Below are 114,843 nucleotides of genomic sequence, written 5' to 3'. Positions count from 1 at the left end.
AGGTTCGTACACCAGATCAGCGCCGCCTCGGCGTCATAGAGCGCATCCCACCTCGCCATTCGTTCAAGCGTCCATGGAAGATTCCTCTCCCAGAACGCTATGGGCATCATCGTCAGTTCGCCCCCAAGCAGCTCGATGTTGATTTTGCTGATCTTTCGATCCGCGTTGAATAGTTCCTCAATACGGATGAATGTCTCTCGGTAAACGTCCTCCGCCATCTGTGTTTTATCGCCCAGCAATTCCGGGGTGATGTAGCAGTGGTCGCACCGCAAATTGCAGAGCCTGGTTGGCGCGATGCACACGTTGAGCATGTCGAGCGCGTTATGCATAGGTAATCACCCCCTTCGCGCTGACCGACACTTTGTCTCCAGCTTGCACCCCATCCGGGACGCTTGCGCCAATCACAACAGGAAGCCCCTTCGCAGAGGCGTGCTGCATCAAATGAGAGGTGATAGATCCACGCGCCGCAATCACAGCTACGGCATTCTCCAGGCACGGCAAGTAGTCCATGCTGCATCGATCCAACATGAGGATTCCACGCCGCGAGCCATGGTTAGGGGTTACCAACTCGCCCGTGATACCAGCCGCAGGTATACGCCACACGCCTCGTGCAGGTGTTGTGCCTAAGCACACCTGTCGAATAGTTTGAGGATGGTGAACAAAAGCTGTCGAAACCCCAGTTTCGAAGGGCTCCCAATCCCCAAGCTGGGTTTCTAACGCATGCATGAGCTTCCGCTCTTTTCCTTCGATACACAGCGCTCTGATCGCCGGGTGAAGTGATGCCAACCGCGCACTGATGAGAATACTTGTTACATCCTTGATCCACTCAGTTGGAGTCACCGCATTAATCACTGCCGAAGGCCACTCTTCGTTCACAAAACTCTGCTCAGTGACCGTCGCGTTGTATCCAACTAGCGGCATCACGCCAATGCCCTGCCACGTTGGGAAGTGTCCATGTTTTAGGGCCATGCCGAGCACAGATGAGACCAGTGCGCGAGGTGAGCCAAGCCAGTCCTCTTTTGCACCGCTGGCCAGCCTGTAGGTGGCGATGCGATTCATGCGCCCCAGGGTCTGTGAAACGTCTCGCAAGGCAGCGACAACAGATTCAATGGATACCTCGCACGCACTCTGCGAGAGCGCAAAACGAATGTACTGATCAACCCATTTCAGTAGGTGTTCTATCTGCACCAAGCGAGGTTTGAACCCAAGTGACTTCAAGTCTTCGATGTAATCGAGGTTTGAACGCCAATTGCTGACGACCATAGCAAACCTGCGCTGGCCGTAAGCGACGATATGTCCCGGCGCAAGTGCTGAAACAATGGCAGCGGACAGTGCATCTGCGTGGGCTGTAACTACCTCAACCACCCGTTTGTTTGCCGCGTCCCGAAGTCGGATTTCCGCGCATGCGCGGGTATTTTCGATGTTGACTTGCAAGATGGTGAGCCTGCCTCTACGAGAAAGGGCGAACTCGATGACACAGGCGCCGATTTCTGTGAGGTCTTGGAGTGCCAAGGCTGCATTGCGAACAAGCTTCGGCGCACGCTTGGCGTCCCATAGCGGAAATTCGAAAGACTTGGCTGCTCCTTCGCCAGAGGTTACATCCTCAGCGGTGCCAATGTCGCAGATCACCAGCGAGCATTTGTCGTTGCTCTGTAGCTGGATGACCCCGTACCAAGCGGCATTACAGTAGGGTTGTACAAGTGCCGCGCCTTCAACCCCGGCTAGATCGAAGGCATCCAAAACGCCTGCCACGCGATCAGGTACATCAGCGTTTGAGCAGACGAACGAGGGGTATATCCCCGCAGTAGAACTGTGGTTCTTTGCCTCGTCTACCATTGCCGAACGAACGATGTAACTACTGCCACGAAGCTTGGCACGATGTAACGCAGGTATATCTACTCGCTGAACAACGAACCCAGGCTGTACTCGGTAGCCACGCTGATTAGCAATATTCAACAGCGCAGCTTTCTGTGGAAGCACCGGGCTGTACTGAGAGAAAGCATTGATTTTGGGTCGAGCGCGCCACATAGCAAACAGACAAGCAGAGGCGAAAGCCGCTAGACAGCTGATCTGGAAAACCCAGTATGGCGTTTCGAGCTGAGGATAATCACTTCTGCTTTGGAGAACAGCCGCGCTTATCGCGACGACTAAGGTCGCTTGGATAGTGCTCCGCAGGGGCTGGTTGCGCCGAAGCAAGACAACAGAACCACCAAGTATTGCACCGAGCAGGAGTGCAAGCACAAGGCCGTGGCCCAATACTGCTCTCCCAGCATATCCACCCGCCGTTCGTATCGAATACGCAGCCTTTTCCTCATCCGTGTCGAGGTCTTCAACCGTCAAGAATGGTTCAGTAAGACTGGCAGCAAGCGTGAACCGGCCCAGCCAAGGTATTCCGCGTCTCGCCAGATACTCACCAGCCAGTAGCGAGTGATAGGCAGTGCGGCGATCAAATGCCAACCCAACATAGATTTTGGTCGGATCAAGGGTTGCGACGAAATCTTCCAGCCCCCCCTTTGCTACGTCTGCCATCGGCAGCCTGTGGTAACGCTCTTTGAGGAAGTCCACACCAATTGGCCAGGGCCGCTCGCTAAAATCCAGAAACTCTACGTCAGGCCGGTTCAAAACAAAGCGCTCGGCATCTTCTACTGACACGGTTTGGTTATCGTTGTGGTACGTGTCGAAATATGCGGGTTTGATCAGTATCTCATCAGGGTTTGGCATAACGTAATGAACATCAACCCCAGCTTTTACAAGCAGATCAACGATGATGGGGGTCGCGCCAGTATCATTTGTCTCGAAGCCGACGACGAAGACCTGTTTACCCAGCAGGGTGAGAGACAGCTCCCGGTAGTTGGCCACAAAGTCGGCGAGTGAAAGCGTCTTGTTGCCAAAAATCCAACCATCCTTCACAAATTCGCTGTCAGTGGTCACGCCCATTACGAACGCGGTGGGGTGCGCCTCGATCCAGGATCTATATTCGGGAACAGGTACAGTAGAGCCTCCAATTGCGATACCGCTGTCTACCAACCCCCACCCATGCTTCGATAGCGCTGTGGTTCCACCCTGTAAAAACCCTACGTTGAGCCCGAACCTTTTAAGAGCTGCAACAGCAATGGAGGCGGCGATACCGCCGTACTGGTCAACGAGAACAACTCGTCCACCGAGGTCATTCACAGCCTTGATGAGCACATCCTTGTCGCGCCAAATCTCATCAGCTGATAGCTGTCCCGTAGACATGAAAAGGCTTGGATAGGTACTGATTTTTAGCGCCTTGAAATGCCCCGCTTCTAGACCTGCCATGAACTCTGCGGGTGTGACGGCCTGGGCCGATGCAGACTGCTCACCAATTTCCATGAACGGGAATGGGATTTCAGGAGACAGAAAGCTGGAATCCGCATTGGTAAACAGAGCAGCCTTGTTGGACTGATCCTGTGCGAAGTCTTGGAGCAAGAAGATCCCCGAGGACACCAGCGCCAGCGCAGCGACTAGAGGAATGGCTCCCTGCCCCTTGCGCTTGTAGCACCAGAAAGCCGCAGCAGCTAACAGAGCAACTGGAAAGGCCATTACGCCAAGCAACCCGATGCCCGCCGCCCCTACTGCGATTGGAAACGCGTGAGCTACGCCAGGAGACAGGAGTAAAGCCAGGGCGAATGCGCCTTCGGGATATCTCATTTTGGGGTGCTCTGGAGTATGCGCTTGACCCGATATGCACTGGCCTTGAGCCGTTGCATGTAGTCATAGGAAGCAGGCGTTATTGAGAGGCTTTCTGGAGAATTCAAAACAGATGAGGTTTGTGCGCTCGCCGCGTTCAGAACTGCCCATATCAACAGGTCTTCGAACTTGAACGATATCTCCAGCGATGACTCACCGAAGCGGGAGTATTCGTTGGCAACCCGCAGGGGGGCTGATTCCCACGCAAGGGCGACCGCTAAGGCATCCTTGAGATATTTCGCCAGGGGATGGTCGCCTCGCTCAGCGATGAAGGCATGCACAGCGCCCGGCTCCACCTCTACGGTGTGATAATTGCCGGCAACTGAATGGGCGATGATTGAAGACGCTTCACGGAACGCACCTACACCACCCTCAAACTCGACTGAAATGCCTATCCTGTCGTAGAACCAAAGCCGCTGCCTAGGCGACAAACCAAACAGCTCGAAGTCGAGCACCACTACCCTTTGGGCATGTTTAACCGCTTCGAAGAATCCCTCGTAGTCTTGAAAGAACTTTGCCTCACTCAGCGTTGCAGCCGCATGCATTGACTGGACGATTCGCCGTGCTTTACGAGACCGTCGCTCATCACCGTACCGGGTCACTCCTAGTGGATCAAAGTGAGTTGCAGCCTCCTGAGCCCACAATTCAAAAAATCCAGGACATGAGAACCCATTGCCCTCAGATTGCCCCATGTACCTCTGAACAACACCGGGCTCCAACCCTTTATGCGGATACCACCCTGAATTACATGCTTGGAGGTATTCGCAGTCACGGCAGAAGTCGTGCTCGAAACTGAGCTTGTTGTCCAACTCTGAGCTGTTCCCCCAGATAATTTTAAGAGGTGCGTTTTTATCGGTTGCATGCAGTCCGACATAAGGCCGCACTGCCTCTGAGCCCGTCTGATTAGGGTTAAGGGACAGGATGCCTCTCTGATCCCAATGGTACTCGTAGGCATCGTTTAATGTGTTCTGTGACCGTGAGAGGGTGCGCAGCGACTTCCTCATATCGTCAAGATGGTCAACCGTTAGGCCATATGGTTTCCCAAGCTCGGTCAACTCTGCGATAAAACGCGCCACGTCAGCGTACAACGGCTGGTACTGATCAAAATATGCTTTGCCAGACCCCCACGGGAACACCATGTCGCATGTCACGTCAGTGATACCGCGCTTCACAAATGTGTCGATGATGTATTGAGGGCCGAGGTTGATGATCCCCTGCCCCATGATCAACACAAGGTTGAGCATGTTGCAGTCTCCCAAGGCCTCTATGCGGCTCAGGAACTTAGGAAAAATGGCCATGTTGCGGCCGAAGCGCCCGCTCTCTGGCCCTTCGAAGCTGATCGCGATATCCATGGCAGGATGGTGCCGATAAGCGCGGAGCAGTTCGAGGTAGCGCTCGTCCTTCCACATGAGATTGCTACAGAAGGTGAATTCTGTCTGGATGCCGGCGTCGTTCAATTCCGTGATTCGGTCGAGTGTCCAAGGCAGGTTGCGCTGCCAGAACTCGAAGGGCATCAGAGTTGCTTCACCCCCCAAAACATCCAAATGCAGATAAGTCACGGACTCATCCAGGTGGAATGACTCAATGATCACCTCAACGCAACGACGGTAGGTGGCCTCATCGATGTATTCCTTGACCCGCAGCAGCTCGGGCTGGATGTAGCAATGCTTGCAAGCCATGTTGCAGTTGAGGTTCGTAGAGATGGTCGTGCTCATCATCTCTATCGAGCGGTTTCGGGGGAGGCTGAAATTTTCGATCTTCATTCCCCATGATGGCGGCAAGAAGACCTTGATTTCATCCGTACCCGATGCACTTACTTACTGCTGCTTCACTGCTTCTGCGGACTATCAGGAGCGCGAGAAGCGTTAAGAGGTGGCTGAGCGGCCTCGCATCCAAACGGAAGTTATGCATTTTTTTAGAAATGCACACAGCTTCATTCGACGCTGCCGGTTGCTGAGATAAATTCGACGGCTGACTGGCCAAGGCCACAATCGGCAGCTCCAGATTTCCGAAAGGCAATGAAAATTAGGGCGACTGCCCTAAGTTGCTGGCAATAGCTGCGACAGCCTGTAGATTTCCCGTGATCTTTGAAAAGAGCTGAATTGCAGGAGCATTGCGCCCCTGCTAGTCAGTTTTGATCGCGTTCTTTGATAGCGCCTGCAAGGGCGTCAACGGCCCAATCGGGGCATGGGTAGGAGCTGGGTTTCTCGGGGTCATTCAGCCATGAGCGGACGGTGCGCACGCCACATGGCCGCTTAGTAAAGCTGCAAATCAGTGCTGCACTCTCGGCCTGCGTCAATTTATGTTCTGTCAACAGCGATTTGTAACGAGTCCGATTGTCCATTGGCCGTTACTCGGGGGTAGACGGGTTTTCGATGAACACAGACAACGGGCCTTCAGTTGGAACCTCCAGCATGCTGCGGACGCGGCGGTTGATTGCGTCGGTGAAGGGGTTGTTGAAGGCAATGTACCCAGGGGTAAACAATGCCAAAAACGTCGGTATCAAAACTATCATCCCGATCCAGGTGTACAGCACCGTCGCCCTCAAGCCCGCAGTGATTGCCTCTGGTGTTGCCACTCGTGTCGTGGCGATTAGGTCGGTGATCGATGCCGGTTCTACGATGAGCAGGAACACTAAGGCCATCATCAGGAATACAGGAACCGCGCAAGTGCCCCACAACAGCATGCGCAAACCCACGCCGAGGATTCTTACTGCATACGCCAAATACAGGCGACGATCCTGCCGGACGCTTGCCGCGATGGTGTTGTAGATTTCGACCGGCAGCGAGCCGACCTCGATCCCGTTGACGTGAATGCGGGCAATGGATGAGGACATTTGTTTTCCTTGGTTAGATTGAGCGCGGATAGGCAGCACTGCCTACTATTGCAGAATAGGCAGTGCTGCCTATCAGGTCAATCGCAGGATGCTCGGTCTTCCGCGACCACTACAGCGGGTTTGCCTGCAAGCCATTCAGGAGGGCGCTGGTCACTCTCTCCAAATCCAGCACGATTCGTTCGACTCAGAAGGTCTGCAATCCTGCTTTCAGATTTGATGCGGATGAGATTTGGGCCGAGCACCGGGGCAGACTCATCCAAACCATCAAAATTCTCTGCGTGCCGGCGATTCCTCATCACCCATCGCAACAGCTCTGCATTGTGGTCGGCTGCAATTAGTGATTCCCCAATAGCGCCTGCCTCGACACTGGCCGCACCCGAGAAAAGAATTGTGGCCAACGGATCGAGAGGGTTTTGGTCACACCATTCCCATACAACCTCTTTCCCCATCGTCAGGCTGAACAAGTCGTCATACACATAATGTTCGACGACCAGTCGCTGTTGTGTTGGAGGTAGCGCGAAGAAATCCCCGTGAGCAAGAATGCTGGGTATACCGACCGCCTGATAAGCCCAGAGGCGCTGGATGATCGGCTTATGCCCCACATCGTTGCTGGTCATCTGAATGCGGCTCTGCTCATTCTGCTTGAGCCACGCTGAGAATGGCTGATCAACGCAAGATGACTCGCAAACGATGTCACGGCGCTGAGCCCTAATGTCTCTGCTATGGCGAAGCCTCAATAACGCATCGCGATGAACCTGCAAGGAACGATCAAAGCTACCGTAGCGTGACTTGATCTTCTTCCAGAGGTTTTTGTAACCAGGGCAATCCCCGGAATCCCATGCACGAACATCCTGCGGCGCTGCGGTGCGGTAGTGATACCAACCGCCTGCGCAGTGGGAGTGAAATTCGCACTGGAAGCAGTAGTCATGGTAGGCGGAGAGTTTGTTGTCCAACTCTTGAGTGTTGTCGGCCAGAACCTTCCAGCTCCAATCCGGGTCGTCGAGAAAAATCAGCCCGCTGCCCAATGACGCCTCGCCAGTCGTCTGGTTTGCATTGAACGTTGTGAGTCCGTCAGGCTCGATGGCTAGGTCATATCGAAAATTACCGATGCATTGATAGCTAGTGCCCCGGAAAACAGCACTGCTCATTTCATCAGCGGGCGTGAACGTGATCCCCGTTGGAACTAACTCGAAGAGGCGAATGAGATACGCGCTCATGCGCTCGAACTCAACCATGTTCGGCTGCCAGAATGAGCGACCTGACCCGTAGGGACTGATCATCTTGATCGAGAAATCCTTGATCCCGAGAGGCAGGAATGTTTCCAGCAAGTATTCTGGGCCAAGATCAACGACCGTTCGAGTTAGGATTACGTCCAGTATTTTCTGGGACACATTGGCCTCGCGGACAGTCTCCTTCCACCGGTCAAACAAGGCCATATTCTTGCCGAACCGATTAGTCTCAGGCTCCCAAGATGTGTACAGGCACATTTCTGGACGCTGCCCATAGCGCTCGAAAAGCTCAAGATAGTCCCGCCGCTTTCGATCATCGGCGAAGATGAGGTTTGAAAGGACGTTGATTGCACCGGGCGTCTTTAGCGAGCGGTTAAAGTCGGCGCATTGGTCGAGCGCATATGGCAGATTTTCTTGCCAGTATTCGATGGGCAGGCTGGTAATTTCTCCGCCGATCAACTCCCACTCCACTTCCTCAAGGCCCTTATCTAGAGCCAGCAATTCGCGCATGCGAGGAAATATCGCTTTGAACGTGTCTGGCGACATAAAGGCCTTGTTGCCAAGCTCTTTGGGGTCGATGTAGCAGTGCGTGCATCGCCGATTGCACCACCGTGTCGCGGTGATGCTCACATTAGCTTGATTCAACGTTCGCGCTTTATGCACAGCTGGACTCCAAAAGTTGATTCCACATACCGCGCCCCCCAGCGCATTCGCCTGAGCCGTCGGTTACAGGTACGTGGGAGGGGCCACCCTTGCAGTAAGAAATGTGCTCACAGCCCTGACAGGGAGAAATGCGCTTTCTATCAGCGATGATCCGAGCCTTCCTCTTGGGTGACCGCAGTATTTCATCCATACCCTCGACACCGACATTGCCAAGGAACGTGGCTGACAGATCTGAGTAGAGAGGGTTCGTCGTTACTGTCCCGTCAGGGTTCAAGGTAAGAAATCTACTTTCACACGCAACGTTGAACTGGTTGTTCAACTGCCCAATTTGCTGCTGAAAAGCACCGATGGTGATGCCGGCGTCTAGAAACGCAGCCCCCCACCTCGACTCCATTTCGTTTAGGTAAGCCCAGATCGCTGAATAGCTCGCAGTAAGCGGCAACTGCGGGACGCTGGCAGCCGTATAGGAAGGCTGATTTAGAAAGGATCGGAAATCCACGGAAACATCGAATTCCCAAACCCTACATTGAGAACCCAAAATAGCCGCGGCTAATGAATCGACGCCTGCCCGGATGGTTTCGATGTTCAACTCAACGTTAACAGGACAGTGGATACCTGAATTCCAGAGCTTGTCCAGGCCTGCGAAAAAGCGCTTTTGGTAAAGGCTGGCGTCGCCAGCGAGCGTGTATTTCTGTGCATGCGCGTATGTGGTTTCTGCACGCCCCCCGAACTCATGGAGAGTTAGGTCGATCAACCAATTGGGTACGTGGAAGCAATTTGTAACCATGGTCTGGTCGGCATGCGGCAATACCCTTCTGGCTACCGCGCAATACTCGTTCATAGCCACACGGCCTACTACGGTAGGCTCCCCACCCTCCCAAATGAGAGTGACAGGTCTACCCTGCCAGAACATCGACTCAAGAAAGACCTCAAGAGTGTGGTGAGGCAGCCTTTCCATGGCTGATCTATGATCTTCGGTCAGGTAGCAACGCTTGCAATCGACATTGCACTGCCGCGTCACATTGATAAAACCAACTGCCTCTTTTGCGTCCATCACGCCCTCGACGCGCCCTGTTTCCAAAGCGCTACAGTCCATCAGCCAACGGCGATAATGATGTTGTTGGAAGACGCTGGTTGCGGCTCAGCTACTGGCTTTGGACGCTCAAGCCCAATCTCACTGATCGCGCCGCCCGCCTTCAAGATCGAGCCAATGATGCCTACGAATTCGGCGCCAGCCAGTGCAGCCACCTTCCCATCAACACCGATCGTCTCAGCAGCGCGAGTTGCACCGACAGAAGGACTGACCACGCCTCGATCAAGATCGACGAGGTGCTTGAGTTGAGAAACTGAGCTGAGTTGATCCCAGGCCGAAGCCAGGTGATCTGCACCGCCGAAAGCACTCGATACCGCCGCGACGAGATTTTGTGCGAAGGCAACTTGAGCTTTGCTTGGCGTGAATTCCTCTGTGTCTTCGCCTTCGGTCTTCGGCAGGTACTTATCGAGAACCGCGTGAATGCTATTTTTCAACTCGTAGATCATGCCGGCAGCATCGGCAAGCCCGAGACCAGTCATCAAACTGGTGGCCCGGATTAGGTTAGGTACTGGAGTGCGCGAGTCGAGTTCTTCTTCGAGCATTTTCCGGCGAGCTGCACGCAACTCAGCATCCTTGAGTTTCAGTGCCCCTGCCAGCTTTTGCACCTCACCCTTGAAGTAGTCGTCCCCACCCAGTTCCCGCTCAATGACTTGATCAAGGCGAGCCTTGATGTAATCCATGACCTCAAGCGGCACCTCGTCGGTGAACAAGAGTTTCATTTCATGGTTGTTGGTAATTTCTTTCGGCGTGTGGCCCATAGCAACTGAGAACTTGTACTCAACGTAACCGTCCACAGGTGTCAGGCTGAAATTACCGCTGCTATGCGTGAGCCAAAGCGCAGCGTAGCGCTCCAGTCGATCCACATAGCCTTCTACGCTCGCAACAGATGACGCATCGTTTGGAAGCATCAAACGAACATTCAAACCTTGAGCTTCGGCTTCTTGCAAAACCAACACAGGGTCAATTACGCAGGTTGGCCCAACATCGATGGTTGTTCGACTCAGCGTCCCGGTAGCCAGCAGAAGACTGAAAATAAAGTCGTCGTGAAGCATTCCAGGATCGTCGTCACTGGCACGCGCTTTCAAACCTAATGACAAGGCATCCAGTGGGATGCGTTGCAACTCGGTGTCGCATTCGACAAGGGCATAATGAACGGTACGGGCGAACTTCGTCGTCGCATCTGCGCGGACGGCTTCGGATTGTCTTTGGAAAACTGCATCCAATTCGGATGCAGTCTTGCCGACAACAACCGTCTGCTCTGGCGCCCTACCATCTTCTGGCGACAACTGCTCGGGATCAACAGTCTGCACCACGGGCGAATCTCCGAGGGTCGTGCTCACAATTACCTCCACCCACGCGAGCCGTGGCATGCGCCATGACAAGCCCCGTGACATGCTGTGTGGCAATAACCCCATGCACCAATGTCGGTGGAATCTCGGTCTTTTGCAGTCGCAGTTGCGGCCAGGAGCAGATTATCAATGCCCGAGGCTTCGTTGCTGACTACCAAATCCTTGAGCGCATCCTGATACTTATCGACCACAGGCTTGATCGGATTAAGCTCCAGCATCGCCCTGTAACGCTTGATATCAGAGTCATTACCGAGTTCGGCAACGGTTTTGTCGATGGTGATCTGCGTCGTTGCCTGAGAGTGCTGCGCGAACACAGCAGCACTCACAGCCAGACCGACGAGAATCCGGTTCACGGCTTTGCCCTTCATACCCCTTCTCCTGTTCTTATGTGGCCTTGAGGCCATCAATTCACCCTGCAACAGCAATAAGACCTGCGCTCTCAGCTGACGCAATGCAGGAGTTCAATAGCTTGAACGCCTGAAAACCACCAGCACACTCGCCAGACTCATCGGTCTTGGGTGTCGCCATACAACCACTGGAACAGATGGGCTTAAACTGACAGTCGTGACACGATAGCTGTCGCTCTTGCCGAGCCTGTACCAACCTTGTTGCCTCTACCACCGCAACGCCCACCGCGTTGCGGTTGCTCACCTCAGAGGTAAGCGCAGTGCAAGCCGAGTAATACCCCGTTTGGTCAAACGTATGGAAACGGGTGTCGCACTTCCCCGACAAACAACCATAGCCACCCGTCAGGCCGCTGCGCAGACGTTTCACGCTGTCGATTAGCCCATCAAGTGGAGAAATGTTAATCGGCTGCACACCTGCACGAATCTCACGCGTGAAGCGCATGTAGGCCACTGCGAACCGGCCAATCCACAAGCTGTACTCATGATTCGAGACGCCGAGCCAATCCCAGTTGGTGATCGCATAGCCTGTACGCGTCAGCCGCTCGAAATGCACCAGCTTGATGCCCTTACCAAGCAGGAAGTCGATGAGGTCTCGGGGATTTTTAAATCGCTCAAGCAGAGGCTTCGTTGTAGTGATGACCATGTAAGGGGAAATCCCCATGCGTTGCAACTCAACTACTTGCTTCCAGAATGCGGTCTCGAACTCAGCGTTGGTGTCAGGTCGCCCCTTCTTCATCATGCGGATATCAACGTCCCACGAAACCCCAACCTGGGAATCGAAAAACTCCCGGTAAAGCTCTGCCCAGCGCAGGTCGAAATTCATCAAGTTCGTTTGAATGCTGAATTTGATGGTGAAATCTGACAGCGCTTGCCGAAGGAAAATGCACACCCTGCGCAGGAATTCCACACCCACAAGCGTGGGCTCACCACCGTGGAACTGAAACAGCAATGTCTGTCCTGGTCGGGCGAATTCACGGACTCTGGCAGGCATGGCCTCAATATCTACCCACTGCATCCGCTTTGGGTTGTTCGGTATGAAGCAATGGGCGCAATGAAGGTTGCAGGCCTCGATCAAACGCACATAAATCATCTGATCGAAGTCTTTTGCTGAATCACTCAACGGATACGCTCCAGCCCGTATGTGTATGGGTCAAATGCTTTATGGCCTGCGGCGGTAAGGTAAGCGGAGGCATGCTGCCGGCCAATAGGCGTATCCACGTATGAGTGGACGTGGTGTAGATGAGAACGATAGCCAGCGCACTCACCGCTCCCCGTATGGACTTGGTGATCAGTTATAGGGCAACCAGAGCGGCAAAAGCTTCTGAATGGACATGCCTTGCAGTGGTTGGCAACGTGCCCGATCATTTGCACTTTTATCCAATCCCGGCGCACCGCGCTGGTCTGAAACGCGTCAATGCCGTCCTGGGCTTTCGGCCACTTTTCCTGCTCGTACTCAATCCTATCGGGGCAGGTGTTGAGGGAGCCATCTGGATTAACGACAAGGAAATCGCGCTGGCATTTACCGCCCCACCGCTCCCCTGGTTGACCGTGGAGCACGCCACCTATCGATGCAGCAACAGCGTTGTTCGCAACAAAGGGCTTCCCCGCTGCAATATCAGCCATCCCTAGGTCAAACAACGCTTTGAGAAATTCGCTGTGCTGCTTGTTGTCTGGCCTGTCGGCGCCGGCACCGTACCCGTTGTAACGTTCGATACTGAAATGGTCGAAACCATTGGCCTTGAACCATTCATAAACCTTTTGGGGCTCAGCCGTTTCGTTTGTAGTCGGAACCATGATTGGCCCAACGGTGATGCCGTTGGTTCGGGCTAGATCCACCTTGCGCAACCACAAATCAACGTACTTATCGTTGGAGCCGTTGATGGTGCGCCCAGTGAAATCCAGCGATGACCCGACGAATGATCCGCACCGCTCTTGAATGAACTTAATGTGTCCCTCGCGCAGCGGGATGAGGCTCGTTTGCACAGTTTCCTGGATCTGGAAGCGTGCCAGTCCAGCTCTCACGCGATCTGAGTACCAGAACAGCGTCTCAGGACTCAAGCTCAGCGGCTCGCCGCCGTGGTAAAGGATTGCTATCTGCTCATGGCCTTCGCGTAGCGCCAATTCATGAATAAGTTCCAGAGTGGCATCGAGCGTTTCTGGGGTCATCCGCGATTTATTCGCTCGAACATCCTCGGGCAAATAGCAGAAATCACAACCTACGTTGCAGTAGTTCGTCGGTTTCAAATAAACAGTCAGCATCAGGCAGCTCCGAGGGTTGCTTCGACGCGATACCGTGCCGCTACTGGGTCTATACCCAGTCGATAGAGAACTCGATCAGCTTCACCAGTGGCCACAGATTGCTTGAGTCGGTCGAAGACCATTTTCCACGACTGGCAATAAGCGAATTTGCCACCCATACCCCGCTCAAAAAGCACAGCATCACGAGCGCAACCGCCCTGGCACTCTTGGAAGTGTCGGCAGGTTTTGCAGTCAGGCGGCTGGTTGCGAGCACGGCCTATGATTTCGCGTGAGGCAGGCGAAGAAGCCAACGCAGGAACCACATCGGCACCACTGTAAAACTGCACCTGGATCGGTTGAGCTGCTACCTGAACTGCACCTGTGAGGATGTTTCCAAAGCGATGCGCAGGGTCGCCAAGGTCGCTGAACTCTGAACAGTTGAATACAGACCCATCTGGATCGATAGTGAGGAATTTTCCACCACACGATTTAGTCCACGGACACAAGAGCGTGCGGAAGCCAGCAACCTTGCTGAGCATCTGATCGAGAGGTGTGATGTTGAAGCTCGGCACTTCATCGATCCAACGGTTATACAGATCAATCAACATTTGCCCGTAGGTCACAGGCTGAATGAGCATCCCGGCAGACCTCGCCCTTCCCGCTGGATAGGCGTAGTTGAAACGAATATCGAACCCGTAGCTCCCGTAAGCCTTCGCTCGGTCGTACATCACCTGGGCTCGATCAGCAGCACCTTCGTCATACACGCCGATCACCAACGGGCGGAAGCCGTCGGCAATTACGTCATCCATAGCACGCCAGAAAACCCTGTCGTATGTCCCAGCGTTCCCCTTGATCGTTCGGTACTTTTTGTAAGGATCAAAGCTGGTCGAAATCCGACCTTCGAAAACATCTTCAAATACGCTTTTCCATCGTGCCTTGTTGTAGCCGAGCAGGTTTGTTTGGATGGCGAAATTTAGATTAAGACCAATTGACTTGGAATATTCCGCGCATGCGCGGAAAAACTCAGGCCCCATGAGCATCGGCTCACCGCCGTGCCAAATCCAGTCAACCTTCGGTGTGAGGTTCCCCTGGAGGCGGTTCGCGATCAGCTTAAAATCGTCGAGAGTCCAGCGATCAGCACCATCAGGTGGTGCTGAGCAATAGGAGCAATCGGCGTTGCACTCTTTTGTTGGCTTGGCGATGACTACCGAGTAAGGCATTGATCGTCCTCAGTTCGGGTAGTAGCAAAAAACATCGACAAGCGAGTCGAGGTTCTGATAATCGGCGGCAAAACCTTCGGCAACAGCGGTGACAACCCAGTAGTTCCCACTCGAAGTCAGTCTGTAGTTGTAACCATACCGGCCAACGAAGTTCGGATCATATGAACCCGCATAGCCACCTCGCATTGCGCCGGGGCGTAATGCGCCCTTCGGGGTGCCACCTGCCCCACACGCCGGTTTGCTCACCAGCCATCCGTCACGAACGATGTAAGTGCCGATTTGCACGAAGTTGGGCATGCTGTCAGACAGCAAACGATTGCCTCGGTTACGAACAACTACATCATCAACGGTGAGCTTTTGACCTGCGGGTATCACAATCTCACCGTTCTGCGCGCTCAATGTGAGGCTGCCAGACTGGGAGCGAAGCGTTGGATTGGCCTGAGTGAAATTGATATCACCCGCTTCCTCGATCTTCTGCCCGCCCATGTACAGGGAGGTGCGCATGCGGTTGTCTTCGATGTTTCCGGTAGCAACACGCGTCAGCTTGTTGCTCAGTGCCGGCTCGCTACCTGGAATCCCAATCTTGGAAGTAATCGTGTGCGAACCAGCGGCGGTTATCTCAGTGCCCGCAATGCTGTTCACTAGGTAACCGTCCCAGTCCTGAACAGCCGCCTGGACGACACTAAAAGACTTCGTGTCGCAACTCGTCGTGATAGCGTTGTTGTAGCGGTTTGTGGCACCTACTGCGCTCAGGTAACCGCCAGTTTTGAGTTGGGTAATCGCGTTAGTGCAATTGGCGCCGCCCGGCCAGGATGCAGTAGCCACACGGTAGCTGCGGGCCGCATCCATGATCGCGGTCGTGTCCTCGGTCGTCAGATTCGCACGACGAAGATTCAGTTCCTCCATCATGTTGGGAGTCATCAGCGCCGCAATCAGGGCCATAACAGCCATCACTACGACTAGCTCGATTAGAGTGAAGCCTTTTTGTCTCCCGGCTTTAGAAGTGTTCCCTTTGTACTTCACCATCGATTTCATCTAATCGTCTCGCCGGTCAATAGTCGTTTCTGGTGCTGTACCCAAGCAGGGCCAGCGGTACGGCGGGCGGGCGTACCGACAATGATCCGAGTACGCGATCCCGATTCCTCGGTTTCGTACCCCTCCCAACCGTCAATGTGAACATCCAATTCAACGGCGACGGTGCATGTCCTTTCAGTCATCTTGAACAGGTACGGCCTATCAAATGGGTTATTTGTAGGGAGGTCGTAATCAGTGGAAAGCTTCGCTTTAAGGGTCGTTACGTCAGTCCACCCCGTGTACAGCGCACCGTAAAAGCTGTTCACCTTGTAATTGGAAGGATCGCGGGAGGTTGATGCAGGTGTGACCCGCACCAGATCACATGCAGCAACGATTTCCTTGGCTTGCGATACCGCTCCCTTGATCTTTGCGTTGCGTATTGGCTCCATGATGTAGGGCACCATGAACGCAAGAATGATGGCGATGATCGCCAGCACCACCACCATTTCAATAGCGGTGAATCCCCCCTGCCTCCGATCCATCACATAGTCATCCGCATGGTCATCATCGGCACATAGAACCCCAGCGCAAACAGGAGGATCGAGCTGATGAGTACCAACATCGATCCTCGTGACATGGAGTTAGCGATCTTCTCGGAATACTGAATGAACATTTCAGTCAGGGCCTCCGATAGGTTGGCGAGGATTGCGCTGCGCCCATCAACGTTTTGCTTGTCAAACCCTTTGAGGTTCTGAGAAATGATTTTTGGCCATTCCTCACTATCGAAAACCTGCCCCAACTCACGTCCTTCCTTGTTGCGCTCAAGCGCTTCTTCGTAGAGCTGGCGCTGATGACCTTTGGAGCGTTCGAGTATGAACCGCAAGACTTGCGGGTTAGTGAACCCGGAAGCTGTAAGAAGCCTATAGGTTTGAACAAACTCCAAGCCGCGCTTACAACGAAGCCGGTCATCAAACAGACTGAAAAACGGCCATCGACGGATGCTTTCCCACACACGCATGCGGAACACGAAGCCGACGCAAAGCGCGGCAACGATCAGTGGCCAGTAGGTCATGTAGAACCACTCCAACCACATCAATATGTGGCTGAGAACCGTCGGAGTGATTGGAAATTTCTGCTTGTACAAAAACTCGCGAAGCATGCTCCCGCCGAAGATCGGAAAACCGATGCCCGCAGAAATGCCCACGAAAAAATTGATCGCCGCCGTTTTCATCGGCTTAGCGAATTCCTTCTTGGTCTTCATGCGGTCACGCAGCACTACACCTGCGCGCTTCAACGAGTCCGCAAGGTTGCCGGCCCGATCACCGGCATCCGCCAAAAGAATTGCTGTTTCATCAAAACGCATAAGCTTGAGCCAATCCGAAGCTCGCTCACAGCCACCAAAATCGGCTTGGTTCATTCCGAGTTTAGCGAGGTCTACAGATTCCAAAATGGCGCGACCGGGCGTCCGGCCTGCCTCAAGCTTCGAGGCAATAGTTACCAGCGCCAGAACCTGTTCAGTCAGTGGAAGCCGCTTCTCAGTTAGCGATGCCCTGATTGCACCAAGATGATCAACCTCTACACTTAGAATGTTCCTAGCTTGGAACCCGGATTTGGAAATGGCTTCCTCCCTGGTCATTGCCTCAACTGGCTTAGACAGGACGCTGCCTTCCTGCCCAATATATTTGATTACGAAGTAAGCCATTCCCGCCCCCTACTTAGTTGCAGCGGTACGCGACAACGATCTGGGCGCTGGTGCCAGACACAGATTTGACGTTAGGCGCTGCGGTCAGCGAGTCCTTGAGGGCAGTCGCCAGCTCGGTGTCTTGAAGGTCGAGCGGGTAGGTCACGGTAGCGGTGTTGCCGCCCGAGGTGGTAACGCTCCAAGTGCCACCGAACACGGTTTCAGCCGGAGCACCACGCTCTACGAGTTTGTCGTATGTGATAGTGGTGTTGTTGCATTTGTTGGACATGGTGACCAGACGGGTAATGCCCGACGGGAAGTCCTTGAGCAACTGCGTCTTCGCCGCCTGAACCTTGGCGTCTTCCTTGGATTGGAAAAGGCCGGAGGACATGACACCGATGATCAGCGCAAGGATAGCCAGAACGACGACCAGTTCAACGAGTGTGAACCCGCCTTGTTTCTTCTTGACCTGGGCTGGCACTGGGCGCAGGGATGCGCGGTCAATTTGGGATTCAGCTACTTCATGTTGCATGGATGCTCTCCAGGATGGTCAAACTTTTTATCAAAGCGATGCAAGTGACGGTGACGGTTGTCCCGGTTGCAAAGATGGGTGGTGTGGAACTGGGACGGAGACAGCTTGCCCTGAACCGGGGGTGGCATTCACCTCAACTCGATCCACTTCGTATGGCTTAAGTTCTGCTTCCAGCTGCTCGAAGGAAATTGTGCCGTCTGCAACCAGTCTGAGGCCGTCATCCCAAAGGTCTTGGAAGGTGCCATCAGCAATCTGCTTGCGTCGCAAAATTGAAGGGTTGACCCCATTCAAAAGCGCGACTTGTACTTCCGGGGTCACTTCCATGATTTCGATAATGCTGTGCCGCCCCTTCTCCCCGTATTGTCCGCACTTGTCACAACCGTTGGGATTTTTGCGATACACAATGGAACGGCCACGCGCCGCCGCAAATGCCGCGTGACGGCCATATCGAGCAAGACGTGTGCTGTCTTCTTGCAACTGGCCGGAAACCTTGCAGTGAGGACACAGGCGCCGAACCAACCGCTGGGCCAGAAACGCAGTCGTATTCGTTACGATTTGGTCAATACCAATGTCCATCTTCAAGAGGCGACCAATAGACTCGTGGCTGTTGTTCGTGTGCAAAGTCGCCAGTACGAGGTGACCCGTCATTGCAGCTTTGAATGCCAGCTCCGCCGTCTCGTTGTCCCGCATTTCGCCCACCAAGATCACATCCGGGTCTTGACGCAACAGTGCGCGCAACGCGTCTGCAAACGACAGGTTTTCATTCACTTCGGTGTGGCTCATACCCGGCTGCTGCATCTCCACCGGGTCTTCTACCGTGTGGAAATTTCGATTCGGATTGGTGTTCTGCATGTTGATCAGCTGCGCGTACAGCGCTGTCGTCTTACCGCTACCGGTTGGCCCGGTCATGACGATCATGCCGCTCGGGTAATTCCCGAAACGGATAAGCTTCGCAAGGTTGTGCTCTGATAAACCCTGGCGATTTAAGTCTGCCAAAGAGTTGTTGTTGCCTAGCAAACGAATGACCATTTTGGGCGAACTTTCAGAGCGACGGGTAACAGGCAACGTTGAGACACGGAGGTTGATGGCCTTGTTACTGTTGAGTTGCAATTCAAACTTACCGTCTTGCTGCTTCATCGACTGCAAGGTGACTTGGCAGCGCGACTCCAAGACGCCTCGCACCATCGTTTCATAAAGCGAAAGATCGATCTTGCGCTGTGTTCGCAGCGCTCCATCGATGCGGAACTGGAGGTCTACTTTTTCGGTTTGTCCAGGCACAAAGTGAACGTCACTTGCATCCTGCCCAGCAGCGAGGCGAATAATGTCTTCCACTTGCTGGAGCGCTAATTTGTCATCGACGTTCTCGGCTTCGCCTTGCGTTTCTGCGCCATGCACAGCCCGCAGCTGAGCCAGATAGCTGTTTGACACGACTCCCAGATTCTTGAAGTGAATGTCTTCGCGGCGAGCCCAAGCCATTGCTTGATCGCAAAGGCCCTTGTCAAATGGGTTTGTAACGCAGAGCGTATCGCTGTATGCGATCCAGCCATCCTCGGCACTGGCGCAGCGCACCGTAAGACCTTCCTCGGCGACAGAAAGGTAGAACATGTTCCCTAGTGCATGCGCAGCCGCCTCTGCAACGGCGTTGTCATCTTTCGCAACGCGAACTGCATCAACCAAAATCGCAGCTTGGGATTCAGAGACAGGCTGACTTTCGGCGATCTGGGGGGTGACTCGCCCACGCTTCACAAGATGGTCATATACCCGCCCTTGAAGCGCTCGGATTCGTTCATTTGCTTGTGACATATCAGTCGTCCGTGTAACGCACAGATTTAGTCCAGTCGATGCGCACCATTCGACTTCCTTCTTTGCCATTGAGCGTGGCGCTATCCACCCCAAGCTTTGTGAGCTTTTGGTCGTAAATGCTCCCGCCTACAGGCACCTCCTTAAAGCCGTCATTTGTGAAAAACACCGCGCTGCTTGCCCTCAACTCAACGAGCCTGAGAACCTGCTTTCCTTGGCTCTTTTCCCGTTCAGACGGCTTCGCAACCACCTCGACCTTTTCTTCTTTGGCCTCGGTAGGTTTAGCGATTGGCGGCGGAGTTACAGGTGCCGGTGCAACGCTGGGAAACCCGGTCTCGCCGAACATGCTCGAACCTGTCGGCATAGGGATAACCGGGTCAGACCCTCCGAAAGGGTCGGAAGGGTTGTACCCTTGACTAGCCTGCATACCGCCTCTACGGCGTACCTCAAGCGCCAGCCGCTCCATATCACCGATACCGAGTGGAACGCCTTTCGGATCAACGATGAATCCAGCATCGTTCATTTCTTTGTAGGACTTAGCCATCTGCGCCTGGATGGAAAGCTTGTCCTTGTTGAAAGTCATTTCTTCCAACGTGCGATTACGAGTGAGTAGTTCCTCGTCGGCGCCGTCGGCGAATGCGCCAGTTGAAGCGGCAGCCGCAATCGCGAGTGCGACAATACTCAGTTTCTTCATGATCAAATTCCCACGACTGCCAGATACAACTTGAACTCCCCGTCAGCCATGCTGTAGTCGAGCAGGTAGACAGGATCGGTTTGCTGAATTTTTTTGATTACGGCCAGAACCGTTTTAGGCTTGCCCACGACGAAGCCACCCCAATGCTTCAATGGGCCTTGGTAAGCGCTGACACTTCCGTTCTGCATGCTCCCGTCATCTGGTACGAGTTCGAGGCCGTATAGCTCAAGGCCAGCAGAAACCTCACGCCATGACTCCTTAAGCGGCGGCAACACCGGGGCTGCCACATAGTCCGAAATCAGAGACTGGGATTCCTGGATATCGTGATCGAGGCGATTGAAATCCCGTGGCAACTCACGCGCTGCTTCCAGTTTCAAAGTACCGAAAACACAAAGGGCCAATGTCCCGAGCGTTGCGAATATCATCCCGCTGCTCATGCCGTTCAACAGGCCGAAAGCTGGCTTTTTCATTGAGTTACCCCCACGTCAGCATCGTTTTCGGACGGTGCTTCAATAGTCAGCCTGTAAGAGAGGTCGGGCTGTAACGTCGAGGCCACGCCTTTCATGGCGGTAGCTGGATCGACCTGTGCCTTCTTTGGGGTGATCAGGATGTGCGTGCCAGCAAAGCCAATCTTCACATCGTCATTAACTGCCGGCGTCGTCGCGTTTGGGTACAACTCGAACAGATGGAAAAGTTGGCCAAGCATCACCGCATCATCTGGGCGCTTGATCAAGCGTTCCGCAGCCAAGGCTCGGACGCGACCGTCCAGCTCGTCGATCAAACTTCTCTTGGTGCTGTAGTCGGCCATGCGGCTTTTGTAAATCGTCTGCAACCCGTAGTTGGTTGCTGCTGCGCCAACGGCAATCAATGCGCACATGCTGCCGACAACTAACCAGCGGCGCTTGTTTTCAGCCCTGAGTTTCTGGCTTAGCTCAAGGCGCGTGTACGCCGGCTGCCGGGGCAGCTTGAGCAGATCAAGGTCAACGTCGATGAAACTCGCTTTCTCAACATCGATATCGTAGTTATCGACAATGAACCCACCTGCGTACTCACCCGAGGAAACGATGCCCTCTGGGGAGTCGATATCGCCCTCCAACAACAGGTACAACCCCTGCGACTCACGAGGGGTCGATAAGGGGAACGCAACCAATGGGGAACCAAAGCGGATGGCATTGTTGTGGAACATCAACTGCCACAACCCGTACACCTTCATGCCTGGGTAGTCTTCGCGCAGGCGGGCAAGGTCGTTTTCGGAGACGTAGATAGCTGGTCGTCCATCGGCCCCTTTCGGCTCGACCATCGAAAACGTTTCAGAGGCCTTGTCAGTCTGCATGGCCCCGAGAACGTCTCGAACGACGACCACTTCCTCGCCGCCGATTTGCATCGGCTTTCCGAGGCTGAAATTGGTCATCAGCGAGTACCCTCCACCACTGTAGGAGTCACTACCAGAACCAACTCACGACGCTCAAGCTGATTGTTGATGTTCTGGAACAGCGGGTTTACGAGGATCTTGGAAACAGGGTTTTGCCATGGCAGGCGCTCCAGCGCCTTTTCAAGACGCTCGGTGATCAGACCGCCCAGGTGAACAGACTCCCCACTGTTACAGATGAGTTGGGTCGAAAATTCTTTGAGCGCGATGCGCGGAGTTTCAAACGAGTAATCGCCAATCGCGATGGTGTCATAACGATTGAGATTGGAAATAACCGGCGTCACATCAACGAGCAGGCGTTCGTCTTCCAGTACCCGGACGGTGACGGCCAGCGTTACACCTACCTTCAACCGTGCAAGTTTCGGTGTAACCGTGGTGTTGCCGTTCTCGTCTTGGCTTTGCTCAACGTCAGAAATGTAAGTCAACTCTTCGCCCGCATAAATCTGGGCGGGGACACCGTTTCGTACTGTGAGATTGGGTTGATCTTGCAGCTCTACGCGACCGAAGGTTTCGAGGAAGCTGAGCAAGGCTGTTCCCTTCCCACGATCACCTTCGAAGGAACCTGTGATGTTCCAAAACCCGTTGCCCGACAGCACCTGGGAAGTATTGCTGAGGCCGACGTTGAACAGGTTCCCGGAAATGCTACCGATCTTGAGAGCGTCCCAGTTGATGCCCTTCTGCTTACCGTTATTCAGTACAACGTCGTATGCCTGAACCTGTACGTTGACGATTTTGGTTGCATCGGCAACCGCCTTTTTCAGGTAGCGGTCGAGAATGCGCATCTGTGCAGGCTTGCCACCTGCTGTCACCACGCCGACGGAGCGAATGCCTTCAATGAAGGCCTGGCGACCGTCGTTCAATGGCTGGGCAATCTGCTCTACAGATGGGCCGAAGTTCAAACCGACCATGGTGCTGCCGTCAGGCATGCGGGTCGCGCCGCTGGGCATGCCGCCAGCGCCAACGGAGGTGCTGTCAGCAGCGCCACCTTGGTTGCGCCCCTTTGTCGCCTCATCAGGCTTCGGGGCTCCGATGATGCGCCGGGCGCCATCCATGATGGTCTTCCACTCGTCTTCGCTCAGGTTCACCGCGATAGAGGAACCAGTAGTCTGGTTTTCTTCCGTCTGAGTGTCGTCACCTGCCTTAGCACCCCGTGATTGCTTGGAAGTGACGATGCTGTCGATATTGCGTGTGGTGGCGAAGGCCGCAAGGTTCCACTGCTTGGTCTCGAAGTCCGAGACATAGACGCGTTTACCGTCGATTTCGATGTTGAGGTCACGGGTTCCTTCGACATACTCGATGAAGTCCTTGAGGGCCATGCCCTGAGAAGCAACATCGATAGGTTCATTCAGGCTAACACCGCCACGCGGGATGATCGCGTAACCGGGCAGCGTCTCCTGGAGAACCGAGCGCAATGATTTGTTTTGCGCCGTGAGGAAGACCGGACGCTGTTTAGCGAGGTCTTCAGTCTTGATTTCGCGCACGAAAGTAGTACCTCGTGCAGCCTGCATTTTCGACTCGCGGTCTGGAGACAAGTCCGAGTATTGGTTTTCAGGATCGATTTCGAACTGGTTTGCACAGCCCGAGAGTGCGCCAGCGAATGCGAGAGCCAAGCTCAGACGTGATTTCTTGAACGGCATAAAAAGTCCCTTACTTGGCTCGGTCGGTGATCAGAAGCATGGGAGCCGGATTGCCGTTGGCATCGGTCAAATCCCAGAAATAGGCGAATCGAACCCGCGCATCGCGCACCGAACCTGTCAGCTTGCGCAACGCCAAGTCACGTGGGTCTGTGGAGATAAATTGATAGCGGCGTTCAGCAAGCTCTGGTCTTGCGCTGAATTCGACCTGTACCCGCCAGCCTTGCGGCATCATCCCGCGAGCGATTTCTTCCATGGTCGCTGACTGGTACTCAGCCTTGACCGGCTCATTGAGAACTACAGTCGGATCAAGGCGTTCCAGCTGGACTCGTTTCTTGGCAGCGCCTTCGATGGCCACAGCGCTGTTCTCGGCCATCATCAGAATCTGCTGGCTTTCCTGTTTGATCTTGGCGACCTGGGACGCGCCATCTACCTTGAGCTGAGACGCTTCGGCCATCGCGCTGTCATTCAACGCCATCGCCCGGTTCACGCGCAGCTCTTGTTCTTTCACCTGCGCGAGTTGAGCCTGAATAGAGGCACGCTGGGTTTCCAATACACGGACGCGCTCGTCAGCCTTGGCAACGACCTCTGCGTGAGCCTGCTGCACAACTCGCTCTGCATCAGCGCGGGCTGCATCAAGGCTGATGCGGTTCCGCTCCAACTCAGCAAGCGTTTCTTTGTACCGGCGCTCGGTGGCTGTCTCTTCAACCGAGATAACCGGTGCGTCCAAGGAAAGGTCGATGACAGCTGCGGGGGCCGGCTCTGTCTTCTGGAACTTCACAGCACCGGTAACGCTCTGAGCTTTACCAGCCTCATATACGCGGTCGAATACGGAAAGCCCTCCGGGGCTGGCCATCGCCGCATCGCTGTATGCGTGTGCGTTGGCTACAGTGAGGGCGACGGCAAGGCCGATCAGACTTTTCTTCACAACTACCTCGAACGAATTTCTGGGGTGTATATCTCCTAGTGCGAACGGAGAGCCCCCAAATCGGCAGGTAGTTGAGTGGAATCTTAAAAAAAAAATCACCACCATGGGCCACCAGCTTCTAGGAGGCCACATGGCTAAAAAACCCACCGTAAAGCAAAACACCGGAGTATTCGCCGTTACGTTTTGCTGTGCCGCACTCATCCTCGGCTACGCCTACTATCTTGTGCAGGCGAATCAGCACCTTGATGTGCAGGCATTGGCTCTCGCGCCAAACTGGTATCAATTCAAGCCGGACTGGGTTCGCCAGATCATTTCTGAGGGCGGTTACATAGGCACTCTTGTCGCGCTCCTACTGCTCATGCTCCAAGGCGTGTTGTACTGCGGTGCAGCCTTTGTCGCCGGTTACCTTGCACTTAGGCATTACCTACATAAGCCGACTGCGGCTCTTATCGATCCTTCTCCAACCGCAGTTCAGCCGAAAGGGGTCTACACGGCTGAGATCCCAGGCTCGGAACTGACGGTTATCCTCCCGAAATACAGAGGCAGCAATGGGGAAATCCAGGGCGGGCAGATTGATAGAAACCCCTACCAACAGAATTTCTACAGGATTGATCAGGCCGACATTCAGACGAAGGATGGCGTTCAGCCTACTGCCTACCAGCTGCTTTACATGGCCATTTTCGGCATGCTCAAAAAACACCCTGACGTTCCAGCAAGTATCGGGGGACACCACGCTGACGCACCTCTATTCGAGCATTCGGTAGCCGTGGCAAAGAAGGTGAAAGCTTATTTCTCGGAGCGTGGAAAGATTGAGCCGCTTGCGCAGATAGCAGGGCTGGGGCACGACCTGGACAAACTCTTGGCCTACAAGCAAAGCGGGGATGTCTGGGTTAAGAACGTCAATGCAACACATCACAACAAGTTCGCGGCGCACATTGTTTCGACACAGCCTGAGTTTCGGCTCCTGCCAGAGGACGATCAGCGAACGTTAGTGCTCGCCCTGCGCTATTACCACGACCCTGACAATCTTCCGATTGGCGCGAGTAATCGCACAGAGACACTGATCCAGGCGCTCCGAATGAGCGATGGATTTGTCATCAAAGAGGAAAAAGCTGCCGGAGTCGAGAAACTGAGTGATGAACAGCTTGAGTCGATAGAGCAAGCATTGATCAACACGATTAATGAGCTGAACATCAATAGCTATCTCAACAAAAACGGACATGCAGGTGGCTGGACAACGCCTGCACTTGAATATTTCATCACGCCAATGTCTACCGTGCTGGAGCTGATGGGCAAACACCTCCCCGTGGAAATGAACAGAAAGCTCCAGCTCGATCATGAAACCAGAACGTTTAAGCACCCAGCAGCTAAGCTTGTGAGCGAACGCTTCAACAAGCTTGGCCTGCTGATGACAGGTTATAAAACCTTTTCATCCGACCTCGGCCTCTACGACTGCCGCATTGGCACAACAAGATTTACAGCCGTACTGATGCTGAAAAAACAGATGCTCGAAAAGCTGATCCCTGGGCTTCAAGAAAAATGGGGCACGGCGGCGTATCGGATCAGGATCACTAAAGCAACGGAAGACAACACAGTCCAGGGTGAATCAGACATAGATGACGAAGCGGCGGAGAAAGAAAAGGAGGCCTAGGCCTCCTTTTTTAATCCTTGAGAATTCTGAGGGCGCTTTCTGTACGCACAGTCCGCCGCGCTCGATCAACATCGCCCAGATCGTTCCAACAATTGTAAGCCTTCTCGTAGACTGCGTTACGCTCAGCCAGCCGGCAGAGCATCACATCCCTCTCATACCCGCTCAGATAGCGCTTGGAAAAGCTTTCAAGAGAAGCGTCACGCCCCGTTTCCCAAAGCATGAGCGCTACAGTATCAATAGCCATCTGCTCTGCATCCGAACCTACGCCCATTGACCTGAACAACAACTCTCCATCCGGGCTTCGGTAGAGGTAGCGGCTAAGCAACTGTTCAGCTTGTTCGAACTTTCCAGTTTTTACTGCTTGTGCGGCAACCTCGATCTGCGCCTCGCGCTGCTCTCGTGTTGGCGGCAAAGGGACGCCGGGTGGCTGCGTAGTACAACCCACTATGCCAAGAGAAATGGCCAGAACAACCCAGCTGAGCCTCATCGATCAATCCTCTTTGAAGTGTCGGACAGCGACGTATTTTTTGCCGGCGCTGTAGAGGCAATTCTCACGGCCTTCGAGCAGCTTGAGTTGGTTGGGCTTGAGGCCGAACATTCGTTGCATTTCCTTACTGCTCGATTCCGGGGTTTTGAGCAGGAAATAGAACGAGAAGTTACGCAACTGATCCTGAGTAACCTGATCAGGCTGCTGTACCCCCATCCACACGCCGATACCAAAGCCGCGCCCCTCAGTAGCGATACGGTTAACCGGGCTAAGCGGTTGTTTGCTGATAGCTTTTGCGTGCTTGCCTTCGTCGCATACTAGGAGGTGACTTGCACTTTTCGGGTCGATGTTTCCGGACGTTTTTGCCTGGAGGACACCCATCGCAAATGTACGGCTTGCGATAATATCCATCATTATCTGCTGGTGAGCAGATGAGATTTGAGTCATGTCATAGACATTGATCTTGTTGCGCTGGAGTGTCGAAGCTTCGCCAGTGAACAAGCGGCTTTCAACCATTTGGCTGATTGTGTCACGCAGCGAATAGATCGAGTCTTTCGACCAATGCTGCCATTCTTCACCAGTACCATTCTTGTTGAGGCTTTCATAGGAAAGCTGCCCTTTTACTATCCCCGCAATAAAGTGGGAAGCAGCATCAGCATGTTCCTGGCATAGCAAAGATATAGAGTCTTCGTCGTCTTCTTCGTCTCGGGCCTTGCGAATTGCAGAGAGAGCCTTGCGCTTTGCGCGCCCGATTTCAGCCATGATTGAACCGACAGAACCAGAATCAAGGCCGCTCGCGATGCACTGATAGATGAGCGTCAGCTTTTCATGCACATCCGCGAATGTGGGAGCCTTATTAGTCCAGGTGGCTTCGTCCTCATGCAGGATTCCAAAATCCGCGTAGACGGCTTTTAACACCTCACCGAGGTAGCCCAGCTGCTTGCCGCCAAGCTTGGGGTTGAACTTGTTCACCAACTCTTTGGCGTTCTCGATAGTCATAACCACGCCACCACCCTCTTGGCTGCGCGGCACTTGCAACGGATTAAGAGAGGAACCACCGTCGAAGTAGGAGAACGTAATGATGTTGAAATCGGATTCGCTGACGAGCTGGCTCAGCCCTTGGTCTAAGAAATTCTGAGGCTTAAAATCTCCCTTCACATCCAGAATATGGAAGGTAGATCCACGAACAAAAACTCGGGCGATCATGTTGCGCAGAGTCCAAGTCTTCCCAGACCCGGAAATCCCCATGAACAAACCGTTGAAGTTGTTCAGTTCGGGGTAGCACCAATCAACGCTTTCACCTTGTGGGCAATAGCCGATTAAAATCTTTTCATCAAAGGGAACAAACGCGGTCATTTAGCCTACCTTGAAAGCGGAGGGTGATGAATCTTGAGTGCCATCACGCCCTCGTAAAACGTCAGCGCCTCCGTAATTTCGGAGGGCCAGGAATCTTTGGAGACACGGCGGTATGCTGACTGGCATTCAGAGCAGCACAACTCTTCTGTCTTTAGCTTCATTAGCGTTGATGCGGTGTTCGCCACTACCACGAATGCACTGAGGTCATCGCAATCACACTCACAAGCGATTCCGCCTTTTTGAAGCTTTATTGGACGATCATCGAAATTGCCCTTCACTTTCGCGGCTGGGTCAGCATCTGGGTTGATATCCAGCACAAGCTCCACCCACTCATCGCCATGCCCTTTTTCGGATGCAACGCCACGTTCAGCCCACCGCAGCTCCAGCAGGACATGGGCGATTTCGTGTGGGATTACTTCAGAGAAGAAAGTCGAAAAGTCTTGCCAGATGAACAAGCCTTGAAGACGAATCTCGACCGTTCCATGAAGCTCTCCATTAATCTGGAGCAATGAAACCTTGCACGACGAATGATCTGCCATGCCATAGTCGAATCGCACGTCAACCCAGACCTGTGTGCTCGGGAAACCCCTGAGTCGCAGAATGCGGTCAATCTCACGCACAATCTCTGCCTCGCGACTCGATTGTGCGTTGTGCTGCTTAACGGAGTGAACAACAATTTTTCTGATATCCATATCTGCTAGTGCGCCCTTGAAGGGCACTGATTCGAGCGTGGCTACGCAAAATCTTCGCTAAGGCAGATAAGCATCCCATCCGGTGAAGTTCCCGGCATTTGCCTCGTTGATCAATTCTTGGAGCAGTGCCGAGTCTTCAAGCTGCTGGATACGCTGTAGTGCGTCCAGTCGCATGCCCGGCCATTTCTGGTTTCCTATGGCCCAAATTGCACGGCGTAGCTTCCCAATATCAGCGCTTGAGGCCCCAGCAGAGCGATGATGGTCGGCTCTCACCTTGAGGTTTTCTGAGGTGGTTACATCGGCGGAAACCACCTGATTTTCCGCGCATGCGCGGGTATTCTTTGATGCAGACGAAAGAAGCTCCTGCACAGCGGCATCACTCAACGATGGGTAAAGCACCCTTGCGTACCCTACGCAGTGAGCGGCGAGAGCTATCAGATCAGTTTTAACCAAATCAATTTCAACTGAGGTCTTCTGCCCCTCACCGCCACCAGCGGCTCGCAGCGTTACGATGCGGCGACCGTCGCGAATCGTCTCAACACCCTCGATTGACTTAACCGCTTGCCCCTTGCGCACGGCTCGATAGGCATAATGTCCTGCGTGACCTATAGCCACCGCGTACAACTCAGCCGCCTCACCAAGATCGAGGTGGAAGGTTATCCGGTTCTCGTCGTTATTCAGCTTGTAGCTACCATTCACTTTGTGGCTGAAACAAAGCAGCAGGCAGTGACTAACACCAATGCACCGCCCTCGCTCACCAACTCTGTTGTAGAGGTGGATCGAGAGCTGCAATGCATTGTTGCTAAACGCCGTGTGACTACTGACGATCATCCCCTTTCGGGGGTCGAGTGGATGAGTGGACTCAAATTCCCAGTTGTCACCAACATGGTGACCAATGAGGTATGTGCGATGAATATTTTCGTAATCAATGAACACGGCCCGACCTTCTGAATCGCATACGATGGAATGCAATCAAGGATAACGATCCAAACAACCAAACGCCGTGAGCGACCGTGGCGAGCAAGTAAAAAAGGTCTCTTATCTTGGTATGGATTCGAATTCCTACCTTGGCATCAACGATAACTCTTACGTCGTCGCCGCTCTGATGAAACAAAACAACCGAAACGCCATCGGCACCTAGGTCGTTGAACACACCAAAACCGTGACCCACCTCAGCTTCGGGCTTATGGTCACGGTAGAAACGGTATAGGCCCTCGACCTGTTGGCTGTATGCCTCCGGGAGCGCGTGTGCCGCAACATCAGCTCCAATCCAGCAGATCAGCTCCGACTCACCGCATGAGCGCCTGAAACGCTCCACAGAGACCGGCACAAGGTAACTATTTCCCCAGGCTGCGTCTTTGGCCCAAGCGGGAAGAACTTGCTGCACCAGAACGTAGTGAAATAGTACGAAGGTTGCGAGAACGCTTGCACTCGAAATACCGACCATTACCCGATCAAGAGTGCGCCAGCTTTTGAACGCCAAGCCTATCAACGAAATCAGAGCTGTGAACGCCATCAGCCCTACCGTTGCGATTTGAGGGTTCTTGCCTCGCGGCAGCAAAATCTCGCCAAGCCAGAAGTGACCGTCAAATGTCACGAAAACGCAGGCGCAGACAAGCGCACCGACAGCCAGTGAGGCTTTCAGTGTTCTGGAGAAAAACAATGTGAATGAGAGGAAAATAGAGAAGAAAATCAGTGTGTGATCAATTTCTGCAAACGGTATCAAGGCGTGGCTCCTGTGGCTTATGTAAGCCTGCCCAGCCCCCTAAAGGGTTGCAACCGAACTCTATGCAGAAACGCGGGGAAGCCGGGCCTTACCCAGCCTGACTTCCCACACGACGTGCCCAGGCGCACGCACAAAAGAGGAATTCAACCTTGGGCTGAAAAGCTCCCTCCGTTGCCGTTTCTATAGTCATCGTAGAACTCATTGTCAGCGAACAGTACATAAACAATGTCGTCGCCAGAGTCACTTTCGCCAGGGGGGCAGCTACCGTAGTAGCCGCATCCATGGTACGTCGTTCTCAGGTTGCTATTCAGTTTCTCGATGATGCCATCAAGTCGATCCATGCCAAAGTCGGATGGATAGAACAGCCGAGGGAGGTCGTAGCGTGCGATGACGCCAACTGCTCCCGCGTGAAAGGACGGAAGAAAGGTCACCCCGAGTGTACGGAGGTAATCTACGTCTAGCTGTACATTCGGTGTCATCGGAGCCTCGCTTACTGTGGGTGTCACCCCAAAGCCCGTTGCTAGAACTGAGCTTTGGGGTGACACCCACAGGCCAAGGCCTAGGGAGTCACCGAACGTTAGAAGAATAGGTTGATCAACGAGCCAACCCAGCCGAAGCCAGTAGTCAGTACGGTGAACAGGACGCTACCCAGGAGCATGTACCAGCCAAGAGCACGGCTCTGACGGCTAGAAACAGATCGATCCTGGTACATCAGGTAGAACTCACGGTCAGCAGTGTTTGCCTTCATGATCTGGAGGTCTACCTCACTATCGTTTAGGACACCCAACTCAGCCCTTGCGTCGTAGTCGAGGCCCAACTCCTTGTAACGGATTTTCAGCTCGCCCGAGCCATGCGCGAAGCGAAGCACAAATTTTCCGTTAGCCGGATTGTAAATTTTCAACAGGTCACCGCGCTTTGCCAGAAAACCTTCGCCTTCCTTCATGCGGTTATTGTTGATCCGGCAGATATGATCGGTGGCGTCTTCCAAGCTCAATGCATGCAGCTTGCAGATGCTTTGACCCGTCACGTTAACCTTTGCAGCGAAATAGCGCTGTACCCGGTGAGGGTCAAGCAGTCGAAGGAAGCGCCAGACAAGGCCGCAAACAGTTACGAGTGCTTTTTCAGCGAAGTTCATTTGCTCGGTATGGGTGTTCATTTCAAGTCTCCAACGGCGCTCGGTCGCCGCGATATTGCACACACGAAGGTGGCATAAACCCTGCCGCCGAGAATGGCAGGGCTTGCTTATCAAGCAGTTGCTTGTTCAGGTACATCAAGGTGGTCAACGGCTTCAACAGTCGATGCCGCTGCTTTCGCAGCAGCACGCTTTTGCTGCATGTGAAGCCGCTTGGTAACACGACGCAGCGACTCACCCTTTCGGGAAGCATCCAGGAAGTCCTGTTGAGTCATTACTGCCGTGAACGCCTTGAGCAGTTCATACGGGTCTTCTTGCTCGCCGGCAATGCGCAGACGATGGCAGAACAACCAGTAGGCCCATTTTGGAAGCCACGACCCAGTGTCGTCATAAGACTCGTCAAGCACCCTTTGGGCGCTTGCTTGCATCATGACGGCAGTGCAGTCATGAAGCATTGAGCCTTTGAGTCCGAACTCACGCTGCCCCATTACAGGCTTTGTGATCCGATAGGCGTAGAACGTACCGTCTTCGACCCATTCCCCATTCTTGATTACTGGGCTCATAAACAACGCCTGCTCCAATCTTTCGATGGTGGCGTTTTCTGTGAACGATTCAGTGCCAAGAGTGGATAGCGTGTCGTCGTCTTCCAGGGTGTCGAGGTGACCCCCGCTGCCCCAGATTTTTCGACGATCCAACTTCAACGTTGCACGAGGCTTCGTTGTCGCTGGTGCTTTGGGTTTGGGTTTGGAGATTTGCTTTGGTTCGGCGAAGTTTTCACCGAAAAGATCAAGTGCAGCTTGCATAGTGATGGCCTCTTTCAGGCGCACCACTCCCCGTAAGGGCGTGGTGTGCCCATACGGGGTTGGAGGGATTAGCTAATCATTCGAACATGGAAGCGCCCAAGAAACTCAGGCCTGCCATGAAAGGCGGTCGATCAGCAGGAACAGCCTCAACTTCGTCCTCGAAAGAGGCCTCAATTTCAGCATCGTTTGGTGCTTGCTCGTCGCTATCAACAACCGTAGTTGCGACAACGGCAGAGCCAGCGGTGGCGCCGAGAGTGTTCCTCGCGGTAGCAAGAGCTTGCTGAGCAATGCTGCTCGAAACCGCGTGTGAACAAGCCGCCATTACTGGTGGCTGTTGACTCACAACAACAAGAGGCTGCTTGTCGCGAAGGCGAGCCAGCAGTTCGTGCTGGTCACCCATGGCTTCAAGGCATGCAATCAAGTTGTAGAACTGCCCAGGCTGCAAGCCCAAGTCCTTCTCCACGCTTTTAGGCATGAAGACCAGCGCGTCGTCGATGACCGAAGCCAACGGGGCAACTTGCTGGTGTACGAAGGCAAGGCCATGGAGTTTTGCAGTGATTTCGCCGATACGAGCTACCGTCCGGTAGTTGATGGTGTAGACGCCATGATGCTGCTTCTTCCCATTCAACACTTTCAGAATATCGTTGCTCTCACGGGTCAGGTACTGCACAAGCCCACCAAACACCCCTTCTCGCAATGCAACCAGACCTTCTCGCTGAGCTTTGAACAGAACAGGGTCAAATTCCGACTTGCTCTCATCCAACTCCAGCTTGATAGGTACTGGCGAATACGCAAAATTCATACGGCTCACGAAATGCTCCCAAGTGGGTTGGCGTTTACGCAGCGCATCAACAAGCGTGTTTACCACTTCCGCAGAAACGCCCTCACGAAAAGCCTCAGCGGCGATCAGTGCGATACGTTCGTTACAGATGGTGGAATAGCGGTGACTATCTGCTTCGATCTGAGTGGCCCAATCTGCCTTGATGGCATTCAGGTCTTCGATCTTCGCGACAGCTTCGGTACGACTGCTTACAACGCCCATTTCTAGGCGAACAGCGGCGCCACGATCCAGAACCGCGTTGGCGCGGTCACGGAGGCGGCTGTAGTTGTTCAGAAACTCTTTCGGGAAAATTTTCTCCTGAATAAGCTTCCGCGATGCACTAGGCAGTTTTTCAACATCAATGCCCAGCTTGGTGAGGTCGAACTGGCGTTCGGCGCTCATGCAGCTAACCATCAAGTTGAAGACTACAACTTGGTCATCATTTACAGCAGTGCGTACTTTTGAAACGTAGTTTGTATTAGTCATGGTATTGCTCTCACCTGCCGCCGCAGGGAAATTTATTTAAACGTCCGATGGCGGATGCCGGACGTATCGAGTTGCAACGAACTCAAAAAACATCCGGCGCGAGCCGAATGTTTTTTCAGCTCACTGGGAGAACAGCCCCCGTTTTAGGGGGGCTTTAATTACCGACTTCTCAGGATAGGAATTCAGCCATTTTTGAAACCATGGCTGGAATTAGTCCTTCTGCGTTTTCTGCATGCGCAAACTTTATGTTTGCCGCTCTCAACCAGTCACATGCGCTTTCGGCGCCGATAACCAGAAAAATGACTTCCGCGCCATTACGTTGAATGGTCGAAGTCATCTGAGTAGCGTGTTCAACATCGTCTGGCAGTCCATCAGTCACCACTAAGAGCAGCTTGCGCTGGGCTTCATGGCTCAAAAGGCGAGACCCAGCTTGTAGAACAGCTGAGCCAATTGGAGTGCAGTCACCCCCTACCAGTCGATGCATGCCGGCGATGCGATCCATAGCTACACGATGATTGTCCCCGAAGGACTTAACCATGCAGTTAAGTTCGCCAGATGCTGGAGCGAACCCCAGAATCTCGCGTGGCGTGCCAATTTCATGCAGCACCTTTTCGAGCATCGATAGCGCAATGCGAATCTGCTCAGCAACCGAGCTGCCTTCCTGTTTAATCCCGGTGGAAGCGGACAGGTCGGCAGTAATCGTTACAGCAGCAGTCTCTTCAACCCGTTCCTCTGCTTTCGCAAAGACTTTCGAATCGTTGAGTGCAAAGCGGTAAAGGGCACGGTCTGATAGCTGCCCGGTGCGAGCAGCGTAGCTTTCCGTTTCCTCCCGATTTGCGAGCAGTGCGCGTAGACGGTTTCCCATCACATTTGCTTTACGACCAGTTACTTGGGCAATTGCCGCAGCCATTTCTCGATCCGCAGTAACGACGGGCATACCATCAGCAAAGCCATCGGCTTTACCTGCACCTGCGGAATAATCAATGACCAGACCATCGACCAGCGGTTGGCCTTCATAGGCAGGATTTACGCCAGAGGCGATGCTCCCAGCCAGTTCTTTAAGAGCCGAGCCCTTGTCGAACACTTCCTGGTTGCCCAGGTTTTCGTTCAACATGCTTTCGACCATTTCCTTCAACGACTTCCCATTGTCGGTATCCGCACCTGGCTCTGGCTGGCTATCGCCATCCTCACCCTGGTTGCCTTTACCGTCACTGGACTCGTCGCTTTGCTCACCCTTGGAGCCGGCTTTGCCAGACTTACCTCCAGCCTCGTCATCGTCTTTCGACTCAGAAGATGATTGGTTGGAGGATTCGTCGCCATGTCTTTTGTCACCATCTTGCGACTTATCGCCGGCCTCGGAAACGCCACTCTCATCTTCATCACCTTTCGGGTCAGCTTCTGAGTTTTGGCTTTTACCTTGACCAGCATCATCGCTGTTGGCTTGAGATTCACGATCAGTTCCAGCGTTCCCATCTTCACCTTGCGGATCGGAGCCAGGATCGTTGTCATTCTCAGAATCGGACTTAGCAGAATCGCTGGAGCCTTCGGCATCATCGTCGCCTTCGCTGCTCTCAGGAGAGTTGCTGGGCTGGGACTGCTCTTGCTCTGCAAGGTTTTGCAGAAGTTTGATGATCTTGAGCGCGAGGTCGCCGCCATCCTCTGTAGAGGCGACAGCGGGAAACTCGGCATCCAAAAGGTTACGCAACTCTGGAATCACCTTGTCAGCATGTTGGGCCAAATGCTTACGCAAATTTCCCTCGACGCGTGCGGCAGCCACACTGATAGACGGCCAACGTTTCGCTGTCAGGTACGAGAGGCAATAGCAAGCCACCGCCTCCCCCAACCCTGCGGAACCATCACGGAACTGATCACGCTTGATCAGCACCATGGTGGAATCCAGCAAGCGATTTGCAGCCATCAGCTTCCAAGCGGCCTGACGGCCCTCCATAAATACGTCATCTAACGCGTTCAGAAGAAACCCGGCAAAAGAGCCATGCTCCTTACCGAATGCTTGGAAGAATTCAATATTACTGCGCTGTATGTGTCCCACTTCATGGAAGGCGTTGCCTTCGAACAACACCAAATCATCTGGTGTCAGTTCAGCCGGCAATGCAGGCAACCACATGACCTTGCCATTGGTGGCAGGGCCAACGTTATGACCGACTACGATCTTCAATTTCGAGTCGCGGGCCAATGTACGGATAAACGAGAGCCAACCTTTCGGTGCATTGATAGCAGTACGCATTTAAAACTCCTTACCCATCACTGGGTTTGTGTGCCCAGTTTGGGAATTCCCAGCACCAAGGAAGGGAACCGACCCGAGGGCCGTTTCCAGCCCAAGGGGGGGGGTGTTTTTAGATAGTGGTCAGTCTTGCGGAAGCTAGCTCCAGTGCAATCTCCATGGAGCGCAACTGGTAACCAACTTCCTCACGCTTACGTGAATCGCGAACAGGGTGAAGCTTTTTCAAGCGGAACTCTGCTACGGCGTAAACGACAACAGCGTGTGCAATTTCCAGTCTGCAAGAAGCGAGTTGGATTGCTTTCTTGACCATTACCTTTGCGTTGCTGATTTGATTTTTCATGGCATTTCTCTCACACGCCGCGTCGTGGATGGTTGTTACTTCCAGGTGCGGAGGCTGGAAGGGTTGAGCTATGGGCTCGGAAAATCCTTCCAGCGCGTGAGCGGGAAGTTTTTCCCAGCTCACCAGAGAGGTAACCCCCCCCAAAAATGGGGGGGAGTTATGCTTTATGCAGCGTCCCAATTAAGAGTTTTAGCAGTCAGCTGAGTCAGAAACGAGTTAGCTGTATTTGCGTACTCACTTGGGAGTTCAAGCTTGGTGCCGAACACCAACTCGTAGGTTGGCAGAACGACAAACTGATCGGTTTCCTCCATCCCCGTGTAGATCGCATCAACAAACGCTTTCGCGCAGTCAGGGATCAACTTAGGTTTGTTATCGACCATAACAGTCTTATCATGACGGCCATACACAAGAGCCTTGCGACCCCAGCGTTGAAGCTCACGGAACGACAAGGTATCTGTCATTTCCCCTTGCTCAAAAGCGGCACGGACACGAATAGCAAGCTCAATCATGAACTTCGCAACTTCTTTTGGTAATTCGCCTTTGGTGCTACCGATCAAAGCTTTCAGCTCTAGAGCCGGTTTCATAAAGGTCATTTTGAAACAAGTGAAGCGCGAACGAACTGCGGTATTTTGTGTGTTTACTCCGACATAGTTAGGGTTACGGGACATTTTACCGCCAGTGTTATCAGTAGCGAACAAGCGGAACTTAGGATGCCGCTTGATGGTCATCGAACCTTCAACCTTAGCCAGATCATCGGGCTTGACCAAAGGGTCGAGACCGTGATGTTTCAGGGTAATCGTCTGATCCCCGTTTAATACGTCGTTGATGGACAGCAGTACGCTTGGTTTGATTGCAGCCAATTCGTCGATCAGCACCGGGATGCCGTGACGCAAGCAGTAGCTAAGAACACCATCAGCAGCCTTAACGTTTCCATCCTCAATCGTTTTGGAACCCATCAGGTAAGTTTCATCCAAGCCTGGACCACCGTTAATGGTCATCAGCGGGATGTGCAACCGTGCACAGAATTGCTGCACGAAAGATGACTTACCAGTGCCCTTCTCACCGTTGAACATCATGTTCTCGCGGTTGGCATAAGAGCGCAGCACGCGAGCAACCATGTCTGGTTCAAACACGTAGTCAGGGTTGATTTCAGGCACAAATGGGGAACGAACTGCGTCAATTACAAACGGTTCCTCAAACCCAAGAATGGGATCGGAAAAACCGAAGACTTTGTGCAGGAGAACAGAACGCTGGGTTTTTTTAACTTCGGTCATTTGATTAACTCCGCAACTGCCGCGAACAGTGCATATTGGTTTAATGCCTAGGTCGCGGGGACTAGGCATGGAATTGAGAACTCCAGAAAAACGCCTAGCCTTGAGGGCTAAGAATTTTTCTCGCAGCCCTCTAAGTAACAGAGAATCCCCTCCGACCCGAAGGTCAGAGGGAAGATTGAAGCGACTAACGTGCCGGTTTACTTCCGAACGATGCGTACAGCCAAAGTCCAGTCCCTGCTCCAAGAGCAAGGATCACGCAACCATTTGCAATTAAGTCGATCATTGATATTCACCTGTAAAAGTCATCGAAAATTGAGGTTATTACTTACTCTTTCTTCTTCTTCTTTTTCTTGGTGGTCTTTTCCTCCTGGTCTTGGTCGCTTCGGCCTTGCCCTTTTGCTTAGCCTTCGGGAAGGACATAGCAAGGTCGGACAAGAACATCAGCAGCAACAGAATTGCCGCAACGATGGATACTGGCTTGTAAAAATCAACCGGAATTACCCAGCCACCAGTCAATCCAAGAACAAAAGTGTTTACGCTATAGGCCAAAGCCTTGATTTTAAGTTTTTTCATTTTTTATCACCGTAGTTTAATCGGCATTTTTAAAACCAACGCCACGGTGCTACCGGCGACGTTGGAAACCGTCGCCGGTAAGGTTTTTTAATTAATGACGCACTTCGTAGGACGGCAGGACTACCGCAGGGCTTACAGCGAACTGAATCTCGCTGTTCACACCATGAGAGTCACGCATAAGCTTCCGGTGCATGACCTTTTGCTTAATCTCTTCTAAAAGCGCTTCTTTAGATCGCTCGTGCAGAGGTTCCAACCAAACTCCTAGCCAATGGGCTTTGAATTCGGAACGGAACTCCTTCGAGAGCAGTCTGTGTATACAGATGACCTGAGTTGGAGCCCAGATTATCTGGATGGCTTCATGGCCGTCTTTGGCCTTTAGGAACACACTGTTTTTCGCAACATATTCCATCTTCTCCAGATGACCCAACTTCAAAGGTTCAAGAACCTTGTCTATGAGGTCACCTTCCGCAAGCATTGCAGCTACAAGAGCTGATCCGCGTTCGAGGGCTTGGTCTAACTCCATCTGACGACGGTGTTGAACTTGGCGCTCTGCGTGAAGTGAGCACATCGAAAATTCGTTATATGCCATTTCTAAGCTCCACCTGCCGCGCACAGGGGTATAAGTGAATACCCAGGCGCGGAGGCTGAGTAGTTACGCTTCGCGCAGACAATACTCAGCCTGAGCTGAATGAGGTCAGCTCGAAGTGTGAAGTTCTAATGGAAATGGAGTCAGCTCTACAGGCGCACTAGGCGTTGTAAAAACTGAAAGCGATTGGTCAAAGACCTATCCTGCTAGGGAAGCAAGATGCTTAACGCGAGGCTCGCGTAGAAATAGAAAAAGCCACCTGGCCACATCTACTCAACAGAGGACGTGGTTGGCAAATTCGATGCGGCAATACAGAGAATCTGTACGCCAATTTGGTTTTGCTATGTCTCCTGATCCTTACACGATGACGTGAGAAGGCTCAAGTCCAGAAAACGTTTGCGATGACGCAAAGGTGAACTGGGTGTGCAAGCAATGCTGGCACATAGAACACCGCTTTTTTACCGCATCTGCCAAACAAAGGCAAGCGACTGCCTGTGTGACTTGCTCCCATTTTTCCGCGCATGCGCGGCTATTCAGACAAGCTGTGACTCTGGGAGCATCGCTGCCACTAACATGCATCGCTGTGGCGTAGTCAGCACAGCACCACGCCCCTCAATCTCCACGGCAAACCCTCCTGACTTATCCGGTTCGGCTACCAAGCCGATTGAATACTTTCCAGCACCATTGCGGACAACTACTCGATCACCAACAACGGCCCGACTTGCTGGCTCAATCACAACGACCCAACCACTGAATCCTATAGGCTCAAGCCCGCTCTCAAAGGTAAGCGCAAAGGCCGTCTCGTCTGCACTGTAAAAAAGAATTCGCCGCGCCGTCACAAATGGCTCGCCCCAACAGCCCCGTGTCACTGAGCGGACAAGACTGACAGAAAGAAGTCGGGATATGCGCATGTTGTCCAAGTCACCGCTCTCATGCGCAAGACGGGGAGAGATCGCGGCGGGAGATACTTTCAGAACCTGGGCGAGTTTGGTTAAGGAGTCGAGTGTGAGGGGGATACGACCACTCAAAATACGATTGAACGTACTAGCGTTTTTCCAGCCGCATTCAGCGGCTACATCAGTTTGCGTTAGCCGTCGAGTTAGCTTGGCTCGCTGATACGCAGCACGCAGGCGGCTGCCTTCTTCTTCGAGGATGATAGGAGAAATCGACGCCATTCGGGGATGCACACCTAAGTAAAGTGCGCCCATTATGGTCGAAAGTGAATTGTTTTAGGAGTCTGCCTGCCTACTGCGCAAAGCGCAGTAGGACAGACAGTTTGCGATCAAGCAGCACTAGAATGCCGCTTGTTTACACCACCATTAACCGCGAATGATTTAAGCGTTTGGAGACGGTAGTAGAACCCTTTCAGGTCTAACACCCCTTCTTCAACGATAACGTCTTCCCAGTCACGCCCCTTAACGTTTTCTGGGTTGCCGCTAGGCATCATGAAGGTCACTTCGAAGCCCTCTTTATAAAGGCGACGGGCGAGTTCCCAGGCAAAGTATTGTCCATCGCCACTTTTACGATTGCGCTTCGGGTTTACCGGATCGCAGTCGCTCCAGATGACGACAGAATCAAACTCAGCCTTGTCCACATGCAACTTGGGTAAGGAGCCGCATGAGTAAGCTACTTTCACTGACTCACCTGTAGCCAGATGAATCGACCACCCCTTTTCAACACCCTCGGCAACGTGCAAAACACGGCCTTGGGTTTTGGCAATGGTGATGGACGAACCAGCGAACCCAGGCATCGGAGCACAAATCTTTTTGACTTTGCTGACCGGTGCTTTATCGCCACTCTCAGTGATGAAGATGCGGTGAAAATTCACCACAACCCCACTCTTTGAGCGAAATGCACTTACTATCGCGGGGTATACCCCGGCGAGGACTTTCTTTTCCTGACCTTTTTCACCATCCACCCAATACTCAAGACCTGGATGGAAGCGAACGTCATGGATATTGGAGTTGAGCGGGATACCCCTTTTCTTGAAGTATTCACGCCCTGGCGCAGCGCTTGGATGGTCAAGAGTCACTAAATCTCGGGCAATGAGGAATAGCTTCTCCTTCCTGTAAGCGATCACATCCTGAGTCATTCCCGATGAAGCAGGTCGTACCACTGGGGCCGTTTCCTTGCGCACATGGTCACTACTCGAAGCTGGATTCAAAGCCTTGAAGATTTCAAGCATGCAAGACGTGTAGTCCTTACCGATGCCGTCCTCTACTAAAAGCTCGACAGCGCTCATGCCACGATCCTGCATGCAGGTGCAGATTGCTCTGCCTTCGTAGCTAGCATCGTCAGTAAACCGGAAGTCCAGCTTCCCGCCGGTCGCACTGTGGCGGCTAGGGAAAGGGCAATCGACGAGCTTGCCAATTTTTCCGAGAGCTTGGTCAAACGTGTTGGTCATCCGACCGATCACGTTAAACCAGCCTCCGTTCTGTTGCACAAGCCGATCAACTGTCTCGGAAAGCGGTTCCGTGAATTTCGATGTATTTCGTTTGCGGTTCATAGCTGCCTGTCTCCTGAGAAAAAGGCAGCCCCATAGGGTCTGCCCCTATGGGTTGGTGGTGTCGCATTGTTAAAGATCGTTCCACGCAAAGCGTGGATTCCCAGCCGGGATTTCGGCGCCTTACGACACCAAGTCCGACCAAGCTAATGCTGCACGGCGCTAGCTGTGCGAGCAGTGAAAAGGCGAAAAACCCGAGTTACCGGGTTTTTCTGATGGATCATTTGCTAGAAGGGCAATCCAAGTCGTTCGCAGCAAATGCTGCGCAACGTGACTGGTTAGCACCTGCCAAGTCGCGGCGCGCATCATCGAAGGTCAAATAACCCACGAGAGCAGCGACACTTAAAACGGCCAGCAGAGTACGTTTCATATCAAGTTACCTCACGATACTTAGAAAGCGCCTCCACAGCTGCCTACGGCAACCAATGGCGCCGAAGGCGGTTCACACACGAATAACAGCAAAGCTGATACATCGACGTGCGTGCCCCAAATCAATTTCAGTGCAACAACAACGAACCGACTGAACGAGAAGACAATGGCGAGCCATTATCAGCACATACAACCGGGGCGCATCCGTCACGCCAGCGTACAGGACGCGAACATAGACAAACGCAGGAACAACCTAGGGCTGGAGCGAACTCAAGCCTGTAAGCCGCTAAATCCTGGTCTTCTCTCTAGCCGAAGCCTTCAAGTCGATCAGAAACGTCAGTCAGTAAAGACCTGGGCGAACCCTAGCCAATACAAACCAACAAAACTGCATCGACCCACTGGGAATGCGGACGAACCAACACAAGAACCAAATAGGACGACACAGCTGTCACCTATAAGACCCAAGCAAGCTCAGACCCGTCAAAGTGACAACTCTCGATCAGAACCATCATGCCGAAGCAATCAAAATCCAAAACCGAGAAGGGATTGGAAGTTGAATGCCGAAGCGATCTAGTTCCAATCAGGGTTGCCGAAGCGTGCGATGAATACCAACGCATGCAACAGCTCACAGAACAAACGCGATGACGCATTTAGCTCTGAGGCGTGACCAAACTCTACGAAGACGTAAAGCGGGAGGTCACATGGAGCACGTACAGGTTCGCGCTATTGGCCGTGCGATTCAACCCGGCAATGTCCCCAAAACCATAAAAAAAGGGGGAGCATAAGCTCCCCCTTTCCTGTAGCCGCGCATGCGCGGATTTTGTGTTTACTGATGATTGATCGACACCAAATTCATAAGCTTCAACGGCACATCAATAAATTCCTCGCGCCCTTCGTCGTTCAGGTAAGCGACCACCCCCATGCTTGGGGATTTAGCCTTTTTATTGAGGATCAGTTCGCCAGTGAAGTCTTTCTTGGCGTCAGCGCCCATCTTGAACTCAACCATGATGATTGCACCTTTCGCTGCTCCAGCAACTCCAGCAGCAGGCGACTCATCAAGTGGCGCTTGTTCGGCAGGCTCCTTTGCGCCACCGGCTAGCTGTGAGGCACCAGCGGTCGAGGAACTGGCCGGTGCGAGTGCAGACTGCCCGTTATTCTCGGCACTCTGCGTATTCGGGGAGCCCGGTTGTTGTTTGCCAGACTGCGAATCGAGTGCGCCACTCCCTTGCTGGTCAGTTACAGCCGAGCCAGCGTTGCTTGCCGCTTTCTCACCAGCGCCAGCAGCGCTACCCTGGTTGTTCGACCCTGCACCGGTAGGCGTGCTTGGTACGTTACTAGGCGCCGGAGTGCCTGGATTATGCTGGCCGGAGTTAGCGGGCTGATTCGCCGGCGTGTTCGATGCCGGCTTAGAGCCAACTGCTTCCACTGTGGCTGGCCAAGACCAGCTTGCCTTATCGAATTCGTAGCCATCAGACTCCGCCAGAGTTCGAGCCTGGCGCAGTAGAATGCGAGTGCTCGGTGCGCCCTCCACTTTCAAACTCTCGAAAATTGCCTGACCCAATTGCTCATTCGCCTTGCAAGTAAGGTCGAAGGTGTTGAGGGAATCCAAATCAGTGAGAAGCTTGAGGTGGCAAGCGTCTTTTGCGATCTGGTGGAATTCGGCAGCTTTCAACAGTAGGTAGACGGTCTTTTCGGGCAGGCCGTAAACCTCCATCAACTCGTGCTGCGGAACTACCCTTTTTTCTTCGTTGGAAAGCTCTCGCTTGTAGTCCAGCAGAGCTTGCCCCAACTCAACAGGGTTCAGGTCAACGCGAGCAGTGTTCTCATGAATCTGGCAGCGCAGCTGATACGCACGCCCCTTCTTGAGCCAATCGGTATCGATGATTGCCGCAACCTTCCTTGGAAGATCGCTGATAGCCGGATGGTCTGCACTTGTTAGCCGGGAGCAAAGCGTGCGGCGGTGCCCCACGGCGATGCCGTACTTGAGCGCTGGTTTGCTTGGATCGAGCTTGTTCTGAGGTAGAGGGTACACCCGAATCGGCTGTAGCTGCTTCGACCCTTCGATAGTCAAGCGCAGGTCAATCAGACCATCAATGCTGTCGTCCACAACCTTGCCATTGCGGATGTTTTCCGCTGGGTCATAGAGGATTTCATTGGTCGGATCTAGATGGATAATTTTGTCGGACTGGTTGACGAGAGTGCCTGCGTTTACGCCGGCAGCCGTCCCGCCGCCCAACGCTGCAAGATTGCGCTTCATACTGCCCCCTTCACAGCCGCGGCCCTGGCCACAATATCGGCACGAACGGCGCGGCTAATATCTTTGAAATAATGGATGCGCTCAGCTGGAATCTCTGGGATGCGAGAGGCCATTTCCCCGTAAGCCGCGCATGTTTCCTGACTGGCCTGACGCTCGTTACCGCTTTTTCGAAGGTGCCATACAGGGATGCCCATGCCTTGCGATTTGTCAAAAGGCTTGCTCTGACGAATCGGGGTGGGGATAAGAGCGGCACCACACAGATCGCATAGGTGCTGGTATTTCAGCAGCGTATCCTTCTCGCCATCGAGCTTGAGCTTGTTGATCAAAATACCTGTGATGGACAGCTCAATGCCAAGAATCTGCCCAATATTCTCGATGCTACTGAGAACGCCTTCGAGAGCTGACTCGGCGAATGTGTCTACCAGCACAGGTGCGTAGATATAGTCGGCGGTCGCGCAAGCGCTTGTGGTGCGCACGCCCGGAGCTGGCGGTGTGTCGATGACAATAAAGTCATAGATTTGACCGAGAGCCTGCAAGTTCTCATAAAAGACGCTGGCAACGCTGATTGGCATCACATCCACGCCATTGAGTTCATGGCAGTTGCGTGGCGTTGCAGCTACGTCGATACCGCTTGGGTGAGTCAGCGGCTGAAATACCTCAGCAGTACCCTGCTCGAAGAGTGCAAGGGCTGGTGTATGAACATAGTTGGACAACACGTCACGGTTGAAGAAAAGCTGAGTGATATTGCCCTGCCCATCCAGGTCGATGACCAGCACTCGGTAACCGAGTTCGTTCAGGTAGTGCGCGTAGTTGAAGCTTGTAGCGGTCTTGCCGACACCGCCCTTCTGGTTGGTCACGGCAACGATCTTGCCGAGCGGTTCTTCACTTCTGGCCAGCACAGCCTGAATGACTTGAGCCAAGGGGCGAAGTGACGGTTTTTTCTTAGTGGTCGGTCGCGTAGTCATAGCCTATCTCCTAATAGCGCTGACGACTACTTTACCGGCTCTAGGCCTCAGATCAAGCAATTTTTAGCAAAAAGCCGCGCAATGCTAGGGAGTAGTGAAGGCTAAAAAACCATTGAACTGCGCTTATGACCAATAGATATAGGGACTTTACTAGGTTTCCGCCTGTAGCGCCGCTTCAACGTATTAGCGCCAGCGCAACACTTTTAATGGTCATTTAGCCGCGCAATGCGGAAAGCAGACCGCTTATTCCATAGCGGAAGATTAGCGAAATTCCGCGCATGCGCGGACGGCTTGAACCCCATGGACACCCGGCAAAGCATTCACAAGTCCGTTTCGATGATCTTTGCATTGGCACTGCTCGTCGTCTTATTCAGAAACGCTACGCGACTGGCGGCCTGATCCTTAGAGGTGAATTTCCCCATGAACAACACATGCTGCTTCAACTTCTCGGAATACCGATACGTAAAATCGTTGATTCCATAGGCTTTAAGGAAATTCGAGAACTTGTCAGCACTGCCTTTCTCCCCATAGGTGTAGATGACTGAATAAGAAGTTGCAGCCGGGGCCACAACCAATGGCTTCATATCGCCGCCAGCCATCACGCCAGAAGCAATCACAACATCGTCCACACTGCTTGGTCTTGGACGCGGGGCTTTTGGGGCAAAGTCGGAGACTACGACCAGAGGGGCGATGTGATTATTAATCGGCGGCTTGTTCACCTCAGATGCCGAGCCTGCTTCTGCGACTGCGACCGGGGCCGTATGCGGCTTGGCCTTGGCGACGATAGCTTTCGCTGCATTGCTTTCCTTCACCGCAAACGCAACCGGCTGCTCGCCGTAGCTGCCCGAATACACCGCACGGTTAGTCAGTACAGGCCCTACCACAGAGGCTTTCGCAATCTCGGTTTTGACAGTCAACTCAGCAAGCTGGCTTCGAGCATCGTTATTGATCTGAGTTTTCTTGGCTGCCAGCTCTGAACGAATAGCTGTTTCGTTCACAACCTTTTCCAATCGAGCATTTGCTTCCGTACCGCTCGATAGCGCTGTTCCCAGTGCCGCTGTGAGATTGACAGATAGACCTGCCAGCTCTTGGGATAGCTGCTGATCAACGTCGGCGAGCTGCCTAGATTTACGCACTTGAATGTCGCGTTTAGCTTGTTGCAAATCACCTTGAAGACGATCCACCTCCAAGGAGGATGCGTGGCCGCTTGCGTTTGTCGAGGCGACCGGAGCGTTGATCAAGTCCCGCTCCACGTCGGCGAGTGCGTTGTTCTGCACTTGCAGACCGTCGAGCCTGGATTGCTGAACAGCAATCTTTGCGTCATAACCGGCCTGTACCGCCACAAGCTGGCCTTGAAGACTGCTGATCCGCTCATTCAGCTTGCCAATTTCATCGAGCAAAGGTTGAGAGGCGCCATGCAACTCAGTCTTGAGCAGGGTAATTGCATCTTGAGCAGTACCGATATCTGCTTGAACTCGACGCTTGGAGTCTGCGTTGGCCAGCGCAATTTTAATTCGCTGCGATTGAGACACCTGATCAGCCGCCTGATTGTTGGCGGCTGCGTCCCGTTTTGCGCTAATGATCCGCACCTGGAAATCTTGCTCAAGCCGAGAAAGGTCACGCGTCGAATCGGCTTCAATCAAAGCCTTTTTTCGCTGAGCCTCGGCTTTGGCCTTTTCAACCTCAAGCTCGCTTTTGAGCCGGGCCTTCTCAGTTGCAGAGCTTGTGCTCTGAATAGAGCTACTGTATTTCTGATCAAGCTCAACAAGCCGGCGATTCGTATCAAGCTCGGCCTCCATCAACTCCCTATCACGGTCATTCTCGATCAAGGCCTGCTTAACTGCTTGCTCCGATGACTCTTTCGCAATACGGGTTTGGGCATCGTGAGTAGCAGTAGCATAGTCACCCATGCGAACAGCTTCGCTATCACTGGCCTTGAGATTGCCAGCCCCAGCCTCCACTTGGCTCATCCCTATGGAAGTTTCCAGCGCCTTGCGTCTTTCTTCGAGCACATCCAGATCATGCTCTAGGTTCTTTGCCTTTCGCATGTAAAGCATCTGCTGTTCCGTATAGCGCTGCGCCCCCAGAGAGTCGAGCATACGGTCATCGTACTGCGATGCGGGCTGAGTGAGGCCAACCTCGGGTACAGAGTTGAAAGAACAACCGCTAAGCAGTATCGCGGCTGTCAGTAATGTCAGTGAAAATGTGCTTCGCATCTGGGCGTCTCAAGTGGCGAGCTATCTCTGTATTGATAGTGGGAATGAAAAGTCCCCTTTTTTAGGGGTCAGAGCGTTTCCGTATTAACGCCGAGCCGGTCGAGTATTCCTTGAAATTCCTCAGTCGTGCCGGCAACGAAGCCTATTTGCCACCCCCCGCGCTCAGTCCTCACGATGGCGCAGGGGTATCCCGTTTGCTCAGCCACTATTTCTTTGAGGCGCTTTATGTTCACGTCCTCATTAACGCCCGCGCTTGGTGCGGGGCGCTTCTGCATTTTCAGCTTGTTGACCTCATCCACGACCTTGCGAGAAGACCACTTCTTGGCCGCTGCCTCTTGGGCAATCTGCACCTGCTTACCAACAGATGAAAGGCCGCATAGAGGCCGAGCTTGTGCGTAGCTCAGTCGCTCACTTCCCAGCATGTCGCGCACGGAGAGCGGCAGCGACAGGAGCCTCAGATAGTTCGTGACGTGTTCGCGGGATTTGCCTATCTCCTGGGCAACCTCTTGATGGGTCATGCCTGAGTGGAGAAGAAGCTCATAAGAAAATGCTTCCTCCAGTGCGTTGAGGTCTTCGCGCTGAATATTGTCGGCGCCACTGAGGTACAGCGCCTGCTCATCAGTGAAATCACCGATGCAGCAGAGCAGTACCGGCATGCCAATAAGCTGAGCCGCCCGCCACCTCCTTTCGCCACAAATAATCTCGAAACCGTCGGCGTACTTGAGTGGACGCACAATCAACGGAGTAAAATTTGTGCCAGTGGTTTCGAGGCTGGCAGCCAGCTCCTTGATCGCCTGTGGCTTAAAGTTTTTTCGCGTCTGATAGACCCCAGGCTTCAACTGCTCAATAGGCAGCGTTCGGAAGCTTTTCACAACAGACCGGATATCGAATCGCTTTGCTTCAAGCACATCGTATTTGCGATGTGTTCTTCGCGCTTCCCTGCCGGTGCGCAACGCGCCGTCTCGCGATGACCTAGCTGACATTGATCCGTACCTCGGTGCAACGCTCGTAAATAAATAGGCTGCAAGCCCCGCGCTGCAAGGGATTGAGCAGAGCGTCATGATCACCATGACAGCCCACAATGTTTCACGCGAAACATAAATGAATCCGCGAAACATGTTACGCACTATAACCTACGCTGCGCCAACCTCACCCATTTCACCCCAAAAATCATGATGGTAACTGAGGGATCTGTCTGGCTAACTCCATAGTGCTGTCATGAATAAAGCCCCAGGGCTTTGGGGCTGGGCGAAAGACAAGCACCAACCCAGCATTAGGCTGTCGGTATGTGTAGGCAATGGGCTGAGCGATGTATTCGCTACGGTCGTCGGGGATGAATTTAGTACGAACCAAGGCATCAATGATCGGCTTGCACGCGGCGGCAACGCTCTCAACGTCAAGGCAGCTGCTCTCAGCTGTCGCGTAGACCTCTTCTACAATGAACGGAAAGGAGCGAGCCTGATTCTGTTTCCAGAGGTCATAGGTCTCAAGATTCAGCATCATCAGCGCTTCGATTCGCTTGCGCCATGTGGTCTTGAGTTGTGTCGCTTTCGCGTCATGCATACGCAGGAGTACGTTTTGGCTGAGCAACTGAGCACCTGCTAAAACCAGTATCAGAGTGTTGCTTTCCGGGTCGTAGCTCAGAGTGTCCCTTCGAGAGTCCTGATTGTTTAAAGCCACCCTCTTAGCCCTTTGTGTTGCAGCTGATGGTTGACGCGGCTGTACAGCCTGCACTTGAGACCCACCCTCATAACCCGAGGCGGGAACTGAGGGGCCGGCGCTCAACCCGCGCTTTGCACCGTTTCTTTCTTCCTGCTCCGCAATCCTCGCCAGTAGCTTTGGATCACTGGCGATTGCCCAGCGCTTACCCATAAGTCCTCCAGTTTTCAGGGGCTGGAGGATAACGACTGAGTTTTTTTTATAGCCCCGACGACATAACCCCTCAAATTGTGGCCTTTCACTTCCCACTCGTAAGTAAATGGGGCAGCGAAAATCAGGCCATGAGACTTCAACGAATTTGCATAGTGGACGACGCGAAGGGCATGCAGACCCTCGCGCATCGAGTGCTAGTACAGCAGCTCGGTAAAGAATTGGTGGTGGCTTCGAACGGCTTCGAGGGTTTGGAGGTAATTAACTCGAACGAGCCCGACGCATGCTTCATTGATGTGGAAATGCCAGAACTGAGCGGGTTGCAACTGGTTAGCATTCTTCGCGCTAATCCCCGCTTTGAAAAAATGCCGATAGCCATGCTTTCAAGTGCGGCCAGTATTTTCGACAAAGAAAAAGGGTTGATTGCCGGCGCCGACCTGTACCTCACGAAGCCGTTTTCCAAAGACAGCATCGAACAAGCCTTACGAACGATGGAAGGCTTGCATGACTGAAATGATCAACAAAGAGCAGCGTTTGGCCGCGTTCCGCCTCGGCGACACCCCATGCCTCTGCGTCACTTCAAACCTCGACGCGGTGATGCAGACGCCCACAAACGCGCTAATCATTCCTGGAACGAAACCGTACTTCCTCGGTAACGCGAAGATTGGCCGTGACCTCGTTTCGTACTTTCACCTACCAACCTTTCTCGGCCTCAACAGTGCAGGCCAGTCTGAGGCGCAATATGACAAGCCTACGACTCTGATCCTCCGAGACCCGCTTTCTTCGTCAGTGTATGGATTGGTAACCGACGAAATCATCGATTTCATCCCCGCCGTCGAGCTTGAAGACGCGGCACGCGAAGATTTGGCAATGCCCGCCATGCTGACGCCGTATTGCGTGGGAGTCGTTAAAGCCAGATCACGGCATTGGGCATTGATACACCTGGACAACATCATTCGAGACCAGTCGTTCCGCTCCGTCGAACTCCCGGTACAGAGGCCATAAATGAGCAAAAATCCCCTAATCCCAACCTGCATTACGGCTATGGTTGTGGCTGGAGGCCTTGCTGGCTTCTGTGCCTACGAGTACAGCACTGGAGTCAGTGCAGATCGTTTCTACAGTTCGCAAGCAAACACCTTGCAGAACGCGGCGCTGAACACCATCACGCTCTCGATGCGTGCTGCCAGCGATGCTAGTTATGTTGGACAGCTCCAACAAGTTGCGTCTCAGGTAGATGCATCTGTAAACACGCTTCGGCGAGGCAGCGCCACTGCCGGCATCGCGCCAATTCCCGCAGTAGGAACCGCTAACCTCGATCACCTAGAGGCAGCCTGGGGAAAGGTGCAGGCTGCGATTCAGCAGATCAGCGCCTCGCGAGGCAACAACACCGCATTCGAGCGACAAGCTACTGAGGCCACCCAATTGGCGGTGAACTTACAAGCCGAGTCCAAGGACGCAATTGATCGAATCCAGTCGAGTAGTTTGATCGATGGACGGATCAAGCAAGCGCTCTTAAAAGCACAAAAATCGGTCTTAGAGGGGATCGAGCTATTGGCTGGCACTCCAACTCCAAACAGCGACAGCCTGAACCTCGCCCTAGAAGCGAGCAAGAGCTACGTGGCGACACTTGCTAGCGTCGGTGGCTCGATGCCACGCGACGAAGCCCTGATTGGGCCGTTACTCAAGAGCTACAAAACGGCACAAGCCCTCACTCGCTCGTCTTTGAAAGCTATCGAAGCTTCAAGCGGAACCGTTGATAACGCCCCCTACGTTCGCGCCATTTGGGCTGAGCGTGAAAACCTCGATGCTGCAATCAACGGTCTACAGCATGCGATCAATACACTCCCCCAATCTCGCATGGTCACGCCGATGACGCTGTTGGCATCGGTCGGGGCTCTGTTGATCGTCGTGCTAGCTGGAGTGACGTTGATTCTGCGTGAGTCGCGTTCGTATACCCGCAAAGCTGAAGCGATGACTTTGAGCGTGCAAAACTCCCAAAAAGAGCGCTCTCAGGAGCTGCGCCTTTTGGTTGACCAAATGCAGAAAGCCGGAATGGGCGACCTTACGGTTTATTTCACAGAGGACAAAGAATCTACATATGAAATCGCGCACGCGTTGAATGACGTATTCCCGAAGTTCCGGGAAGTTGTCAACAACGTTCAGCAGACCATAGCGAGCCTTTCCGCCGCGTCAGAGGAAACTCTGGCGATGGCAAAGAACACCGAGCGCAGCCGGAACGAGCAAGTACAAGCAATCCAGCACATTGCGCATCTGGTTGAAGAACTGAACAATTTCACCAAAGGAATGGATGGCGTGTTCAGCCGCACTCGTGACTCTTCGGTCTCGGTGGGCACACATATCGCGACAGGCTCCAATGCTGTGCATGAGGTTCACGATGCAGTCGTCAAGCTTGCTCAGTCGAACTTGAACATCATGCATAGCGCCAAGGCGATGACTGAAAACATCCAAGGCCTTGAGAACTTGGTAGATGTCGTTCGCCGTGCGGCCAATCAGTCTGCAACCGTTGCGCTAAACGCGTATCTCGTAGCTGACGCCATCACAGATGATGACCTCTCGAAACGAATCAGAATCAGCGCTGAGGCCATGTCAAAGCTATCGAGCAACGCATCTGTGGCAGCCGAGCAGATCGACACCAACCTCCAGGCTATTAACAATGCCGCCAAAGAAACACAGTACGTCCTGGAAGAAAGTCAAACAGAAATAAAGGTTCTCACAGGCACATCCTCGAACGCGCTAAAGGCGATGGGCAGTATCAGCGAGCAGGTGGCGCAGCTTGTTGAAGGCATTATCAGCATGGCAGGTCAAACTAAAGACCTGAATGAGCGTTCCGAAGAAGTTCGCGACACGATGGATAAAATCCATCACTACGCCTCGGATCACAGCTCTGCGAGTGAGCAGACAGCGACCGCCATTAGCAACCTCAACAAACAGGCTCAAGTCGTGGGCAATACGCTTTCGACGTTTACTGTCTAGGAGGTTACATGGCAGAAGCTATCGCAGAAGTCGAAGATCAAGAAGCATGGATAGACCTCCTATTCAGCCGCTTTAAGATCGAGGTCGCCCAAGACCGGCAGCCGGCGCTGTTTCGTGCCCTGGATAGCTATGCGTCCGGGGTTAATGAGACCTCCGCGACACTCTATGCGAGAGCCATTCGACGCCAGTTGCCTCAAGAAAACTGGGCACAGATCATCCACTTAGCTACGAATCACGAAACAAGGTTCTATCGAAATCCAGCGGTGATTCAGCTTGTCGCGGACTGTGCACGTGGGTTCGTTCGTCCACGCATCCTTTCCGTTGGCTGCTCCACTGGCGAGGAACCCTATTCGCTGGCATGTGAATTGTCAGCACAGGGATTCCCAAACTACCTAATCCATGGAACAGACGTTTCTGAGCCTTGCATAGCTACGGCGACAGCTGGCATTTACCGCACCAACGAAGCTATTCCAGAGCGGTTTGCTACTCGCTTCGATGGTGGGCAGCGCATGAGGTTCGGTTGGATAAAGGAATTTGTTTCATTTGAACAACACAACATTCTCGGCGAGCGGCCAATTGAGTTTGCATCGCCGAACGTAATCATTACCCAAAACATGCTGATCTATTACCGCACAAAAGCGCGCCTCCGAATTCTCGATAGCTTGTCCTGCTTGTTGTCCAGTGGCGGATACCTGATTACCGCCGCAGCCGAAGAAGCAAACTGGAAGCCCGCCGGCTTTGACCGCATACATTCTCATGCAGCAACCGTATTTAGGAAGAAACCATGAACCCTGTAAAAGTGGCCCATTTGTCCTGGTTGCGCGGCCCTATCGTGAAATACATCGAGCGCTGCAAACAGGCAATGGTGAGCATTACTGATCTTCGGGGCAGAATCAGCAATCCTCCAGCAGGCGCAGAACCGGTCTGGTTCGTGAATCAGAAAGAGAAGCTGACCGTCAGCGAAGAGGAATTAAAGCATCTGCTGTCATGCATCTCGTCATCACTCGATGTAGTGAACAGTAACGGCGGGTACACGCTTGCCAATGAGGTTCGGACACTCGCGACCGTCGCGCTGACAAACATGGACGCTGACCGGCAGGACAAGGCGCTATTAGCGATCCAAGCGGCTCTCAACGTGCTACCAAGCTACATCGCAATGGTGATCGAAGGTGCCCAGGACGCCCCAGGTGTTCTGCTCAAGTACATCAACGAAATGCGCACACTGCGCGAAGTTCCGCCGCTTGAAGACCAAAGCGCACTTCCGGTCAATTTGAGTTTCGGCTACAAGAGCCCTCCCCTGCACGAAAGCGACTGCGACCTGAGTGAGCGGGATCGGATCTTCAAAAAGGCGTCTAGTCAGTTCTGTCTGCTGTATGCGGAAGCTGTAAAAGAGTCAGCAGAATCTGCCTGGATGGAAATGCGTGACCACATGCGAGAGTTGCAGCGGGTGACTAACGATCCCGAGCTGGGCTGCAACTGGTGGGTGGGAGAGGCAATTATCGATGTGATCATTGCCGACAACTGCTACTTCCCGCCTGCCATGATCAGCGCCCTTCGTGTAGTCATGGTTGCCACACAGAGATTGCCTCAAGGTGAGGATGCTGCAAAGAGCACTTTGAGCCCGGCAAAATTTTCCTCCCTGCTGAACGCCCTATCCATAAGCAGGAAAAAAACTGCTACCTCAACGGAGGTGATCAAGCATTTCGACGTGAAGCAGAACGTCGAAGAAGAGCGGATCTCACAGCTCCAGGAGCAGCTATCCTCGCAAAGCGTCAAGAGCATTACAGACGTGATATCGGAAATCCGGCCACGACTGGAATCCGCGATGTTTGCATTCGGGCGGGCAGCTAAGGCTAAACAGCAGGGCTTTGAAATCCAGGTGCAGGCGTTTGATCAATCGATGCGCACCATCGCGAACATTTTCGGTATTTTTGACCAGGGTGAGCTATCAGAGGTCAGCTTCTATCTTGCTGATGCAGTGAAGGGTCTAAAGAGCCCAGCCGACTTTACGCCAGAGGTGGTGGAGACGGTCAAAACACAGATCCTGTTCTTGGATTCCAGGCTTATCAACATGCAGCGGAACGAAGCTGCTGATCACCTGCAAATACAGAACGTAACACCTGATGTAGTAGATCGAATAGCAAATGAGACGACAGCTGAACTGAAAAAAGTCAGCCACATGATTGCCACCAACGTTGAGAGCGGAGTCGGCCCAGAAAAGCTGCTCGCTGCGCTGGACTCACTTCGTGAGTTGGCCCGTGTGTACGAGTTCGCAGGGTCGCTATCGATTGCAAAAATCCTGTCCGCAATCGTGAGTGTGATCAGCGCCGAGGTTCGCGAGGGTATCCTGTCTGAATCGCCCAAGCTGATTTCAGCCGCGAGAGCGTTGGTGGCTGTCGAAATGTACCTCCAATACATCACTTCGAAAATGCAGCCGCCATCATCACTGATAGACGTGGCCAACTCTGCCGTAGCAGACATGGGCATGGACACGGCTGAATTCAAAATCGTCAGCCACAGCGATTTGTTGGCGAAATTCGAGGCAAGCGCTTCCGAGGAAGACGGCCTTGACGCGCTATTGCGGGAGATTTTCGACGTTCGTCCGAGCGTGGAGGAACTTCAAAAGGCCAAGCTTCCGCAAGGAGGCGCGGTGCTGAGTCAGTTTGCAGCCGCAGGGTTGCGCCTTGAGAACGCAGCGCTGATGAAGGATGAAAGGAAGTTTGCGGAACTGTGCCGTTTTTCCGCCGAGCTTGCGACGATTCTTCCGGGCCGAGTTGACGACCCCGCGTTCGACACTCCGGCAGCTTGGAAGTCACTTCGTGATGCTTGCGAGAAAATCCTTCGCTGCATGGACGATTACTCGGCCAAGGGCAAAATCAATCTGTTCCTTGTAGACTCCATACGCGAAGTGGCAGCATTCCTGGGTACAGTTGGCGCTAGCGAAGCCGTCTCTAACCAAGCGCAAGCACCGACCACTGCTGCCGAGCTGTCGGAGTCGGACTCGTTTGCACGGCCCGTCCCTGATGGCTACGACCAGCAACTTCAAGAGCTGTTTGATGAGGAATTCTCCGAGCAGCTAGTACAACTGCGTGCCTATCTACAGGTGCCAGGCTTCCTCGTTACAGACCGAGAATGTCGGGTAATCCACAATATCCACGGCTGCTCCCTCTCCGCGTCGTGTATGCCTATCAGCACACTATTCGATGTACTTGAAGCTCGATTCTTCGCCTTGAAAGGCAAAGATGAATCGCTCTCTGTACAGCAGGCTGCTGACTTTGCTGTGCTACTCGATGATGTCGAAGCTTTTCAGAAAGAATTCCCCTGGACACCCGATACGGATGCCCTACCCCGTTGGCTGGAGATAGCCGGCACCCTTACCGGAGCATCTGTCGAGCAGGACGATCACACTTCAGAACCGGAGTTTGAGGCTGCTGCGAATGCGCCCGAGCCTTCGAGTTCTTCCGGCCAGACAGCCTCCGAAGAGGTAACCCCCCCTACGTCAGCTGATTCCGTAAGTCATGCTACCGGGCAGACCACGACACCTCCGCCACAGTCTGAAACTCCAAGTTCTGCCGATCTAATGGAGCCCGATTACGATCTTGAACAGTACGACCTGTACCTTTGCGATGCAGACGATGTAATCCCTGAACTTCAACGCAACATCCAGGCATGGATGACGGACATGAGCAATCGAGAGGTGATTGTCGATATCCGCAGGAACATGCATACACTCAAAGGCGCCGCCGCAATCATCAATGCCTCTGGAATTCGGACGCTCACGCATCACATGGAATCGCTGTTTGATGCCATGTCTTCTGGCGCAATAACACCAGATGAAAACTGCGCGACACTCACGACATTCGTTCTCAATGAACTGATCACCATGAGCGATGCGGTTCGCAATCGACAGGCTTACCGGTCACTGCCGGCGCTCAACGAGTTCGTAAGCGACGCGTGCGATATATGCAAAGTAGATGGGGACACGCTGGATCAAGTCATTCGCTCGTCATACTGCGCCGATGAGGCCTTAGCCGTCCCGGAAAATGAATCCGAGCCGCAGCTTCCCATCACTTCGATCCAAGAGGCTTCGACCGCTCCACCATTCGTCATCGAGCAAGAAAATGAACAGGAGTTACAAGCCGATGTAGCTCAACCTGCCGTCTCAACTGTCATGGCATCCGAATCATCAAAGGTTCCTGACACTGACAACCTTCCAAGCGTTAGCGATGACGATTCAATAGATCAACCTGAGCGGGCTGGTACTCGCCGTGGTTATCGAGGTATGCGTAACCGGGCTGTAGGCGAGCGCCAGCAAAACTTTGAGAGCCGGCAGGCACGTAAAGCCGTTGCAGCCGAAGGGATCATCGTCGATGCTGAATTCTTGCCAGCGGAACCAGACTTCACGGAAATCGTAACCGAAAACCGCGAAATCAGCCCACAAGTGCAGAGTCTCATTCACCGCGCTCAGGAGAGCGACCGCGAGTCTACTCGCGCCAAGCGCCGGGGAGTGAAAGGCAGCGAGAAGATTAAGGTCGAGCTTCAACTGCTGGATAACTCAGTAAAATTATCGAACGAACTCAAGGCCTCGTCGTATCGCCAAAACACACTCAACCGTGAAATGCAGCTTTCGGTCGTGGCACTGCGCGAGAAAATCTCGTTGCTGTTGATGCATGCAAACAAAACGACCGTGCAACTGCGGCACTTCAACAACATAACCAACACCGGTAGTGGCTACACCTCAGCTGAGCCTGCAAACGACGACCAGAGGCTATATCTGGAGCGTTTTAACCACCTGTCACACGGGCACACCCAGTTGATCGCCCAGCTTGAACAGTTGCTTCAAGACTCCACCGACATTGTGTCGCAAACCAATGTCATCGATAGCACCTACACCTACCACACCGAAGTGGTAGCAAGCCTGCAACGTGACCTGCTGCTATCTCGTTTAGTCATGTTCGACAACGAGAAGCCCAGCCTCAACGGGGCTTTGGTTAGCGCGCTCCAGATCAGCCAAAAGAAAGCCGATTTGCAAATCCTCGGCACAGAAACTCGCATTGACCGCCAACTGTTGGAGTCCATACGCGACCCGTTACGACATGTGGTCACCAACGCCGTCGCACATGGCATCGAGCCAGAGTCCGAACGGTTGAAGCTAGGTAAGCCTGCTTCGGGCAAGATCATCGTCAAAGCCAGCCGTAGAGCTAAGTCGCTGGTGATAGCCGTTACAGACGATGGCCGTGGCATTGACCCAGTAGCTATCCGCGAGAAAGCTGTGAGCCTGGGGCTTATCAAAAGCGACGAACGCTTGAGTGAGCAGGAAGTGTTACACCTCATCACTGAGTCCGGCTTCTCAACAGCCAGAACCGTAAGTGAGCTTTCCGGGCGCGGTGTAGGCATGGATATTGTGCGCAGCAAGATTGGTGCGCTTGGTGGCCATCTGCATATCCAATCTGAGATCGGCAAAGGAACGACCATTTCCTTGGAGCTTCCACTGACTGTTGGCTCTAATCGCGCTCTCGTTTGCCGCATCAGCGAACAATGGTTCGCGATACCGACATTCAATATGGTGCAGGTATTGGACTACCCGACTACGGAGCTGCTTGCCATCAAGGCCAAACCCGGACAAGCAAGCGTCATGTTCGAGGAAAAAACCTATGATGTGGTGCATCTGGCTGACTTGATGGCGGTGCCAGATCTCAAGCTACACAGCGCGCATTCCGCAAGCCATACGTCGCTCGTTCTGATCGACCAAGGCAGCACAAGATTAGCTATCGAAGTGGAAAGTGGCATTTCCATGCCGGAAATTCATGTCACGAAGTTCGAAGGGATCTTGAGCAGCGTGAAGGGCATCATTGGTAGCACCGAAGTGCATGACGGCACCCCCGCCCTTGTGTTGGATGTGATTGAACTGGCCCGTCTCAACCTCAAGATGACGGACGCCGGCTACAGGGCGAAGCTGTTCCGTATTCGGCGCGTGAAGCGTGAAGCGAAGCCTCTTGTTTTGATCGTGGACGACTCAAGCAGTTATCAAAAACTGCTGACGAAACATTTCCAGAACCTCGGCTGGGATGTGGCATCTGCACACAACGGCCAGGACGCTCTGGATAAACTGCCGACCTTGAGCGCCCCTACCCTTTTCGTGGTTGACGTGGAAATGCCCCGGATGAACGGGTTGCAACTCACAGAGCGCCTTCGAGCCCTTAAGCACTTCGACAACACCCCAATCATCATGCTCACCACACGAGCCAACCTACGAGAAAGCGCCTTGAATCTAGGTGTGAACGAGTTCCTACCAAAACCCTATGACCAGTCCGCACTCAATGAAGCAGTGCGAGCAGTTTGCCCCACAACTGAAACAGAAGGTGCAGCATGAGAGTTGGTATCGCCACAAAGAACGGCACTCAAGCCAGCATCATGTTCGAATTGCTGCAACCACTCTTTGGTGACGTGAAGGTCTACGATGAAGCGGCAATGGATCGGGGGGAGTTTTCTCAGAGCAATGTCCACGTAATGATCATCGACTACTCAGTCGAATCCATCATGGAAATAGAGTGTGTCTTGGACATGATCGACAGCGATGAACCCAAGACAATCCTCTCTGAAAAGCAATTGTCACCTCTCCAGCATGATGAGAGGTTGGCTTGGCGTAAGCGAATTGTGGATCAGATCATATCGCTTCTGCCTGACCTCGCAGGCGATATCAACACCTCTAAAACAGCGATTCATGGCAATGACATTTGGGTGATCGGATCGAGTACCGGTGGCCCAGATGCTCTGAACACCCTTCTGGGGGCGCTGCCGAGGCTGCCAATCTCCTTAATCGTGGCGCAGCACATCGGTAGTGACGGCGGCTCAGTTGCTCTACAGAAGCTACTGAACAGTCGTCAGTCAGGTTGGATTGTCGAAATTGCGACAGATGGCATGCAACTGAGGCCAGGGCACGCCTATATCGTTCAGCGCGATACGGCGGTATCCATAGAGGGCGAGAGGATCAGCACCCGCAGCTTTCAATTACCAGACCAGCCAAGCCCTTCGATCAATGCAAGCCTTCGCTCAATCCGCAGGTCTTCATCGGGCGGGGTTGGCGTTATCATTTTGACAGGGCTTGGTGATGATGGGACGGCTGCGCTGAAAGAAATGAAGCACAAGACCTTGATGGTGCTGGCGCAGGAAACAAGCGACTGCGCAGCACGCTCGATGCCTGATGCCGCCCGACAGGCGGGAGTTGTCGATGAAAGCTACGACGCAGCCGGGATTGCCAAGAGGCTGGCCAAACATTATCGCGTCGGTGTGTTGTAACTAGAGGGGGCGAAAGCCCCTTCTTCATTGAGAAAGAAGCTCGGCGAGAACCTTGGCCTGATCGTTAATACAGCGCTCGAACATACAACCTAGGATGGTCTCAGCTACTGGGTAATCACGCTGTACACAGCTTCGAAGGAAGCTTATTTGGAGGTCGTGTTGTGTCGGGTAGTCCAATTGCCTGAACCGCACCCTACTGATAGTCGAGGTGCCGAGCTTCGACGTTACCTCCAACTCGTTCTCATTGAGCAAGGTCGCGAACTGCTTCAACGTCGGGCCAGTCGTAATCTGTCTGCTATTCATGGGTACTCCTTCATAGTCACCCACATAGTGCAGAAGCAAATTCTGTGTCATCGCGAGCTACCAAAAAAACCGCGCATGCGCGGAGATTTGCCCGGTTCTGCCCTCCCTACCTTTAAAAAGAATCCCGCGCATGCGCGGAATTCAAACGCGACTCAGGAACAAGGCGAGGATGGCGTACAGAAGCCGAAAATCTCGTCGTAAGTCTTACAGCAGACCACAGGCAGCCACCATACGAACGTATAGATGTGATCTGGAGCAACCGGGCCTAACAACATCTGAGTATCCAGCAAAAGGCTACCTGGACTGAAACCAACAGTGACCATCGGGGAAGTCTGCTGCAATTTCCCGATGCTCATTGATGTGTCAAAAGGCAGGGAGCCGAGCGCATTACGTGCAATGTGAAGCGCACGGTACGCTGCGATACCGGCAGCCACGATTGGGTTGTCTCGCGGGGTGGCCATTTGTCTGGGATAGAGCGGCCCCCACTGCGTGCCAATGCATCGTTCCAATCCGAACATATTCCCTATCGTGGCGCCCAGGGTCGAGCATTCGAGGTCTGTTGGAGGAAACATCAACCAATCGCGACAGCCGGTGTTCCAGGCAGGGTCACTCTCAGTCGTGTATAGCAGTCTGGGAAAACAGTTAGGCATCGCTTGATTGATCTGATTGGTCGCGGCGCCGATCAGCTTGTCTGTTGCAACTGAGCACAAGCTGGTGCTGAGTATCGACTTCGTAGCTGGGCTGGTCGCAGAGTCAACACCGCACATTTTGCAACCCTGACCAAGCATTGCAATGTTCACTGCCCAGTCGGGAATCTGCCATAGCCGAACATGCATGCTGGTGTAGTCGTTATTATCTACGCCAGCTGACAGCGGCCCAGCGACAGGCTGACCGAGAACCGTGTCCCCACCCCCCTTTACAACCTCACACAGAACTGTCGGCTGGTAATGAGACACAACCATGTAGTCTTGGCAAAAATAGCAGCAGGGGCTGAAAACCTTGTACTCCAGCGTTATCGGATCAATCGTAAGCAACGTTGCAAGGTTCACACCTGCTGCTCGGACTTCCGGCGTAAACACGCCCAGGCCCATAGCTGAAACGGCCATTGCTGCGGCTGAGAGTTTGTTGAAGCGGCGGCGGGTAAGTTTCATCGGTTCGATCATGGGGATTCCTCTAAGCCTCATACTTGAGAGTGGAAACCCGATGACCCCCAATCTGCACATGGTTCGGCGGAATCGTGATTGCGATCCATATAAAATCTTTTTAGATCGATTTCATGAGGTGCGCCGTGTCGCAATTTTTAGGCCTAATTCTCCTTTTGCTGGGTATGGGAAGCTTCTTTGTTCTTTGGCTGATGAAGCTCAACAACCGTTCGAAGGTCGTTGAAACACAGCTTTCTGAGCCTGAACCAATCAAACCTGCCAGAAGGTTTGCAAGCGCCTCAACCTACTCACTATCTCCGTCAAATGCGGTTAAGGGGGTTAAGGCCGCGCAAGAGTCCGCTGATGAGGTTCTATCGCCGCAGCCTCACGCCAAGCAGGCCGGGGCGGAGAATTGCCCTCAGAGTGAAAATAGGGCGGCACCGGATGCTGATGATCCAACTGCCGCAACACACCTAGAAATCGCTACCCATTTTTTTGCCATGGCCGACTTTGCTGGGGTCGTAGACATGTGCCAGCTGGTTATAGACAACGAAGCAGCATCCTCAAGTCAAAAAGAAAGCGCCGAAGCACTCAAAGCCAGATGCGGTTAGGTTTACCCTTGCATCTGGTGCCACACTTCTTTCAACTCTGGAATGTTTACAAGCTTCGATTGCGCCTTCTTTTCCATGCGGCTGATATTTTGTGGCGAGGTGTTCAGCAACTTCGCCAGCTCGGCAACCTGGATCACTTCCGCTCCACCCAGGCCAGTTCTTCGAGTGAGGATGAAAAAATCGCGCTCACTCAATGCAGCCTTAATCAGCCCAACGACGTAGGCAGACTCGCTTTCTTCTTCTAGATCGGCAACAAAGTTGTTGTTTTCATCCGCAATAAAGCTGTGCATGCCAGAGTCTTCGCCCTCGGAATTGGACAGACTATCCATGGACATAGCGCCATTCCCTTGCAGGTAGGGGCGAATACCCTCTAGCTCAAACAAGCTGATCCCCGAGGCCTTGCAAACGTATTCATCACTGGCATTTGGAAGGTCAGCGTATACAGCACGCACGCGACCAAGCATCTTGTGGCTACCCTCGGGAAGGCGGATTAACTCCTGCTGGATAAGGCTGCGAATGATCGTCTGTTTGATCCAGGTCACTGCGTAAGTGCTGAACTTCATCCCTTTTTCAGGCGCGTAGAGGCTGATCGCTCGACTCAGACCCTGGTAAGCAGCGGAGCGAACCTGATCGAAGTCTGATGCGAAGTTATGTTCATAGGCGACCTTCTCTGCAAGTCCAGCATTGATCATCGCAAATGTGCCAGAAAGCCGGTCAATGCGCTGATGGCATTTATGGAATGCCGACCAGCTGGCCAGAAGCTCCACGACCGGTACGCCGGTAGCTAAAGCAACGTTAGCGATTCGCTGCTGACGCTCCAGGACACCAAACCGAAACGCTCGTTTCGCCTTGGCTGGCATGATGGCTTGCACATATCGATTGGCGCCAAAGCATATTGCCGGCAACTTGTTGGACAGCCAAAATTGCTCGCAAAGGCTGTGAACCGTGGGCCGGGCAAGATGCATTTCATCTGCCACGTACAGGACAAGATCGCGACAAGCAGCGCTGAGGTCACTGCAACTGTTACGGAATGCATTGGTGGCTTTTGCCAGAATCATGTCGTAGGGAACGAGTTGCGCGAGACTACACCGGAGTGCATCCAACGCACCGTTGTAGAAGAGGTCGCGCTCTTTGCTGTCAAGTGCGGCCATTGATGCCAAAGCGCTCCGCACACTTTCAATGCGCTCTCTAGCCAGCTTCGAAAACAATGCGTCAGGAATGCTGCCATGACGCACCCAGCGACCGTCTACGCAAATCAACGCCACCGCCTTGTCTGCTTTGTTGTCCTTACTGAATGCTGCCTCAACATCAGAGAGCAAGTCTGCGATCAATTCACGATCACAAGCGAATGCACTCATCTGGTCAAGGGTCAGTTGGAAGACCGTATAACCGAAAGCCTGCTCCTGCTCCATGGTCAAGCGCAGGCCCTGTCGAGGTGTTGCAGGAAAATCCGCAAGTGACTGAGGGATTGCAAATCCAACGGGGGCAGAGACGCTTGAGAGATTGGTTTGAACGGTCATGGGTTGCTCCCATCGAATTTGATTGATGGGAGTAATCTTCAACCCTATGGTGCTGTGTCATCGCCGGGCAGGAATAAAAACAAAGAAGAACTGGCTAATAAATGAGCAACCCGCTTGAGGGCATGCACTGACTGGCCAACAGCTACTTATCCACCGATTTGCTCAGAGTTTCGGTGGATAACTTCTCATCAAAATAGCCCAGGCGTCGCTGATAGAATCAGGCCCAGAGCCCTTTGGCGATCCACCTTAACCGATGCCTTCTGGATGAACCTCACAGCATCGCCAACAGCCCGACGTGCTATTTCAGGGCGCCCTAGCTGCCGGGAGATAACAGAAAGCGTTAGGTACGCCTGTAAACGAACGTCATCAGATTTATAGTCGTAGAAGTCCTGCAATGGGGGGTAATCCCCACCCCCGACTCTGATAGCCATCAAGATTAGCTTCTTGTCATCAGCGCTTAGCTCCTTCCCTCCGTTGTAGGCGTCGATAACAATTGCGCCAGCATCTTGTTTCAGGCCAGCCATTGAATAGCAACTCGCGACATACGCCAGCATCGAAAAACCGCTTGAATCAGGAGTTGACTCAAGTAACACAGACCTCAACGCGGAAGCTCGTTCTAAGTCCCCCGTCCGTAGCAGGCCTGGAAGCTTCACAATTAGCGCATTCGCGTATTGGCCTTTGTCCTGGTCGTAGAGGTCATCCAGTAATGTGTTTAGCTGTTCGTCGCCCATGGACTGCGCATTAAGTCTCACGATCCCAGATAGCACCTCTGACCGCAGTGTCTTATCTTCGATGGATAATGCCGCCTTGATACGCTCTTGTGTAACAGGGCCACCACCGTTTAGAAGTGCGCCGGCATCATATGACTCTGTAATCGCCGGATCGCGTTCAAAGCCTTCGGCATCTGACGCGTTTGCACCAGCCGCACCGATGCCGAATGCCAATATCGGAATTGATCCAACATCATTCTCTGACGTGGCCACAATCTCAGCGCTCTCCGCCGCTACGGCAGGCTCTGGCGATGCTTCGGCCTTGGCCACTGTATCGAGGCTAGTCACATTCGTGTTGCTTGCCTGCTCGACGGGCGTAACTGCCTTATCAAGATGATCATCAATCTGACTATCCGCCGCTGTTTTCGAGCGGGCATCAGGCGGAACAGCTTTTTCAGCCGCTCTCTTGGCGGCGATACGAGCAGTTGCTTCTGAATAGGTGCTTTCAGCAAACCCTTTAAGGCATTGCGAATCGAGCGAGGCTGCGCAGAATGCTCCTGTCGGATGGACAAGCCAATCTGGATTCTTGGCTGCGCAGCCGCTGAGTACCGGGATGGCAAGAGCGCAGGCTATCGCCTTTAGACGAAAAAGGCCGGTCATGGCTTAGGAAGAATAGGAGAGACAGTGGCGCCGGACTGCTCAGCGATAGCCAGTATTCGGGCAGATAAGCAATCGTCATCACCACCGACGAACCGGAAAATATGGGTGGAACGCCTACCTATGTTTTCTGCAAGCGCATCCTCAGTCAGCGAGGAATCCAATAGGATAAACGCTGTAGCCGTTTCTCTCGCATAGTCAGAAATGACCTGGGCGCAAGCGTCATGCTCGATGGCAAACAAGCATTGCGGAAGCCGATTTGCAAAGATGATCTTTAGGCACCCGTCTGCATAACCCTGATCAACACAGCTACCTGCAAACGCCACTTTGAGCTTTTCTTGCGGAGTCGATACATCATTGATGAAGTCGCCCATTGCGCGGGCCAGATCATCGCTATACGAGCCGCTTGCAACTGATAAACGAGCACCATGGGACAACAGCTGCGAATAACGATCCCTATGCGCAACGGCCTGCATAAAGATGCCGGCGTAGAGCAATCTGCCCTTTCTACGAGACCAATCTTGAGAATCGCCCCCGACCTGTCCAATCCCGTCAACCTCTAAGCGAAATAGCTCAGCGTCTTCTAGACGCAGGAGGTATGTACGGTAATGCTCATCAACGCCCCTAAAGCGTTCTGAATGAATGAAGTGTGCAAGAGACGGATATCGGGCCGGACGCCCAGTCTCTTGCTCGATGTAGCCGTGAAAAGGCATTACCTCATACGGGTCAAACGTTGTTCCTGGACTCATTCCAAATCTCTACGGTTTTCAGCCAATGTTGTGCAGCAGCGCGCATGCCAATTGGATAAGCGTCTGATCCGCTAATGGTCGAGCAGTATTTCATTGCCTCTGCCCTCCTTCCTGAGTCCGCGTTACCCATCAAACGGCTCGCGCAATGCGCGTACCACTCTTTTACCTCTGTTTCGTTTAGCAGTGCCGGCTCCAAACGCCTGATCAGCCGGTCTCCTAGAGCTGTGATTCGCGAATCATGTGCAGTACGCACCAAGCCAGCCCATTCAACTCTCGGTGACGCGTGAAGCCTATTGAGTAGATGACAGTCCGATTCAAGGTACTCTGCCCCATATAGCTGGTAGTCCGGGTCGCCTTTGAGGGTGTTCTCAGAAGCGCCTGAGACTTCCATCAGCGCCAGACAAATGTCGTGCTGCAAGGAAATCTGTGCTGCATTTCGCTTGATCGTGGGCGCGTCTATACGAAGCCGAGAGGCTGTTTTGCTATCGATTACACCAAGAGGACTGACAAAAGGAATCCGGTTTAGGTTTACCCTAATAATTGGCCTATCGCTCTGGTGAGCTTGCGTCCTTATAAACCGAGTGACTGATGCTCCAGCATCTAGCACTAGATCGGAGAGGTCGCACTGTAGATCGACCATGTAGATGATATTGGCGTACTGCGGATCAGTACCTAGCGCTAGGAAAATCCCCCAGCGCTCATCCGCAAGCAAATGCTCATGGCAGATGAATACAGGACGCAATGCGGCAAGACTATCAATCTGACCATCGATGAGCCCGCATAGTGAGCCAATCTGAGCTGGCGCCGAGTGCGCCACAGCATGCGACATGAGCTTAGGACTGGACGACCAGATCGAACGTGCGAGAGCAAGAACCGTGTCTGCTCTGGAAGACCGCTCGTATATCCGTTGTACTAACTCGCGCTTGCGCTGCTCCCCCCACTCTACAGGCAGCTCGAAAGGCATCGTGGTGGGACGCAAGAGCGTTATCGCCCGACAGACAGTGAGCAAATCGATGAAGTGTGCGCCGTCAGGGGCCAGAGTGTTCGGAAGCGTACTCAGGCTTCGGTACAGCGAATAACGAATGAAATGGTCAAGGGCCGAGGTATTCCCAATTCCAACGTGCAACGTATTAGGCCGGGCAAAAAGCTCCTGCGCCGTGCGCGACCACTCGTATTCAGTCACACCAGTGCTGAAATCCAAATCGAAACAGTCAAGCTGCTCAACATTTTCAGGAGAAAATGCAACGTCAGCCCGGAGGGCTATTCGCTCGCTATACCGGCTGCTATCGACACCTCCACAAGTCAACGAGTCAAAGGATACAAGCTGACCTTGAGAGGGGGTGCCTAAGTATTGGCCATCATAGAAATGGATTGTTGAGGTCATGCTCGGGCTTCAAAAATGCGAATGCACAGCCCAATATCAACGATGTGCAGGTTGCGTTTCCACTCAACTCGGGTGCAAACGCATCAGGTGGGGATTACTGGCCAATAGTCACTCGTTAGAATGATCACCACCCACATTCAACCACGGGCTCATCGCATGGGCAGTCCATGTACACACATCGCATTCGCTCTTAAAGACGGCATTGTGCATCTGTGCCTGGACTCTTGCGTTGCGGCTGACGTTACGGCTACATCGTTGTGCAGGGATCATTCACTTGAAGCTCCCCGCGCACCTGTAGCGCAAGATGACCTGTCGAACATCCAGAATTTCATTATCTGCAAAGGTTGTGAGGCCCGCTTCAATCTGCTCGGCTATAGAGCGCATTATGCGCCAGCACTTGCAGAATCGACGCAACACCCTGCTCAACTCGCGCTCTTCTGAGGCTTTCCAGATCGTCGCAGAGCCTCACCGTTGAGTGCCGGTGGCTGTGTGGAGGATGCGTGGGAATGGCGTGCGAACGCCTCCCATTAGGATTGATGGCGTCAAGGCGCTGCACAGGGTTGAGGATGATATTCGCGGTCAGGTTGAGATCGGCCCAGGCTGCAATGCCCAAGCCGAACCACGCGCCGCCCAGAGAGCCTGTTCCGAAACTGAGTTGGGCTTCGCTCGTCTCAACCGCCTCGAAACTTGCATAAGCCTACTGGATCACGAACTATTCTTTAACTGTCATGAGCACCGTTGTCTTTCCGTCAACAACCATCACCTTTGGCTTACCAACCTCGATAATGGACGTATCAGAAAAAGCTGCGTTATCAATGACCGGGAGGACGTTAACCCCGCAATCGAGGCGCCCTTTTTCTTCCAACGCTTTCAGGGTAGAGACCTGCCCCACCACTTCCACCTTGTATTGGCCATCTGCGGGCTTTTCCACTTGTCGCAATGTCATGACCATACCAGTGCGATACTCAGCCTCGCGGCAAATATCCTTTTTCCTCGCTTTGTCTTGTACAGCCACCGTATAACGGTTGGCATCCCGAAGGTCGAGGGTTTGGCGCTGGTCGGAAAGCTGATACTGGTAAGTGACCGGCTCATGACTGCCTTGAGAGACAGCAATATCCAGTGTGGCCGCGTTAGCTGAGCTAACGCCTATCAGCAGGCAGAGTGCAAGTTTACGCATTCAAATTCCTATGAGCAGTTGATCGTGCTCGCAAATTTTTGGGCGAGAATCCGGCCAACATGCAGTTCTTTCCACCGCATATCGGCTTCTGCATTGGCTTCCACGTCGTGTACGCGAAGGTCAACCACATCGACTCCCACTGACTCGGTGCATGCCGGAAGCCCGTAACCGTCCGCAAGGACTTCAAATAGCAACTCAGGCTTGCCTTGCGGGTAAACGGGCTCCATGAACGTGAACAAGCGTTCGTACCGCGTGACGATATCTGCCAGCAACTCATGGACGAGGCATGCGGGGAGTTCTACATAAAGGCGGCGGCTATCAAGCTTGATCACGCAGGCATTCATTTGTTTGGTGCAACCCGTAATTCGGCGGTGTGTTGGATTTGGCTTCCGAAGGACACTTTAACGGGCTGATCAGACTGCTCCATCGAAAAAGGCACTACGACCCGATCCAGATAAACTGGGGGATTAGTAGAGCTTTCCAGGTCGGCCTTTAGAACGTACATGTGATCAATGCCAATGCACGAAACGAAATCCCACCCTTTCACCCCTGGCTGACTTACGCGAATGAAGTAGCCCTCGGGATATGTGAAATGGTCACCTTGCTGAACGATACCGTTGGTTTCTGTGCCGAGCATGAAGGACTTGTATTCCTGCAAATCCTTGGTGTAGACCCTACCACCCAAGGCTAGTGGAATACTGAGGGTAACCGCTGTATCTGGTTGTCCATCGCTTTTTAGATCAATGCCGATATCAAGATGATCATGCCCCATAGGAATAATCCCTTTAGGGGTATAAACCTCTCCTTCCCGCCACTTGCCTGCACACTGAATAGCTTCGCTCGTGTAGAACTTTTCAGTGACATGCACGGTGCCCGAGTGGGCTTTGGACTCATAGCTGTAAGTCGATACAGCTGGCTCCTGGGGCGCCGAGGCGCAGCCGGCAAGCGTGGCAATCGCCAGAGCTGCCAAGGTGAAATTCCGCATTAAATACCTGCCTATCCTCCCCTTTCCAAACCCAAACAGCACCATGCGTGGTCAAGCGCTGTACCTGTGACTGGCGCATTCAGCGTCACAACGGATGGACTATCGTGCCCATTCGCCAAAATAGGCCCTTTCCAAACCCGAATGATAGGAATTGAAGACTTGGGGCCTGGCATGCTGCGTATTTGGTTGATAAGGGTATGAGCTGACGTGTTCGGGACGAACCCGTCTTCGAGGATAAGCAAACCTGACCTCGGGTCTAGGATGCAACTCAATAAGGGGGCAGTTGCGCGCACCGCGAGTGTTGAGTGCCCGAGCATATTGAGCAGCAGCGAATAGCGAAAGGCAGATTCAGGATAGCGGGTGCCCACAACGACGATCATTTTCCACAGCCTTCTTTATGTCCCAGGGGGATCGGTTCTCTCAGCATAACGAGTAACAGCAGCCAGTTGGCATGCAACCAACGCTGGAATGCCTTCAAAATAGATTCTCAGCTGAGAGGGTTGATATGGACGAATACAACGTCGGTTCAGGTATGGATAGCTGGCCAGTGCCAGTGCTCGTCATCACCCAAAAAGAGAAGCTGGTCAAGCTGTCGCAACTGCCCAAAGCGCTTAAGCAAAAGGCGTGGGCAGAAATCAAAACCAACTGCCCTCCCCTTGCAGATTTACTCAGAGACGAGGCATTGCGGGAGACTGTAGAGCGCTTTGATGCCGATATCTTTATCGATGCTCACTTAGCTCCGTGTCTCCCCCCCGAGCCGCTGAGGGGTAGGAAAACCTAGCAGCTACGGTACTCACCTGTCAGTCAGAAAGGGGAGCTGCCAACACTGTAGACCTCGCCGCGCTCCAAGCTTCGTTTGAGCTTTTGGAACGCTGCTCGCTTATCTGCGGGTGACAGCACTATGGCCGGTGTGTCAGATACTGAGTACAAAGGCGACGCATCCAAGCCACTATTCTCAGCTATGGGAGCTGGGGCGCTGGAAGCTTTCTTCGCATCGATTTGACTTAGCAGGTCATCGACTGAGCCACCTGCATGGCCGTAGGCACTAACCAGCAGTTCTAGGCACTCGTCAGTATCAGCCCCTGCGAGGTGTGGCTTGGTCTCCAGGAGGGTGAGCATTCGGGTGTAGGCATCCTGGACTTGCTCTGATGTAGGCTCGTGCTCTTTAAGCCACGAACGGGCTCGCTCGGTGTAGGTCTGTTCTTCTTCGCACATATCGAAACTCCGGCTCTGATCGTGGATAACTCATTGGAAACCACAGAGCCGTGTGTCATCGCGAGAGCCCAATAGATATTATCAATTCTGCAAGGCGGCCCGATAGAAGCAGTCATTCCCGCGCATGCGCGGCATTTCGTCCATCGAAAACACCTTCCAAAACAGATAAAACCGTGCTCAGTCGTCAAGAAGAAATCGCAGGATGACCGCAGCTAACCAACTGTATTTGTTATCTTTTCTGGAACACAGCCGCGATAAAAGCGCATTTAGGCCTTACGCTACGCGAAATCTACACGGAAACGAGGCCTAACCCCTGCCAGAACTCACACAGAAGCGTGGTTTAAAACGCCCCCACGCTAGTCTTTTCCGCGCATGCGCGGATCGCTCAACGACTTCAAAGCTACAACGATGCCCACTGCAAAATCCTGAATTGGCAATCTGAGATACCCTCGGGGGTATCCAGTATGGAATTAAGTTGCAAGGTCAATGCGCTGTAAGGTGAAAGCTTCACAGCGATTGCCGAAAGCTCAACATACTGATCAGCTGCCACCTCTTCTTCTGCGCAAACTGGCATTCCTTTGACTCGAAACTTGGCAAGCTCGCTGGCGAGAGCGGTAACGTCGAAGCCAGGGGATGCCCCATTCGAGGATCGAAGCTTACCCGGCAGTCCATGCTTGAAATTATCGACGCTCGCCCACCTGTCTTCCGGTTTGGAATTAAGCGCATAGCTCAGTGCAGCGGCGGCAAGCGCGAACACGCCGATGGCGCAGAGGGCGTAATTGCGACGTGACATGAATTTCTCTCCAAATGATGCTTGTTGAGTGGTATTTGAGCCTCTTGATGAGTAGCGTTGGGTGAACCGTTGAAGGAGAACCCCAATTGCGTACCTATGTTTGGCTGTCATTGCTAGGAAGCTTGTTTGTCTCAGGTTGTACAAGTGCCTGGATTGAAAACCCGAGCCCGACAACTCGAAATCTGGTAAATGACCTGCGGCTGGAGGGTTTCGACTGTAAAGCGCGACATTCTAATATCGAGTGCATGCAGAATGAGCCGCTGAGAAATAAGCAGCCGGCAAAGTGCGATGCGGAGAAAGGCTGCGTTAAGCAACCCGATATATTGGTCTACAACCGTTACTATATCGAGCAACTTGATAACGGGCTGCCGTCTTTGAAACACGAAATCGTTGAAATAGTTGATAAAAAAATGTTCGGCGCAACCACGGTCAAGGCGGATGAATCAGACGGCCATCAGCGGACTGAGTAGGTCGCTGATAGTAATATCAAGAGAGAGGTCTTCCGCTACGCAACCAGTAGATGGGAGGTTGATAAGGCGGTGAATAGCGATCCCTACTGACTCATTCGACGGCTCGGTACACAGCCGGGCCAATGTCATTTTTAGCGTAAGTGATCGATCTACTCCGTCTTGATCATGGATAAACTTTAGGCTCGCATGCTCGGTTCCATGCTTGAGTAAGGTGCCTTGGTAAGCAGCGCCTAGACGCTTGGCCATGATGGAAAATATTGGCTGTGCCACCGTCACCACCCAGCATGCCGCCGCCCGATGTTTGTGCTTCAAGGATGCCACCTGATGCCGGTACAGGTTCAATCTGGAAGCAAGTCGCCCACCCGGTGTGATTTTTTGTCTGGCCTGGATCAGTGCAATTCGCCCGTTTAAATCGCTTGCGTCACGATTCAACTCAATAAGGCTTCGCTCGTATACAAATACGAAACTGGATAGTTTCAAAGTGCTCCCCCCAGCGCAGGAATTCGCGCCTGTACTGCTGCGGCGCCATTAGCCCTCTGAGGGTCTGCAAGCGCTCAATTCGTAGTGTCGATAACGTCGATCACCATGGGTAAAGCCTCGACCCAGTGATCTTTAGGAATGCTGCCAGTAACTAGCGCGTAACGCATCCCAACCGAGGGGCGTTGCTTCTTTAGCAAGTAGGCTGCGGCGCCTGCACACATCTTCTCGGCTTCGTAGTAAGTCCTGCGGCCTGCCTGTTCGCTTTCATCTACGTCATCGAAATCTTCAAGATCCTCAGAGGTCAGCGTTTTGTGGCATGAGAAAGTCTTTTTGTCGTTAGCTAGCAGATCAGCCACGATCCCTTCAAGCCGCCCTGGTCGAAGCTCAACTGCACCCTTTTTGCGAAATGGGCAATTCGCGCAGGGCATGCGCATCCGAAAGTAACTTGCAAATGGGTCGAATTCTTTTTGCATTGTTCTACCTAGCGGAAAGCTGGCCGGTGGGCGTGACCAAATTTTCCGCGCATGCGCGGATTCTTTGTTGTTTAGGCTGAAACGTCATCGCCGCTCATGTTGCTAGTGAATTACGACTACACCAAGAGGCTTGCCGGTCGTTTTCGCGAAAAGCTCAATTCCGATCCCGTGAGCCGAAGCCTCTACCTCAGCAAGATACACATCGTACTCATGCAAATGGTCGGCAGCATACGTGGCAATGGAAGTGCTCAACTCGCCCTCATATTTAACCGTAGGCGCTAGGGGGTGGGTAAACGTAAACATGTCAGTTCAATCCGTAAATGCTAATGAGAGCAGCGCGAATGATACCCACCTAGGAGGCGTGTCATTTTCCCACCTGGAGACCGTTGAGCGTGATACCCCCAGCAGCTCTGAAAATTCATCCTGATGCAGCCGCATGCCAGCCCGTACCGCAGCCACAGACTGACCTGTTGCTACGGTTTCGAGGTGCGGCATGATGCGACATGCTCGAAGGCCCCGGCAAATATGCCGCAGAAAATCGTCTTCACGACAACCTTCCCAGCTTCGGACAGTGTTCCTCGATACGCCGAGGGCGACTCCAAGTTCATGCTGTGACAATCCCAGCGTCTTCCTGGTCGATTTAAGTAAACCGAAGTGCTGAGTCTTGCGCCGAGCCACTATCGGACACCGTGCGCAATGCGAAGGATTTGGGTAGCTATCGAGCGACATGCGATTCGCAAGGCCGCGCATTCAACAGCGCCAGCATTACAGAGCAGTCGCTCTACCTGCATGGCAATCGGATCAGGATCAGACTTTGCCGTATCTGAGAATGCCAACTGCTCGATATTTAATGATGTACGGACTAAAGCGTCCTCTCGCTTGATGGTGATACAGCACTGACCTTGCTCTACTACGAGCTTGTGGGAAACATCATTGCCAGCCGAGACCATTTTGTCATTGCGGCCTAGCGATCCGTCGCGGTCGGCCGCCAGAGAGAGAAGTCGCTGTAGGACATATGTAACACCCGCAGCTGGCAACCGTGGGATAGGGCCATGGCGATAACCGTACTTCCGCAAGCCAATACCGCCATCCACGCATGTGAACAGCTCGAAGTGACCGCTGCGGAGTGCGTGATCGATAAGGGCTTTCCAGTTGGTGAAGCCTAAGCCGAGTACGCAGTCGTCAACAGGTCGATGACTCAAATAATGGGCTGCCGAACCGCAACTGGAGTCACTATCCAGAATGAACCCATCATCGACGGAGTTGATATCGAATGTCGCGGCCTCAGCGCTGAGAAAGAATAGTTGCATTTCGCTCATGATCGAGACTCCTTAAATGATGGAGTCATGATCACCGGGAAAGGGCTGTGTCACGGGGAGAGGTGGTGGTTTTCAACAAGACACTCGATACCTGAGTTGGGTTTCGAGGACAGCCGCAGCTGGCTATTGATCTGCTTGTTCGGCTTGATAACCAAGGTAATCCAAAGCTTTGAGCGCATCTTCCTTCGTCGCCGGATTGGCGTAGGCTGTAAGAAAGTTCGTGACAAGCTCATAGAGCATATCTGCTGTGGGATGGCCATTCTCAACAGTAGCTAGGCAGTACCTCTCCATCAGATCAAGCGGCATTTTTCCCAAGAAATCCTTTCCCAGCTTAGCCTGTACATCCTGTGACAAAAAAGCGTACACAGAAAATGCATCGTCCGGGGAGCGCATGTCGGGACTAGGGGCTTCGCCTGGGTTGCCTGTAGGCGATGTAGGGGCGCTCGGAGAATCGAGTCGTTGATTGCCCATAAGGGTGACACTCTGCAAGGGGAGAAAATCCACCATTCTAAGAGCGGTCACCCGATGGAGGGAACCGGGTCAGTCGCTTAGGTGGGCTCGATGCCAGCTAGTCGCTGCTCTGAGCTGGTAATCTTCCAAACACTCTAGCGCATTGCGCGCTGTCTTTCCTCGTAGAAGCGCCGGACGGCAAAGTGCCATGCCGATCATCGCATCAATCTTCTCATCGCCAGTCTTGAAGCCAAGGTCTGCTTCGGCCTGCTGGAGAATATGTAAACAGCCCCTGTAGGTTTGGGAGGCGTCCACAGCCCTGGCGTTAACCACCAGCGCTTCCAGAACCCAGGGCCAAGCAAGAGCTTGGAGCGGGGTAGGGGTCTTTCTCTCCACCAGCTGCATGTGTTTAACCACCCCGCAGACTGCATATAGCATGTACGTCTGCTCGGACTGAGAGTGTCTGGGGACAATGGTGATGGAGAAGTTACCCGTGAACTCCGGCGATACCCAGCGGGCACCTGTACTTTTGTCCTTGCGGATGAGCCGACCACTAGCATCGACTTCGTAGCTATGATTCGAGTCCGAAATGACTTCCCATGGCTCAAGCGGAAGCCCAGCTGGAAATATTTCGGGCGCTTGAGAGAACTTTAGGGTAGCTGGCCTATTAGTCATGGATTAGCCCAGATGTTTGGCAATGGCTGCGGCGATTGAATCTTTGCGGGGCGGCTTGACGATGTATGAGCTGGCGCCGGCCTCTGTAGCCAGAGCTACATCAAACATGCCGTCTTTGGACGAAAGCATGACGATCGGAGTGTCCTTGAACATGCTATTTGCCCGAACGAGCTTAGCCATCTCAATACCATTCATTCGTGGCATTTCGAGATCGATGAACAAGATATCAGGCTGGAAGGTCAGCATGTGGCTGATACCGTTCAAGCCGTCCGTGCCACACATGACCTCATGCCCTAGTTCACGAACAAACGCTTCAGCTGTGGTACGGATAGTTTTCGAGTCATCGATCACCATCACACGATATTGCTTTTCGCTCATGCAGCTCTCCTAAATTCCTTTGCCCTGATGACTAACAGTCGCCAGGGGAGTGTCAGATACGGCCACTTACCTGATAGTGCAGGTCACGAATGCACTGATCGAGCCGTCCAGGTTGTTTCTTTTCACTAATCGCCCTGACTCCACGAATTAGGGATAGCTCAGCTGCCGCTTGAGGGCTTCCCAACTGATCCGCAACGGAGAGCCAGCAATACGCCGTGAACTCAGGCTCAGGGGCTTTAATCCGGCGAAGCATCACTTGTTGGGCATACTGAAACATGGCCTCGGCATCACCGCGCAAAGCTCGGTCTTGCAAACTTACAGTGTGGGGCTTTTCGGACGCTTCGGTTGCACCACTATTAGAATAAAACTGGGCTCCAGCCACGTCGCCAGCCTTGGCCAGTTCTTTAGCAAGTGACGATGCAGCATCATGGTCGCCCCTATCAGCAGCGTCACGAAGATACTGGATACCCAGCTCGGTATCGTTCAGATGCGGCTGAATTTGGTTTGTAAGCAGTTGGCCATATTCGCGGGCGGCTCTGGCACTGACCTTGGAGGCCTGCTCAAGAAGCTTTCGACCGTAGCTTTGGTCTGGCGCTACGCCCTGCCCACGTAAATAAAGCATACCGAGAACACGGGTCGCTTCTGCGAATCCATCCTCATGTGAGAGCGTTATATACTTAAACGCCTGTGACATGTCGGTTGGCATAGAGCCGTCCAAATACATGCGGGCGAGGTCGTAAAACGCCTTAGCACTACCCGAGTATCCTGCCTGCTCCAAAAGCGAGGCTTTGCCCTGAATATCACCCAGCGAACCCAGGCGATTTGCCTCGTTAATCATGTCTTGAACAGCAGCTGCTTCACCGGCTCCTGCTGGGCTGACTTCAAGCGATTGGGCAGGTGCCACCGGAAACGCCTGAGCAACGGATGTATCGGCAGTTTCTTGCCGGGGCATGCCAGAGGAATCTACCTTCCCTACAGCAGGGGTACGCGGGAGAAGGGGATTGGGATCAACCCTCTTCTTCACAATGGCTACCGGCTCGTCGAAAGGGTTCGAGTTGTAATCGTAGTTGTTGGGTGAAGCGCAGCCTGTTAAAGCGGCAGCAGCCAACGTGATTGCTGAAAGGCGGGGCGGCATTTGAAAACCCTGAAAGAGGATCACCCAAACTTGCCGGTCACCCCCGATCAATGCAACTCAACATGGATCACTTCCTACGACGGGAACGCATAAACTGGGCGACCTCAAGCTCCAAAGAACCTATATCAACTTCCTGGGACGTGTCAGGTTGGCTTTTGGAAGACGATGCAGAAAAGGTCTCCTGAGCTTGCAGAAGTCGCTGGACTTCCTGCGCATACGCATCAGGCCGCGCCTTGCGCTGGCGGTGCTTAGACTTTGTTGGAGCTGGCTGGGCCGCATAAGTGGTACTGATAGTGCTGTCCAGAAACATTGCGTGCTCGCATTTTGCTAGCAAGATTTCGCTCAGTTCGGATTTGGATGTGGCTTTGCTGAACATTGATGGACTCCATGCTCATCATGTAGGAGGTTGAGCCCCCCAGCGATGGGAGGGCGCAGAATAAATGGTCTAAATCAATCGCTTGGGAGTCGGGCCATTGTCCGTCTGTGGCCATCAATGGTTTCTACGCAGATATCGTGCCCCGCAACGGCGTAGCGAGAGTAAATCATGCCCTTGAAGCTTATGGCTTTCAGATTCGCCAGTTTATCGCCCCAGCCGATGACGCCGTAATCGCCCATTGAATGCCGGCGAAGCAGTTCCTGCAAATCAGCAAGTGAAATCGACCCATTTTGCTGGAGGACATTCACCGCGTGAGACTGAACAGTACGACCTAAAGAGAGTGGAAACACACCTTCGCTTGTGTAGCGGCTGTGTAGCGCGATGAAGTCCTGCTCGCACTGAGCCTGATAGGCCAATTCTGTTGCTGCTTCCGACTTCTTCTGCTCTTTAAACGTAGCAAAGTCTGCCAATGCTTCTGCCGTCACGTCGTGCTTCGCAACCAAACATGGTTGTTGATATTTGTGATTGTAGGTGATGAACACGTCCTCCCGCTCAAGCGAGGCGAGCAGGTGCATTTTTCGTTCATCAAGAGTGGTGAACTGGCCATCGTCAGTTCCATCACGACTCGCGTAGTCGCTGAGCAATTGATCCAATGTTTCTGGGGCTAACTCGGTGTGCGGAATCAGCATTCTTGACGCTCCAATTGATTGGTTCCGCAAATCTTGCAGTGAGAAGCGCTGTGTCATTGCCGGTTCGACTATCTTTCTGAGCAGTGGTTAACGAACGAATAAACTGAATCTCGGCTGTCGGAGACAGGTAGATCAAAACCATAAAAAATGGATGTTTCCGATGGTAACCACGCAAAACCAATCGAGCGAGCCTGAGACAGCTCAGAGGCCACGTTCCGAGGCACCTTGTACGTTGAGGTAAGGAAGCCCTTTTCGATTGATGTAGGTCTAGCCAAAGCCCCTGCTGCCAGACCGATGAACGTACCGTCAACCCTGAGAGAAAGATGCTTTGCTTCTCTCAGAATCTTTCCAGTGTTCTGGTCTGCATCGTACTGGGCCGTCAGGCTCATACCCTCAGACCTTGAGCATGAAACTAACAATCTGCCAGTCCCATTCCAGGTGCGCTGCTCGCCTTGTAGGAAAACCTTTCCCCCTCTCCCGATGATTTCCCAACTAACCGGCAGCACGCCATTGTTCACAAGGTTGAGCCTTAACGCCTCTTCCACAGGCAGCTTCTGCGGAGACGACCCTGCATTCACCATCCGTTCGAAAAGGGTAGGGGAGACGCCTAAACGTATAAGGTAGCCGGTGATCGCTGCTGAAACGACTTGGCCGAGCGCGAGGTCATGGCTTGACACTGATCGGCTATAGAATCGATGTATTCCGAAAAAAGTATTTGCGTCTGCAAATCGGTAAACGCCTCCAGCGAATGTCATTAAACAGGCGCTTTGGCAAGAGCCGGGAATAGCTTTGCCATATGCTGCGCCACGCCTTCCAATTGCTGTGTTGAAGCCCGAGCGGCGTATGAACTCCCCTAACTCCATGCCAGCCTGCAAATCTCCACCGATACTGTTGATATAGATGGTCGCCCTCTCGATCTTGTTACTCGCCAAAGCGCTGGCAAGCTGTCGGGGGAGCGATGGAGTAATCTCGCCGTCAATGTAAATCTCAGCCGGCGCATTTCTCCCGTCTGGGTGTTTGAACGTCACCGCCTGAATCGTTGGCTCTGCTGCATGAGCAAGTGCGTGAAAGAGGGATGACAATGCGAAGGCTGACACTAAGCGCTTGATGTTCAATGGGTGGCCCTTGATGGTTCTCAGGGGCAAGGTTATGAGTTGATCGAAGCCAGTTCCACTCAACTCAATGCAGCTAAATTGCTGTCCACTCTCTTGGGGTCATGCGTCGGTCAGGTAGTTCGGGAATCACCTGCGCTTGGAGAATGGCGTACTGAACCGGGCTGGGTATGGGCACTGATAGCTCGCTGGGCACTTCCAGACCAAGCACATCACAAATGCGCTGAACCAGTTGCTCATACGCTGCCACGTAGCCGAGGTTCTGGGTGATGTATTTCGTCAAGGTGGCATGCTCAGGGGTTGCCCACTTCCAACAGGCTCGATACGGGGGCTTTCCCGAGACTACAAGCGAAATACCTGGAACAAAACGCGATGCTGATTTGGAGCTGATTTGACCAGAACTGATGCCTAACTCAGTTTCCTTGGCGTCTCGCCAGCGCTGGGCCAATGCCATAGCCATCGAATCATTGACCTCGGCTGTGATCATGAAAACCTTGGAATGGGTTTGCCGACTTTCTCCACGACCTTGCTGGATCGTGGGCCGGTAGCCGACCGTGTAACCTTCCGAGTCACGCAGAGGCACTATGCGGCGCTTTGCATAAGCATCAGCGGTCTTCCATCTGCCGGCAGCCTGAAAAGGAAGCTCGTCGCTTGGAAGAGGGGGGAAACTACCATCACTCACAGGAGGTGTTATTGGCACTTCTGTATCGATCAACCGGGTCATTTCCCACCCTGTCGGTGAGTAGAGTCAATCGAGGGGGGCAGCAAGGTCATTGAGCATAAATCCTTCAAAGCTAAGCCACTCATCGTCCGTATGGGACGGTTGAGGCTCCCGAGAATATGGTGTGGGAACCTGGGCCTTACTGCCCACCAAGTCTGAGCGTCCAGCGCGAGGCGCGAATTCGACTGCTTTTCCCTGCATTTGTTCCGAAGCAATATCTGACGTGACCGCTGGGGAATGGTACACCTTGATCACCGGGTCAGCGCCATCGAATACCTCAGCAAGGCGACGACCGGCCCATTTGTCACAACCGTGAATTTGCCTGTCATGATTAATGCCGGCGCTCAGGCAGCATCGATTGAAAGTCTGAGTTCGGATCACTGAGTAGGCGCAGTGTCATCGGCATGGACGCCAACGCCCCCGATTCCCGAAATGGGTGCCGATTTGGAGATAGCCTTGTGGCGAGGCCTCATGCTGCCCAGCACAACAGCACCGGCAGCAAGGGGGATCAAACTGAACGTCAAACCGTAGAGAAAGCCATCTTCGTCAATGGTTTCGTGGAGCGATAACAAATACAAAGCCCCAACCAAGACTTTGAAAAGCAGGATTTGGGTTTTTGCAGGATGGCCACCCAAACACCGCTTGATCCATGGCGTGTAGGACGCCCCAAAGAGGGCAGCTGCGATGATTGCAAAGTTGATGAGGGTTTCGGTCATGGCGGGCTCCAAAGCTCACGGAAAGGTAAATCTGCGGCCACTGGCGATCAACCGAACTGCATGCAGTTACATGTAGGCGAAAAAAAACCCCCACACGTTTCCGTGTGAGGGTTATCACCATCAGACCATCAAGCTACCCAGGTATCTGGATCGTACTTGAAATCAAGATCAGCGTAGAGACGCTGGAATTTCTCCCAAGAAAGCGATCCATCCCGCACCCGACTCTGCAAGGCAAGCCGCTCAGTCGAAAGCTTCCACTCTCGGGTCTGGGACAACTTGTCCAGCGTGTCGGCGGGTGCCAGCTGGGTAAAACCATTTGCACACAACTCCACCAAGGCTTCTTCTGCCGAAGTGAACGACGACTGGGTTTGGAACCCATTCTTGTCAAAGAGTTGGTAGCTGAAAGCACCTTCTTCACTCGCATCATGCAACACGTAACCGTATTGCGCTTGCGAGTTCTTGTAGATCAAGCCCATGCCCTGCTCATCAAAGAGTTTGAACATTTCATCGAGCAAGACCTGCTTTGCGTCGAGTTCCGCAGCCGAGTTTTCTACGAAGGCTTCCAAAGGCACCTTGCTAGGTGTCTGGGCGAGGAAGTTATCGCGAAAATCAGTTGCACGCTCAGAGAAATACTGACGCAGATTGAGAGTATCCATTTCCGCCTCCCCTTACTCGTTCGCGCCAAAAGCAGACACGGCAGTACCGTTTCTGAATTCTTGGCCATTGAACGTATAACGGATGCTTTTTGCAGCGGTCTCACGCGCTTTGCATTCCCCACGGTGTGGCTGGGATTCGCAGAGTACGTTGAGTTGCGCATTGGCTTGGCGGTCGTGCTGAACCTGATCCACAGCACCGACCAAAACACCTAATAGGGCGGCAGCAATGCTGAGTGAAGCAATTTTCAACTTGGATTTCATGATTATCTCCGACCTGTAGAGCGCAGGCGAATAGATGTACGCCAAGTGCTCTAGGGCTTGGCGGGTATTGCAGGAATCAACCTGACCAGCACAAGCCCGAAGGCCTGAGTTGGTTCAGACCTAGGGCGAAGCAGAACTAGCTTAGGAAAACTGTTCGATGCGTTGCAGCGCTCTCGCGCACAGATCATCCAGCTCCTTTTTTGCACTCGTCGCTAATGCATCCAAGCAAGCACTGACGCGCTCCTCAAATGAATGCAGGCGTGACTTCATGCGCGCTGCGAAGACTTCATCAAAGTACAAGGTCATTTCGGAACCGTGGCCCAATAACTCCCACTGCGCTTTCCCGACTTCCCATTCTGCCCACTCACCAATTGTCATCGGCGCCGGCCATTCTGCGTACTCAAATTTATTATCATCAAGCCAAACGATTTTGGAGCCTGCAACGGCCTTTAGCCATTCCACACATTCCTCGTTTGTCCAATGAATGCCACGCAACGTGTACTTAATCTTGTACGTAGGATCGGGCGGAGCAATACAGTTGCCATCGCAATCCATCCAAGGCGGCATGAATCGCAAGACCATGAACCTCCGACCAATATCCTTATTGTACTTCAATGCATTTTTAAGCGAGTTCATTAGCGTATCCGACCTGTAGAGCGCAGGCGTATTTTTGTAACGCCAAGTGCTCTAGGGCTTGGCGGGTATTCAGGCATAAACCTAACCAGCACAAGCCCAATGGCCTGATTGGTTTCAGGCCTAGGTCATCGTTTCATTTTCGCGGGATGGAAATCGTCAAGGTGCTTTCATCCTCGAAGTGAAGACAGATGCTGACCTCGCCGGTTTCAACCCAGGCAATTTTCCTACCTTTCAAAACACTCGCGTCGTCACCAAGGTTTTCAAGCTTGGTTTGAACGATGGGAAGGCGTGCGTGCGCGTAGCGAAAAGCGACTTCCAACTCCTGCTTTTCGGGGACGCAATGCGTTTCAACACAAGCTTCACGGGTGGAAGTCTTAGGGCGGAAGAAAGAGGCAACGCACAACAGTGCATTTTTGATCGGTTTCATGTGTATCTCCAACCTGTAGAGCGCAGGCGATAAGGTATTAAAGCCAAGTGCTCTAGGGCTTGGCGTGTGTCGCAGGTGTAGACCTGACCCGCACAAGCACGAGGCCTGAATCGTGTCAGGCCAGAGCCGAAGGATTATCCCTTTCGGGACATTCAGTTATGAGTGTCGTCTGCAATACGTTGAAGCGCAGCGTTGCAAAGTTCTTCAATTTCCTCTTTGGCGTTCATAGCCATAAGATCCAATAACTCATCAATGTTGAGTTCGTAACCCTCGTCAAGCTCCATTGAATCATCATCGAATTGGTCGTCGTCGAAATGATCGCCATCGCTACCCCAACAAAGCTTTTCAAACCGATGCGGTTCGTCATCGCCAAGATTATCTACCCCGGAAAAAGCCGACCCAGTGATCAACTCGTATGCAACTCGCGCACGATCTTTCGCATGACCTGGCATCCAGAGAATTACTTCATTCTTACCGCTGCAATGCCTCGCAACGAGTGGTCGAATGTACTGGTCTTGTCCATAGTCATCAGTCGAAAAATCTTCCGATCCAGCTGTGATAATCCAGCTTTCCCATTGGAGAACGTTTTGTTTTTCCACGGAGCTATGAATGATCGAAGGTGTCAACTCCTTACAATTCACAACCCTACCTTTCTCAAAAGCCTCGAAGAAGAAATCCTTGAAGTGCAGGTTCTCCACAAGTGGCGATGCACTCGGGTTTAAACCATGCGCAAGACAGTAGCGTCCCAATTCAACACACAACTCCCGCGCTACGTCGCACGCTTGTAGATACGGGTGGTTCCGGTCAAATCGATGTTGGTCGGTCGTTCCCCATTTTTCCGATGGGTAAAGCACCGAATCCAACTCACTTTTGTCTTTGCCCCAGTATTCCGGGCTTTGCTGCCAAATCCCTTGCATCACCTTGAACTGAACATCAGCAAGGGCGGTTTTGATCAGTAGTGGAAAAGCCGATATGTGGTTATTTTTCATGTGTATCTCCGACCTGTAGAGCACAGGCGATGGTTTATTACGCCAAGTGCTCTAAGGCTTAGCGGCTTTCGGGTGTATCACCTGACAAAGCGCAAGCCTGCCGGCCTGAGAATTGTCAGGCCATGACCGGGTGAATCGAGTGGCGTCACATCAGAACCTGGGTATCCAGGATGACGGTGATCCGTGCGGTAGGCATCAGTCCGAAGTGCTCACCATTGCCATACATCTCACCCTCAGACTGAGGGCGGTTGCAGACAAGGATGTTCAGTGGCTCGAAGTGAGCTTTGCCGTGACGATCAAACCAGTTCGATTCGACTGCATACACGCTTCCAGCAATTACGATGTGCATGCCGGCCCGTACTGCGTGTGCAGGGAGAAGTTGAGTTTGCATTTGATGTATCCGACCTGTCGGGGCAGGCAAATGAGATAGCACCAAGTTCCCGATGCTTGGCGTTAACAACCACATGGGATGCACGCCGAACCTATAGGCTGGATGCAGCCCATAGTGGGAAGGGGGGGAGGGAGGTTTAAGCGGTCAAAGCGAACAAGGGCATGGTCACCTGGGTGGCCGGTTTCTCTATCGCTGGTACTTGCCGGGCTTCCTGGGAAACCTGATTCACCTCGGTTGCATGTTTTTTGGTGAGCGGACTGATCAAACCTTTGACGGTCTTACCGATCAACTCGCCAACTGCGACGAACGCGCAGTAGATGACTGACTGCCCGAGAACCTCATGCGCTGTGGTAGCGCTAAGTCCCTCTATCAGTCGTACTGGGATCGTCTTCACCCGTGCATGCTCGTACTCAGTCATGAGTCGCGACAGCGAAGGATCGTGCGATGCAACGATGAAGGGCTCGGTGCTTCGGGCTTTGGCGTAGCCGCGACCGATTGTTCCGCACCCGTCTTCCTCTCCCGTTAGGAGTTGACGCATAAAGCCCTTACCGCTGGCCTTATCACGTACCTCCTTATCCGCCAAGTAGTCGTAAGGTTTCCAACGGTCAGAATCGACCGGGATCACTTCGAGCACGTCGGCGAGCTTTTCCTCTTTTTGACGAACTGGAACCAACTGCTCGAAATCCACTGGCCCGCAAACGCCCGGTGTGGTTGCTACCAAGCACAGGCGTTTCCGCTTCTCCAACGAACCCATCGACGGGCCGTCCAGTACGGTCTCACTCAGCTGATAACCAAGATGGGACAGAACGGATCGGATTACCGTCATAGCAGCTTCCGTCATGTACTCCACGACGTTTTCAAGAATCACGACACAAGGATTCGTGACTTTGACCCAGTTCAGATAGTCGTGAAACAGGCTGCCTGCGGTAGAGTGTTCCTCTGCACAGGACAGCTTGTTTTTTGATTTTCCTGCGCGTGAAGCCCCAGTGCAGGGCACTCCGCCGACAAGTACATCTGCCTGTGGTATGCCGCTACCGAGGATGTTCACGTCACGAATGTCACCGTTGATCACGATGCTATCGTCACGCCACAACTCAGGATTGTTTTTTAGAGAAGCGTCGATGTAGTCGCCTTCCAGCTCCACACCAACTTTCACATAGCTTGCCAACTTTGAGCGCTGCATACCTTCATGCAGAGCCGCGTCTAGTACCCCTCCGCCATGGAACAACGAAATCACATGAAGGGGTTCATTGCTTTTGAGTTTGTCCAGGAACCGCGTTACGCGCTCCTGAACTCTCATAGCAATATGGGAAGGTGAAATGATGATACGGCCATTCTGTACAGCAACACGAAGCTTCGTGCCGATGTTGAACAGCTCAGTGATGATGACGTCACGCAACTCGATGAGTGGGTAAACCCGCTCGTTACGAGTGCGCTTGCTGACAATGATCGTTTTCCCAGCGAAACCTTGCGGCGCAGGGCGTAGCTCGATTCGCTTGAGTTTGCTAGACACGCTCAGAACATACTGAACGCCAATTTCCACTCCTGCATGGGCCAAGCGTTGGCCTTCTAACCAAATCCGAGGAACGGATCGGGACTCAGAAACGAGAGTGTTGATTACGCATGTAGACATTTTTGGATGCTCCTGACCCTCAGCGAAACGAAGTTCCTGGTCGGGTGAGTGGTGGTTGTACGCGCAAAGCGGGGACAAACACCAAGCCCAGGGCAAGAGTTTGTCTTGCCGCAGGCGAGCGATATGAAGATGGTCTGACGATTTCTACCGTCTCGCTCACGATGACGTGAGGGATAGGGTCTGCGAAGAGGCACGCGATGACGCGAGGCTAGCCGCAGTGTAGGCACATTAGAGTGCTACATAGAACATCGCCTTTTTAACACCGCCAGGCCGGCAAGTAAACCGAACAACTGAGCCCCCATGCGGAGCAGTAACTGCACAAGGTTGGGTTGAGAATGAACACTAGATGCTGAGAATGATGGAGACACACAGCCAGTCGAGCAGCCGTTTTGTGCCAGCAGTGCCCGATTCCACGTCGCCAATTCCTAACCCAAGGTTTGACAGCTTTAGCTGGCATGCTCGTGCTCATGCATCCAAGTACGGCGCCGGCACAGCCGAAGAAAGACTGGCGCCAAGTCCTCTTGGATCGTGATCGATGGCTGAGCCTGGAGCGCGGTGCCACTGGGGAGAAAGGCCAGTTCCTCTATTACCGTTACGGTAGCGGGTTTGATCGGAAAGGGTACAACATCGCCTGCCACTTGCTTCGTGATGTGGAAAGCGGTGTTACCTTCGCCATGAATCCGAAGCTGATAGATTTACTTTTTTTGATCCAGGGCTGGCTTCGCATCAATAAAATGCCTTTCCACATTATCATTCAGAGCGGATACCGCACGCCGGCACACAACGCCCGCCTTGCGAAAGCTGCCAAGCAGTCTGAGCACGTAAAAGGAAACGCAGCGGATATCAGGATTCCGGGGCTCAGCACGGACGCGCTGACAAGACTTGCGAAGGCCGTGGGGGTGGGTGGTGTTGGCTTCTACCCACAGAACGGCTTTGTGCATGTGGATGTGGGCAGGCTTAGGCAGTGGACGGGCTAAACCCGCCCAGTGTCAATTTGAAACAGGCTTCTTCGCCCGAGGTTTCTTGGGCTGTGCCGGCTCAGGTGCAGGGCCTCGTCCCATAAAATGATTTTCGAAGCCTTCGAAGCGCTCCTGAATTGCTTGTTCGCTACCCCGAGCAATTTCTTCATCCGTATCCTCGATACGCATGAGGTCAAGCGTCGATCTGATCCTGACAGCGTCGCCGGCTCGCAATCCGCTTACGATTTCCTCGCCCTCCCGATTACGCTCGATATTCCACCCTGGGACTATGTACCCCTTTTCTTCCCATTCGGCGAACCGTTTCTTCTGCTCCGACTTGAAGCGGCGCTTAACCTTGCCGTACTCAGATTTGGAGCCGCTAAATTCGAAGTAACGCTCAAGCTTGATTGGAAAGACCCCATCGCGGTGAGAGGCGATGAGCGGCAGCAGTTTCTTCCCAAAACGGTCGAGCTTATCCCATATCTCAAAGGGGAGAAGGGTCGTGTTTACACCGTCGAAAAATACCGCCGCCAAAGGGTCAAGGTTGATCATCATCCGTTTAGTAACGGGGTTGTGAGTCACGTTTTGGATGAAGCTGAGGGTGATATCAACGTCGTGATCGTTTTCGAGGCCATGGGCAATCATGCCCAAGTGACTTTCGTACCGGTTTTTCACCAATTGCTGGAAAAAGGCGCCATCTGCCATGTCAGAAAGATTCGGTGAAGTCAGGATGCTGAGCAGTCGCCGAAGAGCAGGCTTGCTGCTGACTTTCAACTCACCGGCTTCTAGGTCATCAAGGATTCGCCGAGCCTTAACGTAATTCGCGCCAGAGTTTGCATCGAGGTCAAGCCAGCGTAGAACGTCAGCTTGAGTCGCATGGATTGGTTTCGTGATTGATCGACCTCGGGCGAGAACCATCAGCTTTACCAGCACAATCTCGTGATCAACTGTGAGCACTGGCCCCCTGTAGTGGATGCTGCCACTACCGAGACTGAAAATTTCAGTCCATTCCAAATACTGACTTTTGTTGCGGATGTTTACCTTTCCTGCCGTGAACAATGAAGACCGGAGGATAGGGTTGCTCTGCTCAAAAAAACGCTCGTTCGTGAAGGGAAGAATGCCTTGGCCAGAACCCTGCTCAAAGCGGTCTCGCATAATTGATTTACGAGAGTCGATGATGCCTCGCTGAATTTCTTCCGGCGTCAGTTCCAACTCGTCAGTCATTGATCCCCCCTTTACTCGTATCGGCATAGCTCTCACTGCTGACAGGATATATGCCCTTTACCATTATTTATAACCATTTGTTAGATCGATGAAGAATAAGCAGGGCGGTGGCTGTAAGCGTTTGCTTGGTTGACCGGAATCCTGTGTACGCATCAGTGGCTTGCTTGGGGGCACTATAACGGCTAGGAACAGCTGGTAAACGCGTACAGGCCAGTATTCACTTGGCGCTCACCAGATTCCGGTGCCATCCCAAATACCGAAATGGGTATACAGACCTTGGTATCAACTTGCCGCCTTACATATGGAACAACCATGCAAAGCACCCGCTGGAGCAACCGCTCAGCTGTTTCCGGTAGGTTTGTACTCTCAACAACAATCTCGGGCCGACGCGTTGCGTGCGCTCAGCCAATTCCGGTGAGTTCAGTTGCAAGCACCCCAGATTTCTGATCAAGCGCACAGCAGATTCCTGTCTCAGCGACTCCGGCTGGAATGGGTGAAGGGTTGCCCAGCCCTTTGATTTCGCGCCGCTCACCAGTTTCCTGCCGGTTCGGTTGCAATTGATTTAGCTATCTGATCGAAGCGCTCGGCAGTTTCCTGTACACCAACGCATCGCTGGTAATCAGGTGAAAGCCAACAAACACGGGGCGCTCGGCAGATTCCGGTCAATCGGTTTGCTCTAATTGGTGGCGCTCAACAGCTTCCTGGAGGTGCCTTTGCTCAATTGCCTGGGGCAATTGTTCAGATCAACAGTTGAGCGCTCGTGAGATTCCGGTCTACCAAGCATTGGTAAGGGCCAATAAAACTCAGGCGTTCAGCGGGTTCCGGTCGTACTGGATGCCTTCTTAATCCACTTGTGTGCTAACTGCGCTCACAGGATTCCGGTCGGCTTTTCCATGCTGCGCCTCTTAACTATGTCCGCACTGGTGGCCCAGTAGGAGCCTAGATCACTCCTGGCGCTCAGCAGATTCCGGTCGGCCTTGGTGACGGAGCGCTCGCCAGATTCCGGTCGCACCATTCGCCTGCTGGACGCCGAGCGTTCTCCTAGCGCTCGGCTGATTCCGGTCGGCCAAGGGGGGGGCGCTCGCCAGATTCCGGTCGCACTGGTCGCCCACTGGTTGCCGAGCGTTCTCCTAGCGCTCGGCAGATTCCGGTCGGCCAAGGGGGGGGGCGCTCGCCAGATTCCGGTCGCACTGGTCGCCCACTGGTTGCCGGGCGTTCTCCTAGCGCTCGGCAGATTCCGGTCGGCCTTGGCATGGAGCGCTCGCCAGATTCCGGTCGTACTGGTCGCCCACTGGTTGCCGGGCGCTCTCCCGGCGCTCAGCGGATTCCGGTCGGCATTGAGGTGGAGCGCTCGCCAGATTCCGGTCGCACTGGTCGCCCACTGGTTGCCGGACGTTCTCCCGGCGCTCGGCAGATTCCGGTCGCCATTGGTGGAGCGCTCGCCAGATTCCGGTCGCACTGGTCGCCCACTGGTTGCCGGGCGTTCTCCCACCGCTCAGCGGATTCCGGTCGGCCTTGGCATCGAGCGCTCGCCAGATTCCGGTCGCACTGGTCGCCCACAGGCTGCCGGGCGTTCTCCCGGCGCTCAGCGGATTCCGGTCAGCACGGGTGGACTGATTATCCTCCAGCCCAAAACGACTCATTGCTGCCGAATTAAGCGTAGACGTTGGCGGGCTGTTAGCATCCCGCCCCATCGGTGCATAGAGTAAAATCAACGGGTTGAGTTGCATCGCATAATAGATCGTGGTTGGCGCTCAGCAGATTCCGGTGTTTAGATGAAGAATCAGCTAGATTTGATGACCAACTACATGAAAGCCGCGAAAGCCCCAACACGTAAGGCTTACAGAGGGTTATTATTTAATTGATCACAGCATATTCACAGGATGTTAACAGGGATATTCACAGAAAAGCCGCAGCTTATGCACAGCTTGGGGTCTGTAAATGGGCTGAACCGGAATCCTATGTACGCTCACCGGAATCTGGCGTGCAAAGGCCGGAAACTCGTGTGCGCTCACCGGAAACTCTTGTACGTCGGCCGGAAAGTCCTGTACGTCAACCGTTATCTCACGTACAGCGTCTATCACGGGGCTTTAAGCGGGGCGGGGCTCGCAGGAATGTATCAACAGCCTATAACCCCATAAGCTCTAACCCGAGGTTCTAACCCCTTTTTTGTAATAACCCTTACAAGTTTCAACCCTGGTTGAAACCCTTTATAAACTGGGCGTGAAAGAATTCTCGTGGGTGCGGTTTAAGGCCTGACGAGTCGCTTCGAAGCATCGGAGTTGAGGATCGCACCAGCGTACTCACGGAACGGATTTCCATAGGTGTGATCAGCAAACCCAGACGATTCCATCATTCCCATCCAGCCAGCGACCACTTCGGGGTTAGCCCCATAAAGACCCACCTTAACGTTGCCGGCTGCATTTACTCGGGTAGTAAGGATTGGCAATCGTGCAACAGCAGCAGCGTCTCTAAGCTCAGGTGTCGAATCAAAACTCGCGTCTACGATTTGAATCCCACCAAAACTCAACCTTGGCAGGGCCTCTAATCGCTCGACGGCTCTGTTGATCATCCTTTTCAGATACCAAGGCTGGATTTGAGCCATAGCCGAGCGAGCTACAATGCGCCAACTCATCAACTCGCTCGGATCAATCCCTGGGCACTCCCCACGCATCGCTGCTGAAAGGCAGTGATCGCTGGCTGCAACTAGACGGTGCTCAGGCCGACAAACCCCAAGAATCTTGGCTACTTGTCCAATGGAAGATCCTTCCCAGTATTCACTAGGGCTTGCTTCGTAGCCTGGGTCACCTGGGTTGTGATGATCAACGATCAAATCTCTGTCCTGACTGTATCGATCTGAACGGCACTCAACCCAAATGATCTGCCGGCATTGATCTATCGGCTTCGATAACTCGTCTGCTCTGTAAGCATTACCACTGGTACAGCGTCGCCCGAGGCGATTGGCTACCACAACTCGCTCGCCAGCCTTGGCCAACATAAACCTAATGGCGCGCATTTCTGGATCGTATGAGCCGAGCGCCCACACCGGATTTTTGGATGCCATAGGTATGTCTCAGATTCGGGATGCAGTGAGGATTACGACACGCACGGAGGTTCCTTCGAACTGGTCAACGTAAGCTTCCGACCAGTCGTGTGAAAAACCTTCGAGCGGCTGAGTACCAGTCATTGACGCAGGTAGGATTGCGACCAGACGACCGTCCTCTGCTAAAAGCGATGCTGCTGCAATAATGTGAGCAAGTGCCCGACCCTTGCTGAATGGAGGGTTCATCAAAATTCCATCGAACCGCTGGTCACTATTGCGCTTCGCCCACTCCAGAAAATCAGCCTTTACGGTGTTATACCCTTTCGCTTCAAGTACCTTCGCCCTGACCTGGGCCAGCTCGATGCACGTAGTCGTAGCCATCGGCAGGTGACAGGCGAGGTCGCCAAGACCTGCCGAAGGTTCGCAGTAACGTTTGCCTGCTTCTACGCAGAGCCGTTGCGCTGCATCCTTACTTATCCGTGATTTGGTAGGGTAGAACTGGTAGCTCGCTTGCTCTGGAACCACGCCGCCAAAGATCAGTTGCTCGATTACTGGCCGAGGCTCGTAGTCGAATCTCACCCATGCCATGGACTTGTCACGGTTAAAGCTGACCTCTGCACCAATGTCCTCAAGAACCTGAACGGCTTTCGAAATCGAGCTTTGGGATTTCGAATACAAGTTGAGGCTGTTGAATGAGTCGCGAAATTCGATAGCCGAAAGCATGTCTATGACTTCCATGGGCAAGCGCTCTACCTTCAAGTCGAAACTGCCGACACGCGGCTTCTTTGGGGGCGTTCTGAAGCGAGACGGGATCGCCATAGGGTAGAGGTGAGCCAAGATCGCGTTCAGCTCCACAGCTACCTCTGGAGCAACCTCAAAGTGGACTGTGCCGACCTTGTGAACTACGGCTGTGAACGCGCCACCATCAATTGGCACTTTTTTACCAATGAAACCTTTATACAAACGATCAAGGATCTGGCGAGTCCCATACTCCTGCGGTTCACCGCGACCAGTGAGTCTGCCAACCACGCCCCGTAGGTCACTGATCACAGCAACCATGCTGCTATCGGCATAACCGTCCCTATTGAAAACGCCAGCCAAAATCATCTTCTTGGAGAAACCAGCCGGCGAGTTGGTTACATACTGTTTGCTGAGAGACTGGAAAATTCCATCGACGCGCTCAGCGAAGAAGGTCTTCCGTTGTTGGAGCAAGTCATGCAACGTGGGCCGCACCGTGCTTTCATCAAAAGGAGGGCATTCAATGCCGCTGAATTGCAGCCGGGCCTTCTCGCGTTTGGCCGCAGGCATGACCTCAAAAACCTTCGCCTCCCTGAGCAAACGGTTCCAGAATTCGATTCGTAAGCACGCAACGGCTGCGTTGGCATCTGTAGGAATACTAGGCGTGTAATCATTGCCGTAGACCAATCGCATCCCATCAATGAAGTAGCTCATCACTCCTTGTCGCTGTGCGTCATCGATCAGCGCCTTGGCCGCATGGATTGCTTGTTCCCGCTGACGAAACTGCCCCAGGAGCTGATCGATCATGTCGAAATGAGTAATGCCGCTGGCCGCAATGTTGAAATCTCCTTCGAGAACTGATGCCTCGACAATGGTGGACGGCGCAAGGGTAAACAATTCTTTCTGAAAAGCGGTCACGGCCTTAAGCCTCCTGATTTGATGGAGCAATCATCAGGCGGTAAAGCTCGTGTCAGCGCAGCGCATGGATGTACGTAACGAATTCGTCGCGGCACAACATGGGATTTGGAAGAAAAAGTCGGCGTAGGAATTCCCGCGCATGCGCGGGAAAAAGCTCTGGAAGGGGAGTGATATCAGAGTGTTAGCTGATGTACCAAGCTGTAGTCTGGAACCGAATCAATTCGAGTGCAGCCAGACTAGACAGCTGAACGTCACCAACCGACTTGGTGACTTGAAATTTTCGACCACTTTGTGAAGTCGTCATGCTGCTGCATTCTCTGCACAACCCCACAGATGAGGTTGATTGTGATCCTACAGCCTCTGAAATTAGTTTTGCCACTGTGCGACCCAGCTTAGCCTTCGTGAGAGCTAAGCCTGGGGAATGAGGCTCCCCGTTCTGGTAAAACGTTGCATGTTGTACCTCATGCATGATTGCTCCGCATCGAGGACAACTGTGTTCATCTGCTATGAAGGTTACGTCAACCAGTTGCCCAGCAGCAAAACCTACAGATTTGAGTCTTTGATCAGCAGCTGCTCTAGCCAGCTCTGAAATACCTACTTGGTCTCGATGCTGTGCGCTAGTACCTTGCTTATTCAGGATAGAAACCTGGAAGTCGCTGTCGCTCTTCGAAAGAGCAGCGCAGAGCATGTGTTTAGTGGAAGGGATTCCGTTTCCACAAAAAAACCACACGGTCTCAAATCCTAAGCTCCGCAGGTCATCGTTAGCCTGGAAAAATGGCATCGCAGACTGGATAGGGCCTTTGACCAGCAAAAAGGCTACCTTGCGGAGTCCATCACTGGTAGCGCACTGGACAGATGCTTGCGGTGGGAGAGATACGTCGCATCGGATGGAGCGCCAGAGTGGTGGCAATCCCATAAGAATTTGTTGCTTCAAACCTTCCATGTAATCTACAACTCCGATAACGAGGCGATGAGTTAACCTGCCTCGTTCTGCGTTAGCCATTCAACCGAAGTCGTTGTACTTGCTTAGAGTCGTGGCGCTGGAAGGGGGGCTGTGGTCTGCACCCAGGCACCAGATCGAGCTTGACCACTCAGCTCCAGGCGAACTGAGGTTCAAGACTCATTACCGGCTGCATGAAATGTGACAGCCTTTCAGTAACGACATCAAAAGGCTTTTCTGGACGGCCCAAGAGTGTTGAATGCAGCCCATCTTGCTTATAGATCACCCCTGCGACGTTGACACAATCTGGGGCCAGTCCGTGAACAGCCATGGGCTTAAGAGTGCCTTCGTCCACCAAAATTGGACAATGATCGATCACGTCTTTAGTCCCTATATTCAAGGGGCGTTTCTCGTCGTAACAATCGATGCCAAACCACTGGCCAGAGCACTTGGTCAGAACGAAAAAGGGTTCGCTGTATTGTCTATTTTCGTAGGGTTTCTTGATGAAAACCTTAACGTCACCCGCAAATACATTGGCTTTGAACAGTCTTACCGCTTCTAGGTACGTTCTGTTGAGGTCTCTCCACCGACTGTTTCTGCTTTCCACAAGGGCGAGAAGTCGATCTGGGCATTGCAGATACTCCCGGCAGACAGCTGATAGCGTAACTTCCTCAGTAATTTCGAGGCGTGCCCTGTCGAATCGATAATGGCAAAGGTAGCTATCGAAAATTGATTCCAGAACCACAAAGCCCCATTGGACGTCCTTTCCAAAGCCATCCACTCTTTTGATGGCTCTAACGGTTACGTGTGAAAGGCCACGTTGCTCCTGCCATGCCTCAGCGACTTTCTGACCTTGGCGTTTGACGGTAAGTAGGTCGGACGCTTGAGCAGTAGAGTAAATGCGCATGGAAGGCTCCTAAAAATGAGGCAGCCATAATCTGATGGTTCATGCGGTGTCACCCAAGCTTGCGTGAATATGCTCAGCTCCAAGAATAGGAACTGTTGAGCACCGTTCGTACAGGCAGGCGATGGTGGGAAAGCAAAGGCCGCTGAGAGCGGCCTTTGACGGACAAAGCAGGGGGGGTGTCCAGAAGCTGGGCCAAAGTCTGCATTCGGCTCCAGTCCAGGCACCATATCCTCACGGCGGATTCGGAGGTGCGTGTTCAGTCGAGTTTGATCAAATACACGTCAAAATAATCGCGTCTATTCAGCTTTGTTTCGGTTCCTGGGTCAGGGTGTAAAGGCGCGGATCGCTCGATAGTTCTTTAAACCACGCAGAGATTGCCCTGTTGGTGATTTGCTCATAATGATTCACCTCTATCAGCAGTGCGAAAAACAAGACCTCCGGGAATGTAGGTCGGGTTTCGAGCACACGCCAATTGACACGGTTTCGCACCATGTCTTCGATCAGCTCTTCAATTTCACGGTAGTAGGCAAGAAGCGGCGCAGGGTCTAGCGTTGTGGTGTATTTGGGCCACAGCGTGTTGAGCTTTCTCAGGACTCTGTGCAGAAGAGTACGGGCGTACAGGCGCAAAGCGGCGTCAGCCGGATACATTCCATCGGGGCTACGGTCATTCAGGTATTCAATCATGGGGTACAGCTCATGACTGTACGCTTCGCTGGTGTAGATGGCGGGTGTGAGGACAACCTCTCCGATTCCCGCGTTCGATTTCAGCTGAATCAACTCTGCTTCCGCGCTTGGTTCAGCTACATCAGCCTCTCTGAGTTCCCAGTCCATGACTCGGAGTGACCCGCGCAGAAAGCGGCTTTTGATGCAGCCTTTCCTGTAAAAAATCGTAAGCAGCATTGATGACCTCGTTGCAAATCAAACTTGGGCAGAATTATGACCTTGTTGGCAAGGAAAAACATGGTGTCTTGACCAATTCGCCATTTCCCATTCTTGGAATCCAGCCGCATCTAGCCAATCACTCAAGCTCATTCTGGCCAGCATAACGACGCCGTAGCTCAGCTCACCAATGAAATGTACCGCTTGTCGTCACTTGGTCGGACAAGATTCAAACGTTTCGGCTAACGACTTGGCCTGACCGTCGATAACCAACGATCTGGAATACTCGCCAGGGCCTCGGTCGTAGCTCAGGCTGTAACCGACGCGATCTGCGTGAGCAATTGCTTTAATGGTTTCGCGTGTGACGCCGGCTTGGAACGTAATAAATCCAGATTGTTTGTCGTAGCTGGCCGTAGCTTCGGTGACGGGATACCGATCATTGTCCACTGTGACATTGTGGGTGTCGTAGTTGAGCAAGGTAGCAGGCGGGAACCATGGTTTGAATTTGGCGGACAGCGACGGCTTGCCTTCTCGACACGCAAAGGTAATTCCCATGCCGCCAGTTGAGGTCTCGCCTAGCCCAACGAGACTGCCATCGGGCGCGACGTTCCATGTTGTGAATTCACCACCGGTACTCAGATTCCAGTCGTAACTGGCATGCTTCCCAACAGCCTGAATACGGTCAGCCGGCGTAGCCATTATCAGAGTAAAGAATTCATCACTCACCCCCATCGCCTTGATGTACTCACGTAGATCGCGCCCAGCAGTAAAAAGGAGTTTGCTGTCTGTCGCCCATCGGCCCTGTTTTGCCAGATAGAATCGATGTACACCCAGGTGGCCAGTGTTGGTGTCCAAAAGTCGAAACTTGCCGCCAATAAATGCAATCGGACACGCACTCTCACACACACCACGGGCTACCTGATTTTGGTTTTCCGTGAGCTTTCCGATTTGGGTGGCGAAACCGTGATCGCGTATCAGCTGCCCCAACTCTTGGGCGGCTACAAGGTCTCCCCCCGCTGAATTGAAAACCACCATACCGTATTGGGTAGTCTCCGGTTTCATTGCTTCGGAGACAGAATCCACAGTCGCTTTATGGATGTATCCATCAACGAAGATTTGCTTGAACCCACCCTGGTTGAATGTTTTGACACGAGCTGGTGTAAGTCGAGGGTCATCAGAAGAAACAAAAGTAGATGGGGTCGCATGGGATATCGATATCGATCCGCTAAGAATCGCAGCTGCCGAGGTGAGGGCTAATCGATAGGATAGCGAGCGTTTTGCTTTCATGTTCATGCCTAAGTTGGAGTGAGCACATGGAAGCAAAGAGCGGGGACATTTGTCAGGCGAATGTGGTGCAGTTGAGCGAAACGCCTCACCCCCCATAATGGGAAGTGAGGCAGCACCCTATGAAGTGCGGATGGTTTGTGCCGGGATTACGCGCTTAACCAGCATCTGGGCACCACTCATCAGTCCAAAAGGTTCTAGGCCGAGGCCGGCAAGCTTCTGGTTGTCCATCAGCACCGCCACGATCCCTTTCTCACTTTCAGGTTTCAGCACCTGGATTGTTCCGATCAGTGCGATTTGGTATTCGGGATAATTCTGCATATCGGTGGCCAGGGCGCACCCTATACGGCCACTAGCCCAATCCAACTCGGCATGCTCGTAAGGATTATCCGGGCTGCTGTCGAAGTAGCGGTCGCCCTTGAAAATATGAATGCGGCCCGCAGGTAATTCTTCGTATGGCCGAGGCTCAGGGCCTTGACCAATCGACTTCACTCCGCTGTAGGTCTTGTACATCAAATTGCCCAGGATAGGGGCGAGCACGATCACGATAAAAGCAAACCCAAACAATCCAACCATCACTTCCTCCTTGCCCAAATCCTATGCTGGGCTGTCTGGCTTTTCACTACTTCTTGCCGTGATTATAACGAGCAGCGCCATTGCCTCCAGCAAGTGGATGAAAATTCCCGCGCATGCGCGGAAATCAGGCTCATCCCCTCCCCATAGCCAATCCTTGGAGTTCGCGAACTCACACTGCTCAAGCTGACACAGCTTCCCTCGATCTATGATTGGCTCAACCATCATCGAACCCAAGGGGGCCAGCAATGACAGAACCTACAGAAATCATTCGAAGCTCTTTCACCTTGTCTGGTGTTCGGATCTTTCTGGTTTACGACAACTCGCGCCGCTTGTTCAAGCTGGCAACCCGTTGGTACTGGCTCTGTTCGTTTGATTCAGTTTGGGATGGCTGTGATGCTTTTGAAGCCTTGGAGTTGCTTGATGGCGATGACCGCGTATTGGGAGCTTTCATTAAGCGTGAAATTAAGCGTGTACCCAGATATCGCTTCGCCAACCCAAATTCGATGGGCCGGATCAGCTACCTAACACGTAGCGTCGAGCGTCGGATGCAGGGCCTCAAACCTCAGCGTTGCGGCTCTAAGGGTGCTGTTGAAAGATGGATTGCGTCATGAACTCCACCTGCTTCACTGAACGCCCCCGCAGGTGCTGAGCAACTACCTCAAGTTGAAGTGAGTCACCGCAGGCTTTCTTGTACCTTGGCGTGCTGCACCCACCCCCAGCCGTTCCGGGAACTTGAATGCACAAGACTCATCAAGCATCGCCCTCAGTTCAGACGCCAGTCTCCCTCGCTCCACTCGCTTGTATTTCGCCTCTTGAAGGAGCCGAGACAAGAGTTTGCGTAGTAGCGCTTCTCATCGGTGGTGGGGCTTACAGCGTGGGGGCGTCATTGATGCCGCTTGCAGGCACCCTGGGCGCCATGTTGATCTTGATCAGTGGGGCAATCATTACCGAAAGACTCACACGTCCTCTGGTCTTATTATTGTTGGGGTGGGGGGTTTACCGGTCGCTGTGTCGTCTTGGTGGCAAACAACTCGCTGGCCAAGTAGCACGACACTATGCCGCAGGAGGTAGTCTGAACTCTGCTCAACTCACGCTGATGCTCCACGCTCAGAACCGAAAAAGCTATACCGGTGAAGGCCGCGAACAATGACTTTCCGCTACTTCATTTTTGCCTGCGTTGCTCTCACGGTAGCTGGGTGCAATTCTGAATCCAAAGCACTTCCTCAGCCGGCGATGGCCATCGCCCCTGGTTACATCAAGCTGGACTCAGGAAAACTCATTCAGGTGATCGGGTATGAACATTGTCCGAGTGAAGGCTACATACTGATTGGGCGAAACGGGACAGGCTCCAGAGAAAAGCATTGCACTCTGGTAGGCAAGGGCTCAGCTGAGTTTGATATATCGGTAGGGACAACGATTGGCATGGTAGTGGAACGCTGGCGAGTCATTGCTGACTCGCGTTCGATCAGACTGACGAGGCCTGATGGGGATGGCGCTACGGTATTCGTTGTTAAAACAAAGTAGTCACTGCCTTACATTTTGTTTGAAGGCTGTAGTGAGCACTTTGTAGAGCAGTACGCATGCTTTCCCGAGAAAACCCATCCTTCGGCCTTGGCATCTTTTTTCATCTGGCGAACAGGAATCTGGCGAGCGGCCCAGCACCCGGCAGCAGTTGCTTTGCAAGTTGCACAAACCAGCTCAATCCAGAACAGGGTGCCCACCGGATCGACTGATCCGGTAGTCGTGGCTTGGGAAGAATTAATGGGGTTCTCTGTAAGCGACAACAGTCACACGTCCTGCCGTTTGAGTTGATCTTTGAGCTGAGAGGGTAAGTCTTTGATGACAAGCGTACCGTTTTCAGCGTCGAACTCCACCTTCGAGCCAAGCAGGTGCGCCTCGAAACTGATGGAAAGCCCCTCAGCACGCCCCGTAAATCGCCGGAACTGATTGATGGTTTTCTTATCCGCTGGGATTTCAGGAGAAAGACCATAGTCCTTGTTGCGGATGTGATCGTAAAACGCCCGAGGCCGATCTTCATCGATCAATTCCGAAAGCTGCTCCAGGCTGATCGGTTCACCCAGTTTGCTCTGTGCCGATGCGTAATTGACAAGAGTCGAAGTCTTGACGCGTGCGCTTTCTTCGGGAAGGTCTTCCTGCTCTACGAAATCGGTGAAAGCTTTGAGCAAGGTTCGGGTTTCGCCCGGCCCATCTACCCCTTCCTGGCATCCGATGAAATCTCGGAAATAGTCAGAAACCTTTTTGCCGTTCTTGGTCTTCGTGTAGGAAATGTATTGCTTGGATTTGTCGTTGTTGCGCCACTCGCTAAGGTTGATCCTTGCAGCAAGGTGAATCTTGCTCAGATCGAGGTGGCGTGTAGCACTGATATCGAGACCTTCACCTACAGAAACGCCTTCGCTGTGTTGTAGCAAAGCGATGGTCAGATAGTCAGTCATGCCTTGGACGTAGTGGGTAAATAGTACATGCCCGCCAATTGAGAGATTGCTTTCCTCCATCAGCTTGGTCAAATGTTCGACCGACGTGTGCGTGAATGCCATGAACTCAACTTCACCGTCGAGGTATTTCTTCAACCACCCACTCAGAGGGTATGCACCAGACTCGCCATGGAAAAAGCCCCATCCCTTGCCTTGGCGTGCGTTGTAGCTGTCATTGAGGTCGGCCATAAGGTTGGACATTACCTCAGTTTCAGCGAGTTCCTTGTCGCTAATACGAAGTACAGCAGGGTTGCCGTCTGGCTTTTTGTCGATGTGGTGGACGATTGCGTGACGTATGGGCATTTGTATGTCGCCTTGTGAGCCTTGAATAAGAGAAGGGGGCAATGCCCCCCTCTGCGGTGTTTGAATTTTCAGCTGACCTTGGAAATTGGCACAACCGACCCCGGTGCATTTTCTGCCACCGGGATCAGATCCAGTATGGCCTCCGGGCTTTTCTTGAGAGCCGGCGCAAGCTTGTCTCGGCGTTCAGCGAGGAAGATACCCAGCGTCTCTGCGTCGTCTTCGCTCATGTTCGGCAAAACATGGCGGATCAGCGAAGCCAAGTTCTCAGCAACTTCCAACTTCCGGTCATGCTCATCTGCTTCGCTACGTGTCATGAAAATCACTTCCAGGTCTCGGGTACTGCGATATACGGATTCAACAGCCATTGCATGAAACTCCTATTGCTGACTTGGTGACTATAACGGCCCATTTTGGGCTCTACATGGGAGCCCTTCTTCATGCCTCCTTGGCGAGATTGCAGTGAGGGCAATGCCAGTAGATGCGACGTTTGAAATGCATTTTCGTACTGTATTTTCCTTTGCAGTCAGGGCACTCGCGCAGGATTGTGCTGCCGCCCGGATGAGAGAACGCCTTGAAGCCACGGCTCATCATCGCGGTCGATGCAGGGGTGATCACTGGGTCAGAAACTTGGGCAATGTCCGGTGCTTCAGAAATGCGTGCCGCCAGCGCTTGGCGAGCGACAATCAACTCGGCCTCTGTTAAACGGACTTCATCCCGCTTGTACGGTGCTGGATCAAAGGTGGCCTTAATCAGTGCTCTCAACTGAGCGTCATTTTCAGCGTAAAACTGAATTGGCTCACTGTTGGCCGACAGATAGGCCGAGGGATCGTCACCCTCACTGAAACCGCTCATGGTTGCCTTAACCAGCAGCAGAGACAGTTCACTAGGAGCCTGTTCTGCGATGTGCGAAAGGCGTAACTCCAACTCTCGCATTTCATGCGCCAATTCAAGGTGCTCATCGCTCCGGCGATGCTGGTGTTCGCACGCCAGGGCGAATGCAGTGTTGAAAAGCTTGGCGCTACGGGTAGTAGGTGCTGATGGTGATGTGGTCATCGGTAAGCTCCATGTGCATTTATATGGAGCCCATCATGCCGGCAGCTGGGCAGTGTCATCGCGGGGTGTGGCACGCGCTTGCACAATCGTCATAACCAAGGTTAGGAAGGGAGCACTGAGTAAGTGGTTCGAGTTCGAATGAAACCGGGGTGGGATGGTGGTTGAATGATGGCATCCGCAGTAAGGAACGTATGAAATGGCGCCGCCCCGCTCTAAAGCTCAGATTCAAGAACTGATCAGCGATTGCGAGAACTATCGAGAAGACTTGCAGTACATCCAAGCCACTCTTGATGAGCGCAACGTGTTCATAGGTCAGCTCACGTCCGAGCAGTCCGGCCAGACCGAGGCAGCGTTTTGCGTCACTGTGGGCATGTTCATGCATGACTTGCCAGAGCTGGTGATGTGCGGCGTACCTGTCCCGCTGGTGAAAAAAATCGTCGAGGAAATGTGTGAGGGTCACGACTTTGATCGGGAGTTCTTAGCTGGCGGGCGTTCTAAAGTTATCGTCGGTCTGACGGCGCTTGCGCTGCCAATCGAGTCCCCTGAGACCTTCGATGTTTTCACCTTCTGCAACGATGCATACACCATGCTCGGTCGCGGCCCGGTGCGAGCCGTCCAGTTGGTGTTTGCTGATGAGGCAGGTGCGTTCCCCTGGAACCGCGATTACTGCGATCAGGAGCGTCAGTTCCAGCCGGTACTCGGCATGAGCGGCGCCAATGCGCTTGCAAACTGAATAGGTGACCAAAAATGAACGTCAAGCAAATCGAAAATTGGATGATGGTGCCAACAACCGGAAACACCATTTCATTGTTTGGGGATGTTGGCGGAACACGTATTCAGACCTCGCCAATAAAATTTGGGAAGCCGGGCGAGGTTCAGACGCAGAACTCGGTTTATAAACTGGGTGAGAAATCACCCGGCTTGTGGGAACTAAAACTTGCAATTCTGCGGCGCTCGCAGATGGATGAACTCATAGATGCGGGCGCTCTGTAGGCAGGATGACCTTCCCTGAGCAGGTGAGATTCAACGCTGTAGCAACTCTTTGAAAGACTCTTGCTGACTTGGTTTGCATGGTGAGAACTGCAAAAACACTCCTTTTTGATGACGCAACTCGTCGAACCTGCCAATGGTGTCTCGATAGTAAACGCGTCGAGCACCCAGGCCTCCACAGCGCGAATTCAAATGCGATATCACCTCTGCCGCGCTGTTAGTGATTGATGGCAAGTCCAAAACGTCATCGTCGGTGATGAGAATCATCATGTCATTTTGCACTTGAACGGTGTACTGGGCCATGCGCATTGATTAAACCTTCGAAATGGGATGGGCTCAGCAAGCCTCTTGGAACCCAAAGTAATTAGCTGTTGCGAAGTAGCCGGGCCTGTTCGGGCGCAAACCTTTCTGGAAGTCGAGGTGGATCGCTTTGGCGCACTCTGCAATTTGATAGCTGTAGGTAACCCACCAATGAACGACAGTCTTCAAAAATGAGTTGAGAGATACAGGCCCGACATGGAGCTTGTGCTTTTCCCAGGCAGAGCGCAGGTCAGACTCCACGGAGTCCTTGAAGCGCACTGTAGTTTTGCAGCGTTCACTCTCACCATCCCCTGCAAGTAGGTGCGAAGGGACGGATTCTCGAATCATGTTGATGGTTTCGACGCTTGCTGATGCAAGCAGACGATCTTTGATGACCACGAGCGCATCACGCTCATAAAGCCACTTGGAAACTGCGGTGCAAATCTCACCGTTGACACTGCGATTGGCTGTATCTGCAAGCTCAGCAATTGCAGCGTGAAGGGAAGGGTTGACTCTGAAAACGAAACGATCGGTTTGCTTCCCGTCTTGTTCTGACATTAAAAAACCTGGAGCTGGTGGCTGCGGATGCGATCACTATAGGGAAGGCTGTGGGAAGCTTGCCACCGAACTCGATCTAGATAGTCAATTTAGACTTGGCGCACCTCTTGAGTTGGCTACCGCTTCCCTTTACCGGATAGCTGATCCTCCAGCTGCGATTTGAGATTGGCGATTTCTTCGCGCTCGGCAGCAATTTCTTTCCTCTCCTGCTCAAGCGAAGTTCTCAACAGGCGCACCCCATCCAGCAGGCAATTCAATTCTTCAAGACCGTCCAGCCACGCCGTCAGCCCTTGGATGATCGCGCTGTTCATGCTGGTGTGTAGTTTTTTTGCGATTTCAGTGATGCGTTCGCGCATCGTGTCAGGCATGCGGACGACAAACTTGTCAGCATCACGGGATATAGCAGCTTGCTTGGTCATTGCGGGATTCCTCGTTCAATACTACCGAGGATAACGAGGCGAAATTTGATATCCCCTCGGAGTGAGCTTCCGATTCAAAAGTCCTCATTTCCTAATCTCGGGCATGGGCTTTTGCTGTTCCGTAAACTCCACCGTTGGTTGCACTGATAGACCACTGCAAGCTGAGTGGAAGTGAAGTCATGCGAAGGCGAACGCTTACGAGAATTCCCGCGCATGCGCGGGAATCCGGGTTGGATCGGGCTCAGACTGAGCCACATCCTTCTTTGGCAAAAGCGCCAGCAGGCAATTTCCATGTCGCTCCAGCTGGAGTCAGGATTGGCAGCGTGTATTCCTTCTGATCGGCCTGGGAGAGTGCTTCGAGGTCGGTGATGTTGAACGCCTCAGCTGTCGCCGAGAGGTCGAGGACGTTGATACGCTGCCGGCTGATGGTGCAACCGAACTCATCCTCGTATTGAGCAATTGGTCGGGCACGGTGTGGGAAGTATTTGCGAATGGTCGCCCATACAGCTGGTGAGTTGTAAATGCACGTCATACAGCTGCTTCGCCCCCAACCAAGTTTGTACGGAATTGGGGCTTCGACACGGTGCTTCTCCAACAAAGCCCATACCATTTCTTCGCTGTAGTGCAGCACCGGGCGCCAAGCATCAACATGACGGCCCAGCCTTCCAGCACGACGATCAACCGAATGTGGCTCCAGCTGGTTGTACCGGGAACGGTTTGAACTCTCGCCCCGGCGCTCCCCAGTGACAAACAGTGTCTTGGAGCCTAGGAAGCGATCTTGGTTGGTCAAGGCACGGCGACCCACGTCAATCTTTGCGGCAGAGCTGCACCAGCGGGTCGCGAGGTTTGCACTCTGCTGCGGAAAGCGGCGGCGCGTTCCCGGTTGAGTACGTGCGGTGTCTCGCTCCAGTGTGATGACGCCACTTGGGGTTTCTACAATATGGGGCTGGGAGTAGGAGTTGTGCTTGAGCATTTCCCCCTCAATGCCACCTTGCAGCCATGAAAAGTAGAGGGGGAGGTTATAAGCTTCGGCGAACTTCTCCAGGTAGCTGTCCATGAAGGCCCAGTCCATGAGGGTGCTGCCCTCATCGCCATCCACCGCGTGGTGCCACAGTTCAACTCGGCTCATATCTGCCCCTTGTTCAATCAGCGCGAGCAGACAGGCGATACTGTCCTTGCCGCCAGATGCGCACACAACGATGCGGTCATACACGCCCAGGTCGATTGTGGGCGCATCGAAATAGGTGCCAAATGCGAGCGCTACAGGCTCAGGCTCGAAGCCCAAGAGGCTCATTTGTCGGCCTAGGGCGGGGATAACCACAGCATCGTCGAAGTGGTTTGCGAAGTTGGCTTTGGCGTTCATGGGCATACCTAGTTAGGCGTTTATTTGATATGCCTATCGTCTCGCTGGGTTGCCCGTGTCACCGCCAGCTTTGCAAACTCGTCAACTCCCAAGCTCGGCTCTCAGATCCGCCGCATGGGCCATGAGTTGATCGAACGGTTTCATTCAAGTTGTGAAGAGGATCACCCGAGGATCAGGGCAAATACTTCCAGGTGCTGCGCCTCAATGTCTGGACTACTAGCCAATCAGCACACTGGCCTCGCGGTGAGCGTCGAGTAGCCTTAGATTCCCTCCTGGACTGACTCCAAGAGGGTTCAATGTGCGATTTGACTGTATCGGCGCTGAACGCACTCCTGAGTGTCGGCGTCCTGCGAACAGGAGGCGGTTAGTCGCCGGGGCAACTGCAACCTTTACGGCGGTTCATAACAGCTACGGTAGCAGCCGCGCCTATGGCCGTGCCTAGGGCGAGGCAAACGGCGCCGACAATCAAGATGCCGCCAAGGTCGAGCGAGGGTAGTGAAAGTGTCATGAAAGCGGTGTCCAGAGGTTTGGTGAGGGAGGCTTACCGTGAATCAATAAGTCCCGTGTCAGAGACCGTTTCCGCAAAGATGCTAAGCCCGCACTTTGGGAGCCGAGCATACCGGTGGGGTATATCGCCTTCGACTCAACTCGAAGTCTTTACTCGCAGCCTCTGGAGACTTGTTCTCCAAGCCATGCGGCAATACGGCACCGTTCGTCTGCTGTTGCACGCCATTGGAAGCTCAGCACGTCATCAACTCCACGGAGCAGCGCTTCACGCTTCGTTTCGGCAAACTTGCCCCATTTAGGCAATGCCTTTGCGGTTTGCGCAGAACCGTTCCTGGAGCTGAGGCTTGAGTACCACATCCATTTCCCAGCATGCGGCGCCAGCTCGATTGAAACGAGTGGCAACTCGCAGACGGCGCCACCGGCCCACTTGTGAGGGCGCATCAACTCAAGGGTTTCTTTGCAATTGGTGAGCGGGGGTGCGGTAAAGAACAAGCTGAACTGAATCTCATGGCTGATCACTACGCGGCTCCTTGGCAGTGGTTATTGGGCGAATAATGGTCGCTGAGCGGGCGCCCTCTCGGCCCTTGGCCAAGGCGCGCTCATGGTGTTCTGCGAGTTCTGACTCGCTCCACTCCACCATCCCATCCAGCTCAACTTCATCAATCGGTGCTATGCAACCGCATACTCCGCTCCCAGTGACGAATTCGGCCTCTTCGGGGAGGCAGTACCGAAGCTTGATTCTCCGCATGCCTATCGGCACTTTTGCCGCTTCTTCTGCTTCCCATTCTGCAAAAAGGTCGCTGAGCCACGGGTCTACTTGGGGCTCTGCCGATACCTCACACAGGAAGCTGTTTAGGCGGTAGTTGCTGCCTTGATAAGCAAAGCGGGCTCCTGCTTTGAGGTCGCCCTTACGGGATTTTGTGAAAAGCATATCTCTGCTTCCTAGTTGGACGACTTCAATCGTCCACCGGAATGTGATGTGTCATCGCCGGTCGGCGCCGGAGGCTGGTCACCAAACTTTGGAATTGGGAATAGCCGCGGCGCAGCGCACTCAAGCCAGCTCCAGGATTTTCCCTTGGTAAAGAGCGAACTTTGCGAGTACGGCGCCACCGCCCGAGGTACGCATGATCACCCACGGCTCTGCGCCTGGACGGCCAATGACGGTTCCCCTCGTCTGCATAGCGAGGTATTTGGCGCGGACAGTATGGGCGTCAGCAAACCCTCCCAGACCGACTTCAATACGGACGTTATCGAATCGGTAGCTTTTCCCTCGCAGGGCGATATCGGCTCCGTTTGCTTCGATATAGCTTTGGAGCTGACATTTTGGGTCTGCTGAGGAATCTGTGGCGGCGGGCATGGTACTACCTCTATTTGCAGTGCCCCGCCCGCTCTAGGCGGGGCACTACTGTTTAAAAATCCCAGCAGCGATGCATCAGCACTTGGCCATCGAGCGCTAAGCGCCCCTTGCTGTCGATGTGGGTTTGGTCGATAGGAGTAAGACTGCCGTCGCTCTGTTTGTGGAGCACCAATGACTCGCGTTCACTCAGCCGTAGTGTCCAACGGTCGTTCAAGTCGGTGCCGTGGCAGAACAACCCGTCACGGTGCTTCCCGCTTTTCAGCGCCTCGATCAGTTCCTGCTCACTTAACGGCAGGACAGGGGGAAGATCAACGATTTCGTAGTTCATGAGCATGTACAGATTGGCAACGCGCCTTGGCAGGTATCCCAGCTCAGTTGGTACGTCCCAGCCTTCCCACCACGCGGAATCGTCGGCTTCAACCATTTCTTGCCAGCTAAAACCTTCGACCCCTGAGTCGGTAGAAAGCACGTTTAAATCCCAGCAATCCAGTACCCGGCCATCTTCAACAGCGACAGGGTAGTAACCGTAAACGTCGCAGTAGTTGACGCCGGGTACAGAAGCCACGAGCCCCTTAGTTGGGCGGCTGGCGAGCTTGGCATGAATGAATCCATAGAAGGCTTTGCGGCAGAGTTGGCCATCGGCTAACTCCCACGCGGGAACACTGAGAACGTCGATCAGGTCGCCGTCCTCTTCGTCCTCGTCTGGCCGCTTGACCATCACGGCCTCGATACCCTCAGCCGCGAGCTTCTGGAGGACTTCGCTGATGACTTCGCTTTCGGTCATGTGTTTCATGGCTGCACCTATTGATTTGTGATGCAGCTATGATCAGCTCATAACTCTCGTGTCATCGTTGATCAGAACAACTCCCCGAATCCTTTTCCAGGATTCGAAGAAAGCCGGATCAGGAAGCGCGATATCGCGGCAGCGAAACAGGCTTGGCCATGAACAGCGATGCAAGAAAGCCGACACGCTGGCCCACCATTTCCGAGAAGGGAATCGGCCACCCTTCACACCATGCAGTCGAATCCTTCATCAGGTCAGCCCAGCTGAACGAAGCGCCGGCTTCGCCCGGCCAATACTCAACATCGGCACCATCGCCCGATGGCATGAACGTGTCTGGGTGGTAGCAGAAGACGCCCCCCTGATCGCCTGTAATTGGGTTTGTGAGTTGCAGCCCGTCACCGTCATGATCTTCCAGCAGCTCACTGACAAGACGGTAAACGGCACACTGGCTCAGCTCTTCATTCAATTCCAAGGCAGGAACCTGTAGCACGACTTCTCCGTCGGTCGATTCGTTGCAAACAATGGTGGCTTGAATGTCACGCTCGGCAAGCTTCTTCACGCAGAAGGAAGCCATATGCAACGCAGGGTTCTTGGTGGTCATGGGGCAGACTCCACTTGATTGATGCAGCTATGTTCGCATCGGGAGTTGCTGTGTCATCGAGACCAACGGCGAATGCTCGACTCCCAAAATCCGGGAGCAGGTTGGTTGGCAATGGAGCGGCTGAATGGGTGCTGTCGTGGCGGAGGGGAGGGGAGTGGCCGGCTCTCATCTGAGCGCCGGCTAATGGATCAGGCTTTCGAAGCAGCTCCTTTAAGCAGCGAGGCGACGCCGGCCATGAAATCGTTTGGCAACGCCACGATTTTCGAGTTGCCCGACTCTGCAAGCCGGCTGTACGACTCGATGAATTTCTCACCAAGCATGTACTGCGCAGCTTCCGGGTTGTCCTTCAATGCCTTGCCGACTTTCTCGACTGCTTCCGCAGTGGCCTGGGCCAATTCCACCTGTGCAGCAGCATCGGACTTGGCGGCATCGAGTCGGCCTTTTGCGTCCTGGTCGGCGGAGTAACGCTGAGCATCCGCATGAAGAGTTACTGCCGTTTTCTCGCCCTCGGCGCGGGTAACAGCAGCCTTCCGTTCACGTTCTGCGGCGGCTTGTGCCTCCATGGCCTTCAACATGCTGTCGCTCGGGGTGATTTCCTGAATCTCGACGCTGCGAAGCAGGATGCCCCAGTCTTCCAACTCTGTGCGGATGGATTCCTGAATGTTGACCTTGATCTCATCGCGACTCGTCAAAGCCTCATCGAGACTCAAGGAGCCCAGCTTCGAGCGCAAGGCTGCGGCTGCAAGCAGCACAGTTGAGCGCTCGTAGTTATCTACCCCGAAGATCGCCTTGTCGGGCTCAGTAACACGAATCACGATCAACGCGTCAGCGAGAACGACAGCATTGTCCTTGCTAATGGCGTCCACCTTGCCCAATGCGAGGATAATGTCCTTGCTGGAAGTCGTTGCCACCACGCGATCAACGAACGGAATAATGAAGTTCAGCCCTGAACGCAGGGTGCGATGGTATTTCCCGATTCGCGCCACGATCAAGGCGTCGGTCTGGTCTACGATCCGAACGGCCATCGAGATACAAAGGACTGCCAGAAAGAGCATGACGAGTGGTACAACAGGTACAGAATCCAAGAAATTCATTTTACAGCTACCCCTTCTATTTCGACTGTCACAGTCGAGTCGTCGTTGACCTTCATGACCCGCGCACGGCGCTGATTCAAGAGAGGCTCAGTTTGTTTTACTTTCCAAAGTTCATGCCCACCGATGGGCTTTGAGAAGGTGATCACCGCATAGGTAATCCCATCCCTGACGGCTACGCCTGTCACGAAACCGTAAGCACCAATCACATCGCCGGCTGGTACGCCTGCCACTCTGGGAAACCGCCGCGCTACGACCGCTTGGGCAACGGCAGCCCCAACGCCGAAGATCACCAACCCCCAGTCTGGGACGGGCCAGAAGTAGCACGCTAGCGACATGAGCAAAGCGGCAATCCCCAGCACCAGAAGCTTGAAGGTAAAAGAGAAAATCTCGACGACAACGAGTGTCAGGCCGAGAGCCAACAGCAGTAAGCTGTGCCAATTCAAGTCGGTCATTCTTCTATCCTTTTTAATCCTCGCTCGATGTTATGGAAATGATGAAACGCGTGCATTCCAACCCCATGCAGTTACAAGCATCTGCTGGGGTATTTGAATCGTCGCAGGGGTGGACGTGTGTCACACCGAACTTGAGAAGAATGCTCAATTCCTAGAAATGGAACCCTTGAGCTAAATGCACTGACATCAGAAGATGGGATTTCAGGCGACCTGTATCATGGGCTGATTGAGCAATATCAACAGGATGGTATGTATGGATCAAAGCGAATTTACTCGGCGGCTTCTCCAGCTGGTCAACGCTCAGCCAAAGCGGGTTGAGCTGACGAGCGATCCGTATATGCGAATCTTGGGGAGCCTTGGCTTCGCCAAAACCATTCGACAGCTGCAAGCATTGTTGCTCTGCGCTGCCCTTGCCCTGGGTGCGGCAGGAGTATTGAAAGCTATGGGGGCGGCGTCATCTGCTTCGAGTTGGGGAATGGCAATATCTCTCGCAGCTGCCGGGGTGATGATTGTTCGTCGCGTCCCTTACTGGACGCCAGCAGGTGCGCTGCGGGATGGATTGGTAACGCTGAGCAACTACAGGCTGAATGACCTGGATGCTTTCCTCAAGCATCAGCGAACAGACCTCACTTCGTTGAACAACACGCTCCTGAGTGATCTGTGTATGCAGCTGGCATTGGATCGTCGCAGGGCCGTGACGACACATAGGTCGCCAGTAGCAGGAGCTAAGCGAGGTAGCAACTGCGGTCTGTGAAGAATGGAAAACGCAAAAAGGGCAGCCCAGCGGCTGCCCTTTTTTGATTACTAGGCTGTTTCAACTGGCCGGACGAAGCCGGTCTATTGACGCCGTTTACCAGTAGTTCCGATTGCGCTTGCTACGCACCACATACCCTGCGATCACTATGCCGGCGAAGACTAAGAACAGGCATGCTTTGCCTGCGTACCAAGGCAGATCCACCCAGCCATCTGAGTAATACTCGCCGAGCCCCATCCCCACTGTAACTTCGCTTTCAGCTTTCATCACGATAAGGGTGTGGATGCCGATCCATACTGCGCCAAGGATGATCGGCCACGTGTTCTCAAGGCGAATTGGCAGCGGCACTTCGAACTTCTCAATCACCCAGACAATCAATAACAGCACCGGGCCGAACAGCAGCGCTCGGGCGTGATCGGCCACTTCCCAGAATGTGAAGCCAGTAACTTCCGCAATGCCGGCCAGTGCCATGACCGCCATTGCTGCGAACAGCAACAACCCACCAAACACCTTCACCTCGATTTCACCGCTGGTTTGCATTATTTGTCCACCTTATCGTTCATCGGAGCTGCGCCTAGATACCAGTCCAGGGCAGGCAAATTCTTTGAGGCCCAGCTTGATATGCGTTGCGCACCACCCGGATATTTTCCTGCTATCACCCAGCTGATAGCCAGCAGCAGTACCTCTAGCACCATGGCTGGCATTAGCAGGACGAGGCGCATCAACGAGTTGCGGTCTTGGGTGTGTCATTGCTCAGGACAAACTCGACACGTCGGTTTTCTGAGCGCCCTTGAGCAGAGTCGTTGCTGACTTTCGGTTCTTTGCTGCCTGCACCGCGAACATACATCGTCTGGTAAGGAACGCCGGCAGCGGTGAGGTACGCGGCAACGGAGCGTGCGCGGTCGAAGCTGAGGCGGTTGTTCAGGTCAGGAGAGCCGGAACTGTCCGTGTGACCGGTGATGCCAATTTTGTAGGGTTGGCCTTTCAAGGATTCCGCCAGCTTGCTTAGCGATGGGTACGCCTCGGGTGCAATGTCGGAGGAACCGACCTTGAAGAACACATCGGATTGGGCGCTAACAACCAACACCTGCTGTCCATCCGCGATGCGAGCTTGCTCCACCTGGAGTTCAGTAGCCGCGAGTTCGGCTTGCATTTCCTTGTGGCGTTTATCCCACAAGTAACCAGCACCACCGCCAGCAGCTGCACCCAGCATGGCACCCTTGATCACGGCAGAGCCGTCACCAAGTGCCGCACCTACCAACGCACCGCCCACAGTGCCGACGGCCAAACCGACGCCGGTTCGTGTAACTTCAAAATTGCCCGTTTCGGGGTTGGTGGCGCAGCCAGTCATAACGAGGCATGCAGCGAGTGCGGATGCGAGTTTGAGGTTGTTCATTCAACGTGTCTCCGGTTGAGTTGGGATGCACCCATCTTCGCCGCGTACTTCCTGTGTCATCGCAGGGCATCGAAACTTTCCCAGTCCCACGCGTGAGTGGTGAGGACGATCAAGGTAGCGGGGTGTCTGTAGATCGTGTGTGTTTCGTGAAGCTTTGACGCGGCAGTCATGCCGACGGTTAGATTCGCCAATGTGAACTGACATAGCTCGCTTCAAAGCTCCGATACTGATGATGGCCAATTAGAGTTGGTCGCACCAGGGCGACCTTACCGGAACTAAGACCTTACGGCTAGAAACCTGCGGCCAAGCGCGGATCAGACGCTTTCCAGGCGTTAGAGAGTTCTAGATTCTCGTTGGTCAAAGCAAGCGAGCGAAACGTATTTCCCCCCACATACCAACGTAATTGCGCGGCAGTCCGGCGACCGCTTCTTGCATGACGCACTACACGCACCACTCGCTTTCCTGCGGGCGTGAAATCCGCGCTGGACTGGATCACTATCTCGCGTCCCAGTAACTGCTTGCCGGCCTCAATCGCTCGAAGGGTAATTGTTGCTTTATCCATGGAGGTCTCCTTAATCGGTCTACCAAGAATACGACCCAATGATGCGTGTCATCTTCGCTGGGTAGATGATTGGACGCTGATAGCCGTTATCATCATGTGCGTTGGGTTATGCGCCCAAGGAATTGCACAAAGTGCAGATGAATAAACGAACGAATCTGGATAAGGTGCATTCGTGCGTTCTGGAGTAGGTGTGAGCCGACTCCGATAGGTCTTGTGCGCGTCGGACTGTGGGGGCTGCTAGCGCCTCCGATGAAACCACAAGCGCCTACTCCCGAGCGCATTCATTGACTTAAGGAAAACTTGAAGTGGCTACTTGGATTTCTAAACACACCGTTGCTTACGCCCTAGGCTTGGCGGCTGCTTTCGCGATAGGGGGTGGTGTAGGGCGCGCTTCGGTTACCCCTGAGACTGCAACAGTAGAAATCCCTCCGCCGAGTTTGAGGGTAGTGAGCAAACAGTTGCGCCAGCAATACTGCGTGCAGAACAAGGCGTTCGGTGAATTCCAAAACCCAGCTGATCACAATGTGCGTCGGCAGGTAGACGTGTACCGGGTCGAGGGCACGCCTTTATCTGAAAGCGGCATCATCTGTTTGCTGGAAGGCGAAGTGTCAGAATCGACTCGCGAAAACGGCTTCCAAACCGTAGTCCGTAGCCCGTTCACAAAGGCATTGATCGTTGCGGATGGTGGCGAGGCTGAGTTCGTAAGCCGGGAATTCGCTACAGCACTCAGCAAGGCGGAGTCGCATTACCAATCAGTGAAGTCTCATGGATCGACACCAAGACATACTGCACAGTAATTGCCTTCCTCGTTTCAGTTACCAACGGATTTGCAGGGGGCGCCTCATTCAAATCAAGGCTTGCTCAGTTTTCGTCTACGGTATCGCACAGTAGCCACTGGCACGTTAAACCGGGCGGCAATTTCTGAATCACGCATGGTCGCAAAAAGCCCATCGGCCTCGCGAGGCAGAGGTGAGTATCCACCGCGTCCGGTTGCCTCTCTCTGCTTTTTAAGCGCATACATACTCAGGCCAGTTATTTTGGCAAGCCGTTGAGTTGGCATTGCGTCCAGAAAGTGTTCAAGCGAATGCGGCAGCCTTTGCTGCGCAATCAGTTGCTCGGCCACGTCTTCATTTTGCAAAGCAAGGGACAATCGCTGAGCAGCGTAGTCGGCTGCCGGCCCGCCGTATCGAACAGCTAATTCAAAGTCAGAAGTCTGGTCTAGCTCGCAAGCATCCACGACCTTCCAGTACGTCCTTGCCGTGGGTGCTTTGATACCGAGCGCTTTACGCTTAGCCCGCACCTGATCAATCCCGAATCCGGTTTTGCGAGAAACCTGGACGTTGGTGTGCTGGTGGAACAACTTGATCCATGCCTGCGGCCAGCGTTGCCCCGGTTCTACCGCGTCGAAGTCTTGATTGGTCGAGGTGATGCCGGCGAGTTGGCGGTAGGCCTCAAGGGGAGCTTGGTCGATATCCCAACCGTCCGCGATGTTGGTGGTGCTGTACTGACCAATCAAAGCCCGAACCTGGGGATCAAGCTTGCGCTTGCGGGTCGTGTAAGAGGGGCGCCCAAGATCGTCACGCATATACCTCACCAGGTGGGGCGTGATCGGGACTGCAAATCTTTGACTAACCAACTCAGCCAAGGTCTCGTCCTCTATTAGTCCGAGCAGGCTAATCCAGTTGATGGCCAGAGGGCCACGTGGGTCGTGGTGGAAAGGCGCTAGCCCATAACGCATTCGCAGCGATGCAACTTTGCTGGCGCCTGATATGCCAAGCACTTTGCAAAGATGTTCGTTTGGAAGGGTCGGGGCCACGATAGGGAGCCAGAACGGCAAACGGGCTGGGGCCATCCGATAGAGGTCTCGACGCAAGTGGGGACTGATTTGGGCCGAATCATACAGTCCCCATTCTTTGCTATCTATGCCTCAGAGCTTGATGTGTCTACGGGAGGGAGCAAAGGCCTCTGCATGCCGGCGACTTTCAGCGCTGCGTCGGCTTTGATCAGCTCGATGCAAGCTGGGCACTCATCATCCCGGACTTCGAAGCCTTCAACGGTGTCCGGGCACATCCCGTTGAGGACGTGCGACACTTTTCCGCTCGATACAGCGTACAGCCCGGCCAGTACGGAGGCTGGTATTGTCACCAGTGCGACTGGTTCAGCGGGAGCGGGCTCGATTGCGACTGGCTCGACTGGCTGGGATAAAGGCATGACGTGTGTAATCACGTCTCCAACTTCCAACTCAATTAATGGGTCGTAGGTGTTATACGGATTTTCAAAGCCCGGAACAGGTTGGTTATCCGCCTCCTGCGCATTGGCCAGGGTTACGTGTCGCAAGCCATCACCTCGCTTGAACGCCACCCAGTGGAAGCCCGTGAGTTCAACAAATAATTCACCTTGGGGCACCTGATGAACACGCCACGCCCCGTCTTTCCGGTGTTCCGGGAGTTCCGGCGGCAAAGCTTCAAGAAAGCCCTTGATTATCGATTGATCCAAGTCCAAGCCTGGGAGCCCGTTATCAACCTTAACCACTTTGAAGGCGAGCCCATCGCAGGGCGTAGGGTCTAAATAAGCCAGTGTCACTTCTGACAACTCAGAACCGGTGTGCCAGCCAACTGTGCGCCCCTCAGCGTCAGCATCGCAGTCTGTCTCTGCGTAGGAGAAATACAGCCAATAAAGCCCCTGTGCAGGTGGAGATTCATACTTGAATCGCTTGAAGAGCATATGTCCAGATTCCTATGCAGAGGCGGCAGCGGCAACGCTGCGTCGCCGCGATGCTGAGTTAAATGAAACCACGTTAGTGATCGGCTCGGCTTTCATCAAATGCTGATGCGCGTGCATAAGCGTGCGCCGGATTAGCTTGGCGTCAGCCAGCATTTTGCTGGCAAAGCCTGTAGGGCGCGACTGCCGCCCGGAGTAGCTACCCGCCAATACCTCACGGCGATGTTTGCTCAGTATTGGGATGCACTGGCGTTTGATCTTCTCTCGAACAGCTGGATCAAAATAGTCACCGCTTACGCAGATTTTGACCATTCGAAGCATGTGGCTTGGCAGCATGGTGGTCTTCCTTGTGTCAGTGGGCTACAGCTGCGGCAGGAACGTTTGCGGCTGCCCGCAAAGCTTCACCTCGGCTGCGTGGGGCCGGAGCAGAAGCTCGACCAAAGGTCAGCGACTCGTCAGCATCAATCCCATGGCTTAACTCCTGGTCGAAATCATCCGGCAGAACGATATCCGTCATTGTAAGAGACTGTGGCGTGGGTTCCTGCTGTCCCAGGATGGTCGAGGTGAGTTGAATGCCCAAGTCGCTGGCAACATTGTCACTCCACTCGCCGCAGGCCTCATGCAACGTGCTGCGAATGTCGGCCTCGTGGGTGTAGTAGGTGGCAAGGGCTGGGTAATCCTCGTCAAACAGCATAGCGTCAATGAGGATTGGGCCTTGCGTCTCCGGGTGCTTGGCAATTGCATAGACGCGGATGCCGCCGTCCATTTCAACAAACCGAACCATGTTCAGCGGTGTTTGCTGCATGTGGATGTGAGAAGTGAAGTCGTGGGTGTTCGCAGTCCCTTTGATCAGCCAGCTGTTTGCACGCGCAACGCGCATTTGCGTGCGTACATCGCGGGTCACCGAGTGGAACAGGTCGCGAAGCGAATATCCCAGCAAGCTGGATAGAACAGCGCCAGCAGCAAGCTTGAAGTTGAGTGCTTGGGCGCCGAGCGCGGAGGCGAATTGTGCGTCCGTAGCGAGGTAGCCGGTGTAGACGCCGACAACGGTGAGACCGCAGCTGATCGCGCCGGAAAGAAGAGAACGCGTCCATGCATGGCCGGCGCGGAATTGCTCGCGGTCGAAGCGATAACCATCAAGCATGGTGCTGCCGTTGGTGATGCTGTTCAGCAAGTCTTTCATGATGAGCCTTCCTCTGATTGGGATGGCTCATCATCAAGCCTGTTGAGTTGTGTCATCGCAGCTTGAAGCGAAGAGAACTCAACTCTTCAAACCCCAGCTTGGGAATCCAAAAGAGATTCAACTCGTCGGATGGAAGCGCCTGTACGCAGCACTCG

115 protein-coding genes (2 of these 115 only partly in view) are annotated in these 114,843 nt (G+C 53.4%); 17 read left to right on the top strand and 98 right to left on the bottom strand.

Annotated elements, in window-relative coordinates:
* From QOM10_RS31080 to QOM10_RS30980, 21 genes are all read right to left on the bottom strand, one after another.
* A protein-coding gene (locus tag QOM10_RS31080) for a radical SAM protein (protein ID WP_316918451.1) crosses the window boundary here: on the bottom strand, window positions 1–329 show its 5' portion. Its footprint begins 1,321 nt before the window's first position; only the first 329 of its 1,650 coding nucleotides appear in the window; it begins with the start codon at window positions 327–329; its stop codon lies beyond the left edge, outside the window.
* Window positions 322–3,672: a PEP-utilizing enzyme gene (locus QOM10_RS31075; protein ID WP_316918450.1), complete on the bottom strand. Its 3,351-nt coding sequence runs from the start codon at window positions 3,670–3,672 to the stop codon at window positions 322–324. The genes QOM10_RS31080 and QOM10_RS31075 overlap by 8 nt, the downstream gene beginning before the upstream one ends.
* Window positions 3,669–5,426 carry a radical SAM protein gene (locus tag QOM10_RS31070; protein ID WP_316918449.1) on the bottom strand — a complete coding sequence of 586 codons (1,758 nt, stop codon included), beginning with the start codon at window positions 5,424–5,426 and terminating at the stop codon, window positions 3,669–3,671. The genes QOM10_RS31075 and QOM10_RS31070 overlap by 4 nt, the downstream gene beginning before the upstream one ends.
* A 635-nt stretch (window positions 5,427–6,061) precedes the next feature.
* Window positions 6,062–6,547 carry a hypothetical protein gene (locus tag QOM10_RS31065; RefSeq protein WP_101166082.1) on the bottom strand — a complete coding sequence of 162 codons (486 nt, stop codon included), beginning with the start codon at window positions 6,545–6,547 and terminating at the stop codon, window positions 6,062–6,064.
* A 77-nt stretch (window positions 6,548–6,624) separates the two neighbouring features.
* Window positions 6,625–8,286: a radical SAM protein gene (locus tag QOM10_RS31060; protein ID WP_316918448.1), complete on the bottom strand. Its 1,662-nt coding sequence runs from the start codon at window positions 8,284–8,286 to the stop codon at window positions 6,625–6,627.
* 145 nt (window positions 8,287–8,431) lie between these two features.
* A complete protein-coding gene (locus QOM10_RS31055) occupies window positions 8,432–9,493 on the bottom strand; it encodes an SPASM domain-containing protein (protein ID WP_316918447.1) in 1,062 nt (353 codons plus the stop codon).
* Between the two features lie 41 nt (window positions 9,494–9,534).
* Window positions 9,535–10,872, bottom strand: a complete 1,338-nt coding sequence (locus QOM10_RS31050; RefSeq protein ID WP_316918446.1) for a hypothetical protein — start codon at window positions 10,870–10,872, stop codon at window positions 9,535–9,537.
* Window positions 10,873–10,874: 2 nt separating this feature from the next.
* Window positions 10,875–11,249, bottom strand: coding sequence for a hypothetical protein (locus QOM10_RS31045; RefSeq protein ID WP_316918445.1), 375 nt, complete (start codon window positions 11,247–11,249; stop codon window positions 10,875–10,877).
* Between the two features lie 40 nt (window positions 11,250–11,289).
* The gene (locus tag QOM10_RS31040; protein ID WP_101166086.1) at window positions 11,290–12,408 is read right to left on the bottom strand and encodes a radical SAM protein; all 1,119 of its coding nucleotides are present in this window, start codon (window positions 12,406–12,408) and stop codon (window positions 11,290–11,292) included.
* A complete protein-coding gene (locus QOM10_RS31035) occupies window positions 12,405–13,547 on the bottom strand; it encodes a radical SAM/SPASM domain-containing protein (RefSeq protein ID WP_101166088.1) in 1,143 nt (380 codons plus the stop codon). Before QOM10_RS31035 ends, QOM10_RS31040 begins: the two co-directional genes overlap by 4 nt.
* Window positions 13,547–14,746, bottom strand: coding sequence for a radical SAM protein (locus QOM10_RS31030; protein ID WP_234821226.1), 1,200 nt, complete (start codon window positions 14,744–14,746; stop codon window positions 13,547–13,549). Before QOM10_RS31030 ends, QOM10_RS31035 begins: the two co-directional genes overlap by 1 nt.
* 9 nt (window positions 14,747–14,755) lie before the next feature.
* Window positions 14,756–15,781 (bottom strand): type II secretion system protein, encoded by a 1,026-nt coding sequence (locus QOM10_RS31025; protein WP_234821227.1) that lies wholly within the window; start codon window positions 15,779–15,781, stop codon window positions 14,756–14,758.
* Complete coding sequence (locus QOM10_RS31020) at window positions 15,778–16,302, bottom strand: type II secretion system protein (protein ID WP_101166090.1); 525 nt, start codon at window positions 16,300–16,302, stop codon at window positions 15,778–15,780. The genes QOM10_RS31025 and QOM10_RS31020 overlap by 4 nt, the downstream gene beginning before the upstream one ends.
* The gene (locus QOM10_RS31015; RefSeq protein WP_101166092.1) at window positions 16,302–17,462 is read right to left on the bottom strand and encodes a secretion protein; all 1,161 of its coding nucleotides are present in this window, start codon (window positions 17,460–17,462) and stop codon (window positions 16,302–16,304) included. Before QOM10_RS31015 ends, QOM10_RS31020 begins: the two co-directional genes overlap by 1 nt.
* A gap of 13 nt (window positions 17,463–17,475) precedes the next feature.
* Window positions 17,476–17,973: a prepilin-type N-terminal cleavage/methylation domain-containing protein gene (locus tag QOM10_RS31010; RefSeq protein WP_101166094.1), complete on the bottom strand. Its 498-nt coding sequence runs from the start codon at window positions 17,971–17,973 to the stop codon at window positions 17,476–17,478.
* A gap of 30 nt (window positions 17,974–18,003) precedes the next feature.
* Entirely contained in the window at window positions 18,004–19,776 is a 1,773-nt protein-coding gene (locus tag QOM10_RS31005; protein WP_316918444.1) for a GspE/PulE family protein, read from the bottom strand.
* Between the two features lies 1 nt (window position 19,777).
* On the bottom strand, window positions 19,778–20,467 hold the full coding sequence (locus tag QOM10_RS31000) for a hypothetical protein (protein WP_101166097.1): 690 nt from the start codon (window positions 20,465–20,467) through the stop codon (window positions 19,778–19,780).
* Window positions 20,468–20,469: 2 nt separating this feature from the next.
* On the bottom strand, window positions 20,470–20,937 hold the full coding sequence (locus QOM10_RS30995; protein WP_057451462.1) for a hypothetical protein: 468 nt from the start codon (window positions 20,935–20,937) through the stop codon (window positions 20,470–20,472).
* Entirely contained in the window at window positions 20,934–21,878 is a 945-nt protein-coding gene (locus QOM10_RS30990) for a hypothetical protein (protein ID WP_057451463.1), read from the bottom strand. The genes QOM10_RS30995 and QOM10_RS30990 overlap by 4 nt, the downstream gene beginning before the upstream one ends.
* A complete protein-coding gene (locus QOM10_RS30985; protein WP_316918443.1) occupies window positions 21,878–23,533 on the bottom strand; it encodes a pilus assembly protein in 1,656 nt (551 codons plus the stop codon). The genes QOM10_RS30990 and QOM10_RS30985 overlap by 1 nt, the downstream gene beginning before the upstream one ends.
* A gap of 10 nt (window positions 23,534–23,543) precedes the next feature.
* Window positions 23,544–24,458 (bottom strand): hypothetical protein, encoded by a 915-nt coding sequence (locus QOM10_RS30980; protein ID WP_057451539.1) that lies wholly within the window; start codon window positions 24,456–24,458, stop codon window positions 23,544–23,546.
* Between the two features lie 130 nt (window positions 24,459–24,588).
* On the opposite strand from QOM10_RS30980, the gene QOM10_RS30975 reads away from it, so the two are divergent.
* Window positions 24,589–26,109: a hypothetical protein gene (locus QOM10_RS30975; protein WP_057451465.1), complete on the top strand. Its 1,521-nt coding sequence runs from the start codon at window positions 24,589–24,591 to the stop codon at window positions 26,107–26,109.
* Window positions 26,110–26,119: 10 nt separating this feature from the next.
* Here QOM10_RS30975 and QOM10_RS30970 read toward each other — a convergent pair whose 3' ends face one another.
* The 21 genes from QOM10_RS30970 to QOM10_RS30870 all read right to left on the bottom strand — a co-directional run bounded on the left by QOM10_RS30970 (window position 26,120) and on the right by QOM10_RS30870 (window position 48,808).
* Window positions 26,120–26,596 (bottom strand): hypothetical protein, encoded by a 477-nt coding sequence (locus tag QOM10_RS30970; protein WP_057451466.1) that lies wholly within the window; start codon window positions 26,594–26,596, stop codon window positions 26,120–26,122.
* 3 nt (window positions 26,597–26,599) lie between these two features.
* Window positions 26,600–27,952: a hypothetical protein gene (locus QOM10_RS30965; protein WP_234821229.1), complete on the bottom strand. Its 1,353-nt coding sequence runs from the start codon at window positions 27,950–27,952 to the stop codon at window positions 26,600–26,602.
* Window positions 27,953–27,957: 5 nt separating this feature from the next.
* The gene (locus tag QOM10_RS30960) at window positions 27,958–28,644 is read right to left on the bottom strand and encodes a hypothetical protein (protein WP_101166100.1); all 687 of its coding nucleotides are present in this window, start codon (window positions 28,642–28,644) and stop codon (window positions 27,958–27,960) included.
* 57 nt (window positions 28,645–28,701) lie between these two features.
* Window positions 28,702–29,580, bottom strand: coding sequence for a hypothetical protein (locus tag QOM10_RS30955; RefSeq protein WP_316918442.1), 879 nt, complete (start codon window positions 29,578–29,580; stop codon window positions 28,702–28,704).
* Window positions 29,570–30,370, bottom strand: coding sequence for a hypothetical protein (locus QOM10_RS30950; protein WP_316918441.1), 801 nt, complete (start codon window positions 30,368–30,370; stop codon window positions 29,570–29,572). The genes QOM10_RS30955 and QOM10_RS30950 overlap by 11 nt, the downstream gene beginning before the upstream one ends.
* Window positions 30,371–30,947: 577 nt before the next feature.
* Window positions 30,948–31,526: a hypothetical protein gene (locus QOM10_RS30945; RefSeq protein ID WP_057451471.1), complete on the bottom strand. Its 579-nt coding sequence runs from the start codon at window positions 31,524–31,526 to the stop codon at window positions 30,948–30,950.
* An 89-nt stretch (window positions 31,527–31,615) separates the two neighbouring features.
* Window positions 31,616–32,305: a hypothetical protein gene (locus QOM10_RS30940; RefSeq protein ID WP_057451472.1), complete on the bottom strand. Its 690-nt coding sequence runs from the start codon at window positions 32,303–32,305 to the stop codon at window positions 31,616–31,618.
* A gap of 76 nt (window positions 32,306–32,381) precedes the next feature.
* Window positions 32,382–33,611 (bottom strand): DUF3150 domain-containing protein, encoded by a 1,230-nt coding sequence (locus QOM10_RS30935; protein WP_101166107.1) that lies wholly within the window; start codon window positions 33,609–33,611, stop codon window positions 32,382–32,384.
* A gap of 169 nt (window positions 33,612–33,780) precedes the next feature.
* Complete coding sequence (locus QOM10_RS30930) at window positions 33,781–35,856, bottom strand: hypothetical protein (protein WP_101166109.1); 2,076 nt, start codon at window positions 35,854–35,856, stop codon at window positions 33,781–33,783.
* 109 nt (window positions 35,857–35,965) lie between these two features.
* Complete coding sequence (locus tag QOM10_RS30925) at window positions 35,966–36,316, bottom strand: hypothetical protein (protein ID WP_133125590.1); 351 nt, start codon at window positions 36,314–36,316, stop codon at window positions 35,966–35,968.
* Between the two features lie 41 nt (window positions 36,317–36,357).
* A complete protein-coding gene (locus QOM10_RS30920) occupies window positions 36,358–37,467 on the bottom strand; it encodes an AAA family ATPase (RefSeq protein WP_162893431.1) in 1,110 nt (369 codons plus the stop codon).
* Between the two features lie 321 nt (window positions 37,468–37,788).
* Window positions 37,789–38,040: a hypothetical protein gene (locus tag QOM10_RS30915; protein WP_316918440.1), complete on the bottom strand. Its 252-nt coding sequence runs from the start codon at window positions 38,038–38,040 to the stop codon at window positions 37,789–37,791.
* A 91-nt stretch (window positions 38,041–38,131) separates the two neighbouring features.
* Window positions 38,132–38,629, bottom strand: coding sequence for a hypothetical protein (locus tag QOM10_RS30910; protein WP_057451478.1), 498 nt, complete (start codon window positions 38,627–38,629; stop codon window positions 38,132–38,134).
* Window positions 38,630–39,159: 530 nt separating this feature from the next.
* A complete protein-coding gene (locus QOM10_RS30905; protein ID WP_162254889.1) occupies window positions 39,160–39,801 on the bottom strand; it encodes a helix-turn-helix domain-containing protein in 642 nt (213 codons plus the stop codon).
* Between the two features lie 107 nt (window positions 39,802–39,908).
* Window positions 39,909–41,132 (bottom strand): toprim domain-containing protein, encoded by a 1,224-nt coding sequence (locus tag QOM10_RS30900; RefSeq protein WP_316918439.1) that lies wholly within the window; start codon window positions 41,130–41,132, stop codon window positions 39,909–39,911.
* A gap of 217 nt (window positions 41,133–41,349) precedes the next feature.
* Entirely contained in the window at window positions 41,350–41,499 is a 150-nt protein-coding gene (locus QOM10_RS30895) for a hypothetical protein (protein WP_156395697.1), read from the bottom strand.
* 825 nt (window positions 41,500–42,324) lie between these two features.
* A complete protein-coding gene (locus tag QOM10_RS30890) occupies window positions 42,325–43,755 on the bottom strand; it encodes a hypothetical protein (RefSeq protein ID WP_101166115.1) in 1,431 nt (476 codons plus the stop codon).
* Window positions 43,752–44,720 (bottom strand): ParA family protein, encoded by a 969-nt coding sequence (locus QOM10_RS30885; RefSeq protein WP_101166117.1) that lies wholly within the window; start codon window positions 44,718–44,720, stop codon window positions 43,752–43,754. Before QOM10_RS30885 ends, QOM10_RS30890 begins: the two co-directional genes overlap by 4 nt.
* Before the next feature lie 320 nt (window positions 44,721–45,040).
* Window positions 45,041–46,819 (bottom strand): hypothetical protein, encoded by a 1,779-nt coding sequence (locus QOM10_RS30880; RefSeq protein WP_133125591.1) that lies wholly within the window; start codon window positions 46,817–46,819, stop codon window positions 45,041–45,043.
* Between the two features lie 185 nt (window positions 46,820–47,004).
* Window positions 47,005–48,054 carry a ParB/RepB/Spo0J family partition protein gene (locus QOM10_RS30875; RefSeq protein ID WP_101166121.1) on the bottom strand — a complete coding sequence of 350 codons (1,050 nt, stop codon included), beginning with the start codon at window positions 48,052–48,054 and terminating at the stop codon, window positions 47,005–47,007.
* Window positions 48,055–48,106: 52 nt separating this feature from the next.
* The gene (locus tag QOM10_RS30870) at window positions 48,107–48,808 is read right to left on the bottom strand and encodes a hypothetical protein (protein WP_057451484.1); all 702 of its coding nucleotides are present in this window, start codon (window positions 48,806–48,808) and stop codon (window positions 48,107–48,109) included.
* A gap of 152 nt (window positions 48,809–48,960) precedes the next feature.
* Between QOM10_RS30870 and QOM10_RS30865 the strand changes: the two genes are divergently transcribed.
* Genes QOM10_RS30865 through QOM10_RS30840 form a run of 6 tightly spaced genes read left to right on the top strand, consistent with a single transcriptional unit; the run spans window position 48,961 to window position 59,098 of the window.
* Window positions 48,961–49,317, top strand: coding sequence for a PleD family two-component system response regulator (locus QOM10_RS30865; RefSeq protein WP_234821230.1), 357 nt, complete (start codon window positions 48,961–48,963; stop codon window positions 49,315–49,317).
* Entirely contained in the window at window positions 49,310–49,810 is a 501-nt protein-coding gene (locus QOM10_RS30860; protein ID WP_057451485.1) for a hypothetical protein, read from the top strand. Before QOM10_RS30865 ends, QOM10_RS30860 begins: the two co-directional genes overlap by 8 nt.
* Entirely contained in the window at window positions 49,811–51,799 is a 1,989-nt protein-coding gene (locus tag QOM10_RS30855) for a methyl-accepting chemotaxis protein (RefSeq protein WP_133125593.1), read from the top strand.
* Between the two features lie 8 nt (window positions 51,800–51,807).
* On the top strand, window positions 51,808–52,587 hold the full coding sequence (locus QOM10_RS30850) for a CheR family methyltransferase (protein ID WP_101166126.1): 780 nt from the start codon (window positions 51,808–51,810) through the stop codon (window positions 52,585–52,587).
* Window positions 52,584–58,172: a response regulator gene (locus QOM10_RS30845; protein ID WP_101166128.1), complete on the top strand. Its 5,589-nt coding sequence runs from the start codon at window positions 52,584–52,586 to the stop codon at window positions 58,170–58,172. The genes QOM10_RS30850 and QOM10_RS30845 overlap by 4 nt, the downstream gene beginning before the upstream one ends.
* Window positions 58,169–59,098 (top strand): chemotaxis protein CheB, encoded by a 930-nt coding sequence (locus QOM10_RS30840; protein ID WP_101166130.1) that lies wholly within the window; start codon window positions 58,169–58,171, stop codon window positions 59,096–59,098. Before QOM10_RS30845 ends, QOM10_RS30840 begins: the two co-directional genes overlap by 4 nt.
* 455 nt (window positions 59,099–59,553) lie before the next feature.
* Here QOM10_RS30840 and QOM10_RS30835 read toward each other — a convergent pair whose 3' ends face one another.
* A complete protein-coding gene (locus QOM10_RS30835) occupies window positions 59,554–60,564 on the bottom strand; it encodes a hypothetical protein (protein WP_082534454.1) in 1,011 nt (336 codons plus the stop codon).
* Window positions 60,565–60,689: 125 nt separating this feature from the next.
* Here QOM10_RS30835 and QOM10_RS30830 point away from each other — a divergent pair, with 125 nt between their 5' ends.
* On the top strand, window positions 60,690–61,154 hold the full coding sequence (locus QOM10_RS30830; protein WP_101166134.1) for a hypothetical protein: 465 nt from the start codon (window positions 60,690–60,692) through the stop codon (window positions 61,152–61,154).
* Window positions 61,155–61,156: 2 nt separating this feature from the next.
* Here the strand turns inward: QOM10_RS30830 and QOM10_RS30825 are convergent, their stop codons facing one another.
* The 7 genes from QOM10_RS30825 to QOM10_RS30795 all read right to left on the bottom strand — a co-directional run bounded on the left by QOM10_RS30825 (window position 61,157) and on the right by QOM10_RS30795 (window position 68,336).
* A complete protein-coding gene (locus QOM10_RS30825) occupies window positions 61,157–62,674 on the bottom strand; it encodes a sigma factor (protein WP_101166136.1) in 1,518 nt (505 codons plus the stop codon).
* A 188-nt stretch (window positions 62,675–62,862) separates the two neighbouring features.
* A complete protein-coding gene (locus QOM10_RS30820) occupies window positions 62,863–64,044 on the bottom strand; it encodes a hypothetical protein (RefSeq protein ID WP_101166138.1) in 1,182 nt (393 codons plus the stop codon).
* Window positions 64,041–64,790: a hypothetical protein gene (locus QOM10_RS30815; protein ID WP_133125594.1), complete on the bottom strand. Its 750-nt coding sequence runs from the start codon at window positions 64,788–64,790 to the stop codon at window positions 64,041–64,043. The genes QOM10_RS30820 and QOM10_RS30815 overlap by 4 nt, the downstream gene beginning before the upstream one ends.
* Window positions 64,768–66,174, bottom strand: coding sequence for a hypothetical protein (locus QOM10_RS30810; RefSeq protein ID WP_101166140.1), 1,407 nt, complete (start codon window positions 66,172–66,174; stop codon window positions 64,768–64,770). The genes QOM10_RS30815 and QOM10_RS30810 overlap by 23 nt, the downstream gene beginning before the upstream one ends.
* Before the next feature lie 712 nt (window positions 66,175–66,886).
* Window positions 66,887–67,351, bottom strand: coding sequence for a hypothetical protein (locus QOM10_RS30805; RefSeq protein WP_057451496.1), 465 nt, complete (start codon window positions 67,349–67,351; stop codon window positions 66,887–66,889).
* Window positions 67,352–67,359: 8 nt separating this feature from the next.
* Entirely contained in the window at window positions 67,360–67,683 is a 324-nt protein-coding gene (locus QOM10_RS30800; RefSeq protein ID WP_057451497.1) for a hypothetical protein, read from the bottom strand.
* Window positions 67,684–67,691: 8 nt separating this feature from the next.
* A complete protein-coding gene (locus QOM10_RS30795; protein ID WP_133125567.1) occupies window positions 67,692–68,336 on the bottom strand; it encodes a hypothetical protein in 645 nt (214 codons plus the stop codon).
* A gap of 505 nt (window positions 68,337–68,841) precedes the next feature.
* On the opposite strand from QOM10_RS30795, the gene QOM10_RS30790 reads away from it, so the two are divergent.
* On the top strand, window positions 68,842–69,117 hold the full coding sequence (locus QOM10_RS30790; protein WP_057451543.1) for a hypothetical protein: 276 nt from the start codon (window positions 68,842–68,844) through the stop codon (window positions 69,115–69,117).
* A gap of 834 nt (window positions 69,118–69,951) precedes the next feature.
* On the opposite strand, the gene QOM10_RS30785 is transcribed toward QOM10_RS30790, so the two are convergent.
* On the bottom strand, window positions 69,952–70,344 hold the full coding sequence (locus QOM10_RS30785) for a hypothetical protein (protein WP_316918438.1): 393 nt from the start codon (window positions 70,342–70,344) through the stop codon (window positions 69,952–69,954).
* Between the two features lie 86 nt (window positions 70,345–70,430).
* Here QOM10_RS30785 and QOM10_RS30780 point away from each other — a divergent pair, with 86 nt between their 5' ends.
* Entirely contained in the window at window positions 70,431–70,814 is a 384-nt protein-coding gene (locus QOM10_RS30780) for a hypothetical protein (RefSeq protein ID WP_082534456.1), read from the top strand.
* Between the two features lie 554 nt (window positions 70,815–71,368).
* Here QOM10_RS30780 and QOM10_RS30775 read toward each other — a convergent pair.
* The 18 genes from QOM10_RS30775 to QOM10_RS30695 form a co-directional block, all read right to left on the bottom strand.
* Window positions 71,369–71,767, bottom strand: a complete 399-nt coding sequence (locus tag QOM10_RS30775) for a hypothetical protein (RefSeq protein WP_316918437.1) — start codon at window positions 71,765–71,767, stop codon at window positions 71,369–71,371.
* 309 nt (window positions 71,768–72,076) lie between these two features.
* The gene (locus QOM10_RS31450; RefSeq protein ID WP_410479236.1) at window positions 72,077–72,496 is read right to left on the bottom strand and encodes a helix-turn-helix domain-containing protein; all 420 of its coding nucleotides are present in this window, start codon (window positions 72,494–72,496) and stop codon (window positions 72,077–72,079) included.
* Window positions 72,445–73,086 (bottom strand): hypothetical protein, encoded by a 642-nt coding sequence (locus QOM10_RS30770; protein WP_057451502.1) that lies wholly within the window; start codon window positions 73,084–73,086, stop codon window positions 72,445–72,447. Before QOM10_RS30770 ends, QOM10_RS31450 begins: the two co-directional genes overlap by 52 nt.
* A 123-nt stretch (window positions 73,087–73,209) precedes the next feature.
* Entirely contained in the window at window positions 73,210–73,557 is a 348-nt protein-coding gene (locus tag QOM10_RS30765) for a hypothetical protein (RefSeq protein ID WP_316918436.1), read from the bottom strand.
* A 657-nt stretch (window positions 73,558–74,214) separates the two neighbouring features.
* Window positions 74,215–74,589 carry a response regulator gene (locus QOM10_RS30760; protein ID WP_057451505.1) on the bottom strand — a complete coding sequence of 125 codons (375 nt, stop codon included), beginning with the start codon at window positions 74,587–74,589 and terminating at the stop codon, window positions 74,215–74,217.
* Window positions 74,590–74,641: 52 nt separating this feature from the next.
* Window positions 74,642–75,748, bottom strand: coding sequence for a tetratricopeptide repeat protein (locus QOM10_RS30755; RefSeq protein ID WP_133125565.1), 1,107 nt, complete (start codon window positions 75,746–75,748; stop codon window positions 74,642–74,644).
* 43 nt (window positions 75,749–75,791) lie between these two features.
* The gene (locus QOM10_RS30750) at window positions 75,792–76,100 is read right to left on the bottom strand and encodes a hypothetical protein (RefSeq protein WP_101165830.1); all 309 of its coding nucleotides are present in this window, start codon (window positions 76,098–76,100) and stop codon (window positions 75,792–75,794) included.
* Window positions 76,101–76,174: 74 nt separating this feature from the next.
* Window positions 76,175–76,789 (bottom strand): YheU family protein, encoded by a 615-nt coding sequence (locus QOM10_RS30745; RefSeq protein WP_057451508.1) that lies wholly within the window; start codon window positions 76,787–76,789, stop codon window positions 76,175–76,177.
* Between the two features lie 68 nt (window positions 76,790–76,857).
* The gene (locus QOM10_RS30740; RefSeq protein WP_316918435.1) at window positions 76,858–77,904 is read right to left on the bottom strand and encodes a hypothetical protein; all 1,047 of its coding nucleotides are present in this window, start codon (window positions 77,902–77,904) and stop codon (window positions 76,858–76,860) included.
* Between the two features lie 73 nt (window positions 77,905–77,977).
* Entirely contained in the window at window positions 77,978–78,625 is a 648-nt protein-coding gene (locus QOM10_RS30735) for a hypothetical protein (RefSeq protein ID WP_116893082.1), read from the bottom strand.
* Between the two features lie 374 nt (window positions 78,626–78,999).
* Window positions 79,000–79,338 (bottom strand): hypothetical protein, encoded by a 339-nt coding sequence (locus QOM10_RS30730; protein ID WP_316918434.1) that lies wholly within the window; start codon window positions 79,336–79,338, stop codon window positions 79,000–79,002.
* Between the two features lie 128 nt (window positions 79,339–79,466).
* A complete protein-coding gene (locus tag QOM10_RS30725) occupies window positions 79,467–79,994 on the bottom strand; it encodes a hypothetical protein (RefSeq protein WP_057451512.1) in 528 nt (175 codons plus the stop codon).
* Window positions 79,995–80,006: 12 nt separating this feature from the next.
* A complete protein-coding gene (locus QOM10_RS30720; protein ID WP_057451513.1) occupies window positions 80,007–80,255 on the bottom strand; it encodes a hypothetical protein in 249 nt (82 codons plus the stop codon).
* Between the two features lie 141 nt (window positions 80,256–80,396).
* A complete protein-coding gene (locus tag QOM10_RS30715; RefSeq protein ID WP_316918433.1) occupies window positions 80,397–80,891 on the bottom strand; it encodes a hypothetical protein in 495 nt (164 codons plus the stop codon).
* A 133-nt stretch (window positions 80,892–81,024) separates the two neighbouring features.
* Window positions 81,025–81,318: a hypothetical protein gene (locus tag QOM10_RS30710; RefSeq protein ID WP_057451515.1), complete on the bottom strand. Its 294-nt coding sequence runs from the start codon at window positions 81,316–81,318 to the stop codon at window positions 81,025–81,027.
* Window positions 81,319–81,470: 152 nt separating this feature from the next.
* The gene (locus QOM10_RS30705) at window positions 81,471–82,307 is read right to left on the bottom strand and encodes a hypothetical protein (RefSeq protein WP_057451516.1); all 837 of its coding nucleotides are present in this window, start codon (window positions 82,305–82,307) and stop codon (window positions 81,471–81,473) included.
* A 145-nt stretch (window positions 82,308–82,452) separates the two neighbouring features.
* On the bottom strand, window positions 82,453–82,698 hold the full coding sequence (locus QOM10_RS30700) for a hypothetical protein (RefSeq protein WP_057451517.1): 246 nt from the start codon (window positions 82,696–82,698) through the stop codon (window positions 82,453–82,455).
* A gap of 136 nt (window positions 82,699–82,834) precedes the next feature.
* A complete protein-coding gene (locus QOM10_RS30695; protein ID WP_316918432.1) occupies window positions 82,835–84,331 on the bottom strand; it encodes a DNA cytosine methyltransferase in 1,497 nt (498 codons plus the stop codon).
* A 455-nt stretch (window positions 84,332–84,786) separates the two neighbouring features.
* On the opposite strand from QOM10_RS30695, the gene QOM10_RS30690 reads away from it, so the two are divergent.
* A complete protein-coding gene (locus QOM10_RS30690; RefSeq protein ID WP_057451519.1) occupies window positions 84,787–85,308 on the top strand; it encodes a YcbK family protein in 522 nt (173 codons plus the stop codon).
* 12 nt (window positions 85,309–85,320) lie between these two features.
* Here the strand turns inward: QOM10_RS30690 and QOM10_RS30685 are convergent, their stop codons facing one another.
* The 7 genes from QOM10_RS30685 to QOM10_RS30655 all read right to left on the bottom strand — a co-directional run bounded on the left by QOM10_RS30685 (window position 85,321) and on the right by QOM10_RS30655 (window position 95,799).
* A complete protein-coding gene (locus QOM10_RS30685; RefSeq protein WP_057451520.1) occupies window positions 85,321–86,514 on the bottom strand; it encodes a hypothetical protein in 1,194 nt (397 codons plus the stop codon).
* A gap of 2,248 nt (window positions 86,515–88,762) precedes the next feature.
* Window positions 88,763–89,578 (bottom strand): hypothetical protein, encoded by an 816-nt coding sequence (locus QOM10_RS30680; RefSeq protein WP_162893403.1) that lies wholly within the window; start codon window positions 89,576–89,578, stop codon window positions 88,763–88,765.
* 9 nt (window positions 89,579–89,587) lie between these two features.
* Window positions 89,588–91,213, bottom strand: a complete 1,626-nt coding sequence (locus tag QOM10_RS30675) for a DUF4942 domain-containing protein (RefSeq protein ID WP_316918431.1) — start codon at window positions 91,211–91,213, stop codon at window positions 89,588–89,590.
* 1,091 nt (window positions 91,214–92,304) lie between these two features.
* On the bottom strand, window positions 92,305–93,060 hold the full coding sequence (locus QOM10_RS30670) for a hypothetical protein (protein ID WP_116892920.1): 756 nt from the start codon (window positions 93,058–93,060) through the stop codon (window positions 92,305–92,307).
* A gap of 300 nt (window positions 93,061–93,360) precedes the next feature.
* Entirely contained in the window at window positions 93,361–93,960 is a 600-nt protein-coding gene (locus tag QOM10_RS30665) for a hypothetical protein (protein ID WP_101166207.1), read from the bottom strand.
* Between the two features lie 189 nt (window positions 93,961–94,149).
* Window positions 94,150–95,226 carry a hypothetical protein gene (locus QOM10_RS30660; protein WP_316918430.1) on the bottom strand — a complete coding sequence of 359 codons (1,077 nt, stop codon included), beginning with the start codon at window positions 95,224–95,226 and terminating at the stop codon, window positions 94,150–94,152.
* Between the two features lie 117 nt (window positions 95,227–95,343).
* Complete coding sequence (locus tag QOM10_RS30655; RefSeq protein WP_101166204.1) at window positions 95,344–95,799, bottom strand: hypothetical protein; 456 nt, start codon at window positions 95,797–95,799, stop codon at window positions 95,344–95,346.
* Between the two features lie 245 nt (window positions 95,800–96,044).
* Between QOM10_RS30655 and QOM10_RS30650 the strand changes: the two genes are divergently transcribed.
* Both QOM10_RS30650 and QOM10_RS30645 read left to right on the top strand, forming a co-directional pair.
* Complete coding sequence (locus tag QOM10_RS30650) at window positions 96,045–96,410, top strand: hypothetical protein (protein WP_101166200.1); 366 nt, start codon at window positions 96,045–96,047, stop codon at window positions 96,408–96,410.
* A 535-nt stretch (window positions 96,411–96,945) separates the two neighbouring features.
* Window positions 96,946–97,323, top strand: a complete 378-nt coding sequence (locus QOM10_RS30645) for a hypothetical protein (protein WP_101166197.1) — start codon at window positions 96,946–96,948, stop codon at window positions 97,321–97,323.
* Between the two features lie 263 nt (window positions 97,324–97,586).
* Here the strand turns inward: QOM10_RS30645 and yejK are convergent, their stop codons facing one another.
* The 3 genes from yejK to QOM10_RS30630 all read right to left on the bottom strand — a co-directional run bounded on the left by yejK (window position 97,587) and on the right by QOM10_RS30630 (window position 99,647).
* Window positions 97,587–98,594: a nucleoid-associated protein YejK gene (gene yejK / locus QOM10_RS30640; RefSeq protein ID WP_316918429.1), complete on the bottom strand. Its 1,008-nt coding sequence runs from the start codon at window positions 98,592–98,594 to the stop codon at window positions 97,587–97,589.
* Window positions 98,595–98,662: 68 nt separating this feature from the next.
* Window positions 98,663–98,959 (bottom strand): YebG family protein, encoded by a 297-nt coding sequence (locus tag QOM10_RS30635; RefSeq protein ID WP_057451217.1) that lies wholly within the window; start codon window positions 98,957–98,959, stop codon window positions 98,663–98,665.
* Window positions 98,960–99,029: 70 nt separating this feature from the next.
* Window positions 99,030–99,647 (bottom strand): hypothetical protein, encoded by a 618-nt coding sequence (locus QOM10_RS30630; RefSeq protein ID WP_101166193.1) that lies wholly within the window; start codon window positions 99,645–99,647, stop codon window positions 99,030–99,032.
* 196 nt (window positions 99,648–99,843) lie between these two features.
* Here QOM10_RS30630 and QOM10_RS30625 point away from each other — a divergent pair, with 196 nt between their 5' ends.
* Window positions 99,844–100,380 carry a DUF4262 domain-containing protein gene (locus QOM10_RS30625; RefSeq protein ID WP_057451219.1) on the top strand — a complete coding sequence of 179 codons (537 nt, stop codon included), beginning with the start codon at window positions 99,844–99,846 and terminating at the stop codon, window positions 100,378–100,380.
* A 14-nt stretch (window positions 100,381–100,394) separates the two neighbouring features.
* Window positions 100,395–100,640 carry a hypothetical protein gene (locus tag QOM10_RS30620; protein ID WP_101166191.1) on the top strand — a complete coding sequence of 82 codons (246 nt, stop codon included), beginning with the start codon at window positions 100,395–100,397 and terminating at the stop codon, window positions 100,638–100,640.
* Window positions 100,641–100,670: 30 nt separating this feature from the next.
* On the opposite strand, the gene QOM10_RS30615 is transcribed toward QOM10_RS30620, so the two are convergent.
* From QOM10_RS30615 to QOM10_RS30565, 11 genes are all read right to left on the bottom strand, one after another.
* Window positions 100,671–100,946 carry a hypothetical protein gene (locus QOM10_RS30615; protein WP_316918428.1) on the bottom strand — a complete coding sequence of 92 codons (276 nt, stop codon included), beginning with the start codon at window positions 100,944–100,946 and terminating at the stop codon, window positions 100,671–100,673.
* 27 nt (window positions 100,947–100,973) lie between these two features.
* Entirely contained in the window at window positions 100,974–101,495 is a 522-nt protein-coding gene (locus tag QOM10_RS30610) for a toxin-antitoxin system HicB family antitoxin (protein WP_101166187.1), read from the bottom strand.
* Between the two features lie 116 nt (window positions 101,496–101,611).
* Window positions 101,612–101,914, bottom strand: a complete 303-nt coding sequence (locus tag QOM10_RS31445; RefSeq protein ID WP_101166179.1) for an Arc family DNA-binding protein — start codon at window positions 101,912–101,914, stop codon at window positions 101,612–101,614.
* A 241-nt stretch (window positions 101,915–102,155) separates the two neighbouring features.
* Window positions 102,156–103,277 (bottom strand): phosphoadenosine phosphosulfate reductase family protein, encoded by a 1,122-nt coding sequence (locus QOM10_RS30600; protein WP_101166177.1) that lies wholly within the window; start codon window positions 103,275–103,277, stop codon window positions 102,156–102,158.
* A gap of 657 nt (window positions 103,278–103,934) precedes the next feature.
* Window positions 103,935–104,303 carry a hypothetical protein gene (locus QOM10_RS30595; RefSeq protein ID WP_101166176.1) on the bottom strand — a complete coding sequence of 123 codons (369 nt, stop codon included), beginning with the start codon at window positions 104,301–104,303 and terminating at the stop codon, window positions 103,935–103,937.
* Window positions 104,290–104,715, bottom strand: a complete 426-nt coding sequence (locus QOM10_RS30590; protein ID WP_057451226.1) for a hypothetical protein — start codon at window positions 104,713–104,715, stop codon at window positions 104,290–104,292. Before QOM10_RS30590 ends, QOM10_RS30595 begins: the two co-directional genes overlap by 14 nt.
* Before the next feature lie 120 nt (window positions 104,716–104,835).
* Window positions 104,836–105,141 (bottom strand): hypothetical protein, encoded by a 306-nt coding sequence (locus QOM10_RS30585; protein ID WP_101166174.1) that lies wholly within the window; start codon window positions 105,139–105,141, stop codon window positions 104,836–104,838.
* 52 nt (window positions 105,142–105,193) lie between these two features.
* A complete protein-coding gene (locus QOM10_RS30580) occupies window positions 105,194–105,934 on the bottom strand; it encodes a hypothetical protein (RefSeq protein ID WP_133125596.1) in 741 nt (246 codons plus the stop codon).
* A 109-nt stretch (window positions 105,935–106,043) separates the two neighbouring features.
* Window positions 106,044–106,526, bottom strand: a complete 483-nt coding sequence (locus tag QOM10_RS30575) for a hypothetical protein (RefSeq protein ID WP_101166170.1) — start codon at window positions 106,524–106,526, stop codon at window positions 106,044–106,046.
* 188 nt (window positions 106,527–106,714) lie between these two features.
* Entirely contained in the window at window positions 106,715–107,620 is a 906-nt protein-coding gene (locus QOM10_RS30570) for an SPFH domain-containing protein (protein WP_101166168.1), read from the bottom strand.
* The gene (locus QOM10_RS30565) at window positions 107,617–108,072 is read right to left on the bottom strand and encodes a hypothetical protein (RefSeq protein WP_316918427.1); all 456 of its coding nucleotides are present in this window, start codon (window positions 108,070–108,072) and stop codon (window positions 107,617–107,619) included. Before QOM10_RS30565 ends, QOM10_RS30570 begins: the two co-directional genes overlap by 4 nt.
* A gap of 253 nt (window positions 108,073–108,325) precedes the next feature.
* On the opposite strand from QOM10_RS30565, the gene QOM10_RS30560 reads away from it, so the two are divergent.
* Window positions 108,326–108,826, top strand: coding sequence for a hypothetical protein (locus QOM10_RS30560; protein WP_316918426.1), 501 nt, complete (start codon window positions 108,326–108,328; stop codon window positions 108,824–108,826).
* 96 nt (window positions 108,827–108,922) lie between these two features.
* Here QOM10_RS30560 and QOM10_RS30555 read toward each other — a convergent pair whose 3' ends face one another.
* The 3 genes from QOM10_RS30555 to QOM10_RS30545 all read right to left on the bottom strand — a co-directional run bounded on the left by QOM10_RS30555 (window position 108,923) and on the right by QOM10_RS30545 (window position 110,784).
* A complete protein-coding gene (locus QOM10_RS30555) occupies window positions 108,923–109,366 on the bottom strand; it encodes a hypothetical protein (RefSeq protein ID WP_316918425.1) in 444 nt (147 codons plus the stop codon).
* A 181-nt stretch (window positions 109,367–109,547) separates the two neighbouring features.
* Window positions 109,548–110,222 (bottom strand): OmpA family protein, encoded by a 675-nt coding sequence (locus QOM10_RS30550; protein ID WP_316918424.1) that lies wholly within the window; start codon window positions 110,220–110,222, stop codon window positions 109,548–109,550.
* 289 nt (window positions 110,223–110,511) lie between these two features.
* Complete coding sequence (locus tag QOM10_RS30545; RefSeq protein WP_316918423.1) at window positions 110,512–110,784, bottom strand: hypothetical protein; 273 nt, start codon at window positions 110,782–110,784, stop codon at window positions 110,512–110,514.
* 305 nt (window positions 110,785–111,089) lie between these two features.
* Between QOM10_RS30545 and QOM10_RS30540 the strand changes: the two genes are divergently transcribed.
* Window positions 111,090–111,581, top strand: coding sequence for a hypothetical protein (locus QOM10_RS30540; RefSeq protein WP_316918422.1), 492 nt, complete (start codon window positions 111,090–111,092; stop codon window positions 111,579–111,581).
* A gap of 53 nt (window positions 111,582–111,634) precedes the next feature.
* Here QOM10_RS30540 and QOM10_RS30535 read toward each other — a convergent pair whose 3' ends face one another.
* From QOM10_RS30535 to QOM10_RS30515, 5 genes are all read right to left on the bottom strand, one after another.
* On the bottom strand, window positions 111,635–112,369 hold the full coding sequence (locus tag QOM10_RS30535) for a hypothetical protein (protein ID WP_316918421.1): 735 nt from the start codon (window positions 112,367–112,369) through the stop codon (window positions 111,635–111,637).
* Window positions 112,370–112,704: 335 nt separating this feature from the next.
* On the bottom strand, window positions 112,705–113,508 hold the full coding sequence (locus QOM10_RS30530) for a hypothetical protein (protein WP_316918420.1): 804 nt from the start codon (window positions 113,506–113,508) through the stop codon (window positions 112,705–112,707).
* Window positions 113,509–113,520: 12 nt separating this feature from the next.
* The gene (locus tag QOM10_RS30525) at window positions 113,521–113,841 is read right to left on the bottom strand and encodes a hypothetical protein (protein ID WP_101165514.1); all 321 of its coding nucleotides are present in this window, start codon (window positions 113,839–113,841) and stop codon (window positions 113,521–113,523) included.
* Between the two features lie 16 nt (window positions 113,842–113,857).
* Window positions 113,858–114,688 (bottom strand): hypothetical protein, encoded by an 831-nt coding sequence (locus QOM10_RS30520; protein ID WP_116892953.1) that lies wholly within the window; start codon window positions 114,686–114,688, stop codon window positions 113,858–113,860.
* Between the two features lie 117 nt (window positions 114,689–114,805).
* A protein-coding gene (locus QOM10_RS30515) for a hypothetical protein (RefSeq protein WP_316918419.1) crosses the window boundary here: on the bottom strand, window positions 114,806–114,843 show its end. The gene runs 232 nt beyond the window's last position; the window shows 38 of its 270 coding nt (coding positions 233–270); its start codon lies beyond the right edge, outside the window; the stop codon is at window positions 114,806–114,808.

Source organism: Pseudomonas sp. P108 (assembly GCF_032613195.1).
GTDB lineage: Bacteria > Pseudomonadota > Gammaproteobacteria > Pseudomonadales > Pseudomonadaceae > Aquipseudomonas.
This window is presented reverse-complemented; position numbering and strand designations above follow the sequence as displayed.

Coding starts and splice junctions, on each gene's coding strand:
- QOM10_RS31075 (WP_316918450.1), bottom strand. CDS start 3,672: ATGAGATATCCCGAAGGCGCATTCGCCCTGGCTTTACTCCTGTCTCCT.
- QOM10_RS31070 (WP_316918449.1), bottom strand. CDS start 5,426: ATGAGCACGACCATCTCTACGAACCTCAACTGCAACATGGCTTGCAAG.
- QOM10_RS31065 (WP_101166082.1), bottom strand. CDS start 6,547: ATGTCCTCATCCATTGCCCGCATTCACGTCAACGGGATCGAGGTCGGC.
- QOM10_RS31060 (WP_316918448.1), bottom strand. CDS start 8,286: ATGCGCGAATTGCTGGCTCTAGATAAGGGCCTTGAGGAAGTGGAGTGG.
- QOM10_RS31055 (WP_316918447.1), bottom strand. CDS start 9,493: ATGGACGCAAAAGAGGCAGTTGGTTTTATCAATGTGACGCGGCAGTGC.
- QOM10_RS31045 (WP_316918445.1), bottom strand. CDS start 11,249: ATGAAGGGCAAAGCCGTGAACCGGATTCTCGTCGGTCTGGCTGTGAGT.
- QOM10_RS31035 (WP_101166088.1), bottom strand. CDS start 13,547: ATGCTGACTGTTTATTTGAAACCGACGAACTACTGCAACGTAGGTTGT.
- QOM10_RS31030 (WP_234821226.1), bottom strand. CDS start 14,746: ATGCCTTACTCGGTAGTCATCGCCAAGCCAACAAAAGAGTGCAACGCC.
- QOM10_RS31025 (WP_234821227.1), bottom strand. CDS start 15,781: ATGAAATCGATGGTGAAGTACAAAGGGAACACTTCTAAAGCCGGGAGA.
- QOM10_RS31020 (WP_101166090.1), bottom strand. CDS start 16,302: ATGGATCGGAGGCAGGGGGGATTCACCGCTATTGAAATGGTGGTGGTG.
- QOM10_RS31015 (WP_101166092.1), bottom strand. CDS start 17,462: ATGGCTTACTTCGTAATCAAATATATTGGGCAGGAAGGCAGCGTCCTG.
- QOM10_RS31010 (WP_101166094.1), bottom strand. CDS start 17,973: ATGCAACATGAAGTAGCTGAATCCCAAATTGACCGCGCATCCCTGCGC.
- QOM10_RS31005 (WP_316918444.1), bottom strand. CDS start 19,776: ATGTCACAAGCAAATGAACGAATCCGAGCGCTTCAAGGGCGGGTATAT.
- QOM10_RS31000 (WP_101166097.1), bottom strand. CDS start 20,467: ATGAAGAAACTGAGTATTGTCGCACTCGCGATTGCGGCTGCCGCTTCA.
- QOM10_RS30995 (WP_057451462.1), bottom strand. CDS start 20,937: ATGAAAAAGCCAGCTTTCGGCCTGTTGAACGGCATGAGCAGCGGGATG.
- QOM10_RS30990 (WP_057451463.1), bottom strand. CDS start 21,878: ATGACCAATTTCAGCCTCGGAAAGCCGATGCAAATCGGCGGCGAGGAA.
- QOM10_RS30985 (WP_316918443.1), bottom strand. CDS start 23,533: ATGCCGTTCAAGAAATCACGTCTGAGCTTGGCTCTCGCATTCGCTGGC.
- QOM10_RS30975 (WP_057451465.1), top strand. CDS start 24,589: ATGGCTAAAAAACCCACCGTAAAGCAAAACACCGGAGTATTCGCCGTT.
- QOM10_RS30970 (WP_057451466.1), bottom strand. CDS start 26,596: ATGAGGCTCAGCTGGGTTGTTCTGGCCATTTCTCTTGGCATAGTGGGT.
- QOM10_RS30965 (WP_234821229.1), bottom strand. CDS start 27,952: ATGACCGCGTTTGTTCCCTTTGATGAAAAGATTTTAATCGGCTATTGC.
- QOM10_RS30960 (WP_101166100.1), bottom strand. CDS start 28,644: ATGGATATCAGAAAAATTGTTGTTCACTCCGTTAAGCAGCACAACGCA.
- QOM10_RS30945 (WP_057451471.1), bottom strand. CDS start 31,526: ATGAACACCCATACCGAGCAAATGAACTTCGCTGAAAAAGCACTCGTA.
- QOM10_RS30940 (WP_057451472.1), bottom strand. CDS start 32,305: ATGCAAGCTGCACTTGATCTTTTCGGTGAAAACTTCGCCGAACCAAAG.
- QOM10_RS30935 (WP_101166107.1), bottom strand. CDS start 33,611: ATGACTAATACAAACTACGTTTCAAAAGTACGCACTGCTGTAAATGAT.
- QOM10_RS30930 (WP_101166109.1), bottom strand. CDS start 35,856: ATGCGTACTGCTATCAATGCACCGAAAGGTTGGCTCTCGTTTATCCGT.
- QOM10_RS30920 (WP_162893431.1), bottom strand. CDS start 37,467: ATGACCGAAGTTAAAAAAACCCAGCGTTCTGTTCTCCTGCACAAAGTC.
- QOM10_RS30915 (WP_316918440.1), bottom strand. CDS start 38,040: ATGAAAAAACTTAAAATCAAGGCTTTGGCCTATAGCGTAAACACTTTT.
- QOM10_RS30910 (WP_057451478.1), bottom strand. CDS start 38,629: ATGGCATATAACGAATTTTCGATGTGCTCACTTCACGCAGAGCGCCAA.
- QOM10_RS30905 (WP_162254889.1), bottom strand. CDS start 39,801: ATGGCGTCGATTTCTCCTATCATCCTCGAAGAAGAAGGCAGCCGCCTG.
- QOM10_RS30900 (WP_316918439.1), bottom strand. CDS start 41,132: ATGAACCGCAAACGAAATACATCGAAATTCACGGAACCGCTTTCCGAG.
- QOM10_RS30895 (WP_156395697.1), bottom strand. CDS start 41,499: ATGAAACGTACTCTGCTGGCCGTTTTAAGTGTCGCTGCTCTCGTGGGT.
- QOM10_RS30890 (WP_101166115.1), bottom strand. CDS start 43,755: ATGAAGCGCAATCTTGCAGCGTTGGGCGGCGGGACGGCTGCCGGCGTA.
- QOM10_RS30885 (WP_101166117.1), bottom strand. CDS start 44,720: ATGACTACGCGACCGACCACTAAGAAAAAACCGTCACTTCGCCCCTTG.
- QOM10_RS30880 (WP_133125591.1), bottom strand. CDS start 46,819: ATGCTCGACTCTCTGGGGGCGCAGCGCTATACGGAACAGCAGATGCTT.
- QOM10_RS30875 (WP_101166121.1), bottom strand. CDS start 48,054: ATGTTTCGCGGATTCATTTATGTTTCGCGTGAAACATTGTGGGCTGTC.
- QOM10_RS30870 (WP_057451484.1), bottom strand. CDS start 48,808: ATGGGTAAGCGCTGGGCAATCGCCAGTGATCCAAAGCTACTGGCGAGG.
- QOM10_RS30860 (WP_057451485.1), top strand. CDS start 49,310: ATGACTGAAATGATCAACAAAGAGCAGCGTTTGGCCGCGTTCCGCCTC.
- QOM10_RS30855 (WP_133125593.1), top strand. CDS start 49,811: ATGAGCAAAAATCCCCTAATCCCAACCTGCATTACGGCTATGGTTGTG.
- QOM10_RS30850 (WP_101166126.1), top strand. CDS start 51,808: ATGGCAGAAGCTATCGCAGAAGTCGAAGATCAAGAAGCATGGATAGAC.
- QOM10_RS30845 (WP_101166128.1), top strand. CDS start 52,584: ATGAACCCTGTAAAAGTGGCCCATTTGTCCTGGTTGCGCGGCCCTATC.
- QOM10_RS30840 (WP_101166130.1), top strand. CDS start 58,169: ATGAGAGTTGGTATCGCCACAAAGAACGGCACTCAAGCCAGCATCATG.
- QOM10_RS30835 (WP_082534454.1), bottom strand. CDS start 60,564: ATGATCGAACCGATGAAACTTACCCGCCGCCGCTTCAACAAACTCTCA.
- QOM10_RS30825 (WP_101166136.1), bottom strand. CDS start 62,674: ATGACCGTTCAAACCAATCTCTCAAGCGTCTCTGCCCCCGTTGGATTT.
- QOM10_RS30820 (WP_101166138.1), bottom strand. CDS start 64,044: ATGACCGGCCTTTTTCGTCTAAAGGCGATAGCCTGCGCTCTTGCCATC.
- QOM10_RS30815 (WP_133125594.1), bottom strand. CDS start 64,790: ATGAGTCCAGGAACAACGTTTGACCCGTATGAGGTAATGCCTTTTCAC.
- QOM10_RS30810 (WP_101166140.1), bottom strand. CDS start 66,174: ATGACCTCAACAATCCATTTCTATGATGGCCAATACTTAGGCACCCCC.
- QOM10_RS30805 (WP_057451496.1), bottom strand. CDS start 67,351: ATGCGTAAACTTGCACTCTGCCTGCTGATAGGCGTTAGCTCAGCTAAC.
- QOM10_RS30795 (WP_133125567.1), bottom strand. CDS start 68,336: ATGCGGAATTTCACCTTGGCAGCTCTGGCGATTGCCACGCTTGCCGGC.
- QOM10_RS30790 (WP_057451543.1), top strand. CDS start 68,842: ATGGACGAATACAACGTCGGTTCAGGTATGGATAGCTGGCCAGTGCCA.
- QOM10_RS30785 (WP_316918438.1), bottom strand. CDS start 70,344: ATGTCACGTCGCAATTACGCCCTCTGCGCCATCGGCGTGTTCGCGCTT.
- QOM10_RS30775 (WP_316918437.1), bottom strand. CDS start 71,767: ATGCAAAAAGAATTCGACCCATTTGCAAGTTACTTTCGGATGCGCATG.
- QOM10_RS31450 (WP_410479236.1), bottom strand. CDS start 72,496: ATGTCGCTCGATAGCTACCCAAATCCTTCGCATTGCGCACGGTGTCCG.
- QOM10_RS30770 (WP_057451502.1), bottom strand. CDS start 73,086: ATGAGCGAAATGCAACTATTCTTTCTCAGCGCTGAGGCCGCGACATTC.
- QOM10_RS30765 (WP_316918436.1), bottom strand. CDS start 73,557: ATGGGCAATCAACGACTCGATTCTCCGAGCGCCCCTACATCGCCTACA.
- QOM10_RS30760 (WP_057451505.1), bottom strand. CDS start 74,589: ATGAGCGAAAAGCAATATCGTGTGATGGTGATCGATGACTCGAAAACT.
- QOM10_RS30750 (WP_101165830.1), bottom strand. CDS start 76,100: ATGTTCAGCAAAGCCACATCCAAATCCGAACTGAGCGAAATCTTGCTA.
- QOM10_RS30745 (WP_057451508.1), bottom strand. CDS start 76,789: ATGCTGATTCCGCACACCGAGTTAGCCCCAGAAACATTGGATCAATTG.
- QOM10_RS30735 (WP_116893082.1), bottom strand. CDS start 78,625: ATGACCCGGTTGATCGATACAGAAGTGCCAATAACACCTCCTGTGAGT.
- QOM10_RS30730 (WP_316918434.1), bottom strand. CDS start 79,338: ATGACCGAAACCCTCATCAACTTTGCAATCATCGCAGCTGCCCTCTTT.
- QOM10_RS30725 (WP_057451512.1), bottom strand. CDS start 79,994: ATGGATACTCTCAATCTGCGTCAGTATTTCTCTGAGCGTGCAACTGAT.
- QOM10_RS30720 (WP_057451513.1), bottom strand. CDS start 80,255: ATGAAATCCAAGTTGAAAATTGCTTCACTCAGCATTGCTGCCGCCCTA.
- QOM10_RS30715 (WP_316918433.1), bottom strand. CDS start 80,891: ATGAACTCGCTTAAAAATGCATTGAAGTACAATAAGGATATTGGTCGG.
- QOM10_RS30710 (WP_057451515.1), bottom strand. CDS start 81,318: ATGAAACCGATCAAAAATGCACTGTTGTGCGTTGCCTCTTTCTTCCGC.
- QOM10_RS30705 (WP_057451516.1), bottom strand. CDS start 82,307: ATGAAAAATAACCACATATCGGCTTTTCCACTACTGATCAAAACCGCC.
- QOM10_RS30700 (WP_057451517.1), bottom strand. CDS start 82,698: ATGCAAACTCAACTTCTCCCTGCACACGCAGTACGGGCCGGCATGCAC.
- QOM10_RS30695 (WP_316918432.1), bottom strand. CDS start 84,331: ATGTCTACATGCGTAATCAACACTCTCGTTTCTGAGTCCCGATCCGTT.
- QOM10_RS30690 (WP_057451519.1), top strand. CDS start 84,787: ATGCTCGTGCTCATGCATCCAAGTACGGCGCCGGCACAGCCGAAGAAA.
- QOM10_RS30685 (WP_057451520.1), bottom strand. CDS start 86,514: ATGACTGACGAGTTGGAACTGACGCCGGAAGAAATTCAGCGAGGCATC.
- QOM10_RS30680 (WP_162893403.1), bottom strand. CDS start 89,578: ATGGCATCCAAAAATCCGGTGTGGGCGCTCGGCTCATACGATCCAGAA.
- QOM10_RS30670 (WP_116892920.1), bottom strand. CDS start 93,060: ATGCGCATTTACTCTACTGCTCAAGCGTCCGACCTACTTACCGTCAAA.
- QOM10_RS30665 (WP_101166207.1), bottom strand. CDS start 93,960: ATGCTGCTTACGATTTTTTACAGGAAAGGCTGCATCAAAAGCCGCTTT.
- QOM10_RS30660 (WP_316918430.1), bottom strand. CDS start 95,226: ATGAAAGCAAAACGCTCGCTATCCTATCGATTAGCCCTCACCTCGGCA.
- QOM10_RS30655 (WP_101166204.1), bottom strand. CDS start 95,799: ATGGTTGGATTGTTTGGGTTTGCTTTTATCGTGATCGTGCTCGCCCCT.
- QOM10_RS30650 (WP_101166200.1), top strand. CDS start 96,045: ATGACAGAACCTACAGAAATCATTCGAAGCTCTTTCACCTTGTCTGGT.
- QOM10_RS30645 (WP_101166197.1), top strand. CDS start 96,946: ATGACTTTCCGCTACTTCATTTTTGCCTGCGTTGCTCTCACGGTAGCT.
- yejK (WP_316918429.1), bottom strand. CDS start 98,594: ATGCCCATACGTCACGCAATCGTCCACCACATCGACAAAAAGCCAGAC.
- QOM10_RS30635 (WP_057451217.1), bottom strand. CDS start 98,959: ATGGCTGTTGAATCCGTATATCGCAGTACCCGAGACCTGGAAGTGATT.
- QOM10_RS30630 (WP_101166193.1), bottom strand. CDS start 99,647: ATGACCACATCACCATCAGCACCTACTACCCGTAGCGCCAAGCTTTTC.
- QOM10_RS30625 (WP_057451219.1), top strand. CDS start 99,844: ATGGCGCCGCCCCGCTCTAAAGCTCAGATTCAAGAACTGATCAGCGAT.
- QOM10_RS30620 (WP_101166191.1), top strand. CDS start 100,395: ATGAACGTCAAGCAAATCGAAAATTGGATGATGGTGCCAACAACCGGA.
- QOM10_RS30615 (WP_316918428.1), bottom strand. CDS start 100,946: ATGCGCATGGCCCAGTACACCGTTCAAGTGCAAAATGACATGATGATT.
- QOM10_RS30610 (WP_101166187.1), bottom strand. CDS start 101,495: ATGTCAGAACAAGACGGGAAGCAAACCGATCGTTTCGTTTTCAGAGTC.
- QOM10_RS31445 (WP_101166179.1), bottom strand. CDS start 101,914: ATGACCAAGCAAGCTGCTATATCCCGTGATGCTGACAAGTTTGTCGTC.
- QOM10_RS30600 (WP_101166177.1), bottom strand. CDS start 103,277: ATGAACGCCAAAGCCAACTTCGCAAACCACTTCGACGATGCTGTGGTT.
- QOM10_RS30590 (WP_057451226.1), bottom strand. CDS start 104,715: ATGCTTTTCACAAAATCCCGTAAGGGCGACCTCAAAGCAGGAGCCCGC.
- QOM10_RS30585 (WP_101166174.1), bottom strand. CDS start 105,141: ATGCCCGCCGCCACAGATTCCTCAGCAGACCCAAAATGTCAGCTCCAA.
- QOM10_RS30580 (WP_133125596.1), bottom strand. CDS start 105,934: ATGAAACACATGACCGAAAGCGAAGTCATCAGCGAAGTCCTCCAGAAG.
- QOM10_RS30575 (WP_101166170.1), bottom strand. CDS start 106,526: ATGACCACCAAGAACCCTGCGTTGCATATGGCTTCCTTCTGCGTGAAG.
- QOM10_RS30570 (WP_101166168.1), bottom strand. CDS start 107,620: ATGAATTTCTTGGATTCTGTACCTGTTGTACCACTCGTCATGCTCTTT.
- QOM10_RS30565 (WP_316918427.1), bottom strand. CDS start 108,072: ATGACCGACTTGAATTGGCACAGCTTACTGCTGTTGGCTCTCGGCCTG.
- QOM10_RS30560 (WP_316918426.1), top strand. CDS start 108,326: ATGGATCAAAGCGAATTTACTCGGCGGCTTCTCCAGCTGGTCAACGCT.
- QOM10_RS30555 (WP_316918425.1), bottom strand. CDS start 109,366: ATGCAAACCAGCGGTGAAATCGAGGTGAAGGTGTTTGGTGGGTTGTTG.
- QOM10_RS30550 (WP_316918424.1), bottom strand. CDS start 110,222: ATGAACAACCTCAAACTCGCATCCGCACTCGCTGCATGCCTCGTTATG.
- QOM10_RS30545 (WP_316918423.1), bottom strand. CDS start 110,784: ATGGATAAAGCAACAATTACCCTTCGAGCGATTGAGGCCGGCAAGCAG.
- QOM10_RS30535 (WP_316918421.1), bottom strand. CDS start 112,369: ATGCGTGACGATCTTGGGCGCCCCTCTTACACGACCCGCAAGCGCAAG.
- QOM10_RS30530 (WP_316918420.1), bottom strand. CDS start 113,508: ATGCTCTTCAAGCGATTCAAGTATGAATCTCCACCTGCACAGGGGCTT.
- QOM10_RS30525 (WP_101165514.1), bottom strand. CDS start 113,841: ATGCTGCCAAGCCACATGCTTCGAATGGTCAAAATCTGCGTAAGCGGT.
- QOM10_RS30520 (WP_116892953.1), bottom strand. CDS start 114,688: ATGAAAGACTTGCTGAACAGCATCACCAACGGCAGCACCATGCTTGAT.